The sequence below is a fragment of the Enterobacter cloacae complex sp. P29RS genome (genome assembly GCF_014893445.1).
GTDB classification, from domain to species: domain Bacteria; phylum Pseudomonadota; class Gammaproteobacteria; order Enterobacterales; family Enterobacteriaceae; genus Enterobacter; species Enterobacter intestinihominis.
The window spans coordinates 1-83,650 of the sequence record NZ_JADBPZ010000026.1 but is presented as its reverse complement, the minus strand read 5'-3'; the positions used below and the strand labels follow the sequence as shown (position 1 = coordinate 83,650).

Here is an 83,650-nt window from a genome sequence, read left to right as displayed (position 1 = left end):
ACTACGACCGAAAAACCCAGAGTGTGCTCCGGATAGACTGAAAAGTGTTACCTATGTTCCCGGTCTGATCTGTTACCCATGTATCCGGTCATACAGCAGCGCCACCCGGCAATACAGCGCACTCGGATTAATTCAACCCTTCTGCCTTCAGCGCCGCTGCAACCGCAGGGCGTGCCGCTACGCGTTCCATATACGACGCAATATGATCTAATCCTTCCAGGTTCAGCTTCACCGCGCGCGCCCAGCGCAGTACGGTAAACAGATACGCATCAGCAATGGTGAAACGCGCACCGCAGATCCACTGATCGTCTTTCAGTGATTCATTAATGTACTGCATCTTTTTCTCAAGTAACGCACGTACGGTCGGTTTGTACTCTTCCGGAGTATCCGGGCGGAACAGCGGCGTAAAGCCTTTGTGCAGCTCGGTCGCGATGTAGTTAAGCCACTCAAGGGTTTTATAGCGAGAGATACTGCCTGTTGGTGCCAGCAGCTGACGATCAGGCACGTTGTCGGCCAGGTACTGCATAATCGCCACGCCTTCGGTCAGCAGCGTACCGTCATCCAGCAGCAGGGCCGGAACCTGCCCTTTTGGGTTAATCGCAAAAAAGTCATCCCCGTTTTCCAGGCGCTTTTTCATCAGGTCAACGCCGTCCAGCGTGAAATCCTTACCGCTCTCGCGAAGGGTGATATGCGAAGCAAGAGAGCAGGCGCCCGGTTTATAGAACAGTTTCATCGGTAACTCCTTTTTGCTGAGGTTCCCGCTATGTTAGTGCGCGTTCAGATAAAAAAAAAGCCGCTAATCAATTAGCGGCTTCTGTTCAGTCGTTTCCCGATGACATTACGCGTTCGCGGTGTTGGTCGCTTTAGCGGATTTGTCGTCGTCCTGCGTCATACGATTGAGTTTTGGTGCGGTGAGCAGCATCAGCACGGCAATTACGGCTGTCGCGATACCAATTTGCATGAACACGGTGCCGTAGACGTTCAGGGAGACCAGCGGGTCGGTAACGTTGTCCGGTACCGCCATCAGGTTCGCAATCTTACCTGCAATGATGGCTGCGCCAGCGGTCGTCAGGAACCAGCTACCCATGATGAAGCCCATCAGACGCTGAGGGACCAGCTGTGCAACCATCGCCAGGCCCAGACCGGAGATCATCAGTTCACCGATGGATTGCAGCGCATAGCTCAGGATCAGCCAGTTAACAGACACGATACCCGCGTCGGTCGCGAATTTCGTCCCCAGCGGCAGCACCAGGAATGCGCCAGAGCACAGCACCATACCGATAGCGAACTTGTGCGGCATCGGCAGACGGTCGCCCATCTTGTTATAGATAGCGGCCAGAATCGGGCTACCAATCATGATCCAGAACGGGTTCAGTGCCTGGTACTGCTCCGGCTCGAACGCGATACCCAGGATGGAGTGCTCAACGTTGCGGATTGCGAAGAAGTTCAGGGACGTTGGCATCTGGCTGTACAGGACGAAGAAGATAATCGCTTCCAGCATCAGGATGAACGCCACAATCATCTTACGACGTGCCGCACCCTGCATCGCGAAGGCTTCTTTAGCGAAGATAATCACGATACCCAGCGCAACCACGGCCAGTACGGCACGTGCAATGCCCTGGTTGTGCAGCAGCCAGGTCGCGACAGCGGCCAGGATCACAATGCCGACGATGGTTGCCAGCAGTTTGCCCATATGCACGGGTTCGAAGTCTGGTTTAGAACCATAATCTTTAACCCAGCTGCGACAGAACAGGAAGTTCACAACGGTGATCAGCATACCCACGAAGCTCAGCGCAAACGCTACGCTCCAGCCGAATTTCGCGGCCAGCCATGGAGTTGCCAGCATAGAGAAGAATGAACCGATGTTGATGGACATGTAGTACATGGTAAATGCACCGTCCAGACGCGGATCATCTTTGTTGTAGCAGGTAGAAAGCAGGGAGGAAGGGTTAGCCTTAAAGAGGCCGTTACCTACCGCGATGGTAGCCATGCCCATGTATACCACGCCCGCATCGTGCCCGGACCATGCAACCAGACCATAGCCAATCGCCAGAACCACGGCGCCCAGCATAATGACACGTTTCGTACCGAGAACTTTATCGCCTAACCAGCCGCCGATGGCGACCAGGCCATAGACCAGAGCGCTGAAGGACGAGAACAGCGTGATGGAATCGGCTTCGGACATACCCAGTTGCTTAACCAGGTAAACGGCCATAATCCCTTGCAGGCCGTAGTAGCCAAAACGCTCCCATAATTCGATAGAGAAAATGAGATAGAACGCTTTAGGCTGTTTGAAAGCGTTAAGACTTACGCTCTCATCTGTTGGTTTATTGTTTGCAGTAGACACATATACCTCTTTTTTTACATCCCATATTAACGGGGGTGTTCATAGCGTGATGACCGTAGTCCATCCGCTTTATAGTTATATTGGGAGGGGAAACGGCGGGTAATGTTCACTATCCAGCCCCATCTGGCAATACGTTTGTAATAATCTGTTACATATAACTGTGGCGGTATAATCATCGGTTCACGCAAATGTTATGCAGCGTTAAATTTCATCCGTTGAGAATTGGTGGTTTTTTTCACTGTAAATGACCCTGATGAATGGCTGTATGGCGATATGTTCTGCTATTTTGGGTGAAAGGCAGTGATATAGCCCATATTCTGAAAAATGACTGGTCTTATATGCGGTGAGTAAACGAGGAGATCTTGTCTGGCAAAGGCGTGGAGAGAGTTTTAACAACAAAAATCCAACATCAAGTTATCAGAGTGATCGCGATCACAGATGTATAGAAATTTTTGGTGATGAAAAAACTATTAACCTGTTTGAGTGTTAAATATCCGCAGAATCGACAACACTTTATGGACAATGAGAGGGAAAATTACGGCCAAGGGAGAAGATATCAGAGCCCTTGTTTAATCTAAGGGCTTGAACAGTAACAAGTGGATGTACCTTCAGGGATAGACTTTTTCTTTGTATTCACAGAGATCTTCGATAATGCAGGAGCCGCAGCGTGGCTTACGTGCAATACAGGTATAGCGCCCGTGAAGGATTAGCCAGTGATGGCAATCCACCTTAAATTCCGCAGGGACCACTTTTAATAGCTTTTCTTCCACCTCTTCCACGTTTTTACCCGGCGCGAACCGGGTGCGATTAGAAACGCGGAAGATGTGAGTGTCCACGGCGATCGTCGGCCAGCCAAACGCCGTGTTGAGCACGACATTTGCCGTTTTACGCCCGACGCCTGGCAACGCTTCCAGCGCTGCGCGATCTTCCGGGACTTCACCGCCGTGCTGCTCAAGCAGGATCCGGCAGGTCTTAATGACGTTTTCGGCCTTACTGTTAAACAGGCCGATGGTCTTGATATAGGATTTTACCCCTTCAACCCCCATCTCCAGCATGGCCTGCGGCGTGTTGGCTACAGGGTAGAGCAGGGCCGTGGCTTTGTTGACGCTCACGTCAGTGGCCTGCGCAGAGAGCAGCACCGCGATCAACAGTTCAAACGGCGAGTTAAAATTCAGCTCTGTCGTTGGATGAGGATTCTCATCGCGCAGGCGCGTCAGGATCGCAATGCGTTTCTCTTTATTCATACTGCTTTCTCGGGGATCCCTTCCTGTACGCTGCGTTCAGCGGCGCGGCGTTTACGTTTTTCATCAATCAGGTATTTTAACGCCAGCATCATCCCAAGGCCAATGAAGGCGCCTGGCGGTAGCATGGCCAGCAGGAATGGGGTGTCCGTATGGAACACCTCGATACGCAGCGATTTCGCCCAGCCGCCAAGCAGCGCGTCCGCACCGTCGAAGAGCGTACCGTTGCCCAGAATTTCACGCAGAGAGCCGAGGACGAACATGGCGGCAGTCGCGCCCATGCCGATGGAAAACCCATCCAGCGCGGAAATTGCCGGGTTGTTTTTCACCGCGAAGGCTTCAGCGCGGCCCACGACTATACAGTTAGTCACGATAAGCGGAATGAAGATCCCGAGCGACTGGTACAGGCCAAATGCGTAGGCGTTAATCAGCATTTGCACGACGCTGACCACCGATGCAATGATCATGACATAAATCGGAATACGGATTTCCGATGGCGTCCAGCGGCGCAAAACAGAAATGGAGAAGTTGGTCAGGGTCAGCACCAGCGTGGTCGCCAGCCCCAGCCCGAGCGCGTTGGTGGCGGTAGACGTCACCGCCAGCAGCGGGCACAATCCCAACAGCTGTACCAATGCCGAGTTGTTCTTCCAGAGTCCCTGGACGATAACCTCTTTAACCTGGCTCATGGTCACTCCTCACAGGCGGAAAGATGATTGATCTGCGCGGGCAGCGTTTCGGCATACAGACCGGCGCGTTTGACGGCGTTGACGACCGCGCGGGGCGTAATCGTGGCGCCCGTGAACTGGTCAAACTCACCGCCATCTTTTTTCACCGCGAAAGCAGGATCGTCCTCGCCATGAATCATCTTACCGGCAAAGTGTAAAATCCAGTCGCTCAGGCGTGTTTCAATTTTGTCGCCAAGGCCCGGCGTTTCGTGATGTTCCGTCACGCGCGTACCCAGCACGGTGCCGGAAAAATCGCTGCCTACCAGCAGCTGAATTGCGCCAGAGTAACCGTCCGGCGCGGTGGCTTCCATGATGGCACCCACCGGGTTCTCGCCCTTACGGGCAATATAAACGCGGTGTGTTCCTTTACCGAGCTGCGGGGCCTGCACGACAAAGCAGCTTTTTTGCAGGTCATTATCATAGAAGTCTGATGGGATCACCTGATCGAATAACGCCTTTTGCTGCTTCATTGCCTGCTCTGCAATGGTGCTTTTCGTCAGTTCATTTACCAGCGCGGTCAGCCCGGTGAGGGCGGCGGCGAAGATCGCCAGCGTGACGCCGTGTTTTTGCATAGTCTTTAGCATGGCGTAACCCTTAGCGATGACCGTACACGCGTGGACGCGTGTAGTAGTCGATGAGCGGAACGGTGATGTTAGCCAGCAGTACGGCAAATGCCACGCCGTCCGGATAGCCACCAAAGCTGCGAATAAGCCAGACCAGCAAGCCCGCCAGCGCGCCGAAAATCAGACGACCTCGGTTGGTGGTAGAGGCGGTGACCGGATCGGTCAGAATAAAGAATGCCCCGAGCATGGTCGCGCCGGAGAGCAGATGGAGCTGCGGGCTGGCCAGTGACTCAGGTGAGATGACCCAGCCGAGCGTTGAACAGACGGCCAGCGTCACCAGGAAGCTCACTGGAATATGCCAGCGGATCGCTTTTTGTTGCAGCAGGAAGGCACCGCCCAACAGGTAGGCCAGATTGACCCACTGCCAGCCCGCACCCGCCAGTACGCCGCTGTAAATAGACGATTTCATCACCTGCTCGACGCTGTGGCCGGCACGCAGGGAGGTTTTGAAGGTATCGAGCGGGGTGGCCTGGCTGATGCCATCCACGCCCATGCGAAGCGCGTTCATATCCGCGCCCATCGCGGTGTGGCCAGTAAAGATAACGTTCAGGGCATCCATAAAGCCGGGCACCGTGGCGGCGATCTCATGCGGCGGCAGCCAACTGGTCATCTGTACCGGGAAGGAGATCAGTAGCACCACGTAACCAATCATTGCCGGGTTAAACGGGTTATGGCCCAGCCCACCGTACAGCTGCTTGGCGATGATCACCGCAAATACCGTTCCCAATACTACCATCCACCACGGGGCGAACGGGGGAATGCTGATGGCAAGCAACAGGCCGGTCAACAGGGCGGAGTTATCGCTCAGGATGCGAGTCACCTCCATTTTGCGCAGCTTCAGGATCGCTGCTTCCGCTGCGACGGCACTGGCGCAACCCAGAACTAACTGGAAAAGCGTACCCCAGCCGAAAAACCAACACTGTACGGCAATACCTGGCAACGCGGCCAGGCACACCAGCATCATAATACGCGATGTCTGGCGCTGGTTATGGGTATAAGGGGAACTTGCAATTCTGAAAACCATTTAATCCTCGTTAACGGCTTGCTGCGCGGCTTTCTTTGCCTGAACACGCGCAATCGCGGCGGCGACTGCGGCTTTGCGTGGATCGTCGTTGGCGGCCGCAGGCCGTTCGTCCTGCTGTGCCGCTTTTCGTGCTTTGGCACGGGCGATGGCCGCTTCAACGGCGGCTTTACGTGGGTCGACAGGCGCTTCACTCTCTTCGGCAGGCTGAAGCTGTGCCGCTTTACGTGCTTTGGCGCGGGCGATAGCGGCTTCAACGGCCGCCTTGCGCGGATCGGTCGCTTCCTGTTCAACCACCACTGTCTGCTGACCGGCTTTACGGGCTTTTGCCCTGGCGATAGCCGCTTCCACCGCCGCTTTACGCGGGTCTGTGTCGGTTTCCGGTTTGGCGTTTTGCGCCTTCTCCGCCTGACGTGCGCGCGCTTCGGCTTTACGCGCTTCGCGGGCGGCAATCGCTTCGCTATTGTCCGGCTTTTGGCCAGCCACGATCGCTACCGGCTGAGCGGCAGTCGCGTTCTTCTCCCGCACACGGGCGAGGGCAGCGTTAATCGCATCCTGATCTTTCGCCGCAGGCTGCACGGCAGCCTGCTTATGGCGTTCCTGACGGGCTTGTTTCTCGCGCTCCAGTCGCGCCTGGCGCGCTTCAAAGCGGGCCTTCGCTTCAGCGGCACGTTTTTCTTCCATGGAGATAGCGTAGATTTCGGCTTTCTCCTGACGGAAGTACTGCACCAGCGGAATATTGCTTGGGCAGACCCAGGCACAGGCACCGCATTCAATACAGTCAGCCAGGTTATGCGCCTGGGCTTTATCGTGCAGCTGGCCTTTGCTGTACCAGTACAACTGCTGCGGCAGCAAGTCTGCCGGACACGCATCCGCGCAGGCGCTACAGCGTATACAACCTTTCTCTTCCTGCGTTTCGCCCATCTCCGTTGGGGAAGGGGCGAGCAGGCAGTTGGTAATCTTCACCACTGGCACATCCAGCCACGGCAGGGTAAAGCCCATCAGTGGGCCGCCCATAATGACCATCTGCTCGCTCCCCGGGCAGAAGCCAGCCTGTTCCAGCAGATGATGCACCGGCGTACCCAGACGCGCCCAGACGTTGCCGGGACGGGAGACGGACTCGCCGGTCAGCGTGACGACGCGTTCGGTCAATGGCTCGCCGTCAATCACCGCACGTTTCACCGCGTAGGCAGTACCCACGTTTTGCATCAGCACGCCGATATCGGACGAACGGCCCCCGTGGGGAACCTGTTTTCCGGTCAGGATCTGCGTCAGCTGCTTCGCCCCGCCGGATGGGTATTTGGTCGGGATCACGCGCAGGGCGATATCATGGCTGTCCGCCAGTACCGCACGTAGCATCGAAATGGCCTGCGGTTTGTTGTCCTCAATACCGATCAGCACTTCGCGGGGTTGCAGGATATGCGCAAGAATGCGAATACCTTCCACCACCTGCGCGGCACAGTCCTGCATCAGACGATCATCGGCGGTGATGTACGGTTCGCACTCGGCGGCGTTAATAATCAGCGTTTCGATTTTATCGCCGCCGCCGTGAAGCTTGGCGCCGGTCGGGAAGCCAGCGCCTCCAAGACCTGCTACGCCAAACTGATGAATGCGTTCAATCAGCGCTTCACGGCTGCGGGAACGGTAGTCGCTCCAGCCGTCACGATCGATCCAGCGATCTTCCCCGTCGGCTTCAATGATGACGCTCAGCTCAGACAACGCCGAGGGATGGGCAACGGTATGGGGGGCAACAGCCACCACCTTGCCCGAAGTCGGGGCATGTATCGGCAACATACGTCCACGACCAAAGGTCAGCGGCTGGCCGCGAAGGACGGTATCGCCTTCTTTCACGCACAGCTCGCCTTCCGCGCCGATGTGCTGTTTCAATGGCATCACGTAGCGGGTCGCCAGCGGAATTTGACGCAGCGGCGTACCGTTTGACTGGGTTTTCATTTCCGGGGGATGGATACCGCCGTCGAAGTCCCAGATCTTCTCTTTTCTGAAAGCAGAAAATAACTTAAGCATGTTGTTCCACAGGAATATTGCGAACCGGAATGGTCTGAAGATCCCATTTCCAGCTTTCGGTCGTCGTTTCAACCGGGCGGAGTTCTATACACTGCGTCGGGCAGGGGGCTACGCAGAGGTTACAGCCGGTGCACAGGTCCGCCACAACGGTGTGCATGGCGCGGGTTGCGCCTACAATGGCGTCGACAGGGCACGCCTGAATACATTTGGTGCAGCCGATGCAGTTGGCTTCGTCGATAACAGCAAGGGCACGAACGGGCTCCTGCGCCTGTTCATCGCCGTCGACAGGCTGCGGATCGACGTTCAGCAGGGCAGCTATTTTAAGCATGACCGCTTCGCCACCCGGCGCGCAGCGGTTGATCTTTTCTCCCTGCACGCCCACCGCCTCAGCGTAAGGACGGCAGCCAGGGTAGCCGCACTGCCCACACTGGCTCTGCGGCAAAAGCTCATCAATTTTTTCAACCACCGGATCGTCCTCCACCGCAAACCGGCGGGAGGCATAACCCAGAATGATGCCAAAGACGAGCCCCAGTACGCTGATGGACGCGATGGCAATCCAGATAGCACTCATTACAACTTCACCAGACCACTAAAGCCCATAAAGGCCAGAGACATTAAACCTGCGGTCACCAGAGCGATGGCGTTACCGCGAAACGGCGCGGGAATATCCGCCGCTGCCAGACGCTCGCGAATCGACGCGAACAGGACCATAACAAAAGAGAAACCGACCGCCGCGGAAAAACCGTACAGCGCCGACTGCATGAAATTATGCCCAAGGTTGATGTTGAGCAGCGCCACGCCCAGCACAGCACAGTTGGTGGTGATGAGGGGCAGAAAAATACCCAACAGGCGATACAGGGCAGGGCTGGTTTTACGCACTACCATTTCGGTAAATTGCACCACCACCGCAATGACCAGAATAAAGGACAAGGTGCGCAGGTAGAGCATGTCCAGCGGGATCAGGATCCAGGTATCAATCAGCCATGCGCAAATGGAGGCCATCGTCATCACGAAGGTGGTGGCCAGCCCCATGCCCATTGCCGTCTCCAGCTTTTTGGAGACCCCCATAAACGGGCACAGGCCAAGGAACTTCACCAGTACGAAGTTATTAACCAGCACAGTTCCGACAAAGAGCAGTAAGTAATCGGTCATTATTTAGCCTGAAATAAAAGAGCCGCCTATTATCGGATAAACGACAACAGGCCACAACAGGTTAACTGTAAGGTTATTACGGGTTAACGAAGGTCTTCTTAACGCGCGTCGACCGCTTGAAATAGGGCACCAGAAGCGCCGTCGCAAGCAACGGAAAGAGTAGCTGGCGAACCGCCAGTGCATCAGAAACTGGCGAAAAAGCGAACGCTTTGACGGCAAGCAGCACGGAGACCAGCAGCCAGATAATGTAATGTTTCGGCACGCTTTTGCGGCGTTTGAAGAAGGCGATGGTCAGCCAAAGCGTGTAGTACCACATCGCGATTGCGAAAACGAACGACACAAACCACGTCGCAATATTGAGCGCACTCTGAGACATCAGTGTCTGGATAGCATGAGGAGTAACCAGTGCAGTGGTGTAAAGCAACAGCGCCAGCGAAGCGCTTAATAAAGCCACCAGCAGCCATGCCAGCGGGGCGATTAACCAGCCCCCAATTCTCTCTCCAGGCAATGCGGTCATACGCTCTCCCATAGTCTGCGCGAAATGTTATACAGAAATTTGCAGGGCGGAGAGTATATAACATTTCACGCCGAAGGCTACTTTCTTATACAACGTAACGCCAGACAGATTTAGGTACTTCCCCCACGTTGAACAGACGACCGCCAGAGACGAGTTCGGCGCGACGATGGTCAGCCGCGCGGTACATATTGATGATGTCCTGATTATCCGACAGCGTGTAGTTCAGATGGTCAAACAGTTTTTCCAGGCTTTCGAGGGAATTGATCTTGCGAAATTTTAATAAATAGTCCTGAACTGTCATATTAATAAGTTTCCATATAAAAGGGTAATACCCATAAAGGTAATGCGTTCGAATAATAAACGGATTAATAAAGACGTAAACTGTCCACTCGGGTAACGCGACGAAATTAGGAGTTTTCTTTGCGAAGATTCAGGCATCAGCAGATGCCTGGAAGAGAAGGGTAACCCCGTTCATTACGGCTGGCAATACGTTCCATGACGTAATGTGTCACGCTTTATGACGATGCGGCTTACTTTTGTTGAGCAACAGTAACAGGCTCCGGCGGCTGGTAGTTATCGATATGGCTGGCAATGCCGAGCAACACGACTGAAACGCCAAGGACAATCCATCCCGCTAATTCAATGATTCGATTAATTATTGATGACATATTTTGTGTTTGTAATTTATCCATAAATACAGATTACAAATGTTACAGCGGCCTTTTCGACAGAGCAAGCGCTTTGGGAACGATTCCCGGGCCGCATATACACACTTTAATGCGAGGTAACAAAAAAAGCTGTCGCGAGATGCTATTTTAACTCACAGGGCACATTATTAATCTGTGCGTTAAGCACAAGGCCAGTGATAAATAAGCGCACAGCGAGGGGGCATACGATGAGTGAAAACATCCGCGTCGGTCTTATTGGCTACGGGTACGCAAGCAAAACCTTTCATGCGCCGCTGGTTGCCGGCACGCCGGGAATGGAACTGGCGGCTATCACAAGCAGCGATGAAACCAAAGTCCATGCCGACTGGCCAGCCGTGCCGGTGGTAACGGAGCCTAAGCATCTGTTTAACGATCCTAATATTGACCTTATTGTCATTCCCACCCCTAACGACACCCATTTCCCCCTGGCGAAAGCGGCGCTGGAGGCTGGCAAACATGTCGTTGTCGATAAGCCTTTTACCGTGACGTTGTCACAGGCGCGCGAGCTGGATGCGCTGGCGCGAAGCCTGGGTCGGTTATTGTCGGTCTTTCACAACCGGCGCTGGGATAGTGATTTCCTGACGATCAAAGCGCTGATAAACGAAGGCACGTTGGGCGAAATTGCTTTTTTTGAGTCTCACTTCGATCGTTATCGTCCGCAGGTGCGAGATCGCTGGCGCGAGCAGGCGGGACCGGGCAGCGGCATCTGGTATGACTTAGCGCCGCATCTTCTCGATCAGGCCGTTCATCTGTTTGGTCTGCCTGTAAGCATGACGGTCGATTTAGCGCAGCTCAGGCCGGGGGCGCAGACCACCGACTATTTCCACGCCGTTTTGAGTTATCCGCAGCGGCGCATTGTGCTGCACGGGACAATGCTTGCGGCGGCGGAATCGGCCCGCTATATCCTTCACGGGGCGCGCGGCAGCTATGTGAAGTTCGGCCTGGATCCGCAGGAAGAGCGCCTCAAAAATGGCGAACGCTTACCGCAGGAGGACTGGGGCTACGACATGCGGGACGGGGTGGTGACGCGTGCGGAGGGTGAGGTACTGGTTGAAGAGACGGTGTTGACCCAGCCTGGGAACTATCCGGCGTATTACGCCGCAATTCGTGACGCGCTGAACGGTTCAGGTGAAAATCCGGTTCCGGCGAGCCAGGCAATCCAGATTATGGAGCTCATCGAGCTGGGGATCGAATCCGCCAAACATCGCGCAACGCTCTGTCTGGCATAAGTGCCAAACGCTTTCGTAGGCCGGGTAAGCGCAGCGCCACCCGGCAGTAAAGAGGACTACTGAGCAACTTTATCGCGCAGCGCCTGTTTCTCTTCAGGCGTCAGGAAGGCGATCTCCAGCCCGTTGATTTGCGCCTGACGGATCTGCTCGCGGCTCAGCCCGGCCTGCGGCGCGGCGATGTTGTATTCGTGAATAATATCCACGCCCTGAACCGCCGGATCGTCCGTGTTCAGTGAAGCCAGCACCCCGTGTTCAAGGAAGGTTTTCAGTGGGTGTTGCGCCAGCGACGCCACTGTACTGGTCTGAATATTGGAGGTCAGGCAGGATTCGATTCCAATACGTTGTTCGGCGAGGAAATCCATCAGCGCGCGATCTTCAATGGCTTTCACACCGTGACCAATACGTTCCGCACCCAGTTCACGAATGGCCTGCCAGATGCTTTCCGGCCCCGCGGCTTCGCCAGCATGAACGGTAATACGCCATCCTGCATCACGTGCGCGGTTGAAATGAGACAGGAACAGGCTGCCCGGGAAGCCCAACTCATCACCGGCCAGGTCGATGGCGGTGATCTGGTCGCGATGCGCCAGTAACGCTTCCAGCTCCTGAAGACAGGCCGCTTCACCGAAGGTACGGCTCATAATGCCGATCAAACGCGCCTGAACGTCAAAGGTTTTGCAACCTTCACGCACGCCCTCAATGACCGCTTCAACCACGCCCGCTACGGGGAGACTGTGGGTCATCGCCATATAGCCCGGAGAGAAACGCAGTTCGACATAGTGCAGGCCGTTGCGAGCGGCATCTTCGATGTTTTCAAAGGCGACACGGCGACAGGCATCGAGCGAGGCCAGCATCTTCACGCCCCAGTCAAGCTTGCTCAGAAAACTTACCAGATCCGGCTCGTTCGACGTCACCTGGACATGGGGGATCAGGGTTTCAAGCGTTTCGGCAGGGAGCGTTAAATTGAACTGGCGACCAAGATCGAGAATAGTTTGGGCACGAATGTTCCCGTCGAGGTGGCGGTGAATATCAGTTAAAGGCAGGCGTGTATCAATCATGGTCGCACTCTTTGCTGGTTAAAGTGCGCCATATTATAAAAACAAAACGGGGGAAAAAGCTATTTGCGCAAGGGAATATTCCGTTGCGCAAATTATTTACAGCAGAGTGTTGATACCCGCAATAAGGCGCTGAACGCCCTGTTCGAGCTTACTGCGAGGACAGCCAGCGTTCAGTCGAACATAGCCTTTACCTTCATCCCCATAAGTATATCCCGGCATGATGGCCACTTTTTGCTGTTCAATCAGCACGTTTTGCAGCGTATTGTCATCAATACCGAGTGGGCTGAGATCAATCCAGGCCAGATAGGTGGCCTCTGGCGGTTGCCAGTTGAGTGTCGGAAATGCAGCATTCAGTTCGTCAGCAATGTAGCGCAGGTTTTCTTCGAGATAGGTCCGCAGCGCGTCCAGCCAGGGTTCGCCCTGCCGGTAAGCAGCAATGTGCGCGGTCAGCGCCAGCACGGAAGGGGAAGAGAGTCCGTCCCGCCCTTTTAAGGCATTCAGATAGGCGTTACGGCTGTCGTCATCGGCGATAAGCCCCCAGGCGCCCGTAAGTGCCGGAATATTGAAGCTTTTGGAACCCGAGGTCAGCAGCGCCCATTTACCGCGTGCAACCTCATTCCACGGGGTATGGCGATGCGTGCCCCATACCATGTCCATATGAATTTCGTCGCTGATTACCGCCACATCATGACGGCTGCAAAGCGTTGCAATTGTGGCCAGATCTTCCCGCGTCCAGACTTTGCCGGTTGGATTTTGCGGGCTACACAGCAGCAGAACCGTGTTTTCCGGTTTTGCCAGCGCCGCTTCCAGCGCGGCCATATTGCCGTCCCAGCCACGCGCCGTTTTCTGCATCGGCACGGAAACAACGGTACGCTGGTTGCCTTCAATGGCTTTATAAAAGGCATCGTAAGCCGGGGTATGAACCACCACGCCGTCGCCAGGCGCGGACCATATGCGGATCAGCTCCGAGACCATATAAATGACCGACGGCCCATACACTACGGTTTCGGTATCAATCTGACTGTTAAAGCGTTGCCGGAACCAGTGCGCCACGGCAGCCAGAAATTCGTCATTTTTCCAGCGGCTGTAGCCAAACACGCCGTGGTTGATGCGCTGGTGCAGCGCATCGGTAATACAGGGAGCGGTGGCGAAATCCATATCAGAGATGGTGAAGGGCAGCAGGTCGGCAGCCCCAAAACGGTCAGCGACATAATCCCACTGGGTACACCAGGTGCCGTGTCGATCCACGACGGTAGAAAAATCAAACATGACGGTGCTCCGTAAAGTAAAACCCCCTCATGACGAGGGGGGCGAGGCATCAGGCTTCGACGGTTCGCATCAGGGTTGCCAGCTCATCCTTCACTGACTGTACCTGCGGGCCAATGACGACCTGCAAATTGTGTTGATTTAACTGTACCACGCCGATAGCCCGGTTAGCTTTAAGTGCGTTGGTATCCACTTTGGACATGTCCGCCACCGACAAACGCAGGCGGGTGATGCAGTTATCCAGAGAGGTAATGTTATCCGCACCGCCCAGCGCCGCCAGAATAGCCGGCGTGTTATATCCGGATTTCCCAACGGTACCGGCCACTGCCTGTTCAACGCTGGTGGCCGTATCGGTATCGCGGCCAGGCGTTTTCAGGTTAAAGCGGGTGATGGCGAAGCGGAAGATCCCGTAGTAAACCGCGAACCAGATGGCGGCCACAACCGGCACCAGGTACCACTTGGTGGACAGGCCGTGCAGGATACCGAATACCACGAAGTCAATCACGTTACCGTCAGTGTTACCGATGGTTACACCGAGCACAGCCATCACGGTGAAGCCCAGGCCTGTCAGTACGGCGTGGATGAGGTATAACACCGGTGCCACGAACAGGAACAGGAACTCGATAGGTTCTGTCGTACCGCCCACCACGCAGGCAATAACGCCGGAGATCAGCAGGCCTTTAATTTTATGACGATTTTCCGGGCGGGCGCAGTTGTACATCGCCAGCGCAGCGCCCGGCAGGCCGCCGAGGAAGGCAGGCATTTTCCCCTGAGAGAGGAAACGCGTCGCACTTTCAGAGAAGCCGTGCGTGGTCGGGCAGCTCAGCTGGGCCTGGAAGATGGTCAGCGCGCCGCTAACGGAATGACCGCAAACGTCCATAGTGCCGCCTGCTTCAGTAAAACGAATCAGGGCAACCAGGATGTGCTGTAAACCAAATGGCAGCAGCAGACGTTCACCCGTACCGAAAATCATCGGGCCGAAATCACCCGCGCCGTTGATAATGCGGCCAATACCGGTGATCCCCATGGCAAAAACCGGCCAAATCAGAGGGATGATCAGACCAAACAGACCCATCACAACCAGCGTAATGATTGGCACAAAGCGGGTGCCGCCGAAGAAGGCCAGCGCATCGGGCAGGCGGATGTTATGAAAGCGCTCGTGCAGCATCCAGATGATCACTCCCGCGATCACGGCTCCAAGGATCCCGGTATCGATGGACTGAATACCAATCACGCTCTGAATGTTATTGGCTTTCAGTACCGCCGCGTCGGTCGTCGGCAGGATCCCTTTGGCGGTCAGCCAGAAGTTAACCGCAAGGTTCATGACCGCATAGCCAACGAAGCCCGCAAACGCCGCCACGCCTTTGTTTTCCCGCGCCAGACCCAGAGGAATGGCGATACAGAACATTACCGGCAGGAAGCTAAAGGCAAAAGAGCCGACCTTGCTCATCCAGATGAAGATCGCCTGCAGTACCGGATTTCCGAGGAAAGGGATTAGAGTAATGACGTCATGGCTGCTTAACGAGCTGCCGATCCCCAGCATGATCCCGCAAAAAGAGAGAAGCGCCACGGGCAGCATAAAGGTTTTGCCCAGTTGCTGGAAAAACTCCCACAGCGATATTTTTTGTGCTGCTTTCGTCGTCATAAAACGACTCCTTAAATGGTAGAAAGAGATTTAACGGCCGCGATGGGGCGAGAAGATAAAACGTTTTATCAAACTTTAGTGCGCGCTAAATCACATTCTCAGGCTTTTACTGGTAGTATAAAGATAACGTATTGATAAAACGTTTTAGCGATCTCATTATCAAGGAGTCACGCCACCACATGGCTGTAGCGAAAAAGATCACCATCAACGATGTCGCGCTGGCGGCGGGGGTTTCCGTCAGCACCGTTTCGCTGGTATTGAGCGGGAAGGGGCGCATCTCTCCTGCTACGGGTCAGCGCGTCAACGAGGCCGTTGAGCAACTGGGCTTTGTGCGTAACCGCCAGGCGTCGGCGCTGCGCGGTGGGCAAAGCGGGGTGATAGGGCTGATTGTTCGCGACCTCGCGTCGCCGTTTTATGCAGAACTGACCGCCGGGCTTACCGAGGCGCTTGAAGCGCAGGGGCGAATGGTTTTCCTGCTCCACGGTGGGCGCGAACCGGAGCAGCTGCTCTCCAGGCTGGATATGCTGCTGACGCAAGGGGTGGATGGGGTGATCGTGGCCGGCGCGTCCGGTGTGGGCAGTGAATTGTGTGAGCGCGCGGCGCAGAAAGGCGTACCGCTGGTGGTTGCGTCACGCGCCAGCTATCTCGACGAAGCCGATACCCTTCGGCCGGATAACATGCAGGCCGCGCAAATGCTGACCGAGCATCTTATTCATCGCGGCCATCAGCGCATCGCCTGGCTCGGCGGTAAAAGCTCGTCCCTGACGCGTGCCGAGCGGGTGGGCGGTTACTGCTCCACGCTCATCAAATACGGCTTGCCGTTTCACAGCGAATGGGTGGTGGAGTGTGAGTCCAGCCAGAAAAAAGCCGCCGAAGCCATCGGCACGTTGCTTCGCAACAGCCCGACAATCAGCGCGGTGATTTGCTATAACGATGTGATTGCGATGGGGGCGTGGTTCGGCTTGATCCGCGCCGGACGCCAGAGCGGTGAGGGCGGGGTAGAAACGTTCTTCGGCCATCAGGTGGCGCTGGGGGCATTTGCGGATGTCGGTGAAAATGCGCTAGACGATCTCCCCATCGTCTGGGCGACGACGCCGGCTCGTGAAATGGGGTACACCCTGGCAGACCGAATTATGCAGCGTATTGAAAATACGGACGTGCAGGCCGGGCATCAGATTGTGGCGGCGCGGTTAGTGACGGTGAAGTAATCTCCGCTGCACATCGCCCGGCAATAAAAAACCCCTCATGCGAGGGGTTTTTCGTTTACTGCTGCGGTACTGCCGGCGGCGCAGCCGGTTCAGCCGGTGCCGGAATGCCCAGCGTCGGCATACCAAACATGCCGACAAAATCTTCCAGCGGCATTTTGTCGCCGTTGAGCGTTACCTGGCCATTAGCATATTGCAGGCTGGTGGAAATGGTGTTGTCTTCCACCTTCGTGATGCGGAACATCTGGCCCATCGCCGCCAGGCCTTTCACCTGTTGGTTTGCCAGTTTACCTGCATCTTCTTCACCATACCCTTCGAGTTTCGCAATCTGCGTCATGAACTCGGTTGCCATATCCATCGGGATGGTCAGCTTGCTGTCGAGCGATTTCACGCTGCGGTCAACTTCCTGCGCCAGGGTCTGCGGCTCGCCGGTCGCGGCCGCCGGATCCTTCAGGAACAGCGACAGGTTGAAGTTGGTTTCGCCTTTGTCGTTTTTCCAGCTCAGTGGCGCAACGGTAATTACCGGCTCGCCTTTCAGCAGGATCGGCAGGTTATTAAACAGCACGGCCATCGCCTGCTGCTGGTACGCCTGCGGGTTCTGTTGCAGGGCGGCATCGGTCAGCAGAGCCTGACTCTCTTTGCTGTATTTCTGGCTAAATTCGTGCCATGCCTGGCCGTCAATGTTGCCAATTTTCAGTGACAGCTTGCCGGTACCCAGGTCCTGATTCTGTACTTTCAGGCTTTTCAGGCTGTAATCCAGCTGGGTGTTGATGCTTTTACCGTCTTTGGAAACGTCAGACTTGCCGTCCAGATCCATGCCTTCCAGCACTGCCATCTCTTTACCTTCAATCGCAATGGCGATCTTATCGAGGCTCAGCTTCTGATCGCCAATACGCTCGTCAAAATCGGTCATACGGCTATTGCCGCTGGCTTTCAGGTTGTTGAAGGTAAGCTGGACCTTCTGGTTATATTCATTGACTGAATTCACCAGGCCGCTGGCGGCATCGCCGGTCAGAGAGACATTCTTGCCGTCGCGATCGGCATCAAGCTGGAAATTACCGCCGCTGAAGGCGACTTTATCGGTGCCTTGTTCGTAATTCAGCGCTTTCAGGTCGATGTCGGAACGCGTATCACCGGCATAGCTGATGCGGGTATTGATCTCAAACGGCGACTCATTTTTCGCCATATCGAAAATTGGCTTCGTCACCTCGTTATTTACCAGTACGGTTCTGGCGGATGCCATAGAGGGGATCAGGTTAAACTTTTTCAACTGTGCCAGCGGGAACGGACCGTGGCTGACCACTTCATCCAGTACCACGCTCTGGCCCGGTTTCAGCCAGGCGTTCTGATTGCCCGCTACCGGCTTCACCACCACCTGCATATGGCTGGTAAAGACGCCACGCTGGTAGTTCTGGTAGCTCAGCTCCAGACCTGCTTCAGGCGCGCTGCGCTTAATTTCGCTGTTTGCCTGTGCCATCATCTCTGCCAGACGGCTTTCCAGCTGTTTCCCGGTATACCAGGAAGCACCCGTCCAGATCACGCCTAAAGCAACAATCACTCCTACCGCTACGACCGATTTTTTCATTGCGATTATCCCTAAAATGAAACCAGGCGGTTAAAACCGCCTGGTGTTACAACGCCTGTTACTAGCTTAGCAAGAGTTGTTAAAAAATTCAGTAAGTCCCTAAAGCTTATTAAAAACGCGCGCCAGGCGACCAGTGCCGCTCACGAAGACAGGCGACTCGTTTGCCGGGACAAAAGCGGACTCCCCCGGTTTAAGCAGCAGACGCTCGCTACCGTTATGCAACGTCGCTTCGCCTTCCACACAGAACAGGATCGCGGCGCTCTCCTGTGCAATGGCGGTTTCGTCTGCGCTGAGGTCATGCAGGGAGAAGGCAAAATCGTCAACCGGAATCGGGAAGTCCAGCTCTGCGCCGTTTTTCACCGGCTGAGTGAGCAGCTCCGCAGCAGGTTTCGCCACGAACTTCACGTTGGCAACCAGCTCAGGGATGTCGATGTATTTTGGCGTCAGGCCCGCGCGCAGTACGTTATCGGAGTTAGCCATCACCTCCAGTGCCACGCCGTTCAGGTAGGCGTGCGGGGTTTCAGCGAACAGGAACATTGCTTCGCCCGGGTTGAGCTTCACCACGTTCAGCAGCAGCGGAGAGAAGAGGCCGCTGTCGTCCGGATAAAACGCGGAAATTACGCGAATGGTGTCCCATGGCTCACCCTGCTGGTCGTTCAGCGCGGCTTTCAGCACCGCCAGCGCGTGGGATTTTTCCTCGCCCTGCATATTCAACAGGCTGGCAAACAGCGCGCTCAGGGCTTCTGCGTTCGGGTTTTCCAGGAAGTGGGCGATCGCGTTGTGAGCCCCAGCGACCGGTTGCAGCAGGGAGATGATCTCGGAAAACTCGCGGAAGGCATTCATCGCCAGGAAAGGGGTAAGGGCGAAAACCAGTTCCGGCTTGTGGTTAGGATCTTTATAGTTACGCTCTGCCGCGTCTAACGGAATACCGGCGGCATTTTCTTTGGCAAAGCCCAGCTCAGAGGCTTTTTTGTTCGGGTGAACCTGAATGGAGAGCGGCTGGTCGGCGCACAATACCTTGAACAGAAACGGCAGCTCACCAAAACGATTCGCCACTTTATCGCCGAGCAGCGCGGCTTTGTCGGCATCGATGACATCACGCAGGCTGCGCACCTGGCCGCTGGCATCTTCAATTTTTGAGCTGCTCTTCGGGTGCGCGCCCATCCACAGCTCTGCCATCGGCAGGTTGTCCGGGTTGGCGATACCGTAGAGATCCGTTAACGCAGTTTTACTTCCCCAGGCGTAGTTTTGCACTGAGTTGATGAGTTTTTGCATTATCAAGCCCTGATTCATATGTGGAATTAACTTCGCGTATTAAAGCAATAAACCGAATGGAAGTAACCTGCGGATGTAAAAAGTCGTACTAGTCTCAGTTTTTGTTAAAAAATTGTGTAGGATAAGCTGACTCGCTTTTAAGCCGGGCAGCGGAACATCTGCCCTGAATAAACAGACCGAAGCAGTAAGTGAGAGAACAATGTCGAATAAACCCTTCCATTATCAGGATCCTTTCCCCCTCAGTCAGGATCGGACCGAGTATTACCTGTTAACCCGCGATTACGTTTCTGTCTCTGAGTTTGAAGGGCAGGAGATCCTCAAAGTTGACCCGCAGGCGCTGACGCTGCTGGCGCAGCAAGCCTTCCACGATGCTTCCTTTATGCTCCGTCCGGCGCATCAGCAGCAGGTTGCCGATATTCTGAGCGACCCGGAAGCCAGCGAGAACGACAAGTACGTTGCCCTGCAATTCCTGCGTAACTCTGATATCGCGGCGAAAGGCATTCTGCCGACCTGCCAGGACACCGGCACGGCGATTATCACCGGTAAAAAAGGCCAGCGCGTCTGGACCGGCGGCGGTGACGAAGCGGCGCTGGCGCGCGGCGTCTACAATACCTACACCGAAGATAACCTGCGCTATTCGCAAAACGCGGCGCTGGATATGTACAAAGAGGTGAACACCGGCACCAACCTGCCTGCGCAGATTGACCTCTATAGTGTCGACGGTGACGAGTACAAATTCCTCTGCATCGCCAAAGGCGGCGGTTCAGCCAACAAAACCTATCTTTACCAGGAAACCAAAGCGCTGCTTACCCCGGGCAAGCTGAAGAACTATCTGGTTGAGAAGATGCGCACCCTTGGCACTGCGGCCTGCCCGCCGTACCATATCGCGTTTGTGATTGGCGGTACGTCTGCTGAAAGCACCCTGAAAACCGTTAAGCTGGCCTCAACCAAATACTACGATGGCCTGCCAACGGAAGGTAACGAACATGGTCAGGCGTTCCGCGACGTGCAGCTTGAGCAGGAATTGCTGGCCGAAGCGCAGAATCTGGGGCTGGGCGCGCAGTTTGGCGGCAAATACTTCGCGCATGACATTCGCGTGATCCGCCTCCCGCGCCACGGTGCATCCTGTCCAGTGGGGATGGGCGTGTCGTGCTCTGCGGATCGTAACATCAAAGCGAAGATCAACCGCGACGGCATCTGGATCGAAAAGCTGGAGAACAACCCGGGCAAATACATCCCTGAAGAACTGCGTAAAGCGGGTGAGGGCGAAGCGGTACGCGTTGACCTGAATCGTCCGATGAAGGAGATCCTGGCGCAGCTTTCGCAGTATCCGGTTTCAACGCGCCTTTCCCTGAACGGGACGATTATCGTGGGCCGCGACATCGCCCATGCGAAGCTGAAAGAGCGCCTGGACAACGGTGAAGGGCTGCCGCAGTACATTAAAGATCACCCGATCTACTACGCAGGCCCGGCAAAAACGCCTGATGGGTATGCTTCCGGCTCGTTAGGCCCAACGACGGCGGGCCGTATGGACTCCTACGTCGACCAGTTGCAGGCCAACGGTGGCAGCATGATCATGCTGGCGAAAGGCAACCGCAGCCAGCAGGTGACGGACGCGTGCCACAAGCACGGCGGCTTCTACCTCGGCAGCATCGGCGGCCCGGCAGCGGTGCTGGCACAGGGCAGTATCAAGAGCCTGGAGTGCGTGGAGTACCCGGAACTGGGTATGGAAGCGATCTGGAAAATTGAAGTGGAAGACTTCCCGGCGTTCATTCTTGTGGATGACAAAGGTAACGACTTCTTCAAACAGATCCAGTCTTCCCAGTGTTCGGCGTGTGTGAAGTAATTCTGTAAATTGCCGGGTGGCGCTGACGCTTACCCGGCCTACATTCTCGTAGGTCGGGTAAGGTGCAGCCGCCACCCGACATCAAAAAGAGCGCACAAAGCGCCATAACGTTTCTCAGAAGTCATCAATACTTATCTCTTAAGCATGTGAGCAATCCCATCTTTGTTATCAAGGAGTAAGTAATGACAATGCATCGCCGCGAGAAAGACTCCATGGGCGCCATCGACGTCCCGGCCGACAAGCTATGGGGCGCGCAAACCCAGCGTTCGCTGGAGCATTTCCGCATTTCGACAGAGAAAATGCCCGTCTCGCTAATCCAGGCGCTGGCGTTGACCAAACGCGCTGCCGCCAAAGTCAATCAGGATCTGGGCCTGCTGGATGCCGATAAAGCCTCGGCCATCATCAATGCCGCCGACGAAGTGCTGGCGGGCAAACATCCCGACGAATTCCCCCTTGCCATCTGGCAGACCGGCTCAGGCACCCAGAGCAACATGAACATGAACGAGGTGCTGGCGAACCGCGCAAGCGAGCTGCTTGGCGGCGTACGCGGCATGGAGCGGAAGGTTCACCCGAACGATGACGTGAATAAAAGCCAGAGTTCCAACGACGTGTTCCCGACGGCCATGCACGTGGCGGCCGTCATCGCTATCCGCGAGCAGCTTATCCCGCAACTCAACGTGCTCAAATCTACGCTTAACGAGAAAGCGCAGGCTTTCGGCGACATTGTAAAAATTGGTCGTACGCACCTGCAGGACGCCACGCCGCTGACGCTTGGCCAGGAGATCTCCGGCTGGGTGGCGATGCTGGAGCACAATCTTAAGCATATAGACAATAGCCTGCCGCATCTGGCGGAGCTGGCGCTCGGCGGAACGGCGGTTGGCACCGGGTTAAACACCCATCCCGAGTACGCGGTGCGCGTGGCCGAAGAGCTGGCGAAGATCACCGGGCAGCCGTTTGTTACCGCCCCGAATAAATTCGAAGCGCTGGCGACCTGTGATGCGCTGGTCCATACCCATGGCGCGCTGAAAGGGCTGGCAGCCTCGCTGATGAAAATCGCCAACGACGTGCGCTGGCTGGCCTCCGGCCCGCGCTGCGGCATCGGCGAAATCAGCATTCCGGAAAACGAGCCGGGTAGCTCCATTATGCCGGGTAAAGTAAACCCGACGCAGTGCGAAGCCATGACCATGCTGTGCTGTCAGGTGATGGGTAATGACGTTGCGGTCAACATGGGCGGCGCGTCGGGTAACTTCGAGCTTAACGTCTATCGCCCGATGGTGATCCACAACGTACTGCAATCGATTCGTCTGCTGGCCGATGGCATGGAGAGCTTTAACGAGCACTGCGCGGTGGGCATTGAGCCTAATCGCGAGCGAATCAGCCAGCTGCTGAATGAGTCCCTGATGCTGGTCACGGCGCTAAACACCCATATTGGTTATGACAAAGCGGCCGAAATCGCTAAAAAAGCGCACAAAGAGGGGCTTACCCTGAAAGCCTCTGCGCTGGCGCTGGGCTACCTGACGGACGCCGAGTTTGATGCCTGGGTCCGCCCGGAAGCGATGGTGGGCAGCATCAGGTAATCACTGCGCCACATACAGGTGCAGCCGCGGGATAATCAGCTGTAGCGGCTGTGCCTGGGGTTTATAGCGATGCTGAACGTTTTCAGCATCGTAGTTCAGCAGTTCTCCTATATCCGGCACCACCGCACCCTGATCGGCATCGTAGAGCGCAATCAGCGGTGTCGGGCAGGCGTATTGCACCTGCTTTTGCTGTCCCGCATACCAGACACGAGCGATAGGCTGCACCTTCACCGGACGCTTTATTTTAAGACGGGTATCAGCCGGCAGGGAGGCAATGCTGTGGTACTCCTGCTCAAGCCGTTCAATCCACTGTTCCCGCGACCACGGGGCGACCGTTCGCGGCGACTTCAGGCTTTTCTCCAGCTGAGCCAGGATCTCGTCGCGCGTGAAGTTTTTAATGATGTGCTTGTTGGCCCAGCCGAAGCGCAGCGTGGCGGGGTGGCGCAGTACCGTCAGCGTGCGGTAAGCATTCAGGGTGATCAGCCCCGGAAGCTGGCGATGCACCCATTCAAAACGGGCAGCCGGTGCCAGCCCGGACTCAACGGTCACGATTTTCTCGAAGGCGGCTTTCAGCGTATTAATATGCGTAATTTGCGCCTCAATGGCTTCACGCGTTGCGGTATCCGTTTGCAGACAGATGACGCCGGGCAGGCGAACGGCGGCCTTACTGCTGCGATTTTCGGACTGCTGCTGGATGAAAAGGCGGCGATAGTGCTGCAACGTCAGTTCCAGCGCCACTTTACCGATATGCTGCGTTACCTCAATGGTGTTCAGCGGGTCGTGTTCCGCGCCTTTCGCCACCTCGGGCAGGGAAAAGACGCGGGCGGCCAGCAGGCGGCAGCCCTGTAGTTGCGCCGTCAGGGTCAGTAACGCCTGCTCTATTTCCCGAAATGTGGTGTTAAGCCTTTCGATGAGATCGTAAGTCGCCATAATAGCCCTTAATTAGTTACAACATACTACTGGTATAGCACAACACGCCGGGTCAGGCCAGCGTGCGGTTTAGTTCAGGCAGGTATGGGAAGAGGAATGTTGTGATAGATCGGCCAGCTAAAGACGAACCGGGCCCCGCCCAGCTCGCTCGCTTCGCAGCGAACCGAACCGCCCATCGCCTGGGCAATAGAACGGACAATAGCCAGCCCCAGCCCACAGCCGCCGGTAGCACGGTCGCGGCTGGGGTCGAGGCGCACAAACGGCTCGAAAACTTTTTCACGCTCCGCTGGCTCAATACCGGGGCCATCGTCTTCCACACACAGAATTGCCTGGCTCCCCTGCAAATCTAAACCTATGCGCAGCGTGGTTTCGCTGTAGCGCATGGCGTTATTCATCAGATTATCCAGCACGCGTTCCATCAGGCGCATGTCCAGCGCGCCGTACGCGCCGGGGGTAATGGCTGTAAGCAGTTTTCGCTGAGGGTTAACGCTCTGCACATCGTTAATATGCGTCTGTAGCCAGACGGGAAGATCCGGCGTACTGAGGTGCAACTCCGTCTGAGGCCGATCGAGGCGGGCATAGGTCAGCAGCTCTTCAATCAGCGCTTCAAGCTGGCCAATATCCCGATTGAGGGCCTGCGATTCTGCGGCGGTGAGGTTCTCGCTCATCTCCAGGCGATAACGCAGGCGTACCAGCGGAGTGCGCAGTTCATGCGCAATGCCGTCGATAAGCTGCTTCTTGCTGGCAATCAGGGCGTTGATGTTATCGGCCATCTGGTTAAAGGCAATACCGAGACGGTCAAAACTGGAACCGCTATCGAAATGTATGCGTTCAGTTAAATGACCCTCCCCAAAACGCTGTGCGGCGGATTCCAGTTTCAGCATGTCCTGCCAGTGCGGTCGCATCCAGATGAACACAGGGAAAGCGAGCGAGATGGCAATAAAGCCCAGCAGGGCGAGATCCAGCAGGCGCATCTGGTGCAGGTAATAGAGATAGGGCACTGGCCCGACGGCCAGGACATAGTGGCTGCGCGGAATACGCTGAATGAAGGTATATTTCTCGTCCAGTGCGACGATGTCTCCGTCGCGCAAACGCTGCATCGCCGGCGGCGCTAAATCAAAATCCTTCAGGGGTTCGATACGCAGATCAAACGACAGATTCAGATCCAGCTCTTTTAACGTACGTGCCCAGTCATGCGGAGGAATTTCGCGCAGCTCGCTACGCATCAGGTAGAGCGAGCTTTTCATCAGATCGTCCAGGGATTGTCTGCCCGCACGCTCTGCGGTGAACTTATAGACCAGCCCGACCAGCATGGTCATCACCAGAAAGCAGACAAACAGCAGTAAATAAAACTGAACAAACAGCTTCTTCATTAATTTCACCGAAACAGGGGCTTCACTACACGTCTTTTACCAGCAGGGTCGCTATGGGCGCAAGTCAGGCATGATGCGTTGAAAAGAGGTATTCGTCGAAAGGTAATTAAACACGGCATCGCTTTATTCCATCAATGCCCGGGTAATCCGTTTACGCTTCGCTATACGAGTTTATTTGCGATTGAGAGTATTTGTGAACAGAATAACAATGACAAAGGCCACCTGCGGGTGGCTTTATTTATGGCGTTTACCAGTGAGAGGTATCCGGCGCAAACGGTGCGACAAAGATACTTATCTTTGTAACCTGAACATTACCAACATTCGTTAATGTCTGGATTTGACTGTGCTGACAATCAGTGGATTCGTGGCAAACCCATGCGGACACTTACGCGCGTTGCAATGCACCGCGTAGGTACATATCTCCTCTTCCTGGTTTCGATTGTATGGGCAGGCCATCTTGTTTTTAATTTCACTCCATAACATCTCGTTGTAAGGGGAGATGTTGTATATCGATATTGGCTTGAAAACACCATTAATGAAGACGCCATTCTTTGTCGGATATATCCTATCGCCGGGGTACAAATAAACATCGCTTTCATACCAAATGATGAGTTTCAAGAACTTGAGTCCCAAGATGCTTGAATAAACGATCCCCGTGTTAGGACAAATTACCGAGCTAATGACTCTCCATGACATTGCTATACCTCGTTCATTAAATAATTGAGAGAGTATAAGGTTTAGCATGAGAATTAGATTTCTGCAAACGCGTAAGCTATTGAAAAAGATCGATATTATTTATATGCTAACTATATCCCCTTTGTTTTCATAAGGATAAGATAATAATTTAGTCAATTGTAAAGTTCATTTTTAACACAATGTGCATTTAAGTGACGGATTTTTGATCGATAATGGTTCCTGAACTGCTGAATATATATTGTACTATAGCAATGAAATACATTAGAGCTACTTTTGTTTACGCGAAAAATGCACATCGAAATTGAACAGGTAAGAGGAATGTGATCAAGGGATATTTCATGACTAACGATGCATATAATCGAAAACTTACGACGTATACCGATAACATTCCTGATGCATCGCAAGTTATTTTTCGAAATTTACTGTGTAGTTTTTTTTCAGGTTTCCCATGCGTGCGGGGCAAACAGGTAGCCCTTATTACGTACGGTTTTAATGCGGTAGGGCTCGGTGGCGCTGTCCTGCAGTTTTTTTCGCAGGCGAGAAATCGCCACATCAACGCTACGATCCATTCCGTCGTAACTTACGCCGCGCAGATTTTTCAGCAATGCATCCCGGTCCATAATTTGCCCGGCATGAGTTGCCAGCTCCCACAGCAGGTCAAAATCTGCGGTTGAGAGCGCAATTAGCTCCCCGGAAAGCATAACCTGTCGGTTGACCGGGTCGATAGAAAGCGTGCCGAACCGCATCGCCTTATGCGGCGTTAAAGAGGGCGCAGGCGCTTCACGCTCAGCGCTGGCACGCTGACGCAGATGAAGGCGCAAACGGGCAAGCAGGACCGCCGGCGGCGTGGTTTTCAGGATGTAGTCATTCGCGCCCATCTCAAGGGACAGAATATGATTCATATCGCTGTCGAGAGAGGTCAGCAGCACGATCGGGCCGTCCCACTTCGCGCGCAGATCCCGGCAAAGCGTCATGCCATCTTTTCCGGGCAGCATAATGTCCAGCAACACCAGGTCCGGATTTTCGCGGGTGACGACGTCTTCAGCGCGATCGCCACGAGGTTCGACAACCACTTCAATATCATGTTTACCCAGATAAGCGGCGATCAATTGACCCACTTCGGGTTCATCTTCAACATAAACAATCTTATTCATACTACGTCTGTCATCGCGAAAAACGTCAACATACACCGCACAACCTTAACCTTCCATTAATCTTTCATAATTAGCCGGAGTTCCGTTATCCTGCACGGGAATGTTATTTGATTGTTAAGGGAAAAGAATGGGGCTGTTGATCAAAGCCGCGCTGGGTGCGCTGGTCGTGCTGCTGATTGGGGTGCTGGCTAAAACGAAGAACTACTACATTGCCGGGCTTATCCCGCTGTTTCCCACCTTTGCGTTAATTGCGCACTATATTGTGGCCTCTGAGCGGGGTATAGAGGCGCTGCGTGCCACCATTGTATTCGGGATGTGGTCAATCATCCCGTATTTCATCTATCTGCTGTCGCTGTGGTACTTCACCGGTTTTCTGCGTCTGCCCCTGGCGCTGGGCGGGGCGGTGGTCTGCTGGAGCCTCAGCGCCTGGGTGCTCATCTTCTTCTGGAGCCGCTTTCACTAGCGCAGCGGGCGGCCACCGTCCACGGCAAACGTCCTTCCCGTGACGTAACAGCTGGTCAGCAGATAATCGATCAGGTCGATCACCTCTTTCTCGCCGGGCGCAATTTTCATCAACGACTTGTTAAGCGCCTGCTGACGATACTCGGCATCATCGCCCTCGTTAAATAAAATCATCGCCGGGGCAATCGCGTTGACTTTTACCTCGGGGGCCAGCTTGCGCGCGAACGAGCGAGTCATATTATCCAGCGCGGCTTTGCTGGCCGCGTAGGCGATGTGTTTATCGCTGCCTCGCTCCACCACGTAATCGGTGAAATGGATAATGTCGCCTGCGGCATGGCCGTGTCCGCGTAGCAGATCCTGTAGGGCATGGTTGAGCAGATAAGGCGCATTAACGTGGATCTGCATCATGCAGGCGAGCGTTTCGCTGAGCGAATGTCCTGCTTTTTCAGGAAGCCAGGTACTGGCGTTGTGAATAACCGCCCGCAGCCCGCGGGTGGTCGATTTCACTTTTTCCGCGAAAGCAAGAATACCCTCATCCGTGGAGAAATCCGCCTGAATGCAGACGGCTCCGGCATGTCGTAGCCCTTCAATGGAGGGATATTCCGTGCGGTAACTGACGATAACCGGATGGCGAAGATTGAGAAAGTGATGGGCGAGGGCGAGGCCGATGCGACGGCCTGCGCCAGTGATCAATATTGGGCGTTGCTGCGTGTGTCCCATCGTAATCTCCTTTTCAGTTCAACAATGGGACAGGCGGCGCTATCCCATTAACATCCACGTTGCCGGTACGGCAGCGACTAACAGCAAACCTATCAACGCCATTTCGCGGCGCTTAAGGGCATTATCAAGCTGATGCGTACGGCGAGCGTAGATAAATACCAGCAGGCCTGGCGCGTAGAGCACCACGGACAGCAGCAGATGCATCGGGCCGGAAGCATACAATAACCATAGACCGTAAATACAGGCACCTACGCCTACCGCATAGTGTGCCGGGCGGGTCGCAATTTTTAACAGATATGCGCCCACTAAGAAATAGGGTACCAGAATCATCTCGGAGGCGATGGTCAGCAGCGTGTTATAGTCCGAACCTGTGAGCCAGATCAGCACCAGACAGACCTGCACGCTGATGTTGGTGAGCCACAGAGAAGCCGATGGCGCACTGTTTTTATTCTGACGGGCAAACAGGCGCGGGAACGCTTTGTGCGTGGCGGCCAGGAACGGAACTTCCGCCGCCATAATGGTCCAGCTCAGGTACGCGCCGCAGACGGAGACAATCAAACCTGCCGCGATAACCACATCACCCCAGGGACCGAGCATTTTCACCATCAGCCCGGCCATGGACGGATTACGCATCTCCGCCAGTTCAGGGCGGGCCACCACACCGAGCGACAGCAACGTCACCAGCAGATAAACGCCCAGCGCCGCCAGGACGGCCAGCAGTGTGGCGCGTCCCACGTCGCGTTTGTTACGCGCGCGGGCAGAGACCACGACGGCACCTTCAACACCGATGAACACCCACAGGGTAATCAGCATGGTATTTTTCACCTGCTCCCAGACGGGAACGCCCAACGCAATACCGCTGAAATCGAGCTTAAAGACATCGAGACGGAAGGCGAGGAAGGCCAGCACGACGAACAGGCCAAGCGGCACCAGCTTGGCCAGCGTCGCCACCAGGTTAATGCTGGCCGCGGTCTGAACACCGCGCAAAATCAACCAGTGAACAATCCACAGCAGCACCGAGGCGCCGACGATGGACTGCCAGGTATTGCCGTCACCAAACAGGCGCAGTTCGGGCGTATCGGTAAAGAAACTGAGCGCCGAGAAGACGATAACCAGATAGGAGACGTTGGCGATCACCGCGCACAGCCAGTAGCCCCAGGCGGAGCAGAAGCCAATCAGCTCGCCAAAACCTTCACGGGCGTAAGTGAATATTCCGCCGTCCAGATCCGGTCGGATACGCGTCAGCAGCAGCATGGCGAACGCCAGCAACAAAATCCCGACGCCGGTGATGCCCCAGCCAATCAATAATGCGGCCGGGCTGGCGACGGCCGCCATGTTCTGCGGCAAACTGAATACGCCCGCGCCCAGCATTGAGCTCAATACAAGTGCAGTTAACGCACTCAGGCCAAGTTTCTTTTCCATTGGCTTCCTGTTATGAAAAGTCCAAATCCAGAATAATTATTTCGCTAAGGCGCATAAAAATGGTGGATCACGCTAAGGCGCGGGATTTTACGGAGTGTGACGGATGCATGCAATGACATGGGGCAGAAATCAGAAAAAAAGTAACAAAAAAGGCGGCACTGCGCCGCCTTTATGAAACCGTTTTGTTACTTGTACAGATCGGCACTGATGGTCAGGTTGTTGCCACGTTCCTGCCACTGGCGGGTGATGTGGTAATACTTCGCGCCTTTCTTCGCAGCACGCTTCGCCACTTGATAGGAGATTTCTGTCATGTTGCCATAGTTGCCCGTAAACTTGATGCTGTCGAACGGCACCATCTGCGCGGCAGTGGCTTTGTTCAGCTCTTCAATTTTCGTGCCGTCTGGTAACGTAACGGTATAACGACCGCCTTTGGTGGATTGGGTTTCAAAGAAACGACCCACTTCTGCGCTTGGTGCCGCAGACGTTGCTACGCCCGGAATTTCAACTTTCTTCGCTTCTTCACCGCCTTTTGCTAACGCAGCACGACCGGCTTCTGAATCCGCTGGAATCGCATCCGGGCTTTGCACTACGCGTTTTTTCGCATCTTGCTTATAGATGAAGGCGGTAATGCGCTGGTTTCCGCCCTGGTTGGCATCAACCTGACGCACGATATAAAACGCGTAAGCGCCTTTTTCTCTCGCGGCTTTGGTGATGGCATCGTTAACTTCAGGCTGGCTGCGGTAGAAGCCCTGAACGGTCACGGTGTCATACGGTTCCAGCTGAACAGCCTGATCTTTCGGCAGTTCAACAATGCCGTTAATCACGCGGTTTTTCTGTTCATCTGCCTTTGGGGCATTCTCTTTGTACAGCGCAACAGTCACGCGCTGGTTACCGCTGTTGCCCTGATCGGACTGGTCAACAACGTAAAACGAGGCAGCGCCGTTTTTATCGGCGGCTTTTGATGCGGCGGCGACGGCATCGCCAATGGAATTATACCGACCCACAATGACCGTATGGTCAAAAGGTTTTAACGCTGCCGCTTGCTCCGGCGTCAACTCTGTCGCAGCATTCGCTGACAGGGCGGTCGCGGAAAGAAGTGCGGACGCCAGGAGTGTGTTCTTAAGCTTCATAAAAATAATCCTTCGCCTTGCGCAAACCATGTACTGGTGTTGTTGTTAATTTGAGACGGTCCCGATTATGGCATTTAACACCCGTCGCTGTCTGCGGCATTTTTCACAGCCTGTGCTCAGCAAAGGACCTGATTCGATAACATTTTGTGATATGTGGAAAAAACAGGCGTTTCACAAGAAAAACTGATTAAGCATATGACTTTTACAAGTTAATTTAATGTTAATGAGTTGTTCTTTTATGGCGCTATATCATGTTTTTACCGCTTCGCTTGCGCGATTTATCGGTCCTGAAGGCGAATTTGAGGTAAATATCTCTGTCAGTGACCCCGATCGCTTATTTTTCACAGATAAAATAAGAAATAGTGTTTTCTGGCGGTAGATCACGGGCGCTATTTTCAGTAGGTTATAGAAAGTTTGTTACTGTTTTATTTTCCGGGGTTAATCATTCTCCGTCGTTATCGCGATGGTGAAAATTGATACGAGCCGCGGGCAATTATCGACAAACCATCATCACAAACCGATGGAAGGGAAAACTATGCGTATTGGGGTACCAAAAGAACGGTTAGCCAATGAAACCCGCGTAGCGGCAACACCAAAAACGGTGGAGCAACTGCTTAAACTGGGTTTTACCGTCGCGATTGAAAGCGGCGCGGGCAAACTGGCGAGTTTCGATGACGAGGCCTTTACTCAGGCTGGCGCGGACGTAGTGGACGGTGCTGAGGTCTGGCAATCACCCATTATTCTGAAGGTAAACGCACCGGAAGAGAGTGAAATTGAACTGCTGAACGCGGGCACGACGCTTGTGAGCTTTGTCTGGCCAGCCCAAAACCCGGAGCTGATGGAGAAGCTGGCGGCACGCGGTGTCACCGTGATGGCGATGGATTCCGTGCCGCGTATTTCGCGCGCGCAGTCTCTGGATGCGCTGAGTTCTATGGCAAACATTGCCGGCTATCGCGCCATTGTCGAAGCTGCGCATGAGTTTGGTCGCTTCTTTACCGGTCAAATTACGGCCGCAGGCAAAGTACCACCCGCGAAGGTGATGGTAATTGGTGCCGGTGTGGCAGGTCTTGCCGCTATTGGGGCCGCAAACAGCCTGGGCGCTATTGTTCGTGCGTTTGATACCCGGCCGGAAGTGAAGGAGCAGGTGCAGAGTATGGGCGCCGAATTCCTTGAGCTGGACTTCAAGGAAGAAGCGGGCAGCGGTGATGGTTACGCGAAGGTCATGTCTGAAGCCTTTATTAAGGCGGAAATGGCGCTCTTTGCGGCGCAGGCAAAAGAGGTGGACATCATTGTCACCACCGCGCTTATTCCGGGTAAACCGGCACCGAAGCTGATCACCCGTGAGATGGTGGATTCCATGCAGCCGGGCAGCGTGATTGTCGATCTGGCGGCGCAAAACGGCGGTAACTGTGAGTATACCGTGCCAAATCAGGTCACGACGACCGCGAACGGCGTGAAGGTGATCGGTTATACCGACCTGCCAGGACGTCTGCCAACCCAGTCCTCTCAGCTGTACGGCACGAACCTCGTTAATCTGCTGAAGCTGCTCTGCAAAGAGAAAGACGGCAACATCACCGTTGATTTTGATGATGTGGTGGTGCGCGGCGTGACCGTGGTGCGTGAAGGGGAAATCACCTGGCCTGCACCGCCGATACAGGTTTCCGCTCAGCCTCAGGCTGCGCCGAAAGCGGCGCCTGAGCCTGCAGAACCAGCGAAACCTGCGTCGCCGTGGCGCAAATACGCCATCATGGCGCTGGTCATTATCCTGTTTGGCTGGCTGGCGGACGTCGCGCCAAAAGAGTTCCTTGGCCACTTCACCGTCTTCGCGCTCTCCTGCGTGGTGGGTTACTACGTCGTGTGGAACGTTTCCCATGCGCTGCATACCCCGCTGATGTCGGTTACCAATGCCATCTCCGGGATTATCGTGGTTGGGGCATTGCTGCAAATTGGTCATGGCGGCTGGATCAGCTTCCTGAGCTTCATTGCAGTGCTGATCGCCAGTATCAATATTTTCGGTGGTTTCACCGTGACTCAGCGCATGCTGAAAATGTTTCGTAAAGGCTAAGGGGTAGCATATGTCTGGAGGATTAGTTACAGCCGCATACATTGTTGCTGCAATCCTGTTTATTTTCAGTCTGGCGGGGCTTTCCAAACACGAAACGTCTCAGCAGGGAAATAACTTTGGTATCGCCGGGATGGCGATTGCGCTGATTGCCACCATCTTTGGGCCGGACACCGGCAACGTGGCGTGGATCCTGGTGGCGATGATCATCGGTGGTGCGATTGGTATTCGTCTGGCGAAACGCGTTGAAATGACCGAGATGCCGGAGCTGGTTGCTATTCTGCACAGCTTCGTGGGTCTGGCCGCGGTGCTGGTGGGCTTCAACAGCTATCTGTACCACGAACCGGGTCTGGAACCGATTCTGGTGAACATCCACCTGACCGAAGTGTTCCTCGGCATCTTCATTGGTGCGGTGACCTTCACCGGCTCAATCGTGGCGTTCTGCAAACTGCGCGGGAAGATCTCTTCCAAACCGCTGATGCTGCCTAACCGCCACAAGCTGAATCTGGCGGCGCTGGTCGTTTCCTTTGTGCTGCTGGTGGTCTTCGTGCGTACCGAAAGCGTAGGCTTGCAGGTGCTGGCGTTACTGGTGATGACCATCATCGCGCTAGCCTTCGGCTGGCATTTGGTGGCGTCTATCGGCGGGGCAGATATGCCGGTAGTCGTCTCCATGCTGAACTCCTACTCCGGTTGGGCAGCGGCAGCAGCAGGCTTTATGCTGAGCAACGACCTGCTGATTGTCACCGGTGCGCTGGTCGGTTCTTCCGGTGCGATCCTGTCTTACATCATGTGTAAGGCGATGAACCGCTCGTTTATCAGCGTCATCGCGGGTGGCTTCGGTTCTGACGGTTCATCAACCGGTTCTGATGAGGAAGTGGGTGAACACCGTGAAATCAGTGCAGAAGACACCGCAGAGATGCTGAAAAACTCGCATTCCGTTATCATCACCCCGGGCTATGGCATGGCGGTGGCGCAGGCGCAGTATCCGGTGGCGGAAATCACCGAGAAACTGCGCGCGCGCGGTATCAAGGTTCGCTTTGGTATTCACCCGGTGGCGGGGCGTCTGCCAGGCCACATGAACGTGCTGCTGGCGGAAGCGAAGGTGCCTTACGACATCGTGCTGGAAATGGACGAGATCAACGATGATTTCGCCGACACCGACACCGTGCTGGTGATTGGCGCCAACGACACCGTTAACCCGGCGGCGCAGGACGATCCGCGCAGCCCGATTGCGGGTATGCCTGTTCTCGAAGTGTGGAAGGCGCAGAACGTCATTGTCTTCAAACGCTCTATGAACACCGGCTATGCTGGCGTGCAGAACCCGCTGTTCTTTAAAGATAACACCCACATGCTGTTTGGCGACGCCAAGGCCAGCGTGGATGCGATTCTGAAATCTCTTTAATTCCGCTTCATCCTGTCAAACCGCCCCTGGGGGCGGTTTTCTTATTTCTGCGGTCAGCCATTCTCCTCTGTCTATACTTTACCCTTTGTGTAATACGAGGAGGTGTAATGCAATTTCTGTCCCGCTTTGACATCATCGCGCTGATGATGACGCCATCATTCTGGATTGGCGTCGCCACGGTAGTCTTTGTAACTCTGCTGGTGTACTGGCTGCTGACGCGCCTGATCGCCTTTGTTAAGAAAGGGATCACCACCTGGGGCGACAAGCATCCCACCACCAACCGGATGCGTTTTATCCTGACGGATATGCTTAACCGCACCAGCCGCTTCCTGCTTTTTGTCGTGGCGCTGCTGTTCAGCCTGCGTTTCGTCGACTTACCGGATCATCTCTTTGGTACCGTGAGCCACGCCTGGTTCCTGGTCTTCGCCATCCAGGTGGCGCTGTGGATGGATCAGGGGGTGGTGTCGTGGCTTCGTCACGTCATGCTGGCGCCGGGAAGCCATAAAAACCCGGTGACGTTGGTGATCACGGGGCTTATCCTCCGTGCCATTGTCTGGTCAGTGATGCTGCTGTCTATTCTTGCTAACGCGGGCGTCAACATCACTGCTCTGGTTGCCAGCCTTGGGGTAGGGGGTATTGCTATCGCCCTCGCGGTGCAAACGATCCTGAGCGACGTGTTTGCATCGCTCTCCATCGGTTTTGATAAGCCGTTCGAAATCGGCGATTTTGTGGTGTTTAACGATGTCGCCGGGACGGTAGAGCACATCGGCCTGAAAACCACCCGTATCCGTAGCCTGAGCGGGGAGCAGATTGTCTGCGGGAACGCCATCCTGCTGCAACAGACGCTGCATAACTACAAGCGGATGCAAACGCGCCGGATCGTCTTTACCTTCGGGGTCGCCAGCGACACGGCGCCGGAAAAACTGCGTTCAGTGGGTGATATGGTCAAACAGATCATTACCGACGTCGGGGAAACGAAGTTTGACCGCGCCCATTTCCTGGGCTTCGATCGCGATCGCCTGACCTTCGAGGTGGTCCATATCGTTAATACGGCGGATTACAACAAGTACATGGATATTCAGCAGGAGATCAATATTCGTATTCTGGAGGGGCTGAACCAGCAGGAGATCAAGCTGGCGCTGCCGAGCATGGTTCTGCACGCGCCCTGGATGAATGCTGGCGACGAGGCACCGGCGCAACGGTTGAGCGAAGCGCAATAAAAAAAGCCCGCCGTTACCGGCGGGCTTTCATTTTGGGGTCAATCGTCTTCCTCATCGTCCAGTTCAACCGGCGTCTGATACTGATCCGGCTTGATAACCAGAAGGTCGCAGCGAAGATGGTCGATCACCTGCTCGGCGGTATTACCCAGGAACGCGGCAGAAATACCGGTCCGGCCAATGGTGCCCAGCACCACAATCCCGGCCTGCAAATGCTCCGCCAGATCCGGAATAACCTCTTCCGGTAACCCTTTTTCTACGTGGGTCATGTTCTCATCGATACTGAATTTCTGGCGCAGCGCTTTCATGGCCAGCAGATGCTGACCGCGAATCGCATCGTTATACACGCTCGGGTCAAATTCAGGCAGCTCGATGGCGATATTGATTGGCGTAACCGGATAGGCTCCCACCAGATGGACTTCGGTATGGTTAACCTGGTCGGCAAGCTGAAGGGTCTCCTTCACCAGCTTCTCGTTCAGCGAATTGTGATAATCCTCTTCGCTGGCCAGATTGACCGCCACGACGGCTTTCCCGCCCTCAGGCCACGGCTGATCTTTCACCATCCATACCGGACAAGGGCATTTGCGCAGCAGGTGCCAGTCGGTCGGGGTGAAAATCACGGATTCCAGTTTGTCATGCTGGTGCGCCATTTTCAGCAGCAGGTCATGCCCACCGGCCACCACTTCCTGAATAATGGCTTCGAAAGGACGGTTGTGCCAGACCACCTTGATATCGATAGGTACGCCCGCTTCCAGATAATACTTCGCCTGCTCGCGGATCCACGCGGTACGCTGGCTGATCACTCCCTGACGCATAGCGGTGCGCTCGTCAGGCGACAGAAGGGTGGTCATCTCGTATGAGAAGTCATAAATCGGCAAAAAGGCTTTAATTTTGCCACCAATCCGTTGATGTAAATACACAGCACGTCGTAATGCTGGCTGATCGTCCTGATTCGGATCGATAGCCACCAGCATATTTTGATACTTTGCCATACAGGTCTCCTTACTACTGTCACCACAGTCTGTAAGTAAAAGAGTAACCTATATATCTTGAATGAAACAGGGGGGAAGTTTTTGCCAGATCAATAATCATGAAAATTTATCGACCTGGCATAAGATATCCGGGAGAGTTATGCCACGTTACGTGAGTGACCCGCCAGAATGGCCAGCGCTTCACCGTTTTCAATGGTGATGTACTTACCTTTAACCGCCAGCATTCCGCTCTTCTGGAAACGACCCAGCAGACGGCTGATGGTTTCCACGGTCAGGCCCAGATAGTTACCAATATCGCCACGCGTCATGGTCAGACGGAATTCGCGTGGGGAGAAGCCACGTTCCGCGAAACGGCGGGAGAGGTTATAGATAAAGGCGGCCAGACGCTCTTCGGCATTCTTTTTGGAAAGCAGCAGGATCATATCCTGATCGCCTTTGATCTCACCGCTCATCAGACGCATCATCTGCTGACGCAGGTTCGGCATCTTACCGGACAGATCGTCCAGCGTTTCAAACGGGATTTCACAAACCATAGAGGTTTCCAGCGCCTGAGCAAAGCTCGGGTGATGGCCACTGCCGATGGCGTCAAAGCCGACTAAATCGCCCGCCAGATGGAAGCCAGTGATCTGCTCGTCGCCCTGTTCGGTAATGGTGTAGCTTTTGATGGTGCCAGAACGGATAGCATAGAGCGATTTCAGTTCGTCTCCCGCTTTAAACAGCGTCTGCCCTTTCTGAATAGGCTTTTTGCGCTCGATGATATTGTCAAGCTGATCGAGTTCATGCTCATTCAGAGTAAACGGGATACAGAGCTGGCTGATGCTGCAATCCTGGCAATGGATAGCACAACCGCCAGACTGAATGCGTCGTATAATTCGCTTTTCCGGGATCATAGGTTTGCTCAAGCCTTAATTGATATTGGTCAATTTTAACATCTTTTTGGTAAGGACGTAAGTCTGGCAAACCCCCAATAAAGACAAGAGACGGCAGCGAGCTGCCATCTCCTTGAAATTCCACAGAATGATTAAGGATTATTAGCCTAACAGGAAGAAAATTAAGCACAAAAAGCCTGGGAATTACAGCAGAAAATACCCTTCGTGACGCAGCAGCCACTCTTTACGCTGTACGCCCCCGGCATAGCCGGTGAGGGTGCCGTTGCGCCCAATCACGCGATGGCAAGGCACCACAATGCTGACGGGGTTAGAGCCATTTGCCGCACCGACCGCGCGCGCCGCACCGGCACGGCCAAGCTGTTCTGCCAGCTGACCGTAGTGCATCACCTGCCCGCAGGGAATATTACGCAGCGCCTGCCACACCTCGCGCTGGAAAGGGGTACCCGCCGTGGCGGTTGGCAGGGTATTAATAATGCTGAGATCGCCCTCGAAGTAGGCCGTCAGTTTATCGCTCAGCCCGCCAGGATTATGGGCAGTAATACGCTCGTAACCCTCGGCGCGATAATGGATGTTGAGCAGCTCAACCATCCGGTCGCTGTGCTCTTCCCATTCAACCGCGCGCAGATTGAACGCTTCATCCGCGATAACCCACAGCGGCCCCAGCGGCGTCGCAATCTTGTCTTCGAGTAATCTCAGCATCAGTACTCCTTAGTTCAGCCTCGGGTAAACACCCGGTCCAATCGGCAGGCCGACAAGATACCACGCCACCAGCATCACCAGCCATACCCCTAAGAAGATAAGCGGATAGGGCAAGACCAGCGAATAGTAGGTACCCAGCTTAGCCTCCGGTCTGTAGCGTTGCAGGAAGCCTAAAAACAGCGGAACGAAGGGTGACACGGGCGCCAGCGGGATCACCGAAGAATCGGCGACACGGAACAGGATCTGGGCGAACGCCGGATGAAAGCCGAGCATCATAAACATGGGGACAAAGATGGGGGCCAGAATCGACCAGATGGCCGACCCGCTGGCAATAAACATGCACAGCAGGGACGACAGCAGCGCCAGGCCGACAAACGCCGGAACCCCGCTCAACCCCGCCGCCTCCAGCGCGTCCGTCAGGCTCACGGCCATAAACTTGCCCATGTTGCTCCAGTTAAACATGGCCACAAACTGCGCCAGCGGGAACACCATCACGATAAAACCCGCCATCTCCTTCATCGGCTCGATCATCAGGTGCGGCAGATCTCCCTGACGGCGGATTTTACCGGTAGCGATGCCGTAGGCGAGCGAAACGACGAAGAAGAAGAGAATTATCAGCGGCACAATACCTTGAATAAACGGCGAGGGAAGTACGGTGTGTTTGATCGGATCGCGCAACACGCCATTCTCCGGCACCACCATCAGCGCCACAGCCGCAATGAACGCCAGCGAGACGATCCCGGCGACGCGCAGGCCGAACTGCTGCTCTTTGCTCAGCGTCTCCAGCTTTTCATCGCTCCGGCCTTCCCATTTACCCAGGCGCGGCTCAACGATCTTATCGGTAATCAGCCCCCCGACAATCGTCAGGACAATCACCGAACTGGCCATAAAGTACCAGTTGTCGATCACGCTGACGTGCATGGCCGCATCGATGGTGCTGGCTGCCTCCGTGCTGATGCCGGAGAGCAGCACATCGGTGGTCACAATAAGCAGGTTAGCGGTAAACCCACAGCCGACGCCCGCGATCGCCGACAGCAGGCCCGCAACAGGATGACGGCCAACGGCGAGGAAAATCAGCGCCCCCATCGGCGGCATGATCACCAGCGCCGCGTCGGACGAGATATGGCTGAAGAAGGCAATAAACAGCACCATATAGCTGGCATAACGCGCGCTGACGTGCGAGGCCATTTTCACCATCAGCGCGGGCAGCAGACCCACGCGTTCGGCCAGACCCGCGCCTAACACCAGCGCCAGGATGGCGCCCAGCGGCGCAAAACCGCTGAAGTTTTTAATCACGTTCGGCAAAAACCAGTGCAACCCCTCCACGCTGAGCAGATTTTTTACGGCCACCATGCTGCCGTCGGCCGGGCTGCGCACGCTCACATCAAAGGCGGACAGCACGGCTGTCGCGACCATCAGGATGACAATTAAATAGATAAAAAGCAGGAAAGGGTGCGGCACTTTATTGCCGATCCTTTCAACCCAGCCATAGAGCTTACCGGATGGGGAATGCGAAGGTATGGATGACATACTCATGGGCGTTCCTCGGGACTGTTGTTGTGTTGTGTTGTGTTGTGTTGTGTTTTTTTATTTTAAAGGTGACGGTGTCACGTCCTGTGGGATCGGACACTCGTACGGTTTTTCTGTTATGTGTTGTTCAAATTCTTCCCGACATTTTCGCAGCAGGTCGGCATCCTGAAGCAGATGCAGCGCGGTCGCGCCCATCACTTTTCCGGCCAGCAGCATGCCTTTATGGGCAATAGAGGTACGCCCCTGCGCCACCAATTGCCAGGTATGCAGCGGGGTGCCGACGGTAAAACAGGGGCTAAAGCACTGTGCGACAGGCATCTTCCAGCTGACATCCCCCACGTCGGTGGAGCCTGCCAGCACGTTATCGGTGATGGCGTAAGGGGCAACTTCATCCACCAGTAGCGTTTCGTGATGGCGTCGGGCAAAGGCTTTTCCCTCTTCGGCTCCCGTTGCGGCTATGTTTTTCAGGCTGTTTTGCAGGTCGTTTGCCGTGAGCGTGGCGCGGATTTCACGGGCAAATTCGCGTTCTTCTTCCGTCCAGTCCGGCGTGCCGTAATGCTGCAATGCGCGGTACATGGCCCCTTCGAGCGTACGGTTCGGCAGATAGCTGGAGCAGGCTTTATCAAAGCGACACTCGACAGTGGTTTCGGTCATCATCGCCGCGCCCTGGGCGATTTTCTCGATGCGCGCGTAGATCTGCTGCGCATCGGCCATCTCCGGAGCGCGGATCAGGTACAGCACTTCTGCCTGAGCCTGCACCACGTTAGGCGAAATTCCGCCGGTATCGGTGATGGCGTAATGAACGCGCGCTTTTTCAATGATGTGTTCGTTGAGGAAGTTTGTGCCGGTGGTCATCAACGTCACGGCATCCAGCGCGCTACGTCCCAGATGTGGGGAGTTTGCGGCGTGGGCGGCGATCCCCTTAAACCGCCAGGCGGCCTGAATATTGGCCAGCGTGCTGACGTTAAACATCCCGGCAAAGGCTTCCGGATGCCAGGTCACGGCAGCGTCCACGTCGTCAAATAATCCTTCACGCACCATAAAGGTTTTACCGGAGCCGCCTTCCTCGCCGGGGCAGCCGTAAAATCGTACCGTTCCGCTGCCGCCGTGCTGTTCCAGCCAGCTTTTCACCGCCACCGCACCGGCAAAGGCAGCAGTACCCAACAGGTTATGCCCGCAGCCATGGCCGTTAGCCCCCGGGGTGGCGGATTGCGCCGTCGCGCAGTGCGCCTGCTGGCTCAACCCGGCCAGGGCGTCGTATTCGCCCAGAAGGGCGATAACGGGCTTGCCGCTGCCGTAGCTGGCAATAAAGGCGTTGGGAATGCCTCCGGCTTCCCGCATCAGGGTAAAGCCCTCGGCTTCCAGCGCGCTGGCAAGCCGTTCGGCGGACCAGAACTCTTCAAAGCGCGTTTCGGGATGATCCCAGATGTCGTCGGCAATATCGGTAAACGTCTGACATCGCGTGTCGATGGCATCAGCGATAAAAGCGTAGTTCTCCTGCATTACACACCTCGCGTCCACGGGAAATTAAGCGCAGTTCGCGCCAGTGTTTCGATGGCAACGTTCATCACCTGCTCATCAAAATCGAATTTTTCGTTGTGATGTCCGGCGCTCAGTTCGGTGCCGAAGACCATATACGAGGCCATGCCGCCGTTCTGCTGCACGCGGGCCATCATCAGCGTGGCATCTTCGGAGCCCGCAGGCGCTTTGACCTTATTAATGGCATGAGTCACGCCGGGCACCTGGCTTGCCTGTTCGCGCAGATAATCGACCCAGGCCGGGGAGGGGGCACTGGAGGTCGCCGCCCCCATCAGGTTTATCCCGGCTGTTACGCCGTAGAGCGCCGCCGCGCCGGTAATCACCGCCTGCGCGCGCTCAAAGACATAATGATTAATGGCCTCGCTTTCGCCGCGGGTTTCAACCTTAAGCAACGCATCAGCCGGAACCACGTTGCGTCCGCTGCCCGCCTGCATGACTCCGACGTTAACCCGGGACGCGCCTTCGCTGTGTGGCGCGATGCCATGCAGCGCGATAGCGGCCTGGGCCGCCGCGAGCAGGGCGTTACGGCCCTCTTCCGGTTTACCACCAGCGTGTGCGGCAACGCCGGTAAAGCGCACGTCAAATTTGGTGGTCGCCATGAAGTTATCGCTGCCGCAGATCACCGTCCCTTCCGGAACGCCAGTTCCAATATGAATGGCGGTAAAGTAGTCCACGTCGTCCAGCGCCCCTGCAGCGACCATAGCGCGGGCGCCGCGCGTGCCCTCTTCGGCAGGCTGGAAGATCAGTTTGATGGTGCCGTTGAGCTGGGCTTCATGCTGCTTAAGCACCTGCGCCAGCCCCAGACCAATGGTGGTGTGGCCGTCGTGCGCGCAGGCGTGCATCATGCCCGGGTTGCAGGAGGCAAAACCGTCGCGGTACGGCCGGTGGCTGTCGTCATGCGCTTCGCTCAGATCAAGCGCATCCATGTCCACGCGAAAGGCCAGCGTCGGGCCGGGGCGACCAGTATTCAGGGTCGCGACAATGCCGGTGAACCCGCCTTCGAACGGCGCGAGCCATTTCTCCGGTGCGCCTTGCGCGCGGGCGCGGGCAAATTCCCGCGCCAGGGTTGCGTCATCGGGCAACCCCATCCGGCTTTCGGCATCCACGACATCGCGACCCATCGCCAGCTCGTAACCCAGCGAGTCCAGGATCTCCGAGACTTTCGCGGCTGTGCGAAACTCCACCCAGCCGGATTCCGCGAAATGGTGAAAATCGCGACGCCATGCGCTCAGTTGGGGGGCTAATGTGTGGATGTACTGCGCCAGTGCGTTCATATCTTTTCCTGTCATCATTAAAATATGTGAACTGCTTCACGCTGTGATAGTTTTTACTTATCACTAAGCGATTTTTCACAGTTTTAACCGTTCAGGAATTACCCTCGCACATCCGATTCCATTAAAGTAGATGACAGTTTCTTTACTCTGATAAACAACGGTTATCGGTCGGGTTATGTCATTTCAGATTAAATTTCATCAAATTCGGGCTTTTGTCGAAGTGGCGCGTCAGGGCAGTATTCGCGGAGCCAGCCGGGTGCTGAATCTTTCGCAGCCCGCGCTGACTAAATCCATTAAAGAGCTGGAAGAGGGCATGGCGGCACAGCTGTTTGTACGCCGGAGTAAAGGTGTCGCCCTGACCGAGTGCGGGGAAGGGTTTTATCACCGCGCTAATTTAATTCTGGAAGAGCTTCGCGCAGCGCAGGATGATATCCGTCAGCGTCAGGGGGAGCTGACCGGGCAGATCAATATTGGGATGGGTGCCAGCGTGGCGCGCAGCCTGATGCCCGCCGTTATCTCCCGTTTTCATGCGCAGCATCCTCAGATCAAGGTGCGGATTATGGAAGGTCAGCTGGTATCAATGATCAATGAATTACGCCAGGGTGAGCTGGACTTTACCATCAATACCTATTATCAGGGGCCTTACGATCACGAATTTACGTTTGAAAAACTCTTTGAGAAACCTTTTGCGGTATTTTGTCGGGAAGGACATCCGGCGTTGGGGGCTACCTCTATTAATGAACTTCTTCATTATAACTGGACAATGCCAACGCCGCGGGGAAGTTATTATAAGCAGCTTGAGGATATATTTCATCATCGCTCGCAGATACCGCGTATTGGCGTCGTTTGCGAAACCTTTTCGTCCTGTATTAGCCTTGTCGCACAAAGTGACTTCCTGAGCGTGCTGCCGCAGGAGCTGGGCTGCGACCCGCTGCTGGCGCACCGGCTGGTCATGCTGCCGGTTGTGGAAACACTTCCCAGAGCGGCCTATTATTTAATTCAGCGCCGTGATGCACGCCAGACGCCCCTGGCTGAATCATTAATTACACAATTCAGAAGGGAAGCGAGAAAAATAGTTTTATCGTGAAATTGCCAAAGAAAAAATAGAGCCTGTCCGACATCAGACAGACCCTACAGTACACACAGCAGTGCGTCCTTTCGCAAATCCTGGGTATTATATCCATGAGGCAGGTATATTTAGGTATAACATCTTTCCTGAAAAAAGAAAGGCGGCACGTCATTGGTTTTACAAAATTTCAACGCAAATCACTTATTTTAACTCTGCTGTAGTTTTAGTTAAGTAATATTTAAATAACTTTAATGGTAGCTATATATATTCATCAGATTAATATTTATCTTGCCCCTTGCGGTAAGGGTTATTGAGGCCCCTGCCCGGTGCAGGTATAGTACAAGCCCCGATGTGCCCGGAGGATTTCCATGAACCCTGACGACAAATCACTTTTTCTTGACGCCATGGAGGATGTCCAGCCCCTGAAACGCTGCACCGATATCCACTGGCAGCAAAGCCGTAATACCCGGGTTCGCCAGGAGATCGATACCGAGCAGCTCGACAACTTTCTCACACTGGGTTTCCTGGAACTCTTGCCGCTTGAAGAGCCGCTGATGTTCCAGCGCGAGGGCGTTCAGCAGGGCGTTATTGACAAGCTGCGCTCGGGTAAATACGCCCGACAGGCCAGCTTAAATCTGTTGCGTCAGCCCGCCGAACGCTGCCGCCAGATGCTGTACGCCTTCATTCGCCAGGCCAGCCGCGACGGTTTACGTAACCTGATTATCATTCACGGGAAGGGCCGCGAGCAGAATTCGCACCCGAACGTGGTGCGCAGTTATCTTGCCCGCTGGTTAACTGAGTTCGAGGACGTGCAGGCTTTCTGCGTGGCGCTGCCGCATCACGGCGGCAGCGGGGCATGTTATGTTTCACTCCGAAAATCCGATGAGGCGAAACAGGAGAACTGGGAACGTCACGCCAAGCGCAGCCGTTAACGGTAAGGCCTAGAACGTCTCCCAGTTTGTGTCACCTGAGGCACTGACCGTGGCGGGACGCAACAGTTGCGGTGCTTTTGTATTTTTTGGCCGCGGAGCGGTGTTTTCCTGCATGTTCAGCCGGAATGCCGCCACGGCCTGGCGCAGCTGTTCAGACTGATCTTCCAGCGCCGCCGCCGCCGTTGCCGACTCCTGTACCAGCGCGGCGTTTTGCTGCGTTACGCTGTCCATCTGCGAGACCGCCAGGCTGACCTGTTCAATACCGCGGCTTTGCTCGTCAGACGCCGACGAGATTTCAGCCATAATATCGGTTACGCGTGTCACGGCCGCGACGATCTCTTTCATGGTCGCACCCGCCTCGCTCACCTGTTCCGAGCCGGTATTCACCCGGCTGACGGAGTTTTCAATAAGCCCTTTGATCTCTTTTGCCGCCTGCGCGCTGCGGCTGGCCAGCGTCCGTACTTCGCCTGCCACGACCGCAAAGCCGCGGCCTTGTTCGCCGGCACGGGCGGCTTCAACCGCCGCGTTGAGCGCCAGAATGTTGGTCTGGAAGGCAATGCTATCGATAACGCCGGTGATATGCGCAATTTGCTGAGAACTGTCGGCAATGTCATTCATGGTACGCACTACATTATTCACCACCTGGCCGCCGCGTGCGGCGGTTTCAGACGCATTCTTTGCCAGCAGCGTCGCCTGACGAGCGTTATCCGAGTTCTGTTTCACCGTGGCCGTCAGCTCTTCCATGCTGGCGGCGGTCTCTTCCAGCGAGGCTGCCTGCTGCTCGGTTCGGGCGGAAAGGTCGTTACTCCCGGCGGCAATTTCTCCTGCGCCCGTGTAGATAGAATCTGTGCTGCCGCGCACGGCGCTGACGGTGCTGACCAGCGACTGTTGCATCTCATGCAGACCGGCGGCCAGCTGGCCCATTTCGTTGCGCCCGGTAATCGCGACGTTTTGCGTCAGATCGCCGCTCGCGATGGTGCGAATATGGTTCATGATGGCGTTGAGCGGTCTCAGGAGCAGGTGCTGTAAACCCTGCCAGATCACAACCAGCACGGCGATAACGGTCAGGAAGATCGCCGCCAGCGTCCACTGCATCTGGGTAAAGCTGTTCTGGTTCTCTTCGGCGGCGGCTTTCAGCAGCACGTTGTTTTCCGCGCGCCAGCGGGTATAGACCGCCTCCATCTCATCCTGCGCCTGCTGGGCGTCCAGGTCGCCATAGGCCTGATAGTTATCGGCGTGCAAGTACGCAATGGACAAGCGCATTACCTCGTGCATGTTCTTCCAGGCTTTCTGCATCTCTTCGGTGAGCGCGGCATTTTGCCCCTTCACCTGCGGAATCGCCTGCCAGTTTTTGTAATAGTCTTCTGCTTTGGCCAGCGAACCGTTCGCGGTGCCCAGCAGCGTGTTGATCGCTGCGAGAGAGGCCGGGTCGCGCTGGTTTTTCAGGTAGCGGATCGCCACGCGGGTGACGGTAACGCGCGTTTTCACCAGGGTGTTCACACTGTCGCTCAGGCTCTCCTGCTGGGCATTAAGCAACCCGGAGTTCTGAAAGTTGTGACGATCGTTGTTAACGGCAGAGTAGAACAACCCTCCCGTGACAACTTGCAGCAGACAGAATATGGTGAGGGCAAAGATAATACCGGTAATCACGTGCAGATTTTTCAGCATGGCGGTCATCCGTAATAGAAGAGGCAGGGTTACATCAATACTATCGTCGTAGCGAATTTAAACTTTAATTTTACTATTGCTTAACTAATGGTTTCGTTGCGGAACCTATTGTAAACCCGGATCATTTTAATGAGGAAGGTCAGCATGAGCAGCATAGATAAATGCGGAACATTCACGCTCGGAACGCGTACGGTTAAACGGTTTGGCTATGGCGCGATGCAGCTTGCCGGACCTGGCGTTTTTGGTCCGCCAAAAGACAAAAATGCGGCGCTGGCGGTGTTGCGTGAAGCGGTAGAGTCGGGGGTAAATCACATTGATACCAGCGATTTTTACGGCCCCCATGTGACCAACCAGCTTATTTGCGAGGCGCTTCATCCCTACCGGGACGACCTTACGATTGTGACCAAGATCGGAGCCCGACGCGGCGAGGACGCCTCCTGGCTGCCGGCGTTTTCCGCCCAGGAGCTGACGCAGGCGGTGCATGACAACCTGCGTAACCTGAAGCGAGATGTGCTGGACGTGGTTAACCTGCGGATTATGTTTAGCGCCCACGGACCAGCGGAAGGCTCGATTGCCGCGCCGCTGAGCACCCTCGCGGAGCTGCAACAGCAGGGGCTGGTTCGCCATATTGGGCTGAGCAACGTCACCGCTTCGCAGGTGGCTGAAGCGCAGAAGATGGTTTCCGTGGTATGCGTACAGAACATGTACAACGTGGTGAATCGCGGTGACGATGCGCTGGTAGATTCGCTGGCGCAGCAGGGGATTGCCTGGGTGCCGTTCTTCCCACTGGGTGGTTTCACGCCATTGCAATCTTCCGGGCTACAGGCGGTGGCGGATTCACTGGATGCGACGCCTATGCAGGTGGCGCTGGCATGGCTGCTGCAACGCTCGCCAAATATCCTCTTGATCCCGGGTACTTCTTCGGTGGCGCATCTGCGTGAAAACCTGGCGGCAGCCGATCTGGTATTGCCGCCTGAGGCGCTGGAGACGTTAAATACGCTGGTGGAGTAATCCAGACAGCAGCAAAAGCCCGGGGGATTTTTCGGGCTTTTGGTGTTTATGACGCAATCTGATTCCTTTGGCGGTGAAGTGCTAACGCTTCCGCCACGATTTCCTGCTTACTTTTCCGTGTTTCATACGCAGTAATGCGGATGTATTCCATCAGCGCTGGATCGATGCGCGCACTTAACATCCTGAGATCGGCCTCCTTTGCTACACCGCGAGCAACACGCTTGTCGGGATAATCACGGGCTGGCATAGAAAACGTCCTCCAAAAATTGTCTTGTTAATTTGTGCTGTAAAATATGCGCTAGTCTTGGTGTAAAGTCAATGTGTAGTGAAGGCACAGTGAATTACTTTTTGGCTTTTCTGCGATTCAAGACTTCATTAAGTGATTTGATAGTGTTTTTATTGTCACGCTGTGAGTCCGCTTTGATGCGGAAAGTCACATTTTCAGTGCTGATAATGACGGAATGTTCAACGCACCAGACGCTCTAAAATTATTGATAATTTCTTCCTGAAACTGAACTCAGGTTTATCCCTGTGCTTATTCATGGTTATTGCTTAATTAAATCCTCTGTTTGAAGGCTCAGCTGTAAAAATCTGACGCTATAAGACCGGCCTTGGGGGAATCCTGATATTAATCCTTTAAGCAACTTCAGGCTGGTCATATATTCCAGCATCGGTGACGTAGTTAGCGATATTCGCTATTTTAACCCTGTTAAACCCATGCAATTGCGCTGGTTTTCATTTCTTCCGACATAATAGATTTTGTCTACGTTCTCTTTTTAATTTATGCTTCGCATACGAACAATTAGCGTTGTGCAGGGTTTTAACATCGTGGCAGTTAATAAAACCCTGCTTTATATAAAGTAATCAGGAGATTCATTTTTATGTCAGACAATAATCCCCGCCCATTGGGCTGGTTAGGCCCGTGGTGCCTGCTGGTGGGTGTGGTACTTCTTGTGACGGGGCTGTTTTTTGCCATCGGCGGTTTTAAACTGGCTTCTCTGGGGGGGAGTTGGTACTTTCTCATTGCCGGGGTTTTCACGCTGCTCTCTGCAATTCAGTTTTTCCGCCGCAAATCCTCTGCCGTAGGGCTGTTTGCTCTGGTGTTTCTTGGCACCCTGATTTGGGCATTTTTCGATGCCGGACTCGACTTCTGGCCCCTGGTTTCCCGATTAATGGTACCCGCCGGGCTGATGGTGCTGGCAGCAGCCACCTGGCCTGCATTGCGTAAGCGTGAAGGAAAACCGTCCTCCACGAAAGGGGCGATGGCGGTCTGCGCGGTCCTTATTATCGGCATGGGCGTCACCTTTGTTCAGATGTTTCAACCCCATCCGACCGTGCCGTTTAGCGGCGAAAAGCGCCCGCTGGTACCGGTAAAAGAAGAGGCGAAACAGCAGAACTGGGATCACTACGGTAATACGGCTGGCGGTAGTCGCTTTGTGGCGCTGGACCAGATAACCCGTGACAACGTGAAAAACCTGAAACCGGTCTGGACCTACCATACCGGTGATATTCCGCAAAGTCCGGATGGCAATGGCGCAGAAGATCAGCAAACGCCGCTACAGGTAGGCGATCGTGTCTTCCTCTGTACGCCGCATAACAACGTGATCGCCGTGGATGCCGATAGCGGGAAAGAGATCTGGAAAGCGGAAATCAACGCTAAGTCTGCCATCTGGATGCGCTGCCGTGGCCTGGCGTACTTTGATGCCACCAAACCGCTGGCACAGCCAACGGTAGCCGGCTCCACACCGGTTCTGCCAGCGCAGGTCGCACCGGGCGCGGCATGCCAGCGCCGTATCCTGATGAATACCATTGACGGTAAGCTGATCGCGTTAGACGCCGATAACGGCAAATTCTGCCCGGACTTCGGTACTGACGGCAGCGTTAACCTGCATGAAGGAATGGGCGACGCGTCAGATCCCACCTACGTGCTGACGTCGGCCCCGACGCTGGCGGGTACCACGGTCGTGGTTGGCGGCCGCGTTGCGGATAACGTCAGCACCGATATGCCGGGCGGCGTAATACGTGGTTATGACGTGATCACCGGCCAGCTGCGCTGGGCGTTCGATCCGCGTAATCCGGATCCAAACTATGTTCTGAAGCCCGGCGAACACTACAAACGCAGCTCCGCAAACTCCTGGGCCCCTATGTCCTGGGATGCGTCGATGAATACCGTGTTTATCCCGATGGGAAGTTCCTCTGTCGACCTGTGGGGCGCTGACCGTATTCCGGAAGATCACAAATACGCCACCTCAATTCTCGCGCTGGATGCGACTACCGGGAAAGAGAAGTGGGTATACCAGACCGTGCATAACGACCTCTGGGATTTCGATATCCCGATGCAGCCGAGCCTGGTTGATTTCCCAACGAAAGAGGGCAACAAGCCCGCGGTGGTGGTTGGCACTAAAGCGGGGCAAATTTACGTTCTCGATCGCCTGACGGGTAAACCGCTCACTGAAGTGAAAGAGGTTCCGGTAAAACCAGCGGATATTCCACGTGAACAGTACCCGGCAACGCAGCCTCGCTCTGTGGGGATGCCGCAGATTGGCGCAGAAACCCTGAAAGAATCGGATATGTGGGGGGCGACGCCGTTTGACCAGCTGGCCTGTCGTATCAGCTTCAAATCAATGCGTTATGACGGTCTGTACACGATGCCGGGAACCGATATTTCCCTGAGCTTCCCGGGCTCGCTGGGGGGAATGAACTGGGGCAGTTTGTCCACCGATCCGAACAACCAGTATATCTTCGTCAATGACATGCGTCTGGGCCTGTGGGTTCAGCTGATTAAGCAAGATCCGCAGAGCGCGGTGGCAAACACGGGCGGTGAAGCCGTGAACGCCGGGATGGGCGCCGTTCCGATGAAAGGAACGCCGTATTCGGTCAACAAAAACCGTTTCATGTCACCGCTGGGCATTCCGTGCCAGAAACCACCGTTTGGCTCTCTCTCCGCCATTGACCTGAAAACGCAGAAAATCGTCTGGCAGGTGCCGGTCGGTACCGTACAGGATACCGGTCCGTTTGGGGTAAAAATGCGTATGCCAATGCCTGTCGGTATGCCGACGCTGGGCGGTACGCTGGCCACGCAGGGCGGTCTGGTCTTCATTGCGGGAACCCAGGATTACTACCTGCGCGCCTTTGATTCCTCTACGGGGGAAGAAGTGTGGAAAGCGCGTCTTCCGGTGGGTAGCCAGGGCGGACCTATCAGCTATGTATCACCGAAAACCGGCAAACAGTACATTCTGATCTCTGCTGGCGGAGCACGCCAGTCGCCGGATCGTGGTGACTACGTGATTGCCTACGCGCTGGATAAATAACAGCGAAATAAGCAACCTGGCCCCGTCGAAGTACGGGGCTTTTTTTTGACTAAAAACCGCGGATATGAAGAAAGCGGCGGGTCCGGTCAGCCCGTGAAAAGCACCCGCCAGCGACGGCGATGGCGAGTCATCTCGCGCCATAGTGCGATTATCTCGTCATGTTGCAGGGCATCAACAGCCTGCGGCGTTAACACCGGTAAACCATAGCGCTGGCGCAGGGCGGCTACTGCCGTGGCGCTGGCATTCATCGGTGACCGGATTTGCGTCGCCAGCTGCTGTCGCAATACGCTGAACGCCGTCACATCGCACAGCGTCAGCTCACGCAAAAATTGTTTGCAGCAACCCAACAGGTTCACGGGAGAGCGGTCAGGCGACTGTAACGCCAGCAGCAGGCCATCGCGATCGGCAATACGCTGATAACGACAGCTGACCACGTAGCCAATCTGCTGTTCCACGCGCAGGCGCTGGAAAAATTGCGGTTCGCAGCATAATGCCAGCAGCTGCAGCGCGGCGAGCGACGCGCCCGGCGGCAGGGGAATAAACACCAGCAGCGCCGAATCCGCGCTGGCGTGCGGAATGTGTTCGATCCCGCCGGGACAACCGCTTAATGGCGTCGGCTTAGCGTTAACCGGCGCCCGGAGCAGGCCAAGCTGCCGGGCTAACCCGTGCGCGTGCGCGACGCTGCCGCCAACTAGCGCCGCCAGCCAGCCGTCCCGTGGCGGATCCGATGCCAGACGTTCAGGCAATTGCTGAAGCAGCTCACGGATGGCAATGCCTTCTGGCACTGGCGTAAGAGCCGGGGCGGGGTGGGAGAGGCGATCGATTATCGCCCCGATGATGTGTTCCGCCGTAGCTACGGCGTCAGGAAGCCGCAGGGTGAGCTGCCAGCTACCGTCAACCGTTTGCCACTCGCCGCTGCCGTCAATATGGCGCAGTTCAGCAAGAAGAGGGCGTAACTGTTTGCCCATCGCCACCCCCTGCGCCCGTTCCAGGCACGAATAAAAAGGCCTGCGCAGGATCAGCGTTGGCGGTTGTGTCTGCGCCGACAAATGCAGCAGCGGAGCGGCTTCTGACGTCGGGGCTGGCGTAACATACCTGGCAGTCTGCGGGTAGAAGGAAAACGCGATGGGGCTATCATCTGCAACCGGCTGGCGACGCCAATGGCTAAGCGGCAGAGCAAACCCCTGGCTGGCGATAATTTCAACGGTTTCAATTTTTTTGCAGGCCAGATACGAGGTGGGCGCCGCCAGTAAATCGGCACAAAAGGCGGAAAAACTTACGGGCGCCGCACCGGGCGCAAAACCGAACGCCCGCTGGCGCAGCTGCTCCAGCGTCGGCAGGGCGCTGAAACGTTGCTGTGCCAGCCGATAATAATGCCGCTGCTGCTCATCCGTCGTTTGCTGTAGCGCCCGTAGCCAGTGGGTAATATGCGGGTCAACCTCCTCGGGTCGTTCGCTATCAACCGTTAGCGCCAGCCAGCCGTTATCGTTATCCTGATAAAGCCAGTTCAGGGCGACATCTTCTGCCAGCCCGCGCGCCCGCAGCCCGGCAATCAGGCTTCCGGGGGCGTCGTCCAGTAAAAACTCCCGAAATAAGGTGACGTTGTCACTTTTTCGAATTAACGGACAACGCCACAGTGCGGGTCGCTCCGTCACTGCCAGCTGAAAATCTGCTTCAGCGCTAAGACGCAACGGGGGAGCGGTTTCAGGCATGCCACCAGAAGCAAAACCGGACGCAAACGTATGGGCAAGCTCGGCCAGCGCATCCAGCGTTTGCGGCCCTTGCAGCCACAATTGCAGGTGTCCGGCCACATAATAGCGCCGATGAAAGTCGCGCAACGCGGTTTGCAGCGATCCCGGGTCCTGCCCCAGAGAATCCTGGCTACCTACCTGAAAACGGCGAAAAACTGTGGGTTCTTCCATCGCGTGGCGTGCCGCCGCTTCGCGCCTGGCGGAATCATGCTGCTGGATGAGCCGGTTTTCCGCATCAATGACCGCCACTTCGCGCTGTATGTCATCGCATGAAAGCAGCGGCGCCTGCAACATATCCCGCAGCCGCGCGACGCCGTCGGACAGGTTATCGGCGGCCACATCGAAGAAAAATGCGCTGTGGCGAGCCAGCGTGGTGGCATTGACGCTACCGCCCTGACGCTGGACCCAGGCCATGAGTCGATCGTCGCCCTGATAGCGCTGGCTACCGCGGAACAGCAGGTGCTCAAGTAAATGCGCAAGACCGGCGAAGCGCGGTGGCTCGTGATGGCTTCCGGCACTCACGCGCGCAAGCGCCGCCGCGCGTGTCGCCTGCGGCTGATGCACCAGCGTTGCGCGTAAACCGCCTGCCAGCTCCACGATGCGGGGGGTCATTATCGCTACAGTTCCTGGGTTTTATAGATAAGCTGCGAACGGGTACGGTTGCGGAACTGAAGCTGGCCGATTTTCATGTCGCTACAGGCTGCTTCGCGTCGCGCGTCCAGAATTTTATGATGATGCGGCGATTTGCTGCACACCGGATCGGCGTTATCAGCATTCCCGGTGAGCATAAAGGCCTGGCAGCGGCAGCCGCCGAAGTCCTTCTCCTTTTCATCGCAGGAGCGGCACGGCTCCGGCATCCAGTCAAACCCGCGATAGCGGTTGAAGCCGAAAGAGTCATACCAGATGGATTCCAGACTCTGATCAAGCACCGAGGGGAACTCCACCGGTAGCTGGCGCGCGCTGTGGCAGGGCAGCGCCGTGCCTTCCGGGGTCACGCTGAGGAAAATCGACCCCCAGCCGCCCATACAGCCTTTTGGTCGCTCTTCGTAATAATCAGGGGTGACGAACAGCAGGTTGGTCAGATTGCCGCTGGCGGCCATTTTTTGCCGATAGTCGGCAACCACACGTTCCGCGCGGGCGATCTGTTCTCGCGTCGGCAAAAGGCCCTGACGATTAAGGAACGCCCAACCGTAGAACTGGCAGGTGGCAAGTTCGACGTCGTCGGCGTCCAGTTCAATGCACAGCTCGATGATTTTATCGATCTGGTCGATGTTGTGCCGGTGCAGGACGAAATTCAGCACCATCGGGTAATCGCGCGCTTTGACCGCTTTGGCCATCGCCAGCTTCTGCTGGAAGGCTTTTTTATTCCCCGCCAGCGCGGCGTTGAGCACTTCATCGCTAGCCTGGAAGCTAATCTGGATATGGTCCAGACCGGCCTCGCTGAACGCGTCGAGCTTGCTTTCCGTCAGGCCAATTCCCGAGGTGATCAGGTTGGTATAAAAACCGAGATCGCGGGCGGCGCGGATCAGCTCCGGCAGATCTTTACGCGTCAACGGTTCGCCGCCGGAAAAACCTATCTGCACGCTGCCCATCGCCCGCGCCTGGCGGAAAACCTCAATCCACTGTTCAGTGGTCAGCTCCTGATCCTGCCGGGCAAAGTCCAGCGGGTTAGAGCAGTAAGGACACTGTAGCGGACAGCGATAGGTCAGCTCCGCCAGCAGCCACAGCGGTGGATTGACGGCGGGTTTATTCTGGCTCACGGAAAATAATCCACTTCTGTTGATAAGCGATTTGCAGGAATTCTACGACGTCGTCATCCACGCCGCCGGCTTCCGGGAACCGTTCGTTGAGTATGGCAATGATGGCCGCCGCGTCGCGTTGGCCATCGACCAGTTCGAGGATTGCGGCCGCGGTCTCATTGAGTTTAGCCATGCCTTCCGGATAAAGGATGACATGGCTGTCCTGAGCGGCTTCCCATTGCAGGCGATAGCCGCGACGAAAGGCGACGATGGAGTTTTTTTGCATGCTTATACCAGTCGGGTTGTGTGCCAGGCCGCTTTGTCGGTGACCGTGTGATAAGGCGGACGCTGTAGCGCGTAGGCCATGGTCATCGCGTCGAGCATCGACCACAGGATATCGAGTTTGAACTGAAGGATCTCCAGCATCCGATTCTGCTTTTCTGCGCTATCGCAGTAACTCTTCGCCAGCTCCAGACCGTGTTCAACGTCGCGGCTGGCCTGGCTGAGGCGGCTGCGGAAATAAAAATAGCCTTCCTCTTTGATCCACGGATAGTGCTGCGGCCAGCTGTCGAGACGCGACTGATGAATTTGCGGGGCAAACAGTTCGGTGAGCGAACTGCATGCCGCCTCCTGCCAGTTGGCGCGGCGGGCGAAGTTAACGTAAGCGTCCACGGCAAAACGAACGCCGGGCAGCACGTGGCGTTCGCTGATTAAGTCGTCGCGGCTAAGCCCTACGGCTTCGCCCAGCTGTAGCCAGGCTTCGATCCCGCCGTCATGACCGTTTCTGCCGTCGTGATCGAGGATCCGCTGCACCCATTTGCGACGCGTGTGCGGATCCGGGCAGTTCGCCATAATGGCCGCATCTTTCAGCGGGATCGTCGTCTGGTAGTAAAACCGGTTCGCCACCCAGCCCTGGATCTGCTCGCGGCTGGCCTCGCCGTTATGCATCGCGATATGGTACGGATGGTGAATATGATAGTAGGCGCCTTTCGCCCGGAGGGCGTGTTCAAACTCTTGCGGCGAGAGCGTTTCACGAATGTGCATAGTTAGTCCTGAAGCGTGATGGTCATCCCGTCCCAGCTCACTTCAATTCCCTGCTGCGTGAGGGCGTGACGCTGCGGCGACTGCTCGTTAAGGATCGGGTTAGTGTTATTAATGTGAATCAGAATCTTGCGCTTTGCCGGCAGCGAGGCCAGCAGCGCCATCATGCCGTGTTCATCGCCGAGCGCCAGATGGCCCATGTCGCGGCCGGTATTGCGCCCGACGCCAGCGGCCTGAAGTTCATCGTCCTGCCAGACGGTGCCGTCAATCAGCAGACAGTCCGCTTTTTTAAGCCACGGCAGGATGGCGGCATCGGGTTCACCGAGACCCGGCGCGTAGAACAGCGTCTGACCGTTGCGGCGGTTTTCGATAAACAGCGCCACGTTATGCCCCGGCAGCGGGCGGTCGCGCCACGGCGAATAGGGCGGTGCGTTACTGGCGATGGGGACAGCGGTAAACTGCAAATCAGGGCAGGCTTCCACGCTAAAGGCGGTGAGCGGTGCGATCGGATGATGAATCAGGCCGCCGTTCCAGTGCCGGAGCATGGTAAAAATCGGGAATCCGCTGGAAAGATCTTCATGCACCTCCGGCGTACACCATACCTGATGCGGACACCCTTCGCGCAGGCTGAGCAGCCCGGTGGTGTGGTCAATCTGGCTGTCGGTGAGAATAATGCCGCCAATATGCGTGCCGCGCAGAACCTCTTTCTTATTCAGTTCTGGCGTATGGGCAATCTGCTGGCTGATATCGGGCGAGGCGTTACACAGTATCCACTCTTCGCCGTTATCGCTGACGATGATCGACGACTGGGTGCGGGGGGTCGCCTGAAGGGTACCGTTGCGCAAACCCTGACAGTTGGCGCAATTACAGTTCCACTGAGGGAAACCGCCGCCGGCGGCGGAACCGAGGACTTTAATAAACATGAAGATAGGCCAGGTAGTAAAACAAAAATGCCCGCACGGATGGCGGGCTGAGCGATTAGCGGTTGGAAATGTACAGCGTCACTTCCAGGCCAAGACGTAAATCAATAAAAGCAGGTTTCTTCCACATCGTTTTTTCCTCTTTAAAAATGCAGCACCAACACCATTGTTTGTGCCAGTTTTGTGATGGTCATCAAATAATGCGTCACAGTGGGGCAAAGCTCAACCCGAAAGATGTAAGGAATTAACGTAATGTTTACAACGTAACCTATTGTTGCCAAACATTTTGCAATACCTTTTGCCAGTTGCCCCACAGCAGCTTATTCAGCACAAATTGATCATAGCCGCTGTCACGCAACGCGCTGATTAGCCGCGGTAAACCACTCACATCATGCAAATCATCAGGTAACGTGATGCCGTCAAAATCGGAGCCCAGCGCAACATGATCTTCGCCCATGATGTTAATAAGATAGTCGATATGGCGAACGATTGTGCTCAGCGGGGTATCGCTATCGCGTTTACCGTCGGCGCGCAGAAAGGCGTTGCCGAAATTGACCCCTGCCACGCCGCCGCTGTCGCGGATAGCCAGCAGTTGCCGATCGGTCAGATTACGCGGTTGCGGGCACAGCGTATGGGCGTTGGAATGGGTGGCGACCAGCGGTGAAGAGGAATGACGAGCAGTATCCCAGAACGCCTTTTCATTCATGTGAGAAACGTCAATCAGCATGTTCAGGGCGTTAGCGTGCTTGATGAGGGCGATACCCTCTGCGGTAAGCCCTGGGCCGCTGTCCGGGCTGCCGGGAAACGCCCCGTTAACGCCGGTGCCAAAACGGTTAGCAATGTTCCAGAAAAGCCCAATGCTGCGCACGCCAGCGGCATAGAAAGCCTGTAGATCGCCACCCTCGCCGTCAAAACCGCCCGCACCCTCAATATGCGCCACCATCGCCAGCACCTTATCCTGACGGCAGCGTTCGATATCTGCCGCGCTCAGGCACAATCGCGCCCGTCCATCGGAGTGTGCGACAAGCTGCTTGAGGATCGTCAACTGCTGCCAGAGAATGTCGATCGGTTGCCACGGCTCGCTGGCGTAGTGCGGCGCCATGCGGGCGATATACTCCTGCGGCGGCACGAACAGCGCGAACAGCCCGCCGGAAAATCCGCCTTGCTGCATGCGCGGATAATCGAGGTGTCCGTTCTCAATGCCGGAGAAGAAGGCCGTTACCGGATCCTGGCGATGGTGAAGCCATAAATTAAGCAACAGGTCATTGTGACCATCAAAAATCGCCATAGCGCATCCCACTGTCTTTTATTGCTGCGAAAGTTGCCTGGCACGATAACCGATTTGTCCGGTCCGGCAAGGGGAAAATTACAACTTAGCAGCAATTGTTAATATCACTTAACAGTGAGGAGATCCGCAAAGCGGGTGGTGTAGCGGGGTGAAAGCATTTCCCGTTTCATCTGCCACGGCTGCTGTATACCCTGTCCCGCGAAGTAAAGCGTGCCACGGCCATTTTCAGCATTCAGATGGTCTAATACATCCATTAACTTTTGGCTGTTTTTCCTGGGTGCGTTGTCGTCAAACAGATTAAGTTGCGCGACGCCCTGGCTATAAAAATCTCCCAGCATCACTCCGGCTTTCTGGTACCGATGGCCGTTCTTCCAGACCGCATCCAGACAACGAACTGATGCGCCGATAATATCCCGGCTATCCTGGGTTGGGATGAGCAGTTTTACCGACGCGCTATTGCCATAATATGGCTCGTTAAGCGCGAAGGGCGAGGATTTAACAAATACGGAGATAAAGCGGCAATGCTGATGCTCATTGCGAAGTTTTTCTGCTGCCCGGGCGGCATAACTACAGATGGCCTGGCGTACATCGTCATATTCGGTGAGGCGTTCGCCAAACGAGCGCGAACAGACGATTTCTTGCTTTACCGGGGCAAACTCTTCCAGTTCAAGACACGATTCGCCCCGTAATTCACGCACCGTTCTCTCCAGCACGACATTGAAATGTTTTCTTATGAACCGGATATCGGTGTCTGCCAGTTGCAGGACGGTCTTAATCCCCATCATCTCAAGCTTCTTCGCTATGCGACGTCCTACCCCCCAAACGTCTTCGACGGGTAGCGCCGTCATCAGCTTTCTCTGACGATCTACATTGGATAAATCAACAACGCCTCCCGTCTGGCGCTGCCAGCGTTTCGCCGCGTGATTTGCCAGTTTCGCCAGCGTCTTTGTGGGTGCGATGCCCACTCCGACGGTCAGATGGGTGCGTTGCAGTACGGTCGCTCTCATTTCATGCCCAAAGTCGGAAAGATCGCGACAATTACGCACGCCGGTAAGATCGCAAAAGATCTCATCAATTGAGTATATTTCGCTACGAGGCGACATCTCTTCAAGCGTGTTCATTACCCGGTTGGACATATCCGCGTAAAGTTCATAATTACTGCTGAAACAAACCACGCCATGATGCCTGAAGAGATCTTTCTGTTTGAAGTACGGTTCACCCATTTTCACAAAGGGTTTGGCTTCAGCGGAGCGAGAGATGACGCACCCATCGTTATTGGACAACACGACCACCGGTCGTCCCTTCAGGTCCGGGCGAAAAACCGTTTCACAGGAAGCATAGAAAGCGTTCACATCACACAGTGCAAACATGGTCAGCTCGCAGATGTCGCGATACAGGTCACTACGCCGCGAGCCTTCGTGGGCGCGCTTATACGTTCATTCAGAACGTAAGGAACAGGGTCATTGAATAGGGGAAGGGCCACGCTCCGGCGTCGCTCTGATGGCGTGAAAAACTGCATGATGATCACCGTCAATTAATACTGTATTTATATACAGTATTGTATATCGATAGCAAAGATCAAGGGTAACAAGGCATCATGGCGTACGGGCGTAGAAGGGTAATTATCACGACCAGACTATTTGGGTATACTTCTTCACTTATAACTATGCATGTCAGGTAACGAAATATGCGGGAGAGCATTAACGTTCTTTTTGTGGTGCTGTCTTTTGTGGCATTGATTATGCTGATACGCTTTTTCGTCAGGCGTATTCGGCATCCAACGCGCATCGTTGCCGATAGCCGGGGAATGAAAAAAATCTCAACCCATCCTGTCTGGTTTGGCGGCTCGTCAGGTAAAACCTACTTTTATGATGAGCAGTATTTATACGAGGTTATAAAGAGCAGCACCCGTAAAATTGAGCTGGCGACTATCATAAAAATTAAACCAGGCTCGATAGTGATAAATAACAGGCGGATCTGGTCTGTGACTTATCTTGAGGGAACCCGTGAAAAACAGGTGCAATTTTATAATAATCTGACGGTGTTTAATCAAAACTTCGCTGCGTTTTTAGAGGCAGTAAAACGCGTGAACCCTGAGGCAGATGTTAAAGCCGTGTCATTGTTCAACCTGTGACTGGAATACAACATATGTGGCTTTCTGACTGCCCATACGACAGGTATGGGCAGTGAAGCCGTCGATATTACTTCTTCTTGTTCATCATCGCCTTGAGATCGGCAAAGGGGTTAAACGTGGCGACACCCACGTCTTTTTGCGCATCCTCACCCGCGACAACGGTGGTGCCATACTGATCCGCTTCGGTGTACTTTGAGTGTTCGTGATCGTGACAAAACAGGCACAACAGCTCCCAGTTACTGCCATCTTCCGGGTTATTGGTGTGATCGTGGTCGATATGGTGAACCGTGAGTTCACGAAGATTTGAATAAACAAACTCACGCGAGCAGCGTCCACAAACCCAGGGGTAGATTTTTAGCGCTTTTTCACGGTAGCCGCTTTCCAGCCGTGCGTAGTTTTTGGGGATCAGAGCCATTGCTGATGTTACCTGTTAAAAAATCTTAGTGCCAATATATCCCATAAGAGAACGGAAGGGGAATGCGTCTCTGCCTCAAAGCGTAAATGTTCCCTCAAGCGTAATGACACATTCACCACCGACCCGAACCACAGCCCTTCCTGACGATGCATCGTATTCCGAAAACAACACGCTTGTACGCCCCATATCAACGCCCTGGCTAATCTTCAGTGAAAGTGTGGTTTGATCACGACGCAGGGCCAGCAACGCCGTGGCTGCTGCGGCTGCACTGCCTGTTGCCGGATCTTCCGTCATTCGAGGAGTAAACATACGTGCCTGAAGATCGCAGGACTCATCTGAAGCCCTGTCTAAGGTATACGTATAGACAGAGACTGCGCCGTCAAGCGGCAGAATCGCGCGGAAACCTTGTAAGTTGGGCACGCATCGACGAAGCGCATCGCGGGAGACCAGCTCTACGATCAAAAAGGGCAGGCCCACCGAGGCAACAACAGGATTATGCACGTCCCTGCGTATATCATCCGGGCTTAAGGAAAGGCAGGCTGCAACCTGTTCCGCGCTGACTTCAGAATGGCAGGAAAGCGCCTCAGGAGCTAACAGCTCAGCTCCCGTCACTGTGCCGTTCTGTTTTAACAGCCGCACCGGCACCATCCCCGCGATTTCTTCGAAGTGCAAGGTGTCGGATAATGTCTGCCCGTTTTCTATGGCGTGATGCGCCAGCACAAAGGCAGTTCCGACGTTAGGGTGCCCGGCGAAAGGTATTTCGCGCGAGGGGGTGAATATCCGCACGCGTGCCGTACTCGAGAGATTTTCTGGCGGCAGCACAAACGTCGTTTCGCTGTAGCCAAATTCAACGGCAACCTGCTGCATCTGTTCACTGCTCATACCTTCAGCATCAAGGACAACGGCGACTGGGTTGCCGAGAAACGGCGTATTCGTAAAAACATCTGCAATGACATAGCGTCTTTTCACTATCTGTTCTGCCTGGCGGGAAATGGCTTACAGTAATAGCGCTAAATCAAACAGATAACCAGAGTAGAATAAATTGAAACTTGATGGTCTCTGTCAGTTTATTTGAAGCATTCCGTTAAATAATCACCATTTATTCTCATCCGTTAATGCGTAGAGTAGGGATAACGCAATGCTTTATCAGGATACTCCACTATGAAAAAGATCGGATTTTTGTCGTTTGGTCACTGGACGCCGTCACCCCAGTCCGGTACGCGAACCGCGGCTGACACGCTGCTACAGTCCATCGATCTGGCGGTCGCCGCCGAAGAGCTGGGCGCGGACGGGGCTTATTTCCGTGTGCATCACTTTGCCCGCCAGCTCAGTTCGCCATTCCCCTTGCTGGCTGCGATAGGCGCGAAAACCAAACGCATCGAAATCGGGACGGGCGTGATCGACATGCGGTACGAGAATCCGCTGTATATGGCGGAAGATGCTGGCGCGGCAGATCTCATCTCCGGCGGGCGATTACAGCTTGGTATCAGCCGGGGCTCCCCGGAGCAGGTGATTGATGGTTGGCGTTATTTTGGTTACGTGCCGCAGGACGGGGAAAACGAATCTGATATGGCGCGCCGTCACACTGAGGTACTGCTTGATGTATTACGCGGTGAAGGGTTTGCGAAGCCTAACCCACAGCCGATGTTCCCAAACCCGCCGGGATTGTTGCGTCTGGAGCCGCATTCAGAGGGCTTACGCGATCGTATCTGGTGGGGGGCTGGCTCCAATGCAACGGCAGTATGGGCGGCAAAACTGGGGATGAACCTGCAAAGCTCAACGCTGAAAGATGATGAAACCGGCGAGCCGTTCCATATTCAGCAGGCAAAACAGATCCGTGCCTACCGACAGGCCTGGGCCGAGGCAGGGCATACCCGTCAGCCACGCGTTTCGGTCAGCCGCAGTATTTTTGCCCTGATGGACGATCGCGACCGGATGTATTTCGGTTCAAGCCGCAATGAGAGCGACAGCGTTGGCTATCTGGATGAGAAAACGCGGGCCATTTTCGGACGCAGCTATGCCGCAGAGCCAGACAAGCTGATTGAACAGTTGAAAAAGGATGAAGCGATCGCGGAAGCGGATACGCTGTTGCTTACCGTGCCGAATCAGCTGGGCGTGGAATACAACGCACATGTGATCGAGTCCATCCTGAAACATGTCGCACCGGAAATGGGATGGCGCGATCGCAATGCGTAATCTGGCCCTCTGGTATCGCCGGTTTGGTGAGCCTGAATCGGTACTGCAAGCGGAAACCACACCATTGTCACCGCGACAGCCGGGAGAGATACGTGTGCGCATGCTTTTTTCTCCGGTGAACGCCTCCGATCTCATCCCCATCACCGGGGCATATCGCCATCGCACGCCGCTGCCCGCAATAGCCGGTTATGAAGGGGTCGGAATAGTGACCGAAACGCCCGCCGCTTACCCGGCGCTGCTGGGCAAGCGGGTCCTGCCGTTACGGGGGCAGGGAACCTGGCAGCGCTATGTCGACTGCCCGGTGGCGTATGCGGTTCCCGTCCCGGACGACATCGACTCGTTTCTTGCCGCGCGGGCGTATATCAACCCGCTTGCCGCTCAGATGATGCTGGACCGCTATCCTCCGATCGGGAAAACGGTGCTGCTCACCGCTGCCGGTTCTGACTGCGCCGTTCTGCTCGGGCAATGGGCACGCCAGGCGGGTGCAGAGGCGGTTTACGGGATCCATCGCTCGCCCGTGCACGCTCAACGTCTGGCTGAAATGGGGATCGTCCCGATTGCGCAAGATGATACGGCCGCCGTCAACGCTGCCGCCGCGCAAGCGGAGGTGGTGTACGACGCCACGGGCGGCAGCCTGGCGGAGGCGATCCTGAGCGTGATGCCCGAAACCGGTACCTTTGTCTGCTACGGGCTACTCTCCGGGCAGACCTTCCGGCAGCAGCGGCCGTTGCCGCGCGTGGCGTGGTTTCACATTCGTAACTATCTGGACGTGCTGAGCGCTGAGGCGTGGCAGGCGGAGTTTCGGCGCATCTGGCCTAAACTGCGCGCCAGCCAGTGCAGCGATGCTACCCTCTACCCGCTGTCGGAATGGCAGCGGGCAGTGGGCAACTACCGCGAAGCGGGAAGAACGGGCAAGCCTATGCTGTCGATGGACAATTAATCGGCCTTATGGCTCATGTCGCTCAGCAGTACAGCGATACTTTGTCCACCGGCGGTCTGCTCCAGGCCAATTTTGACAATAATTGTCAGCGGAACTGAGAGCAGCATGCCGACAGGCCCGAGCAGCCAGCCCCAGAAAATCAGGGACAGGAACACAACAAGAGTTGAAAGCCCCAGCCCGCGTCCCATTATCCGTGGTTCGAGAATGTTCCCGAAGACAAGGTTAATCACCAGATAGCCTGCCAGCAGAATCAGGGCATCATACAAACCGCTGAAAACCAGCACCTGAAGGATAGGGGGGATCGCCGCCAGCACGGAGCCGATGTTAGGAATATAGTTGAGCGCAAAGGCCAGCAGCCCCCAGACGAAGGCAAAACGCACATCCAGCGCGGCGAGCATCCCCCAGACCACTAATCCCGTCACCAGGCTGATGGCCGTTTTCAGCACCAGATAGCGTGAAACGCTGTCGAGCGCGCGCTGAATAGCACCCATTCCCTCTACCGGACGCACCATGATGTGCTGGAGTTTTGCAGGCAGCTGTGGAACTTCCAGCAGCATAAACACAACCGTCAGGAACAGCAGGAAAATCGAGGTCATGGCGTTGGAGAGCTGTGCCAGCAGGCTGGTGACAATCGTCATGGCGGCATTCGGATCGATGTATTTAAGCAGTTCCTCAACCGAGACTTCGATACCCGCGCGTTGCAGCCAGGGTTCAATTTGCAGCAGCGGGGTCGCCAGGGAAGAGCGGTATGTCGGCAGCGTCCGCGCCAGCTCGTTCAGGGAGGTTCCCAGATAGGCGACTAACAGCACCATCGCAACGATAATAATACTGATAAGCAGGCTTATCGCCAGCACACGCGGGATGCGCAGCCGCACCATTCGCTGCACCAGTGGATTGAGGATCACCGCGATAAAAAGCGCCAGGATAAAGGGCACGATGATATCGGCCGCAAAACGAACGCCGGTCAGAATGATCACCAGCATGCCCAGCATGATGACGATCTTAAGCCCGTTGAGGGTGATAATGGGTTTGGCCATGGACGTTCCTGAACAGTTTTTTATTTATAATAGAGGGGAAAGCAGATTAAAAAAACTAACCAAAATCAAACAGACTGGGTAAAGAAATGAAAAGGCTTTGAGTAAATTCCTGGCTTATGATACAAATCAGGCGTGTTCAACTACTGAGGACAATTTTCATCCGCAAAGACGAGAAGCAACACCGCGGATAATTGTAATTTTATGGACAATTTGTTCAGGACGTATTTTTCAAACAACTCTGCTCTGTTTTCTACCTCCCTCTGCACGCTTTCCGGTGAACAACACTGGCGTTCCGCGCTATAGTCACGTCTTCTGCCTGAGCTGGCGCTATGCGCTTAGCTAACTGATTTAATTCCCACTTTTTTGGTTTGCTGTTCGCAGCGAGCCTCGATGGATTATATTCTCAAGCAGGAGAAAAACATGTTTTACTGGATTTTATTAGCTCTGGCTATCGTTGCTGAAATTACCGGCACCTTGTCGATGAAATGGGCGAGCGTGAGTGACGGCAGCACCGGATTTATTTTGATGCTGGTCATGATTACGCTTTCCTATATATTCCTCTCTTTCGCGGTTAAAAAAATCGCGCTGGGCGTGGCATACGCTTTGTGGGAAGGTGTTGGTATTTTATTGATTACGCTGTTCAGCGTCATGATATTTGATGAAACCCTGACGACAATGAAAATTGCCGGGCTGACGACCCTGGTCGCAGGTATCGTGCTGATTAAATCGGGTACGCGCAAACCAGCCAAACAGCAGAAGGAGCAGACCCATGCAGCAGTTTGAATGGATCCACGCGGCCTGGCTGGCTTTCGCCATCGTTCTGGAAATTATTGCGAACGTCTTTTTGAAGTTCTCCGACGGCTTTCGTCGCAAAGCCTACGGCCTGTTATCGATTGCCGCGGTTCTGGGGGCGTTTAGCGCCCTGTCACAGGCGGTGAAAGGCATCGATCTTTCCGTGGCCTACGCGCTGTGGGGCGGCTTCGGTATTGCCGCCACCCTGGCGGCAGGCTGGATTATGTTCGGGCAGCGTTTAAACCATAAAGGCTGGATAGGGCTGGTATTACTGCTCGCTGGCATGATCATGATTAAACTGGCCTGAGTGACCTACTGCTGCGCCAGGGCTTCCAGCCGGTCGCGAAAACCGGTCACCGCCAACGCTCGGTTATCGGCGCGCCAGCGGTCTTTCGCTGCCGGAGCAGAACTCTGAACGCCAATCAGTTGCCAGCCGTTAACGGTTTTTAACATCAGGGGCGATCCGCTATCACCCGGTAGCGTATCGCACTGATGCGAAAGCACGCTGTTTTGCGCCCAGCCCGTCACCACGCAGTCCGTATGGGTGTACAGCGAATCGAGGTGATCAACAGGGTAGCCTGACTGCGTCACTTTTCGATCGGCGGCTTTCAGGGCGGCGGTAAGCGCGTCTTTGTCACCATCAAAGAGCGGTAGCGGAGCGATCCCGGACGGCGGATAACGTAAAACGATCAGACCGAAATCCCAGGATGCCGCCCCGGGCGGCACAATCCATCCATCGCCATCCGGTTTCAGGCGTTTCCCGAGCGACGGATCCACCCGCCCCTCAATACCGTGAATTTCGTAGCGCCAAATCCCTTTCTGCGAGACAAAGCGCAGGGCGATCGCTTTATCCGGTTTGCCTTCGGGCGGCATTAACAGGCAATGACCCGCCGTCAGCGCAAGGCGTGGCGTTATGAGAGTTGCGGTACATAGATTGCCGCTGGCGGTTTCCAGTTGCCCGATGGCATCCCAGGGCGCTTCGGTAGGATCGGTGACACGCGTACGATCGTCATGACCAAAAAACAGCGTCTTTACCTCTTTGGCGCTGATGGCGTCATCGTCGCCCTCATCCGCATGTGAAAAGCCTGCAAAAAGGCTAAACGTTCCCAGTAACAACACAACAGATTTACGCATATCACACTCTGGTGGGGGTAATTATGATTATTAAAAGTGAACCCTATGAAAATACTATAGACGCGACGGCGAGAAAGTGGGAGTAAAATCAGCGTGCTACATTCAGGAAAGATAAAAGTGGCTGGCGATGAGCGCGCATAAAATTAGCAGGATAAGAATGAACTCAAACCGATAGCGCCGCAGCATACGCCCTCCGGATAAAAAAACGGCGCTGACCGCAATCCCGTTCAGCGCCGGTTTACCAACGTGCCCCGAAGGGCACGGTTAAGCTTGTACTCTTACGCTGCTGGCTGTGCAGCAGGTTTAGCCGCTTCGTGTTTTGCCGCTTTTTTGTGATGCTTTTTAGCCGCCTGGGCTTTCTGCTCTACCGCAGGTTTTGCCGTTTTTTTGTGGTGCTTTTTCGCGGCCTGCGCTTTCTGTGCTGCCGCTGGTTTAGCCGCTTTGTGATGTTTTTTATGGTGAACCGTTTTGGCCGGAGCAGCGGTGGATGCCGCAGGCGCTGCGGTGGCGGTAGTTTCAGCCGCGAATGCAGCGGAAGAAAGACCCATAGCAGCGGCAACAACCAGAGCTAATACTTTTTTCATTTTCATACCCTCGAATTTGGTTTTTCATTTAACCCCACTGCGGGGCCGTTGAAATAACTATATCCCTGTAAATTCGGGGTTTCCGTGAGTGATTGGTATCGGCGTGTAACCATATGTACAACGCCGGGGTGGCCCCCGGCGCGTTCGTTTACAGGTAGCGGGACGTCAGGTGTTCGCGGAAGTAGCGGATATTCAGATCTTCACCTGTGGCCTGGGTGATGAGCTGCGACGTGCTGAAACGGCTGCCGTGCTGCCAGATATTCTGACGCAGCCAGTCAAACAGCGCCGAGAAGTCGCCCCCGGCAATGGATGCCTGCAACCCGGGCAGCGCAGTTTTGGCGGCATGGAATAGCTGTGCCGCATACATAGCCCCCAGCGTGTAAGACGGGAAGTAGCCAAAACCGCCGTCGGTCCAGTGGATGTCCTGCATACAGCCGTTGCGGTAGTTATCTTTGGTGGATAATCCAAGCCAGGCCTGCATTTTCTCATCCCATAACGCGGGGATATCATCCACTTCGATTTCGCCATTGATCAGCGCGCGCTCAATCTCATAGCGCAATACCACATGCGCCGGATAGCTCACTTCATCTGCGTCAACGCGGATGTAGCCCGGTTTCACGCGCTGATTCCAGGCAATAAAATTCTCTTCACTGAATGCCGCCTGGCTGCCGAAACGGGCATGGACCGCCGGAAGCAAATGCTTCAGGAAAGCCTCACTGCGGCCCAGCTGCATTTCAAAGAACAAGCTCTGGGATTCATGGATCGCCGTAGAGCGCGCCAGCGCAACGGGCTGACCGGCCCACGCTCGCGGAAGGTTTTGCTCGTAGCGGGCATGTCCGGTTTCGTGGATCACGCCGAAAAGCGCGCTGAGCAACTCGTTTTCATCGTAACGCGTGGTGATACGCACATCTTCCGGCACGCCGCCGCAGAACGGGTGGGCGCTAACGTCCAGACGACCGCCGTTAAAATCGAAGCCAAGCATTTTCATCGCTTCCAGGCCCAGCTCGCGCTGGGTGGCGGTGGGGAAGGGACCCTGTGGCGGAACGAACGATCGTTGAGCCTGTTTTTCCACAACCTTTGCCAGCAGCTCCGGCAGCCAGGACTTCAGATCGCCGAACAGCACATCCAGGCGAGCGCTTGTCATGTCGGGTTCAAAGATATCCAGCAGCGCGTCGTAAGGCGTGCAGCCTTTAGCCTCGGCGCGCAGGCGGGCCTCTTCACGACTGAGCTTCACCACCTCTTTCAGGTTGGCTGAAAAGCCCTGCCAGTCGTTGGCCGGACGCTGAGTACGCCAGGCGTGTTCACACCTGCTGCCCGCCAGCGATTTGGCCTCTACCAGCGATTCCGGAAGTAAAGTGGCCTGCTGGTAGTGGCGCGTCATTTCACGCAGGTTGGCCTGCTCAACGTCGTTCAGATCTTCTTCTGCCGCCGCCGCCAGCCATTCACCCACTTTTTTATCGGTCAGGATCTGATGTTGCAGGACGCTCATCTCCGCCAGCGCTTCACCGCGCGCGGCGCTGCCGCCTGGCGGCATCATGGTGAACATGTCCCAGCTGGCGATGGAGGAGAGGTGAGAGAAGCGGGAGAGACGCTGGAAGGTGCGGGTGAGTTGTTGATAGTTATTGTTTTTCATGAAGTCCTCGTGTCTGAATCAGCCGATGACAAAAATTAGCATCGGCTCGATTTAAACACGAAGAGGGCTGAATGTTAATGCAGTCGTTTATGCAGGCTCGCGCCCACCAGCAGTGCCGCGCACAGCATCAGCGCGATAAATCCGCCCACGCCGTTCCAGCCGTAGTTATGCCAGAACACCCCGCCGAGCGTACCGGCTATGCTGGAACCAAGATAGTAACTGAGCAGATACAGTGACGAAGCCTGACCTTTAGCGCGGCGCGCGCGTGGGCCAATCCAGCTGCTGGCAACGGAATGCGCGGCAAAGAAGCCCGCAGAGAAGAGCAGCATTCCGGCAAAAATCAGCCACAGGGAAGAGACAAGCGTCATCAGCAGTCCGAACAACATCACAGCTGTGGACACCAGCATCACCGGACCACGGCCGAAGCGCGCGGTCATGGCGCCCGCTTTTGGCGAACTCCATGTCCCGGTGAGATACGCCACAGAGAGCAAACCCACCAATGCCTGGCTAAGATGCCACGGCGAGAGCATCAGCCGGTAGCCAATATAGTTAAACAGCGTGACAAATGACCCCATCAGCAGGAATCCCATCAGAAACAGTCGCGGCAAACCTTTGTCGCGCCAGTGCAGACGGAAGTTGATAAACAGTGTTTTCGGACGCAGAGAAGTCGGGCGGAAATGGCGCGATTCCGGCAGGATTTTCCAGAACATCAGCGCCGAAGCGAGGGCGAAGCAGCCGATTACGGCCAGCGCAATGCGCCAGTTAAAGAAATCGGTAAACACACCGCTGAGCAGGCGTCCGCTCATCCCGCCGATAGAGTTCCCGCTAATGTACAGCCCCATGGAGAAGGCCACGAAACTCGGGTGGATCTCCTCGCTGAGATAGGTCATCCCGACCGCCGCCACGCCGCTGAGGGATAACCCAATCAGCGCGCGCATGACCAGAATGCCGTGCCAGCTGGTCATCATGGTGGACAGCAAGGTACACACGGAGGCCAGCATTAACGCCGTTACCATGACCTGCTTACGCCCGATGGCATCTGAAAGTGGCCCGGTGAACAGCAGACCGATCGCCAGCATCCCGGTTGAAATGGAGAGCGAAATACTGCTGCTGGCTGGCGACACGCCAAATTCATGCGACAGGACCGGCAGGATCGGCTGAACGCAGTAGAGCAGGGCGAAAGTGGCGAGACCCGCTGAGAAGAGCGCCAGCGTGACGCGCATAAACTGGGGGGTACCACGTTTTATAAACTGAACCGGCTGCGGTACTGCGGGTAAATCATCAATGTCGCTGGCCGGCGCGATATCAACGGTCGTTGTACGGCTCACACATAATCCTTGCTTAAACTTCCCCGTGGTTTCTGGTGACGGGTATGACCACAAGATTAGGGTAGGAAAATGTAAATATTCTGTCTAATATATTAATAATCTCAAATGATACTTTAAAAATATGAATATCGAGCTGCGCCATCTGCGCTATTTTGTCGCCGTCGCCGAAGAGCTCCATTTTGGTCGTGCTGCGGCAAGGCTGAATATCTCCCAGCCACCGCTGAGCCAACAGATCCAGATCCTTGAGCAGCAGGTTGGGGCGCGTCTGCTGGCGCGAACCAACCGCAGCGTGAGCCTGACGGCGGCGGGAAAACAGTTTCTCGCCGATAGCCGACAGATCCTGAGCATGGTGGTGGACGCCGCCGCCAGAGCGGAACGGCTTCATCTCGGGGAGACGGGGGAGCTACGCATCGGGTTTACCTCGTCGGCCCCCTTCATCAGCGCTGTTTCACAAACGCTATCCTCGTTTCGCAGTAACTTTCCGGATGTGCATATTCAGACGCGCGAAATCAATACCCGGGAGCAAATATCGCCGCTTAATGAAGGATCGCTCGACCTGGGGCTAATGCGTAACACGCAGTTGCCTGATACCCTGGCGTGGCAGGTGATCCTCCGCGAACCGCTGATGGCGATGATCCCCCGGGATCACCCGCTCGCCGCGCAGCATAGCGTCACCCTGGCTGAACTGGCGAAAGAACCCTTTGTCTTTTTTGACCCACAGGTGGGTACCGGATTGTATGACGATATTCTTGGTCTGATGCGGCGATATGGCCTTGTCCCGACTATCGCGCAGGAAGTGGGGGAAGCCATGACGATCATTGGTCTCGTTGCCGCAGGACTTGGCGTGTCGATTCTTCCGGCCTCGTTTAAACGGGTACAACTGCCGGAAATGCGCTGGGTGAATATTGCCGAGCAGGATGCGGTCTCGGAGATGTGGCTGGTGTGGTCTAAACATCATGAACAGAGCCATGCGGCACAGCGTTTCAAAGAACAATTAATTACCGCTTCTCACGGGCGTTATTTATAGGGAAAAGCGGGCGAAAATGTGCAGTAAATCACATGGCTAAGTAAAAATTTGACGTCAGCCATTGAAGTGCTTCACCATAGCCCTCAGTTTATTTCGAAGCTCGAAAATAAGGGAGTACGAGGTGGTTGCTGATAGTCAGCCAGGGCATATCGATCAGATCAAGCAGACCAACGCGGGCGCCGTTTATCGCCTGATTGATCAGCTGGGTCCGGTTTCGCGTATCGATCTTTCGCGCCTGGCACAACTGGCACCCGCCAGTATTACCAAGATTGTCCGCGAAATGCTGGAAGCCCATCTGGTTCAGGAGACAGAAATTCAGGAGCCGGGCAGCCGTGGCCGTCCGGCGGTAGGGCTGGTGGTGCAAACGGAAGCCTGGCACTACCTGTCGCTGCGAATTAGCCGCGGGGAAATCTTCCTCGCGCTGCGCGACCTCAGCAGCAAGCTGGTGGTGGAAGACCGGCTGGAACTCCCGCTCGATGCAGAGCAACCACTCCTCGATGCCATTCTGACCCACATCGACCAGTTCTTTATTCGTCACCAGCAGCGCCTTGAACGTTTAACGGCGATTGCGATCACCCTGCCGGGAATTATTGATACCGAAAATGGCATTGTGCACCGCATGCCGTTTTATGAAAACGTCAAAGAGATGCCGCTGGGCGACGTGCTGGAAAACCACACCGGTGTGCCGGTCTACATTCAGCATGATATCAGCGCCTGGACGATGGCGGAGGCGTTATTTGGCGCTTCCCGGGGGGCGCGCGACGTGATTCAGGTGGTGATTGATCACAACGTTGGCGCAGGTGTGATCACCGACGGGCGTCTGTTGCATGCTGGCAGCAGTAGCCTGGTGGAGATTGGCCATACGCAGGTCGATCCGTACGGAAAACGCTGCTACTGCGGTAATCATGGTTGTCTGGAGACGATTGCCAGCGTCGAAAGCGTGCTGGAGCTGGCGCAGGTGCGGCTCAGCCAGTCAATGAGCTCCACGCTGCACGGTCAACCGTTGAGCGTCGAGGCATTGTGCACAGCGGCAAGACAGGGCGATCTGCTGGCGAAGGACATCATTACCGGCGTGGGCAATAATGTCGGGCGCATTCTGGCCATTATGGTGAACCTGTTTAACCCGCAAAAAATACTGATCGGCTCCCCGCTCAGCCAGGCGGCGGATATCCTCTTTCCGGCAATTTCCGCCTGCATCAACCAGCAGGCGCTTCCCGCGTACAGTAAAAACATCGTGGTCGAAAGTACGCAATTTTCCAACCAGGGTACGATGGCTGGCGCCGCGCTGGTAAAAGATGCGATGTACAACGGCTCGTTACTGATTCGTTTGCTTCAGGGCTAACTCTTTTCCATAGATGTACGAAAAATTGCGCTATCTCAAGCCGGGTAGCGCACGCTTCCCGTAGACTTTCCCCACTGAATTATTTACCTGGTTTATATTTTTTGAAGCATACCCAAGAGGTGGAATGAGTCATGCTTAAGCGTTTCTTTATTACTGGTACGGATACGTCTGTCGGGAAGACCGTCGTATCCCGCGCGTTACTTCAGGCCCTGGCGGCAAGCGGTAAACGCGTTGCAGGATACAAGCCGGTAGCAAAAGGCAGTAAAGAGACGCCAGAAGGGCTGCGCAATAAGGACGCCCTGGTTCTGCAAAGCGTCTCGTCTCTGGAACTGCCTTATGATGCCGTCAATCCCATCGCGTTAAGCGAAGAGGAAAGCAGCGTCGCTCACAGTGGGCTTATCAACTACAGTCTGCTCTCTGATGGCCTGGCAAATCTGAGTGAAAAGGTTGACCACGTTGTCGTTGAAGGGACCGGTGGCTGGCGCAGCCTGATGAACGATTTACGTCCCCTTTCCGAGTGGGTGGTGCAGGAGCAGCTGCCGGTGATTATGGTCGTGGGCATTCAGGAAGGGTGCATCAACCATGCCTTGCTGACGGCGCAGGCTATCGCTAATGACGGCCTGCCACTGATTGGTTGGGTGGCGAACCGTATTAACCCGGGCCTTGCGCACTACGCAGAAATCATCGACGTGCTGAGCAAAAAGCTACCTGGCCCGTTGGTAGGCGAACTGCCTTATCTGCCCCGCGCCGAGCAGCGCGAATTAGCGCACTATATCGATCTCTCGGCTTTCGGCGGTATGCTGGCCGTAGATCGAGTCGTGGCGTAGCGTTCTCGACAATACCGACGCCACAACACAGGCAACCAGCAAACCGGGAAGTAAAAAATACTGCCCGGTCATCTCACATACCATCAAGGCCGACATGATTGGCGCATGCGTTGTGGCGGCGAGCAGCGTCGCCATACCCGCCAGCCCAAGCAGGATCGCCGTCTCAGAGCCAGGAAACCACAGCGCAAAGATCTGCGCAAACAGCATTCCCGTTGCCATACCAACGAACAAGGTTGGCGTAAACACGCCTCCCGGTGCGCCGGACCCGCTGCTTGCCAGCACCGCCAGGAGCTTGCAGATAAAGACGCCGGCAATTACCGACAGCAGCGGCGGCGACTGCAAAAACGCCTGAACCACGCTGTAGCCATTCCCCCATACCTTCGGCGTCAGCAGCGACAGCAGCCCGACGATCAGCCCCCCCAGCGCCAGCTGCCACGGCGGTGAAAGTTTGAGACGCAGAAACAGCCTGTGGCTGGCCGCCATCAGCCACATCAGCAGCGGGCCGCAAACGCCAGCCAGCAGACCCACGCCAACGATCAGGAAATAATCCACCGCCGTAAGCATCTCGCTGAGATGGACATCATAAAGTGTATTCGCGCCGGGACTTAACAGGCGCGTGGTCAGCAGAGCCACCACAGCGGCAATCACCACCGGGCCGAGGGAGGCCAGCATAAGTGTGCCAAACAGGATCTCTGCGATAAACAGGCTGCCCGCCAGCGGCGCATGATAGGCGCTGGCCATCCCGGCGGCGGCACCGCAGGCGATCCACAGTTTCCATTCGGATTTCGGCGTACAACGTTGTGCAAAAAAGGAGGCAGCGAGGGCGGCAAGCAGGATCATGGCGCCTTCCCGGCCGATGGCGCTGCCGCTGGCGACCACCAGCAACGAGGCGAGGGATTTCACCAGGCTGGCGCCGTAATCAAACTGGCCATCACCCGTCTCCAGCGCCTCCATATAATCGGTCGGGGCGTGGGGACGTTGTGCCGTCATGCGTTGCCATCCCCACAGCAGCACTCCCGCGGCCAGACCACCCAGCGCAGGCGTCAGCGCCCGCCGCCAGGGCGATAACGCGGCAGCGGCGTTCACCAGGCTTCCGCTTTCGTTGCTGAGAAACAACCACTCCAGCAGATACATGCTGTGGCGGAACACCGCAACGGCCAGCGCTGCCAGCACGCCGGTGACGGTAGCAATCAGGAGACGGCGAAACATCGCGCGGATGTCGGGGTATGCGTGAAGACGTTGCATGAAGTCGTGATTAACGGGGACGATACGATATTGTGGCGGGAAAACGTGAGGTTAGCAAAAGGTATGCGTGCGGAAAAAGGCCGGGCAGTACCCGGCCTGAATGCTTAACTCTCGCTATGAATATTCAACGCCCGGCGCGTACGCCCGGAGCTTAAATACTCCGCAATATAATCCTGGGATATCTCGCCGTTATAGCGTCCGTCCTCGTCCACAATCGGCATCCAGCTGGTGTTGCTCTCATACAGGCGAGAAAGCACCACGCGCAGGTTATCCTCGGCCTTACCTGTCATGCGGAACGGATGCAGAATATCACCGCAGCTGCCGCTGGCATTACGCGCTTCGCGGCGCTTCACAAAGCCCAGCGGTTTGCCGAGATCATCAACCACGGTAATGGCGCGAATATCGTTGTCATCCATGGTGGCGAAGGCCTCTGGCAGCGGCGTCGATTCGCGTACCGTAATCGTCGGCTGCTGGTCGGTGACGTCGCCCGCGGATACCAGCAGCAGGCGTTTCAACGTCCGGTCCTGACCAACAAACGAGCCGACAAACTCATTGGCGGGTTTTGCCAGCAGCTCGTCCGGGCTGGCGCACTGAACAATACGCCCCTGACGGAAGACGGCAATACGGTCGCCCAGCTTCAGCGCTTCGTCAATATCGTGGCTCACCAGCATCACGGTCTTTTTCAGCTTGCGCTGCATCTCCAGGAACTGGTTCTGGATCACCTCACGGTTAATCGGGTCAACCGCGCCGAATGGTTCATCCATCAGCAGGACTGGAGGATCCGCTGCCAGCGCGCGGATGACGCCGATACGCTGCTGCTGACCGCCGGACATTTCGCGCGGATAGCGGTGAAGGAATTTATGTGGATCCATTGCCACCATATCCATCAGCTCCTCGGCACGGGATTTACAGCGCGCTTTGTCCCAGCCCAGCATGCGCGGCACGACGGTAATGTTCTCTTCGATAGTCATGTTCGGGAACAGGCCAATCTGCTGGATCACGTAGCCAATGTTGCGGCGCAGGGTCACGGTGTCCATCCCGCTGGTGTCTTCGCCGTTAATCAGGATCGTCCCGCTGCTTGGCGTAATGAGACGGTTAATCATCTTCAGGGTAGTGGTTTTCCCGCAGCCGGACGGGCCGAGCAGCACGCACATTTCCCCTTCAGGCACGTTCAGGTTGACGTTGTCGACGGCCTTAAACGTCTGGCCGTGCTTCTGTGAAAATTGTTTGGTGAGGTTTTCCAGTTTTATCATTATCGAATCCCCTTTGGAGTCAGTACCACCTGCAAACGGTGCAGCAACCAGTCGAGCACAATCGCTAAAAGACAAATCATCAGCGCGCCCGCAATTAACATACGAATATCACTCCCGCCAATACCGTTAAGCAGCAGCAGGCCCAGACCGCCCGCGCCAATCACGGCAGCAATCGCCATGACGCCGATGTTCATCACTACGGCGGTGCGGATGCCGCCAAAAATGACCGGCAGCGCCATTGGGATTTCCACCCAGCGCAGACGCTGCCAGAAGGTCATGCCGATGCCGCGTCCCGCTTCGCGCAGGCCGGGTGGCAGGCTGTCGAGCGCCGTGTGGGTGTTGCGCACAATCGGCAGCAGTGAATAGAGGAACACCGCCGTAATCGCGGGCAGGGCGCCAATGCCCTGACCGATCAGCGAAAAGAGCGGGATCATCAGGCCGAAAAGCGCAATTGACGGGATGGTGAGCACAATGGTGGCAATCCCAAGCACCGGCGTTGCCAGCCATTTATGGCGGACAATTAAAATACCCAGCGGCACGCCAATAACAATCGCCATGCCCACGGCGAGTGCCACCAGCCAGAGGTGTTGCAGCGTCAGGGTTAAGAGATAGTCCCAGTTGTCGAGAATATAGTGAATCGTCTCCATAGCGCCTCCTACAGCAACTGTTTGCTACGCAGGAAATCACGGGCGACCTGCTGCGGTGACTGATGGTCGATATCCACCTTCTTATTCAGTTCGGTGATAACGTCGTTATTGAGCTGGGCTGAGAGGGTGTTCAGCGCCTCCTCCAGCCCCGGGTTAGCCTCCAGCGTGTCTTTTCGAACAACTGGCGTCACGGCGTAACTCGGGAAGAAGCCTTTATCGTCTTCCAGCACTTTAAGATCGAAGCCCTTCACGCGCCCGTCGGTGGTGTAGATCAGCCCGGCATCGACAAACCCGTCGCGCACCGCGTTATAGACCAGCCCCGGATCCATCTGGCGGATCTGCGGGCGGTCCAGCTCCATGTTGTAGGCCGCCTGCAACGGTTTCATCCCGTCGCTACGCCCGGCAAATTCCAGGTCAAGGCCCAGCAGCCAGTTGTTATCTGGATCGGTTTTACGGATCTGCTCAATCTTTGCCACCATCTCAGACATGGTATTGATATGTTCAGCCTCGGCGCGCTTGCGCTGCATGGCAAAGGCATAGGTATTGTTCATATCGGCAGGTTTAAGCCACACCAGACCGTGCTTTGCGTCGAGGCGTTTCACCGTCTCGTATGACTCCTGCGGCGACATGCGTTTGTTGATATGGTTGAAGATGATCAGCGACGTGCCGGTGTACTCCCAGGTCATATCAATCTGCTTGTTAATCATCGCGTTACGGGAAATCACCGTCGCAATATTAGTCTGCGGCTGCACCTGAAATCCTTTCTTTTGCAGATACTGTACGGTCATGGCCGAGAGAATGTGCTGCTCGGTAAAGCTCTTTGTTGCCAGGATCAGCGGCGCGGCGAGCGCCTGGCTGGTGAAGAGCGCGGCGGCGCACAGCGCCGTCAGGCCGGAAAACAGTCTCATAGAAGCTCCTTGTTATAATTATCGCGCGAGATGCGGGCTCAGTAGTCGACCCAGTGCCGCCAGCAGCGTATCCAGAATCAGGGCGAACAGGGCGGTGGCCGCCGCGCCCAGGATCAGCGTCGGGAAGTCATTCAGATAGATCCCCGGGAAAATCAGCTCGCCGTAGCTGCTGGCGCCAATCAGGAATGCCAGCGGTGCGGTACCGACGTTAATCGCAGTGGCAATGCGAATACCGGAAAGCATCACCGGCCAGGCGTTAGGAATTTCGACCTGATGCAGGCGCTGCCATTTGGTCATGCCGATGCCGTTTGCCGCTTCCAGCAACGACGCGGGAACAGAGCACAGCCCGGCATAGGTGTTACGCACAATTGGCAGCAAAGAAGCGAGAAAGAGGGCGATAATGGCCGGTTTATCACCGATGCCAATCACCACCATCGCCAGCGCCAGAACGGCCAGCGGCGGCAGGGTGTTGCCCACGTTAAAGATTTGCATCACGTATTCGGCGATACCCCGTGCCGCCGGACGGCTCAGCAGAATACCGCTTGGAATGCCCACCAGCAGGGCAAAGAACATTGATGAAAAGACCAGAATCAGGTGCTGTTGACCGAGGTAGAGCAGGTCAACCTGGCGCGCCTTAATCGTCTCCAGTCCTATTCCCCAGGTGAGGAGAGCGAGGACCACGATAATCGCGCCGACAAAAAGCAGCGAACGTTTAAGTAATGGGTGCATTGCGGTGTGTCTCCCTGTGCGCATGCGTTATAGCAACCACCTGTTGCGGTTGCCTGTTGTTATGCCATGTTTCGGCAGGGGTACTTCACCTATAGCAAGCGAAACGGAAGGGTTCCAGCAAAGGGGGTAAAACAGTAACCCTATGAAATTAGTGACAACCTGAGTTAAGCCTTATGGCGTAAGGGCTGTCTGTGGGAAGGCAGAATAGTCTTAAAGAAGCACGCCTCAAGTGACAACGTCACTTGAAGCGTGCTGATCACTCTATCGACTAAGCGCGGCGCGTACCTTTCGAACGCGCCACGAGATACGAACGATTGAAAAGGCGGCGATAAACACCAGCATCAGGCCCAGTGCCAGCATCGCGTGGAATCCAAACTCTCTGAAGAGGATCAGCCCCGCAATCCCGCCGGTAATAAACGAGAAAAGGGTGGTTAAATGGGTTTTGAGCTGGCTCTTTTGCGCGGCCGTGTCTTTGGAATAATCCCGGCGCAGCATGGCGACCATAACGGAGGCCAGCGAAATGCCGGCATCGGTCAGCGTGCCGGTAATGTGCGTGGATCTCACCCGACCGCCGGAAAGCTGAGTTGAGGTGGAGTTATGAATTCCCATCAAACCGCACAGGAAAAGAATAATCTCCTGATTCGTGGCGAAGGAGTGAAAATACATTTCATAGAGGGATACCCCGGCAAGTAATAGCCCTTCAACAAATAAAACCTGGCTGAATATCAGCCTGACGTTATGGATAATTCCCCAGATAACAATAATCCGCGCAACAATGGCGCCAGTGACAAACGACAGAATAATGGCGCCAAAAAAAAGAATATCACTGAGATCGGTGGAGGAAACTTCACTGGATAACTGCGATGTATTACCCGTCATATGAGAGGGGAAAAAGCCGAACGCGCCCAGCGCAATGGCATTCAGCAGTCCCGCGGAGGTCGCCAGCCAGAGTGCAAGACGACGATCCTCCTGATGCGTTCGTTCTTTCTTTAATTTAATCAGCAAAGAATACCTCCAGTTTGAGCTTTGCCTGACTTCTCAAGCTAACAAAGCGATGTCGCCGACTGACCAGGATATTGCTTAATTATTATTTCAACGGGAGGTATTCGAGGTTTTGTAATTAAATAAAATAACCCTGTTCATATAATGCCTTATTGCTGATGCCACGAGCAGACTGACGGGCAATAATACCGTCCCAATGTGCACGCCCGCTGTAGCGGGATGGGATTTGATTCAGTGTAGACATAGGTGTCATTCACGACGATGAGAAGAGATGCCCCCGTGATTTCCGGGGGCTTAGAATGTTATTTCAGACTGGTTTTGAAGAACTGCTCAAACTGCGCGAACGGGATTTTTCCTGCGACGTTATCGTAGAGATCAACATGGTTTGCACCGGGAACAATCACCAGCTCTTTCTCTTTGCTGCCGACGGCCTTGAACGCATCCTCCGCAAAATAACGAGAGTGTGCGTTTTCACCGGTCACAATCAGCGTTGGGATAGTGATCTCCCCGGCATAGCTCAGCAGCGGCATATTCATAAAGGATAACGGCATGGTCGCAGTCCACGCGCCGGTGGAGTTTACGGAACGGGCATGGAAACCGCGCGGCATACGGTAGTAATCATAGAACTCTTTCAGTACCGGATGCGGATCGGTGGGCAGTGCTTCCGGCAGAATGCGCTCGGCCGCCGTCACCTTGCCATTCTCATCGACATTAATATCGTGGCCGCCATGGGCGAAAGTGCCGCTTTCAGCATCTTTCCAGCGCTGCGCGTTCAGATACTGCAACACGGCCCGACGATCGGCCGCTGAATAGCGATCTTTCCCGTTGCCCACGCCGTGACCCATCGCGCGGCTCATATCGTACATTACGCTGGTGGCGACCGCCTTCACGCGGGTATCCATGGATGCCGCGTTCAGCGCCATACCGCCCCAGCCGCAGATACCAAGAATGCCGATACGGTTACGGTCGACTTCTTTCTGTAACCCCAGGAAATCCACAGCGGCGCTAAAGTCTTCGGTGTTGATGTCAGGGGAGGCAACGTTACGCGGCTGGCCGCCACTTTCCCCCGTGTAGGATGGGTCGAAGGCCAGGGCCACGAACCCCTGCTCAGCCAGAGTCTGGGCGTACAGACCGCTGGATTGTTCTTTAACCGCACCGAACGGCCCACTGACGGCTATCGCCGCCAGTTTCTGGTCGCCGTGGTTCCTGGGAATGTACAGATCGCCCACCAGAGTGATCCCGTACCGGTTCTGGAACGTCACTTTTCGGTGGTTGACTTTATTGCTCTCGGAGAAGGTTTTATCCCAGGTTGTCACCATCGAAACGGGGGCGTTGGGATTTAGCGTTTCTGCATAACTCATTGTTGTCACTCCACTTAATGATGCGCATAACAGCAGCGCAACGGACAGTTTTTGGGTGAATGTTTTCATAAGAGGTACCGTGTGTTGTTGTAATGAGGCCATTATAGTTAGCAGAAATAGTGATGATTAGAGGCCTGAAGCTGCTAGGATTAATATCATTTTGTTATGAATTGACGAGGCATGATGGCGAAGCGGGAAAACTATAATGAGCTGTATCTCTTTATCCAGGTGGTGCGGGTGGGAAGCTTCACGGCAGCCGCACAGCGGCTCGGGCTGGCGCAATCCGGGATCAGCCGATCGGTTCGCGAGCTGGAAGAGCGGCTTGGCGTTCAGCTTCTGGTGCGCACTACGCGCAAGCTGTCGCTGACACACGCCGGGGAACAGCTTTACCAGACCGCCGGCTCCGCCTTTGATGCGCTTGATACCGGGTTGACCAGACTGGCGCATTACCGTCAGACGCCGTCCGGCACGGTGCGCATTAATGCCAGCCAGCACGCCATCGAGAAATGTCTGCTGCCAAAGCTCGCTATCTTCAAACAGCGTTACCCGGATATCCGTCTGGAATTGATGAATGAGAGCCGGTTCGTGGATATCATTGCCGAGCGATTCGACGCGGGCGTCCGGCTGGGACCGGAGGTGGGACAAGGAATGATTGCGGTGCGCATCACGCCCGATATGGAGATGGCTGTGGTTGCCGCCCCGGCGCATTTTCGGCGCTATGGTTTCCCGCAGACGCCCGCCGATCTGGACGCTCATCCCTGCATTGCCTACCAGTTTGCAGACGGTAACCACTATCAATGGGAGCTTGTTCAGGACGGGAAGGGAGTTACGCACCGGCCTGAGGGGCAATGGGCCTTTTCCGACAGCTACATGGAGGCTGAAGCGGCCCGGCTGGAACTCGGGCTGGCCTATGTCCCGGTTGAGCTGGTGGCTGACGATCTGGAGCGTGGCACGCTTATACGCGTCTTACAGCGCTACAGCCTGCGGATGGAAGGGCTTTACCTCTATTATCCGCACCGCAACGTGTCCCCGGCGCTGAGAGCGGTTATTGATACGTTGAAAATTTAAGGCAGCCTCTGCTCGATGGTCTATACAGCTCCTGGGTTTATGGTACGCTACTATTTTATATAGCGCTGCTTAATTAAGGCAAAGAAATGACAAAAATTACGCCAGAATATACGGCTGTAGACTTATCGAGTTGGGCAAGGAAAGAACATTTTGAAGTCTTTCAGAGCTTTGCTCAATGCACGATTAACCAAACGGTTCAGCTGGATATCACTGCGCTGCTGAAACATATCAAACAGGTTGGCTGGAAATTTTATCCTTCGATTATTTCCCTTATTTCGACAGTCGTTAACCGCCATTCTGAGTTCCGTATGGCTATGAAGGATAATGAGCTTGTAATATGGAATGAGGTGCATCCCAGCTATACCCTTTTCCATAAAGAGACGGAGACGTTTTCATCATTATGGAGTCACTTCGACGGGAATATTCATCACTTTCAGAACGTTTATGCAGAAGACGTTTCTCGCTATGGTGATAATCTTGCCTACTGGCCCAAAGAAGAGTACCGGGAAAATATATTCTTCATATCGGATATTCCGTGGGTCAGTTTTACCAGTTTTAATATCAACGTGGCTAACATGCAGAACTTTTTTGCGCCCATGTTCACGTTTGGAAAATACTTTAACCAGGATGGAAAAGTCTTGTTGCCTTTCGCCGTTCAGGTTCATCATTCTGTCTGTGATGGTTTCCATGTGGCCAGACTAATCAACGAGTTGCAAGAGTTGTGTGATAATTTACCGCACTATTAAGCCGCGAGCCGTTTCCGGCCCGCGGCAGCAGGACAGGTGATGAGTCGTTCTGACGATCAGGCGGCTTTGACGGCCCGGATTTTTTTGCTGCTATCCGCCTCTGGCGCTGTTTTATCCGTTGCAGCATTGAGCTCGGGAAGCTTGCTGGTACGCAGGATATGCTGCACGGACTCTTTCTGCTCGGCAAGATACAGACCAAGGTTTTCCGCCTGCGTTTCATCCATCTGCATTCCGCTTTGCAGCAGCCAGTCGGTGAACGCTTCTGCCATGTCGAGCAGTTTGTCGTGAGCGTCAGCCTCTTTCTTACTGGCAAAAGTCATTTTCTCTTCACCTTTTCTTACGACCACGAATTTTGTTTCAACAGCCATTTTGCACCTCCAGCACTGTAATTATATACAGTATAGCAGTTCCGGATCTGCGTTGCAGCAAAAATGTCCGAACCTGGCTTACACAACGGATGTACAAGCCAGGAGCTGCTATCGGTACAGCGTTTTTTCTGCAATCGGGATCAGCAAAGTGGACTGCCATTCTGCCAGCGTCAGCTGGGCAAGTTTACCCAGCGCCGTATAGAACGGATGGGCCGCGTTTTCAACGAATACGCTAAGGAAACGCGTGCTCCACGGCAGCAGATGCCAGGCCATAAGCTGGTCGCGTTCTGTGTCGCGACCGTTCTCGGCAAGCCATGCCGCCAGCATCAGCAACGTTCCGAAGTGATCTTCCGGCTCATTCTGCTGCATCTCAAAGGCGATATGGTTTTCACGCATCCACTGGCGCAATGCAAGGGTCGAATCGCCAAACAGCACGGACTCGCGATCGAGCCAGACGGAGCCCCACGGGGGGGCGGGCAGGGCATACGGGCCAATAAACAGACGCTGCCAGGCGTCTTTCAACGCTTCGTCCGACGGGTTCTTAAACATACTGGCCACGGGCTGCAGGCTTTCCTGCGCCAGCGGCCAGTCCTGCACCCAGTCACCTGCGGTCAGGGCACTCACCAGCGGTGCGGTCTGCTCGCTGTCAGGGGCAAAATAAAACAGCGCGCCCAGTACCCGGGCGCTGAACGCGAACGATTCGCGGTGTGAGACGTCATTCATTACAACTTTCCTTACTTGTGCGCGGGGGTAGGCCGCGCACCTGTGTTAACCTGCAATTGCTAACCCTGCGGTCATATGCAAACCATAAAATAGCCCACGGCCAATCATTTCACCCACCGCCACCAGCACGAAACCTGCAAACAGGCCGAGCGTTTTCGGTTCCTGACGACGAATAAGTGGACAGATCCAGCAGCCTAAACCCGCCGCCAGCAGCGCGATGCGCCATACCTGAAGCGAACCATAATCCGGCAGCAGGGCGTTAGCCTGCTGGATAGAACTCTGGATCGTCCCCAGCGTATTGCTTTGCAACACGACGACCGCCACGCAGGCGATGAGTGCCAGTACGCTGACAGACGCGGCAAGGGTACCTTTGTATGTCACGTTTGCGACCCGCAGAAGCAGCGCGGCCAGCATCGGGCCAGTAAGAGCCATCGTCAGGAAGAAGGCCAACGTGGTGTAGCCCGTATACCAGGTCGGTACGGTATCGATCTGATAGACCCGGGTCATCGCCCAGACAAAAACGACACCCAGGAGCTGGCTGACAACCAGCCAGATTTTGCCTAAAGCTGGGGGCATTTTACCGATAACCGACACCAGCCACCAGAAACCGCCCACGGCAAAGAAGATCGAACCCGCCGCGATCTCATTACTCAGCGCTGACGTTCCCACGCGGTTAAGCGAGTTGAAGGCGCGCAGCGGGGAGCCAAGATGCAGTACCGAGGCCATAAACCCAATACCCATTACCAGCCAGAGAAAAAACAGGCTGCGCACGATGCGTATTCTGGCCTTGTCATCACGTTCATTCAGCCAGGCGAAGCCCATCACGATTAATGCGCCAGCCACGCACTGCCCGAAAACGGTGAAGATCACCAGCGGCCATTCATGCCATCCACTTCCCATCTCACACCTCCTTCGGGTTTGCCAGGTAGCCGGTGGTGTCACCCGTCG

The 83,650-nt window shown here is 55.3% G+C and carries 80 protein-coding genes; 22 read left to right on the top strand and 58 right to left on the bottom strand.

Going from position 1 to position 83,650, the window contains the following annotated elements; all coding sequences use genetic code 11:
• Positions 1 to 127 precede the first annotated feature (127 nt).
• The 12 genes from gstA to blr form a co-directional block, all read right to left on the bottom strand.
• Complete coding sequence (gene gstA / locus IM282_RS18570; RefSeq protein ID WP_023299960.1) at positions 128 to 733, bottom strand: glutathione transferase GstA; 606 nt, start codon at positions 731 to 733, stop codon at positions 128 to 130.
• A gap of 105 nt (positions 734 to 838) precedes the next feature.
• Entirely contained in the window at positions 839 to 2,347 is a 1,509-nt protein-coding gene (gene dtpA / locus IM282_RS18565; RefSeq protein WP_023299961.1) for a dipeptide/tripeptide permease DtpA, read from the bottom strand.
• A 608-nt stretch (positions 2,348 to 2,955) separates the two neighbouring features.
• Positions 2,956 to 3,591, bottom strand: a complete 636-nt coding sequence (gene nth / locus IM282_RS18560; RefSeq protein ID WP_063146033.1) for an endonuclease III — start codon at positions 3,589 to 3,591, stop codon at positions 2,956 to 2,958.
• Complete coding sequence (locus IM282_RS18555; RefSeq protein ID WP_003857592.1) at positions 3,588 to 4,274, bottom strand: electron transport complex subunit E; 687 nt, start codon at positions 4,272 to 4,274, stop codon at positions 3,588 to 3,590. The genes nth and IM282_RS18555 overlap by 4 nt, the downstream gene beginning before the upstream one ends.
• A 2-nt stretch (positions 4,275 to 4,276) precedes the next feature.
• Complete coding sequence (gene rsxG, locus IM282_RS18550) at positions 4,277 to 4,897, bottom strand: electron transport complex subunit RsxG (protein ID WP_192970714.1); 621 nt, start codon at positions 4,895 to 4,897, stop codon at positions 4,277 to 4,279.
• A 10-nt stretch (positions 4,898 to 4,907) separates the two neighbouring features.
• Entirely contained in the window at positions 4,908 to 5,960 is a 1,053-nt protein-coding gene (gene rsxD / locus IM282_RS18545; protein ID WP_022647918.1) for an electron transport complex subunit RsxD, read from the bottom strand.
• Positions 5,961 to 7,982, bottom strand: coding sequence for an electron transport complex subunit RsxC (rsxC, locus tag IM282_RS18540; protein WP_192970713.1), 2,022 nt, complete (start codon positions 7,980 to 7,982; stop codon positions 5,961 to 5,963). It lies immediately after the preceding gene.
• Positions 7,975 to 8,553: an electron transport complex subunit RsxB gene (gene rsxB / locus IM282_RS18535; protein ID WP_015570664.1), complete on the bottom strand. Its 579-nt coding sequence runs from the start codon at positions 8,551 to 8,553 to the stop codon at positions 7,975 to 7,977. The genes rsxC and rsxB overlap by 8 nt, the downstream gene beginning before the upstream one ends.
• Complete coding sequence (gene rsxA / locus IM282_RS18530; RefSeq protein ID WP_022647920.1) at positions 8,553 to 9,134, bottom strand: electron transport complex subunit RsxA; 582 nt, start codon at positions 9,132 to 9,134, stop codon at positions 8,553 to 8,555. Before rsxA ends, rsxB begins: the two co-directional genes overlap by 1 nt.
• A 76-nt stretch (positions 9,135 to 9,210) precedes the next feature.
• Entirely contained in the window at positions 9,211 to 9,651 is a 441-nt protein-coding gene (locus tag IM282_RS18525; RefSeq protein ID WP_015570663.1) for a DUF2569 domain-containing protein, read from the bottom strand.
• Between the two features lie 85 nt (positions 9,652 to 9,736).
• Positions 9,737 to 9,952 carry a transcription modulator YdgT gene (gene ydgT, locus IM282_RS18520; protein ID WP_000217941.1) on the bottom strand — a complete coding sequence of 72 codons (216 nt, stop codon included), beginning with the start codon at positions 9,950 to 9,952 and terminating at the stop codon, positions 9,737 to 9,739.
• Between the two features lie 229 nt (positions 9,953 to 10,181).
• A complete protein-coding gene (gene blr, locus IM282_RS18515) occupies positions 10,182 to 10,307 on the bottom strand; it encodes a division septum protein Blr (RefSeq protein WP_151884424.1) in 126 nt (41 codons plus the stop codon).
• 239 nt (positions 10,308 to 10,546) lie between these two features.
• Between blr and IM282_RS18510 the strand changes: the two genes are divergently transcribed.
• Positions 10,547 to 11,587 carry an oxidoreductase gene (locus tag IM282_RS18510; protein WP_023306015.1) on the top strand — a complete coding sequence of 347 codons (1,041 nt, stop codon included), beginning with the start codon at positions 10,547 to 10,549 and terminating at the stop codon, positions 11,585 to 11,587.
• A 56-nt stretch (positions 11,588 to 11,643) separates the two neighbouring features.
• Here IM282_RS18510 and add read toward each other — a convergent pair whose 3' ends face one another.
• The 3 genes from add to malX all read right to left on the bottom strand — a co-directional run bounded on the left by add (position 11,644) and on the right by malX (position 15,553).
• On the bottom strand, positions 11,644 to 12,642 hold the full coding sequence (gene add, locus IM282_RS18505) for an adenosine deaminase (protein WP_108367667.1): 999 nt from the start codon (positions 12,640 to 12,642) through the stop codon (positions 11,644 to 11,646).
• Positions 12,643 to 12,738: 96 nt separating this feature from the next.
• On the bottom strand, positions 12,739 to 13,911 hold the full coding sequence (locus IM282_RS18500; RefSeq protein ID WP_063146031.1) for a MalY/PatB family protein: 1,173 nt from the start codon (positions 13,909 to 13,911) through the stop codon (positions 12,739 to 12,741).
• A 49-nt stretch (positions 13,912 to 13,960) separates the two neighbouring features.
• Positions 13,961 to 15,553 carry a maltose/glucose-specific PTS transporter subunit IIBC gene (gene malX, locus IM282_RS18495; protein WP_192970712.1) on the bottom strand — a complete coding sequence of 531 codons (1,593 nt, stop codon included), beginning with the start codon at positions 15,551 to 15,553 and terminating at the stop codon, positions 13,961 to 13,963.
• Positions 15,554 to 15,732: 179 nt separating this feature from the next.
• Between malX and IM282_RS18490 the strand changes: the two genes are divergently transcribed.
• Complete coding sequence (locus tag IM282_RS18490; RefSeq protein ID WP_023299968.1) at positions 15,733 to 16,761, top strand: Mal regulon transcriptional regulator MalI; 1,029 nt, start codon at positions 15,733 to 15,735, stop codon at positions 16,759 to 16,761.
• Positions 16,762 to 16,816: 55 nt separating this feature from the next.
• On the opposite strand, the gene IM282_RS18485 is transcribed toward IM282_RS18490, so the two are convergent.
• Complete coding sequence (locus tag IM282_RS18485) at positions 16,817 to 18,343, bottom strand: YdgA family protein (protein ID WP_022647926.1); 1,527 nt, start codon at positions 18,341 to 18,343, stop codon at positions 16,817 to 16,819.
• 99 nt (positions 18,344 to 18,442) lie between these two features.
• A complete protein-coding gene (manA, locus tag IM282_RS18480; protein ID WP_032624354.1) occupies positions 18,443 to 19,618 on the bottom strand; it encodes a mannose-6-phosphate isomerase in 1,176 nt (391 codons plus the stop codon).
• Positions 19,619 to 19,817: 199 nt separating this feature from the next.
• On the opposite strand from manA, the gene fumA reads away from it, so the two are divergent.
• Together fumA and fumC are read left to right on the top strand one after the other, a co-directional pair.
• Positions 19,818 to 21,464: a class I fumarate hydratase FumA gene (fumA, locus tag IM282_RS18475; protein WP_022647928.1), complete on the top strand. Its 1,647-nt coding sequence runs from the start codon at positions 19,818 to 19,820 to the stop codon at positions 21,462 to 21,464.
• A gap of 182 nt (positions 21,465 to 21,646) precedes the next feature.
• Positions 21,647 to 23,041, top strand: a complete 1,395-nt coding sequence (fumC, locus tag IM282_RS18470) for a class II fumarate hydratase (RefSeq protein WP_022647929.1) — start codon at positions 21,647 to 21,649, stop codon at positions 23,039 to 23,041.
• Here the strand turns inward: fumC and tus are convergent, their stop codons facing one another.
• The 4 genes from tus to rstA all read right to left on the bottom strand — a co-directional run bounded on the left by tus (position 23,042) and on the right by rstA (position 27,194).
• Positions 23,042 to 23,971: a DNA replication terminus site-binding protein gene (tus, locus tag IM282_RS18465; RefSeq protein WP_022647930.1), complete on the bottom strand. Its 930-nt coding sequence runs from the start codon at positions 23,969 to 23,971 to the stop codon at positions 23,042 to 23,044.
• Positions 23,972 to 24,045: 74 nt separating this feature from the next.
• The gene (gene rstB / locus IM282_RS18460) at positions 24,046 to 25,344 is read right to left on the bottom strand and encodes a two-component system sensor histidine kinase RstB (protein WP_023299971.1); all 1,299 of its coding nucleotides are present in this window, start codon (positions 25,342 to 25,344) and stop codon (positions 24,046 to 24,048) included.
• A 324-nt stretch (positions 25,345 to 25,668) separates the two neighbouring features.
• Complete coding sequence (gene iraM / locus IM282_RS18455; protein WP_022647932.1) at positions 25,669 to 26,040, bottom strand: anti-adapter protein IraM; 372 nt, start codon at positions 26,038 to 26,040, stop codon at positions 25,669 to 25,671.
• Positions 26,041 to 26,477: 437 nt separating this feature from the next.
• Positions 26,478 to 27,194, bottom strand: a complete 717-nt coding sequence (gene rstA, locus IM282_RS18450) for a two-component system response regulator RstA (protein WP_032671147.1) — start codon at positions 27,192 to 27,194, stop codon at positions 26,478 to 26,480.
• A gap of 127 nt (positions 27,195 to 27,321) precedes the next feature.
• Here rstA and IM282_RS18445 point away from each other — a divergent pair, with 127 nt between their 5' ends.
• Complete coding sequence (locus IM282_RS18445) at positions 27,322 to 27,657, top strand: GlpM family protein (RefSeq protein ID WP_022647934.1); 336 nt, start codon at positions 27,322 to 27,324, stop codon at positions 27,655 to 27,657.
• Here the strand turns inward: IM282_RS18445 and folM are convergent.
• The 3 genes from folM to ydgH form a co-directional block, all read right to left on the bottom strand.
• Complete coding sequence (folM, locus tag IM282_RS18440; RefSeq protein ID WP_023306085.1) at positions 27,654 to 28,376, bottom strand: dihydromonapterin reductase; 723 nt, start codon at positions 28,374 to 28,376, stop codon at positions 27,654 to 27,656. The two genes, IM282_RS18445 and folM, sit on opposite strands and share 4 nt — an antisense overlap.
• 39 nt (positions 28,377 to 28,415) lie before the next feature.
• The gene (locus IM282_RS18435) at positions 28,416 to 29,798 is read right to left on the bottom strand and encodes an amino acid permease (RefSeq protein WP_192970711.1); all 1,383 of its coding nucleotides are present in this window, start codon (positions 29,796 to 29,798) and stop codon (positions 28,416 to 28,418) included.
• A gap of 185 nt (positions 29,799 to 29,983) precedes the next feature.
• Entirely contained in the window at positions 29,984 to 30,928 is a 945-nt protein-coding gene (ydgH, locus tag IM282_RS18430; protein ID WP_022647937.1) for a DUF1471 family protein YdgH, read from the bottom strand.
• Between the two features lie 535 nt (positions 30,929 to 31,463).
• Here ydgH and pntA point away from each other — a divergent pair.
• The 3 genes from pntA (at position 31,464) to IM282_RS18415 (ending at position 35,612) form a co-directional block, all read left to right on the top strand.
• Complete coding sequence (pntA, locus tag IM282_RS18425) at positions 31,464 to 32,993, top strand: Re/Si-specific NAD(P)(+) transhydrogenase subunit alpha (protein WP_017384575.1); 1,530 nt, start codon at positions 31,464 to 31,466, stop codon at positions 32,991 to 32,993.
• 10 nt (positions 32,994 to 33,003) lie between these two features.
• A complete protein-coding gene (gene pntB, locus IM282_RS18420; RefSeq protein ID WP_192970710.1) occupies positions 33,004 to 34,392 on the top strand; it encodes a Re/Si-specific NAD(P)(+) transhydrogenase subunit beta in 1,389 nt (462 codons plus the stop codon).
• Positions 34,393 to 34,499: 107 nt separating this feature from the next.
• Entirely contained in the window at positions 34,500 to 35,612 is a 1,113-nt protein-coding gene (locus tag IM282_RS18415) for a mechanosensitive ion channel family protein (protein WP_022647940.1), read from the top strand.
• Between the two features lie 38 nt (positions 35,613 to 35,650).
• Here the strand turns inward: IM282_RS18415 and uspE are convergent, their stop codons facing one another.
• The 6 genes from uspE to IM282_RS18385 form a co-directional block, all read right to left on the bottom strand.
• On the bottom strand, positions 35,651 to 36,601 hold the full coding sequence (gene uspE, locus IM282_RS18410) for a universal stress protein UspE (protein ID WP_003857535.1): 951 nt from the start codon (positions 36,599 to 36,601) through the stop codon (positions 35,651 to 35,653).
• A 137-nt stretch (positions 36,602 to 36,738) separates the two neighbouring features.
• A complete protein-coding gene (gene fnr, locus IM282_RS18405) occupies positions 36,739 to 37,491 on the bottom strand; it encodes a fumarate/nitrate reduction transcriptional regulator Fnr (protein WP_000611906.1) in 753 nt (250 codons plus the stop codon).
• Positions 37,492 to 37,674: 183 nt separating this feature from the next.
• A complete protein-coding gene (ogt, locus tag IM282_RS18400; protein WP_045622839.1) occupies positions 37,675 to 38,190 on the bottom strand; it encodes a methylated-DNA--[protein]-cysteine S-methyltransferase in 516 nt (171 codons plus the stop codon).
• Between the two features lie 9 nt (positions 38,191 to 38,199).
• Positions 38,200 to 39,726, bottom strand: coding sequence for a p-aminobenzoyl-glutamate transporter (gene abgT / locus IM282_RS18395; protein WP_045622841.1), 1,527 nt, complete (start codon positions 39,724 to 39,726; stop codon positions 38,200 to 38,202).
• A 51-nt stretch (positions 39,727 to 39,777) separates the two neighbouring features.
• Positions 39,778 to 41,223, bottom strand: a complete 1,446-nt coding sequence (locus IM282_RS18390; protein WP_192970709.1) for a M20 family metallopeptidase — start codon at positions 41,221 to 41,223, stop codon at positions 39,778 to 39,780.
• Positions 41,223 to 42,533 carry a M20 family metallo-hydrolase gene (locus tag IM282_RS18385; protein ID WP_192970708.1) on the bottom strand — a complete coding sequence of 437 codons (1,311 nt, stop codon included), beginning with the start codon at positions 42,531 to 42,533 and terminating at the stop codon, positions 41,223 to 41,225. The genes IM282_RS18390 and IM282_RS18385 overlap by 1 nt, the downstream gene beginning before the upstream one ends.
• Positions 42,534 to 42,708: 175 nt before the next feature.
• On the opposite strand from IM282_RS18385, the gene IM282_RS18380 reads away from it, so the two are divergent.
• Together IM282_RS18380 and smrA are read left to right on the top strand one after the other, a co-directional pair.
• Positions 42,709 to 43,620 (top strand): LysR family transcriptional regulator, encoded by a 912-nt coding sequence (locus IM282_RS18380; RefSeq protein WP_046620072.1) that lies wholly within the window; start codon positions 42,709 to 42,711, stop codon positions 43,618 to 43,620.
• 350 nt (positions 43,621 to 43,970) lie between these two features.
• Complete coding sequence (smrA, locus tag IM282_RS18375) at positions 43,971 to 44,534, top strand: DNA endonuclease SmrA (RefSeq protein WP_023299979.1); 564 nt, start codon at positions 43,971 to 43,973, stop codon at positions 44,532 to 44,534.
• Positions 44,535 to 44,543: 9 nt separating this feature from the next.
• Here the strand turns inward: smrA and IM282_RS18370 are convergent, their stop codons facing one another.
• A complete protein-coding gene (locus tag IM282_RS18370; RefSeq protein ID WP_192970707.1) occupies positions 44,544 to 46,202 on the bottom strand; it encodes a methyl-accepting chemotaxis protein in 1,659 nt (552 codons plus the stop codon).
• A 144-nt stretch (positions 46,203 to 46,346) separates the two neighbouring features.
• Here IM282_RS18370 and IM282_RS18365 point away from each other — a divergent pair, with 144 nt between their 5' ends.
• A complete protein-coding gene (locus IM282_RS18365; RefSeq protein WP_023299981.1) occupies positions 46,347 to 47,213 on the top strand; it encodes an aldo/keto reductase family oxidoreductase in 867 nt (288 codons plus the stop codon).
• Positions 47,214 to 47,259: 46 nt separating this feature from the next.
• On the opposite strand, the gene IM282_RS18360 is transcribed toward IM282_RS18365, so the two are convergent.
• The gene (locus IM282_RS18360) at positions 47,260 to 47,460 is read right to left on the bottom strand and encodes a hypothetical protein (RefSeq protein WP_022647949.1); all 201 of its coding nucleotides are present in this window, start codon (positions 47,458 to 47,460) and stop codon (positions 47,260 to 47,262) included.
• Positions 47,461 to 48,094: 634 nt separating this feature from the next.
• On the opposite strand from IM282_RS18360, the gene IM282_RS18355 reads away from it, so the two are divergent.
• Positions 48,095 to 50,524 carry a glucose/quinate/shikimate family membrane-bound PQQ-dependent dehydrogenase gene (locus IM282_RS18355; protein ID WP_192970706.1) on the top strand — a complete coding sequence of 810 codons (2,430 nt, stop codon included), beginning with the start codon at positions 48,095 to 48,097 and terminating at the stop codon, positions 50,522 to 50,524.
• Between the two features lie 86 nt (positions 50,525 to 50,610).
• Here the strand turns inward: IM282_RS18355 and pqqF are convergent, their stop codons facing one another.
• From pqqF to IM282_RS18315, 8 genes are all read right to left on the bottom strand, one after another.
• The gene (gene pqqF, locus IM282_RS18350) at positions 50,611 to 52,887 is read right to left on the bottom strand and encodes a pyrroloquinoline quinone biosynthesis protein PqqF (RefSeq protein ID WP_192970705.1); all 2,277 of its coding nucleotides are present in this window, start codon (positions 52,885 to 52,887) and stop codon (positions 50,611 to 50,613) included.
• A gap of 5 nt (positions 52,888 to 52,892) precedes the next feature.
• Positions 52,893 to 54,035, bottom strand: coding sequence for a pyrroloquinoline quinone biosynthesis protein PqqE (pqqE, locus tag IM282_RS18345; RefSeq protein WP_192970704.1), 1,143 nt, complete (start codon positions 54,033 to 54,035; stop codon positions 52,893 to 52,895).
• A complete protein-coding gene (gene pqqD / locus IM282_RS18340) occupies positions 54,022 to 54,300 on the bottom strand; it encodes a pyrroloquinoline quinone biosynthesis peptide chaperone PqqD (protein ID WP_003857508.1) in 279 nt (92 codons plus the stop codon). The genes pqqE and pqqD overlap by 14 nt, the downstream gene beginning before the upstream one ends.
• A gap of 2 nt (positions 54,301 to 54,302) precedes the next feature.
• The gene (gene pqqC / locus IM282_RS18335; RefSeq protein WP_069596504.1) at positions 54,303 to 55,058 is read right to left on the bottom strand and encodes a pyrroloquinoline-quinone synthase PqqC; all 756 of its coding nucleotides are present in this window, start codon (positions 55,056 to 55,058) and stop codon (positions 54,303 to 54,305) included.
• Positions 55,059 to 55,060: 2 nt separating this feature from the next.
• On the bottom strand, positions 55,061 to 55,978 hold the full coding sequence (gene pqqB / locus IM282_RS18330) for a pyrroloquinoline quinone biosynthesis protein PqqB (RefSeq protein WP_154051207.1): 918 nt from the start codon (positions 55,976 to 55,978) through the stop codon (positions 55,061 to 55,063).
• A 55-nt stretch (positions 55,979 to 56,033) separates the two neighbouring features.
• Positions 56,034 to 56,105, bottom strand: a complete 72-nt coding sequence (gene pqqA / locus IM282_RS18325) for a pyrroloquinoline quinone precursor peptide PqqA (RefSeq protein ID WP_002905689.1) — start codon at positions 56,103 to 56,105, stop codon at positions 56,034 to 56,036.
• A 138-nt stretch (positions 56,106 to 56,243) separates the two neighbouring features.
• Positions 56,244 to 57,263, bottom strand: coding sequence for a dipeptidase (locus IM282_RS18320; RefSeq protein ID WP_023299988.1), 1,020 nt, complete (start codon positions 57,261 to 57,263; stop codon positions 56,244 to 56,246).
• A 104-nt stretch (positions 57,264 to 57,367) separates the two neighbouring features.
• A complete protein-coding gene (locus IM282_RS18315; RefSeq protein WP_192970703.1) occupies positions 57,368 to 58,633 on the bottom strand; it encodes a Y-family DNA polymerase in 1,266 nt (421 codons plus the stop codon).
• Positions 58,634 to 58,950: 317 nt separating this feature from the next.
• On the opposite strand from IM282_RS18315, the gene IM282_RS18310 reads away from it, so the two are divergent.
• Positions 58,951 to 59,397, top strand: coding sequence for a hypothetical protein (locus tag IM282_RS18310; protein ID WP_192970702.1), 447 nt, complete (start codon positions 58,951 to 58,953; stop codon positions 59,395 to 59,397).
• 67 nt (positions 59,398 to 59,464) lie between these two features.
• On the opposite strand, the gene yajD is transcribed toward IM282_RS18310, so the two are convergent.
• On the bottom strand, positions 59,465 to 59,812 hold the full coding sequence (yajD, locus tag IM282_RS18305) for an HNH nuclease YajD (protein WP_006808895.1): 348 nt from the start codon (positions 59,810 to 59,812) through the stop codon (positions 59,465 to 59,467).
• Positions 59,813 to 59,887: 75 nt separating this feature from the next.
• Positions 59,888 to 60,781 (bottom strand): PhzF family phenazine biosynthesis protein, encoded by an 894-nt coding sequence (locus IM282_RS18300; RefSeq protein ID WP_017694091.1) that lies wholly within the window; start codon positions 60,779 to 60,781, stop codon positions 59,888 to 59,890.
• 192 nt (positions 60,782 to 60,973) lie between these two features.
• On the opposite strand from IM282_RS18300, the gene IM282_RS18295 reads away from it, so the two are divergent.
• The gene (locus IM282_RS18295) at positions 60,974 to 62,008 is read left to right on the top strand and encodes an LLM class flavin-dependent oxidoreductase (RefSeq protein WP_192970701.1); all 1,035 of its coding nucleotides are present in this window, start codon (positions 60,974 to 60,976) and stop codon (positions 62,006 to 62,008) included.
• Positions 62,001 to 62,948: a zinc-dependent alcohol dehydrogenase family protein gene (locus tag IM282_RS18290; RefSeq protein WP_192970700.1), complete on the top strand. Its 948-nt coding sequence runs from the start codon at positions 62,001 to 62,003 to the stop codon at positions 62,946 to 62,948. The genes IM282_RS18295 and IM282_RS18290 overlap by 8 nt, the downstream gene beginning before the upstream one ends.
• Here IM282_RS18290 and IM282_RS18285 read toward each other — a convergent pair.
• Positions 62,945 to 63,985 (bottom strand): AI-2E family transporter, encoded by a 1,041-nt coding sequence (locus IM282_RS18285; protein ID WP_003857467.1) that lies wholly within the window; start codon positions 63,983 to 63,985, stop codon positions 62,945 to 62,947. The two genes, IM282_RS18290 and IM282_RS18285, sit on opposite strands and share 4 nt — an antisense overlap.
• 420 nt (positions 63,986 to 64,405) lie before the next feature.
• On the opposite strand from IM282_RS18285, the gene mdtJ reads away from it, so the two are divergent.
• Both mdtJ and mdtI read left to right on the top strand, forming a co-directional pair.
• Positions 64,406 to 64,768, top strand: a complete 363-nt coding sequence (gene mdtJ, locus IM282_RS18280; protein ID WP_032624865.1) for a multidrug/spermidine efflux SMR transporter subunit MdtJ — start codon at positions 64,406 to 64,408, stop codon at positions 64,766 to 64,768.
• The gene (gene mdtI, locus IM282_RS18275; RefSeq protein ID WP_022647960.1) at positions 64,755 to 65,084 is read left to right on the top strand and encodes a multidrug/spermidine efflux SMR transporter subunit MdtI; all 330 of its coding nucleotides are present in this window, start codon (positions 64,755 to 64,757) and stop codon (positions 65,082 to 65,084) included. The genes mdtJ and mdtI overlap by 14 nt, the downstream gene beginning before the upstream one ends.
• 5 nt (positions 65,085 to 65,089) lie before the next feature.
• On the opposite strand, the gene IM282_RS18270 is transcribed toward mdtI, so the two are convergent.
• The 5 genes from IM282_RS18270 to IM282_RS18255 form a co-directional block, all read right to left on the bottom strand.
• A complete protein-coding gene (locus IM282_RS18270; protein ID WP_023299991.1) occupies positions 65,090 to 65,911 on the bottom strand; it encodes a serine protease in 822 nt (273 codons plus the stop codon).
• A 102-nt stretch (positions 65,912 to 66,013) separates the two neighbouring features.
• The gene (locus tag IM282_RS22035) at positions 66,014 to 66,097 is read right to left on the bottom strand and encodes a hypothetical protein (RefSeq protein WP_057979992.1); all 84 of its coding nucleotides are present in this window, start codon (positions 66,095 to 66,097) and stop codon (positions 66,014 to 66,016) included.
• 92 nt (positions 66,098 to 66,189) lie between these two features.
• Positions 66,190 to 66,495 (bottom strand): acid resistance repetitive basic protein Asr, encoded by a 306-nt coding sequence (gene asr / locus IM282_RS18265; RefSeq protein ID WP_192970699.1) that lies wholly within the window; start codon positions 66,493 to 66,495, stop codon positions 66,190 to 66,192.
• Positions 66,496 to 66,643: 148 nt separating this feature from the next.
• A complete protein-coding gene (locus IM282_RS18260; RefSeq protein ID WP_045308501.1) occupies positions 66,644 to 68,128 on the bottom strand; it encodes a carboxypeptidase M32 in 1,485 nt (494 codons plus the stop codon).
• Positions 68,129 to 68,202: 74 nt separating this feature from the next.
• Positions 68,203 to 69,456, bottom strand: a complete 1,254-nt coding sequence (locus IM282_RS18255) for an MFS transporter (RefSeq protein WP_192970698.1) — start codon at positions 69,454 to 69,456, stop codon at positions 68,203 to 68,205.
• A gap of 121 nt (positions 69,457 to 69,577) precedes the next feature.
• Here IM282_RS18255 and IM282_RS18250 point away from each other — a divergent pair, with 121 nt between their 5' ends.
• The 3 genes from IM282_RS18250 (at position 69,578) to bioD (ending at position 72,652) form a co-directional block, all read left to right on the top strand.
• Positions 69,578 to 70,483, top strand: a complete 906-nt coding sequence (locus IM282_RS18250; protein WP_022647965.1) for a LysR family transcriptional regulator — start codon at positions 69,578 to 69,580, stop codon at positions 70,481 to 70,483.
• Positions 70,484 to 70,604: 121 nt separating this feature from the next.
• On the top strand, positions 70,605 to 71,825 hold the full coding sequence (gene mlc, locus IM282_RS18245) for a sugar metabolism global transcriptional regulator Mlc (RefSeq protein ID WP_192970697.1): 1,221 nt from the start codon (positions 70,605 to 70,607) through the stop codon (positions 71,823 to 71,825).
• A gap of 131 nt (positions 71,826 to 71,956) precedes the next feature.
• Complete coding sequence (bioD, locus tag IM282_RS18240) at positions 71,957 to 72,652, top strand: dethiobiotin synthase (protein WP_015570628.1); 696 nt, start codon at positions 71,957 to 71,959, stop codon at positions 72,650 to 72,652.
• Here the strand turns inward: bioD and clcB are convergent.
• The 7 genes from clcB to IM282_RS18205 form a co-directional block, all read right to left on the bottom strand.
• Positions 72,587 to 73,897: a voltage-gated ClC-type chloride channel ClcB gene (gene clcB, locus IM282_RS18235; protein WP_003857448.1), complete on the bottom strand. Its 1,311-nt coding sequence runs from the start codon at positions 73,895 to 73,897 to the stop codon at positions 72,587 to 72,589. The two genes, bioD and clcB, sit on opposite strands and share 66 nt — an antisense overlap.
• Positions 73,898 to 74,001: 104 nt before the next feature.
• Entirely contained in the window at positions 74,002 to 75,150 is a 1,149-nt protein-coding gene (gene osmV, locus IM282_RS18230; RefSeq protein WP_022647969.1) for an osmoprotectant ABC transporter ATP-binding protein OsmV, read from the bottom strand.
• Positions 75,150 to 75,797, bottom strand: coding sequence for an osmoprotectant ABC transporter permease OsmW (osmW, locus tag IM282_RS18225; RefSeq protein WP_063148135.1), 648 nt, complete (start codon positions 75,795 to 75,797; stop codon positions 75,150 to 75,152). The genes osmV and osmW overlap by 1 nt, the downstream gene beginning before the upstream one ends.
• An 8-nt stretch (positions 75,798 to 75,805) precedes the next feature.
• Positions 75,806 to 76,705: an osmoprotectant ABC transporter substrate-binding protein OsmX gene (gene osmX, locus IM282_RS18220; RefSeq protein ID WP_017694085.1), complete on the bottom strand. Its 900-nt coding sequence runs from the start codon at positions 76,703 to 76,705 to the stop codon at positions 75,806 to 75,808.
• An 18-nt stretch (positions 76,706 to 76,723) separates the two neighbouring features.
• The gene (gene osmY / locus IM282_RS18215; protein ID WP_022647971.1) at positions 76,724 to 77,434 is read right to left on the bottom strand and encodes an osmoprotectant ABC transporter permease OsmY; all 711 of its coding nucleotides are present in this window, start codon (positions 77,432 to 77,434) and stop codon (positions 76,724 to 76,726) included.
• Between the two features lie 261 nt (positions 77,435 to 77,695).
• Entirely contained in the window at positions 77,696 to 78,439 is a 744-nt protein-coding gene (locus IM282_RS18210) for a YoaK family protein (protein ID WP_045621656.1), read from the bottom strand.
• Between the two features lie 299 nt (positions 78,440 to 78,738).
• On the bottom strand, positions 78,739 to 79,866 hold the full coding sequence (locus IM282_RS18205) for an alpha/beta hydrolase (RefSeq protein ID WP_192970696.1): 1,128 nt from the start codon (positions 79,864 to 79,866) through the stop codon (positions 78,739 to 78,741).
• A 114-nt stretch (positions 79,867 to 79,980) separates the two neighbouring features.
• On the opposite strand from IM282_RS18205, the gene IM282_RS18200 reads away from it, so the two are divergent.
• Positions 79,981 to 80,865 (top strand): LysR family transcriptional regulator, encoded by an 885-nt coding sequence (locus IM282_RS18200; protein ID WP_192970715.1) that lies wholly within the window; start codon positions 79,981 to 79,983, stop codon positions 80,863 to 80,865.
• Between the two features lie 86 nt (positions 80,866 to 80,951).
• The gene (gene catA, locus IM282_RS18195; protein WP_023300000.1) at positions 80,952 to 81,611 is read left to right on the top strand and encodes a type A chloramphenicol O-acetyltransferase; all 660 of its coding nucleotides are present in this window, start codon (positions 80,952 to 80,954) and stop codon (positions 81,609 to 81,611) included.
• A 56-nt stretch (positions 81,612 to 81,667) separates the two neighbouring features.
• Here catA and IM282_RS18190 read toward each other — a convergent pair whose 3' ends face one another.
• From IM282_RS18190 to IM282_RS18180, 3 genes are all read right to left on the bottom strand, one after another.
• On the bottom strand, positions 81,668 to 81,979 hold the full coding sequence (locus tag IM282_RS18190; protein ID WP_022647976.1) for a YebG family protein: 312 nt from the start codon (positions 81,977 to 81,979) through the stop codon (positions 81,668 to 81,670).
• A 108-nt stretch (positions 81,980 to 82,087) separates the two neighbouring features.
• Positions 82,088 to 82,702 (bottom strand): Tat proofreading chaperone DmsD, encoded by a 615-nt coding sequence (dmsD, locus tag IM282_RS18185; protein WP_032624331.1) that lies wholly within the window; start codon positions 82,700 to 82,702, stop codon positions 82,088 to 82,090.
• 45 nt (positions 82,703 to 82,747) lie between these two features.
• On the bottom strand, positions 82,748 to 83,602 hold the full coding sequence (locus IM282_RS18180; RefSeq protein WP_192970695.1) for a dimethyl sulfoxide reductase anchor subunit family protein: 855 nt from the start codon (positions 83,600 to 83,602) through the stop codon (positions 82,748 to 82,750).
• Between the last annotated feature and the right edge of the window lie 48 nt (positions 83,603 to 83,650).

Bases quoted from the DNA above. Each gene is read 5' to 3' on its own strand.
- fumA (WP_022647928.1), top strand. From the start codon at position 19,818: ATGTCGAATAAACCCTTCCATTATCAGGATCCTTTCCCCCTCAGTCAG.
- IM282_RS18435 (WP_192970711.1), bottom strand. From the start codon at position 29,798: ATGGAAAAGAAACTTGGCCTGAGTGCGTTAACTGCACTTGTATTGAGC.
- tus (WP_022647930.1), bottom strand. From the start codon at position 23,971: ATGGCGACTTACGATCTCATCGAAAGGCTTAACACCACATTTCGGGAA.
- IM282_RS22035 (WP_057979992.1), bottom strand. From the start codon at position 66,097: ATGCTGCGGCGCTATCGGTTTGAGTTCATTCTTATCCTGCTAATTTTA.
- pqqD (WP_003857508.1), bottom strand. From the start codon at position 54,300: ATGCAAAAAAACTCCATCGTCGCCTTTCGTCGCGGCTATCGCCTGCAA.
- manA (WP_032624354.1), bottom strand. From the start codon at position 19,618: ATGCAAAAACTCATCAACTCAGTGCAAAACTACGCCTGGGGAAGTAAA.
- pqqB (WP_154051207.1), bottom strand. From the start codon at position 55,978: ATGTTTATTAAAGTCCTCGGTTCCGCCGCCGGCGGCGGTTTCCCTCAG.
- osmW (WP_063148135.1), bottom strand. From the start codon at position 75,797: ATGGAGACGATTCACTATATTCTCGACAACTGGGACTATCTCTTAACC.
- rsxG (WP_192970714.1), bottom strand. From the start codon at position 4,897: ATGCTAAAGACTATGCAAAAACACGGCGTCACGCTGGCGATCTTCGCC.
- bioD (WP_015570628.1), top strand. From the start codon at position 71,957: ATGCTTAAGCGTTTCTTTATTACTGGTACGGATACGTCTGTCGGGAAG.
- osmX (WP_017694085.1), bottom strand. From the start codon at position 76,705: ATGAGACTGTTTTCCGGCCTGACGGCGCTGTGCGCCGCCGCGCTCTTC.
- IM282_RS18365 (WP_023299981.1), top strand. From the start codon at position 46,347: ATGAGCAGCATAGATAAATGCGGAACATTCACGCTCGGAACGCGTACG.
- dmsD (WP_032624331.1), bottom strand. From the start codon at position 82,702: ATGAATGACGTCTCACACCGCGAATCGTTCGCGTTCAGCGCCCGGGTA.
- nth (WP_063146033.1), bottom strand. From the start codon at position 3,591: ATGAATAAAGAGAAACGCATTGCGATCCTGACGCGCCTGCGCGATGAG.
- rsxB (WP_015570664.1), bottom strand. From the start codon at position 8,553: ATGAGTGCTATCTGGATTGCCATCGCGTCCATCAGCGTACTGGGGCTC.
- folM (WP_023306085.1), bottom strand. From the start codon at position 28,376: ATGGGACACACGCAGCAACGCCCAATATTGATCACTGGCGCAGGCCGT.
- uspE (WP_003857535.1), bottom strand. From the start codon at position 36,601: ATGGCAAAGTATCAAAATATGCTGGTGGCTATCGATCCGAATCAGGAC.
- pntA (WP_017384575.1), top strand. From the start codon at position 31,464: ATGCGTATTGGGGTACCAAAAGAACGGTTAGCCAATGAAACCCGCGTA.
- IM282_RS18355 (WP_192970706.1), top strand. From the start codon at position 48,095: ATGTCAGACAATAATCCCCGCCCATTGGGCTGGTTAGGCCCGTGGTGC.
- IM282_RS18415 (WP_022647940.1), top strand. From the start codon at position 34,500: ATGCAATTTCTGTCCCGCTTTGACATCATCGCGCTGATGATGACGCCA.
- pntB (WP_192970710.1), top strand. From the start codon at position 33,004: ATGTCTGGAGGATTAGTTACAGCCGCATACATTGTTGCTGCAATCCTG.
- osmY (WP_022647971.1), bottom strand. From the start codon at position 77,434: ATGCACCCATTACTTAAACGTTCGCTGCTTTTTGTCGGCGCGATTATC.
- yajD (WP_006808895.1), bottom strand. From the start codon at position 59,812: ATGGCTCTGATCCCCAAAAACTACGCACGGCTGGAAAGCGGCTACCGT.
- IM282_RS18295 (WP_192970701.1), top strand. From the start codon at position 60,974: ATGAAAAAGATCGGATTTTTGTCGTTTGGTCACTGGACGCCGTCACCC.
- IM282_RS18390 (WP_192970709.1), bottom strand. From the start codon at position 41,223: ATGCAGGAGAACTACGCTTTTATCGCTGATGCCATCGACACGCGATGT.
- catA (WP_023300000.1), top strand. From the start codon at position 80,952: ATGACAAAAATTACGCCAGAATATACGGCTGTAGACTTATCGAGTTGG.
- iraM (WP_022647932.1), bottom strand. From the start codon at position 26,040: ATGTCATGGAGAGTCATTAGCTCGGTAATTTGTCCTAACACGGGGATC.
- fumC (WP_022647929.1), top strand. From the start codon at position 21,647: ATGACAATGCATCGCCGCGAGAAAGACTCCATGGGCGCCATCGACGTC.
- IM282_RS18525 (WP_015570663.1), bottom strand. From the start codon at position 9,651: ATGACCGCATTGCCTGGAGAGAGAATTGGGGGCTGGTTAATCGCCCCG.
- IM282_RS18270 (WP_023299991.1), bottom strand. From the start codon at position 65,911: ATGCGTAAATCTGTTGTGTTGTTACTGGGAACGTTTAGCCTTTTTGCA.
- clcB (WP_003857448.1), bottom strand. From the start codon at position 73,897: ATGCAACGTCTTCACGCATACCCCGACATCCGCGCGATGTTTCGCCGT.
- add (WP_108367667.1), bottom strand. From the start codon at position 12,642: ATGATTGATACACGCCTGCCTTTAACTGATATTCACCGCCACCTCGAC.
- rsxC (WP_192970713.1), bottom strand. From the start codon at position 7,982: ATGCTTAAGTTATTTTCTGCTTTCAGAAAAGAGAAGATCTGGGACTTC.
- IM282_RS18485 (WP_022647926.1), bottom strand. From the start codon at position 18,343: ATGAAAAAATCGGTCGTAGCGGTAGGAGTGATTGTTGCTTTAGGCGTG.
- IM282_RS18310 (WP_192970702.1), top strand. From the start codon at position 58,951: ATGCGGGAGAGCATTAACGTTCTTTTTGTGGTGCTGTCTTTTGTGGCA.
- rsxA (WP_022647920.1), bottom strand. From the start codon at position 9,134: ATGACCGATTACTTACTGCTCTTTGTCGGAACTGTGCTGGTTAATAAC.
- IM282_RS18315 (WP_192970703.1), bottom strand. From the start codon at position 58,633: ATGTTTGCACTGTGTGATGTGAACGCTTTCTATGCTTCCTGTGAAACG.
- IM282_RS18190 (WP_022647976.1), bottom strand. From the start codon at position 81,979: ATGGCTGTTGAAACAAAATTCGTGGTCGTAAGAAAAGGTGAAGAGAAA.
- IM282_RS18360 (WP_022647949.1), bottom strand. From the start codon at position 47,460: ATGCCAGCCCGTGATTATCCCGACAAGCGTGTTGCTCGCGGTGTAGCA.
- IM282_RS18385 (WP_192970708.1), bottom strand. From the start codon at position 42,533: ATGAACGCACTGGCGCAGTACATCCACACATTAGCCCCCCAACTGAGC.
- IM282_RS18180 (WP_192970695.1), bottom strand. From the start codon at position 83,602: ATGGGAAGTGGATGGCATGAATGGCCGCTGGTGATCTTCACCGTTTTC.
- IM282_RS18260 (WP_045308501.1), bottom strand. From the start codon at position 68,128: ATGAAAAACAATAACTATCAACAACTCACCCGCACCTTCCAGCGTCTC.
- IM282_RS18510 (WP_023306015.1), top strand. From the start codon at position 10,547: ATGAGTGAAAACATCCGCGTCGGTCTTATTGGCTACGGGTACGCAAGC.
- IM282_RS18500 (WP_063146031.1), bottom strand. From the start codon at position 13,911: ATGTTTGATTTTTCTACCGTCGTGGATCGACACGGCACCTGGTGTACC.
- IM282_RS18200 (WP_192970715.1), top strand. From the start codon at position 79,981: ATGGCGAAGCGGGAAAACTATAATGAGCTGTATCTCTTTATCCAGGTG.
- osmV (WP_022647969.1), bottom strand. From the start codon at position 75,150: ATGATAAAACTGGAAAACCTCACCAAACAATTTTCACAGAAGCACGGC.
- pqqC (WP_069596504.1), bottom strand. From the start codon at position 55,058: ATGCACATTCGTGAAACGCTCTCGCCGCAAGAGTTTGAACACGCCCTC.
- ydgH (WP_022647937.1), bottom strand. From the start codon at position 30,928: ATGAAGCTTAAGAACACACTCCTGGCGTCCGCACTTCTTTCCGCGACC.
- rstB (WP_023299971.1), bottom strand. From the start codon at position 25,344: ATGAAGAAGCTGTTTGTTCAGTTTTATTTACTGCTGTTTGTCTGCTTT.
- IM282_RS18290 (WP_192970700.1), top strand. From the start codon at position 62,001: ATGCGTAATCTGGCCCTCTGGTATCGCCGGTTTGGTGAGCCTGAATCG.
- abgT (WP_045622841.1), bottom strand. From the start codon at position 39,726: ATGAGTATGTCATCCATACCTTCGCATTCCCCATCCGGTAAGCTCTAT.
- mdtJ (WP_032624865.1), top strand. From the start codon at position 64,406: ATGTTTTACTGGATTTTATTAGCTCTGGCTATCGTTGCTGAAATTACC.
- gstA (WP_023299960.1), bottom strand. From the start codon at position 733: ATGAAACTGTTCTATAAACCGGGCGCCTGCTCTCTTGCTTCGCATATC.
- IM282_RS18380 (WP_046620072.1), top strand. From the start codon at position 42,709: ATGTCATTTCAGATTAAATTTCATCAAATTCGGGCTTTTGTCGAAGTG.
- IM282_RS18490 (WP_023299968.1), top strand. From the start codon at position 15,733: ATGGCTGTAGCGAAAAAGATCACCATCAACGATGTCGCGCTGGCGGCG.
- rsxD (WP_022647918.1), bottom strand. From the start codon at position 5,960: ATGGTTTTCAGAATTGCAAGTTCCCCTTATACCCATAACCAGCGCCAG.
- smrA (WP_023299979.1), top strand. From the start codon at position 43,971: ATGAACCCTGACGACAAATCACTTTTTCTTGACGCCATGGAGGATGTC.
- ogt (WP_045622839.1), bottom strand. From the start codon at position 38,190: ATGCTGAGATTACTCGAAGACAAGATTGCGACGCCGCTGGGGCCGCTG.
- IM282_RS18285 (WP_003857467.1), bottom strand. From the start codon at position 63,985: ATGGCCAAACCCATTATCACCCTCAACGGGCTTAAGATCGTCATCATG.
- IM282_RS18370 (WP_192970707.1), bottom strand. From the start codon at position 46,202: ATGCTGAAAAATCTGCACGTGATTACCGGTATTATCTTTGCCCTCACC.
- IM282_RS18445 (WP_022647934.1), top strand. From the start codon at position 27,322: ATGGGGCTGTTGATCAAAGCCGCGCTGGGTGCGCTGGTCGTGCTGCTG.
- IM282_RS18555 (WP_003857592.1), bottom strand. From the start codon at position 4,274: ATGAGCCAGGTTAAAGAGGTTATCGTCCAGGGACTCTGGAAGAACAAC.
- IM282_RS18320 (WP_023299988.1), bottom strand. From the start codon at position 57,263: ATGGCGATTTTTGATGGTCACAATGACCTGTTGCTTAATTTATGGCTT.
- rstA (WP_032671147.1), bottom strand. From the start codon at position 27,194: ATGAATAAGATTGTTTATGTTGAAGATGAACCCGAAGTGGGTCAATTG.
- malX (WP_192970712.1), bottom strand. From the start codon at position 15,553: ATGACGACGAAAGCAGCACAAAAAATATCGCTGTGGGAGTTTTTCCAG.
- IM282_RS18205 (WP_192970696.1), bottom strand. From the start codon at position 79,866: ATGAAAACATTCACCCAAAAACTGTCCGTTGCGCTGCTGTTATGCGCA.
- fnr (WP_000611906.1), bottom strand. From the start codon at position 37,491: ATGATCCCGGAAAAGCGAATTATACGACGCATTCAGTCTGGCGGTTGT.
- mdtI (WP_022647960.1), top strand. From the start codon at position 64,755: ATGCAGCAGTTTGAATGGATCCACGCGGCCTGGCTGGCTTTCGCCATC.
- IM282_RS18250 (WP_022647965.1), top strand. From the start codon at position 69,578: ATGAATATCGAGCTGCGCCATCTGCGCTATTTTGTCGCCGTCGCCGAA.
- asr (WP_192970699.1), bottom strand. From the start codon at position 66,495: ATGAAAAAAGTATTAGCTCTGGTTGTTGCCGCTGCTATGGGTCTTTCT.
- ydgT (WP_000217941.1), bottom strand. From the start codon at position 9,952: ATGACAGTTCAGGACTATTTATTAAAATTTCGCAAGATCAATTCCCTC.
- pqqF (WP_192970705.1), bottom strand. From the start codon at position 52,887: ATGACCCCCCGCATCGTGGAGCTGGCAGGCGGTTTACGCGCAACGCTG.